Annotated in this window: 85 protein-coding genes and 1 pseudogene (2 of these 86 cut by a window edge); 21 read left to right on the top strand and 65 right to left on the bottom strand. The window is 43.0% G+C overall.

What is annotated here, in order from left to right:
• The 11 genes from K7A41_RS22730 to katG form a co-directional block, all read right to left on the bottom strand.
• On the bottom strand, nucleotides 1-264 hold the 5' portion of the coding sequence (locus K7A41_RS22730; protein ID WP_265715705.1) for a hypothetical protein. It extends 147 nt beyond the left edge of the window; 264 of the gene's 411 nt are visible here — the first part of the coding sequence; the start codon lies at nucleotides 262-264; its stop codon lies beyond the left edge, outside the window.
• Nucleotides 265-388: 124 nt separating this feature from the next.
• Nucleotides 389-2824 carry a TonB-dependent receptor gene (locus K7A41_RS22725; protein ID WP_265715704.1) on the bottom strand — a complete coding sequence of 812 codons (2436 nt, stop codon included), beginning with the start codon at nucleotides 2822-2824 and terminating at the stop codon, nucleotides 389-391.
• Between the two features lie 16 nt (nucleotides 2825-2840).
• A complete protein-coding gene (locus K7A41_RS22720) occupies nucleotides 2841-3401 on the bottom strand; it encodes a GNAT family N-acetyltransferase (protein WP_265715703.1) in 561 nt (186 codons plus the stop codon).
• 80 nt (nucleotides 3402-3481) lie between these two features.
• Nucleotides 3482-4318, bottom strand: a complete 837-nt coding sequence (locus K7A41_RS22715) for an ABC transporter ATP-binding protein (RefSeq protein ID WP_265715702.1) — start codon at nucleotides 4316-4318, stop codon at nucleotides 3482-3484.
• Nucleotides 4315-5328: a FecCD family ABC transporter permease gene (locus tag K7A41_RS22710; RefSeq protein WP_265715701.1), complete on the bottom strand. Its 1014-nt coding sequence runs from the start codon at nucleotides 5326-5328 to the stop codon at nucleotides 4315-4317. Before K7A41_RS22710 ends, K7A41_RS22715 begins: the two co-directional genes overlap by 4 nt.
• A complete protein-coding gene (locus K7A41_RS22705) occupies nucleotides 5328-6326 on the bottom strand; it encodes an ABC transporter substrate-binding protein (protein WP_265715700.1) in 999 nt (332 codons plus the stop codon). Before K7A41_RS22705 ends, K7A41_RS22710 begins: the two co-directional genes overlap by 1 nt.
• Nucleotides 6313-6792, bottom strand: coding sequence for a hypothetical protein (locus K7A41_RS22700; protein WP_265715699.1), 480 nt, complete (start codon nucleotides 6790-6792; stop codon nucleotides 6313-6315). Before K7A41_RS22700 ends, K7A41_RS22705 begins: the two co-directional genes overlap by 14 nt.
• Before the next feature lie 76 nt (nucleotides 6793-6868).
• Nucleotides 6869-7597 (bottom strand): hydrogenase nickel incorporation protein HypB, encoded by a 729-nt coding sequence (gene hypB / locus K7A41_RS22695; RefSeq protein WP_051606491.1) that lies wholly within the window; start codon nucleotides 7595-7597, stop codon nucleotides 6869-6871.
• Nucleotides 7598-7615: 18 nt separating this feature from the next.
• On the bottom strand, nucleotides 7616-7954 hold the full coding sequence (locus tag K7A41_RS22690) for a hydrogenase maturation nickel metallochaperone HypA (RefSeq protein ID WP_028068599.1): 339 nt from the start codon (nucleotides 7952-7954) through the stop codon (nucleotides 7616-7618).
• Between the two features lie 92 nt (nucleotides 7955-8046).
• Complete coding sequence (locus K7A41_RS22685) at nucleotides 8047-8415, bottom strand: hypothetical protein (protein ID WP_265715698.1); 369 nt, start codon at nucleotides 8413-8415, stop codon at nucleotides 8047-8049.
• 393 nt (nucleotides 8416-8808) lie between these two features.
• Nucleotides 8809-11088 (bottom strand): catalase/peroxidase HPI, encoded by a 2280-nt coding sequence (katG, locus tag K7A41_RS22680; RefSeq protein WP_265715697.1) that lies wholly within the window; start codon nucleotides 11086-11088, stop codon nucleotides 8809-8811.
• A gap of 256 nt (nucleotides 11089-11344) precedes the next feature.
• Here katG and K7A41_RS22675 point away from each other — a divergent pair, with 256 nt between their 5' ends.
• A complete protein-coding gene (locus tag K7A41_RS22675; protein ID WP_028068602.1) occupies nucleotides 11345-11935 on the top strand; it encodes a DUF4126 domain-containing protein in 591 nt (196 codons plus the stop codon).
• A 43-nt stretch (nucleotides 11936-11978) separates the two neighbouring features.
• Here the strand turns inward: K7A41_RS22675 and K7A41_RS22670 are convergent, their stop codons facing one another.
• The 8 genes from K7A41_RS22670 to K7A41_RS22635 form a co-directional block, all read right to left on the bottom strand.
• The gene (locus K7A41_RS22670) at nucleotides 11979-12425 is read right to left on the bottom strand and encodes an Hsp20/alpha crystallin family protein (RefSeq protein ID WP_265715696.1); all 447 of its coding nucleotides are present in this window, start codon (nucleotides 12423-12425) and stop codon (nucleotides 11979-11981) included.
• Between the two features lie 59 nt (nucleotides 12426-12484).
• On the bottom strand, nucleotides 12485-12778 hold the full coding sequence (locus K7A41_RS22665) for a hypothetical protein (protein WP_051606493.1): 294 nt from the start codon (nucleotides 12776-12778) through the stop codon (nucleotides 12485-12487).
• Nucleotides 12779-12996: 218 nt separating this feature from the next.
• On the bottom strand, nucleotides 12997-13335 hold the full coding sequence (locus tag K7A41_RS22660; RefSeq protein ID WP_028068604.1) for a hypothetical protein: 339 nt from the start codon (nucleotides 13333-13335) through the stop codon (nucleotides 12997-12999).
• A gap of 10 nt (nucleotides 13336-13345) precedes the next feature.
• A complete protein-coding gene (locus tag K7A41_RS22655) occupies nucleotides 13346-13903 on the bottom strand; it encodes an RNA polymerase sigma factor (protein ID WP_265715695.1) in 558 nt (185 codons plus the stop codon).
• 120 nt (nucleotides 13904-14023) lie between these two features.
• The gene (locus K7A41_RS22650) at nucleotides 14024-15025 is read right to left on the bottom strand and encodes an FAD:protein FMN transferase (protein ID WP_028068606.1); all 1002 of its coding nucleotides are present in this window, start codon (nucleotides 15023-15025) and stop codon (nucleotides 14024-14026) included.
• Nucleotides 15026-15085: 60 nt separating this feature from the next.
• Entirely contained in the window at nucleotides 15086-17278 is a 2193-nt protein-coding gene (locus K7A41_RS22645; protein ID WP_265715694.1) for a PepSY domain-containing protein, read from the bottom strand.
• A 6-nt stretch (nucleotides 17279-17284) separates the two neighbouring features.
• On the bottom strand, nucleotides 17285-17770 hold the full coding sequence (locus K7A41_RS22640) for a DUF2271 domain-containing protein (RefSeq protein ID WP_028068608.1): 486 nt from the start codon (nucleotides 17768-17770) through the stop codon (nucleotides 17285-17287).
• 77 nt (nucleotides 17771-17847) lie between these two features.
• Complete coding sequence (locus tag K7A41_RS22635; protein ID WP_265715693.1) at nucleotides 17848-19350, bottom strand: ankyrin repeat domain-containing protein; 1503 nt, start codon at nucleotides 19348-19350, stop codon at nucleotides 17848-17850.
• A 343-nt stretch (nucleotides 19351-19693) separates the two neighbouring features.
• On the opposite strand from K7A41_RS22635, the gene K7A41_RS22630 reads away from it, so the two are divergent.
• Nucleotides 19694-20638 carry an alpha/beta fold hydrolase gene (locus tag K7A41_RS22630; protein WP_265715692.1) on the top strand — a complete coding sequence of 315 codons (945 nt, stop codon included), beginning with the start codon at nucleotides 19694-19696 and terminating at the stop codon, nucleotides 20636-20638.
• On the opposite strand, the gene K7A41_RS22625 is transcribed toward K7A41_RS22630, so the two are convergent.
• The 4 genes from K7A41_RS22625 to K7A41_RS22610 form a co-directional block, all read right to left on the bottom strand.
• Nucleotides 20633-21742, bottom strand: coding sequence for a family 43 glycosylhydrolase (locus tag K7A41_RS22625; protein ID WP_265715691.1), 1110 nt, complete (start codon nucleotides 21740-21742; stop codon nucleotides 20633-20635). The two genes, K7A41_RS22630 and K7A41_RS22625, sit on opposite strands and share 6 nt — an antisense overlap.
• A 55-nt stretch (nucleotides 21743-21797) precedes the next feature.
• Nucleotides 21798-23642, bottom strand: a complete 1845-nt coding sequence (locus K7A41_RS22620) for a glycoside hydrolase family 2 protein (protein ID WP_265715690.1) — start codon at nucleotides 23640-23642, stop codon at nucleotides 21798-21800.
• 23 nt (nucleotides 23643-23665) lie between these two features.
• The gene (locus K7A41_RS22615; protein ID WP_265715689.1) at nucleotides 23666-25714 is read right to left on the bottom strand and encodes a beta-L-arabinofuranosidase domain-containing protein; all 2049 of its coding nucleotides are present in this window, start codon (nucleotides 25712-25714) and stop codon (nucleotides 23666-23668) included.
• A 203-nt stretch (nucleotides 25715-25917) separates the two neighbouring features.
• A complete protein-coding gene (locus K7A41_RS22610; protein WP_265715688.1) occupies nucleotides 25918-27078 on the bottom strand; it encodes an aldose epimerase family protein in 1161 nt (386 codons plus the stop codon).
• A 173-nt stretch (nucleotides 27079-27251) separates the two neighbouring features.
• Here K7A41_RS22610 and K7A41_RS22605 point away from each other — a divergent pair, with 173 nt between their 5' ends.
• Nucleotides 27252-30404, top strand: coding sequence for a ligand-binding sensor domain-containing protein (locus K7A41_RS22605; protein ID WP_265715687.1), 3153 nt, complete (start codon nucleotides 27252-27254; stop codon nucleotides 30402-30404).
• A 2-nt stretch (nucleotides 30405-30406) separates the two neighbouring features.
• The gene (locus tag K7A41_RS22600; RefSeq protein WP_232048772.1) at nucleotides 30407-31174 is read left to right on the top strand and encodes a response regulator; all 768 of its coding nucleotides are present in this window, start codon (nucleotides 30407-30409) and stop codon (nucleotides 31172-31174) included.
• Between the two features lie 68 nt (nucleotides 31175-31242).
• Here the strand turns inward: K7A41_RS22600 and K7A41_RS22595 are convergent, their stop codons facing one another.
• The 5 genes from K7A41_RS22595 to K7A41_RS22575 all read right to left on the bottom strand — a co-directional run bounded on the left by K7A41_RS22595 (nucleotide 31243) and on the right by K7A41_RS22575 (nucleotide 41218).
• Nucleotides 31243-33420, bottom strand: a complete 2178-nt coding sequence (locus K7A41_RS22595; protein ID WP_265715686.1) for a hypothetical protein — start codon at nucleotides 33418-33420, stop codon at nucleotides 31243-31245.
• A gap of 22 nt (nucleotides 33421-33442) precedes the next feature.
• Nucleotides 33443-34255: a DUF3823 domain-containing protein gene (locus K7A41_RS22590; RefSeq protein ID WP_265715685.1), complete on the bottom strand. Its 813-nt coding sequence runs from the start codon at nucleotides 34253-34255 to the stop codon at nucleotides 33443-33445.
• A gap of 87 nt (nucleotides 34256-34342) precedes the next feature.
• On the bottom strand, nucleotides 34343-36403 hold the full coding sequence (locus tag K7A41_RS22585; RefSeq protein ID WP_265715684.1) for a RagB/SusD family nutrient uptake outer membrane protein: 2061 nt from the start codon (nucleotides 36401-36403) through the stop codon (nucleotides 34343-34345).
• A gap of 151 nt (nucleotides 36404-36554) precedes the next feature.
• Nucleotides 36555-39734: a SusC/RagA family TonB-linked outer membrane protein gene (locus K7A41_RS22580; protein ID WP_265715683.1), complete on the bottom strand. Its 3180-nt coding sequence runs from the start codon at nucleotides 39732-39734 to the stop codon at nucleotides 36555-36557.
• Nucleotides 39735-39751: 17 nt separating this feature from the next.
• Nucleotides 39752-41218 carry a glycoside hydrolase family 76 protein gene (locus K7A41_RS22575; protein ID WP_265715682.1) on the bottom strand — a complete coding sequence of 489 codons (1467 nt, stop codon included), beginning with the start codon at nucleotides 41216-41218 and terminating at the stop codon, nucleotides 39752-39754.
• A 346-nt stretch (nucleotides 41219-41564) separates the two neighbouring features.
• On the opposite strand from K7A41_RS22575, the gene K7A41_RS22570 reads away from it, so the two are divergent.
• Entirely contained in the window at nucleotides 41565-44084 is a 2520-nt protein-coding gene (locus K7A41_RS22570) for a kelch repeat-containing protein (protein ID WP_265715681.1), read from the top strand.
• An 81-nt stretch (nucleotides 44085-44165) separates the two neighbouring features.
• Here K7A41_RS22570 and K7A41_RS22565 read toward each other — a convergent pair whose 3' ends face one another.
• From K7A41_RS22565 to K7A41_RS22545, 5 genes are all read right to left on the bottom strand, one after another.
• A complete protein-coding gene (locus K7A41_RS22565) occupies nucleotides 44166-44924 on the bottom strand; it encodes a YoaK family protein (protein WP_028068623.1) in 759 nt (252 codons plus the stop codon).
• Nucleotides 44908-45408, bottom strand: coding sequence for a hypothetical protein (locus K7A41_RS22560; RefSeq protein WP_265715680.1), 501 nt, complete (start codon nucleotides 45406-45408; stop codon nucleotides 44908-44910). Before K7A41_RS22560 ends, K7A41_RS22565 begins: the two co-directional genes overlap by 17 nt.
• On the bottom strand, nucleotides 45395-45910 hold the full coding sequence (locus K7A41_RS22555) for a hypothetical protein (RefSeq protein ID WP_265715679.1): 516 nt from the start codon (nucleotides 45908-45910) through the stop codon (nucleotides 45395-45397). The genes K7A41_RS22560 and K7A41_RS22555 overlap by 14 nt, the downstream gene beginning before the upstream one ends.
• A gap of 131 nt (nucleotides 45911-46041) precedes the next feature.
• Nucleotides 46042-47400 carry an ATP-binding protein gene (locus K7A41_RS22550; protein ID WP_265715678.1) on the bottom strand — a complete coding sequence of 453 codons (1359 nt, stop codon included), beginning with the start codon at nucleotides 47398-47400 and terminating at the stop codon, nucleotides 46042-46044.
• 11 nt (nucleotides 47401-47411) lie between these two features.
• Nucleotides 47412-48152 carry a response regulator transcription factor gene (locus K7A41_RS22545; protein WP_232048773.1) on the bottom strand — a complete coding sequence of 247 codons (741 nt, stop codon included), beginning with the start codon at nucleotides 48150-48152 and terminating at the stop codon, nucleotides 47412-47414.
• 301 nt (nucleotides 48153-48453) lie between these two features.
• Between K7A41_RS22545 and K7A41_RS22540 the strand changes: the two genes are divergently transcribed.
• Nucleotides 48454-49290 carry a cold-shock protein gene (locus K7A41_RS22540; RefSeq protein ID WP_138097074.1) on the top strand — a complete coding sequence of 279 codons (837 nt, stop codon included), beginning with the start codon at nucleotides 48454-48456 and terminating at the stop codon, nucleotides 49288-49290.
• A gap of 144 nt (nucleotides 49291-49434) precedes the next feature.
• Here the strand turns inward: K7A41_RS22540 and K7A41_RS22535 are convergent, their stop codons facing one another.
• Together K7A41_RS22535 and K7A41_RS22530 are read right to left on the bottom strand one after the other, a co-directional pair.
• The gene (locus tag K7A41_RS22535) at nucleotides 49435-50718 is read right to left on the bottom strand and encodes a Gfo/Idh/MocA family protein (protein WP_265715677.1); all 1284 of its coding nucleotides are present in this window, start codon (nucleotides 50716-50718) and stop codon (nucleotides 49435-49437) included.
• 124 nt (nucleotides 50719-50842) lie between these two features.
• Nucleotides 50843-52507 carry an FAD-binding dehydrogenase gene (locus tag K7A41_RS22530; protein WP_265715676.1) on the bottom strand — a complete coding sequence of 555 codons (1665 nt, stop codon included), beginning with the start codon at nucleotides 52505-52507 and terminating at the stop codon, nucleotides 50843-50845.
• A gap of 300 nt (nucleotides 52508-52807) precedes the next feature.
• Here K7A41_RS22530 and K7A41_RS22525 point away from each other — a divergent pair, with 300 nt between their 5' ends.
• A complete protein-coding gene (locus K7A41_RS22525) occupies nucleotides 52808-53791 on the top strand; it encodes an aldo/keto reductase (protein WP_265715675.1) in 984 nt (327 codons plus the stop codon).
• Between the two features lie 108 nt (nucleotides 53792-53899).
• On the opposite strand, the gene K7A41_RS22520 is transcribed toward K7A41_RS22525, so the two are convergent.
• Together K7A41_RS22520 and K7A41_RS22515 are read right to left on the bottom strand one after the other, a co-directional pair.
• The gene (locus K7A41_RS22520) at nucleotides 53900-54886 is read right to left on the bottom strand and encodes a Gfo/Idh/MocA family protein (protein WP_265715674.1); all 987 of its coding nucleotides are present in this window, start codon (nucleotides 54884-54886) and stop codon (nucleotides 53900-53902) included.
• A gap of 20 nt (nucleotides 54887-54906) precedes the next feature.
• Complete coding sequence (locus tag K7A41_RS22515; RefSeq protein ID WP_265715673.1) at nucleotides 54907-55392, bottom strand: YdeI/OmpD-associated family protein; 486 nt, start codon at nucleotides 55390-55392, stop codon at nucleotides 54907-54909.
• A 282-nt stretch (nucleotides 55393-55674) separates the two neighbouring features.
• Between K7A41_RS22515 and K7A41_RS22510 the strand changes: the two genes are divergently transcribed.
• From K7A41_RS22510 to K7A41_RS22500, 3 genes are all read left to right on the top strand, one after another.
• Nucleotides 55675-56715: a sensor histidine kinase gene (locus tag K7A41_RS22510; RefSeq protein ID WP_265715672.1), complete on the top strand. Its 1041-nt coding sequence runs from the start codon at nucleotides 55675-55677 to the stop codon at nucleotides 56713-56715.
• A complete protein-coding gene (locus K7A41_RS22505) occupies nucleotides 56705-57418 on the top strand; it encodes a LytR/AlgR family response regulator transcription factor (RefSeq protein WP_028068633.1) in 714 nt (237 codons plus the stop codon). The genes K7A41_RS22510 and K7A41_RS22505 overlap by 11 nt, the downstream gene beginning before the upstream one ends.
• A gap of 126 nt (nucleotides 57419-57544) precedes the next feature.
• Nucleotides 57545-60082, top strand: coding sequence for a TonB-dependent receptor domain-containing protein (locus K7A41_RS22500; protein WP_265715671.1), 2538 nt, complete (start codon nucleotides 57545-57547; stop codon nucleotides 60080-60082).
• Nucleotides 60083-60277: 195 nt separating this feature from the next.
• On the opposite strand, the gene K7A41_RS22495 is transcribed toward K7A41_RS22500, so the two are convergent.
• From K7A41_RS22495 to K7A41_RS22485, 3 genes are all read right to left on the bottom strand, one after another.
• Nucleotides 60278-61054 carry an HAD family hydrolase gene (locus K7A41_RS22495; RefSeq protein WP_265715670.1) on the bottom strand — a complete coding sequence of 259 codons (777 nt, stop codon included), beginning with the start codon at nucleotides 61052-61054 and terminating at the stop codon, nucleotides 60278-60280.
• Nucleotides 61055-61136: 82 nt separating this feature from the next.
• Nucleotides 61137-61586, bottom strand: coding sequence for a hypothetical protein (locus tag K7A41_RS22490; protein WP_265715669.1), 450 nt, complete (start codon nucleotides 61584-61586; stop codon nucleotides 61137-61139).
• 51 nt (nucleotides 61587-61637) lie between these two features.
• Nucleotides 61638-62204, bottom strand: coding sequence for a Crp/Fnr family transcriptional regulator (locus tag K7A41_RS22485; RefSeq protein ID WP_028068636.1), 567 nt, complete (start codon nucleotides 62202-62204; stop codon nucleotides 61638-61640).
• 137 nt (nucleotides 62205-62341) lie between these two features.
• Here K7A41_RS22485 and K7A41_RS22480 point away from each other — a divergent pair, with 137 nt between their 5' ends.
• The gene (locus K7A41_RS22480) at nucleotides 62342-63247 is read left to right on the top strand and encodes a hypothetical protein (protein ID WP_265715668.1); all 906 of its coding nucleotides are present in this window, start codon (nucleotides 62342-62344) and stop codon (nucleotides 63245-63247) included.
• 121 nt (nucleotides 63248-63368) lie between these two features.
• Nucleotides 63369-64205 (top strand): helix-turn-helix domain-containing protein, encoded by an 837-nt coding sequence (locus tag K7A41_RS22475; protein WP_265715667.1) that lies wholly within the window; start codon nucleotides 63369-63371, stop codon nucleotides 64203-64205.
• A 59-nt stretch (nucleotides 64206-64264) separates the two neighbouring features.
• Here K7A41_RS22475 and K7A41_RS22470 read toward each other — a convergent pair whose 3' ends face one another.
• Both K7A41_RS22470 and K7A41_RS22465 read right to left on the bottom strand, forming a co-directional pair.
• Nucleotides 64265-65851, bottom strand: a complete 1587-nt coding sequence (locus K7A41_RS22470; RefSeq protein ID WP_265715666.1) for a glycoside hydrolase family 16 protein — start codon at nucleotides 65849-65851, stop codon at nucleotides 64265-64267.
• Nucleotides 65852-66046: 195 nt separating this feature from the next.
• Nucleotides 66047-67051, bottom strand: coding sequence for a hypothetical protein (locus K7A41_RS22465; RefSeq protein ID WP_265715665.1), 1005 nt, complete (start codon nucleotides 67049-67051; stop codon nucleotides 66047-66049).
• A gap of 767 nt (nucleotides 67052-67818) precedes the next feature.
• Here K7A41_RS22465 and K7A41_RS22460 point away from each other — a divergent pair.
• Both K7A41_RS22460 and K7A41_RS22455 read left to right on the top strand, forming a co-directional pair.
• Nucleotides 67819-68394: a Crp/Fnr family transcriptional regulator gene (locus tag K7A41_RS22460; protein WP_265715664.1), complete on the top strand. Its 576-nt coding sequence runs from the start codon at nucleotides 67819-67821 to the stop codon at nucleotides 68392-68394.
• A 114-nt stretch (nucleotides 68395-68508) separates the two neighbouring features.
• A complete protein-coding gene (locus K7A41_RS22455) occupies nucleotides 68509-69207 on the top strand; it encodes a type 1 glutamine amidotransferase domain-containing protein (RefSeq protein ID WP_265715663.1) in 699 nt (232 codons plus the stop codon).
• An 82-nt stretch (nucleotides 69208-69289) separates the two neighbouring features.
• Here the strand turns inward: K7A41_RS22455 and K7A41_RS22450 are convergent, their stop codons facing one another.
• The 4 genes from K7A41_RS22450 to K7A41_RS22435 form a co-directional block, all read right to left on the bottom strand.
• A complete protein-coding gene (locus tag K7A41_RS22450) occupies nucleotides 69290-70066 on the bottom strand; it encodes an OBAP family protein (protein ID WP_037532203.1) in 777 nt (258 codons plus the stop codon).
• A 48-nt stretch (nucleotides 70067-70114) separates the two neighbouring features.
• Nucleotides 70115-72817: a DNA ligase D gene (ligD, locus tag K7A41_RS22445; RefSeq protein ID WP_265715662.1), complete on the bottom strand. Its 2703-nt coding sequence runs from the start codon at nucleotides 72815-72817 to the stop codon at nucleotides 70115-70117.
• 170 nt (nucleotides 72818-72987) lie between these two features.
• Entirely contained in the window at nucleotides 72988-74028 is a 1041-nt protein-coding gene (locus K7A41_RS22440; RefSeq protein WP_037532205.1) for a pectinesterase family protein, read from the bottom strand.
• 58 nt (nucleotides 74029-74086) lie between these two features.
• A complete protein-coding gene (locus K7A41_RS22435; protein ID WP_265715661.1) occupies nucleotides 74087-75721 on the bottom strand; it encodes a glycoside hydrolase 43 family protein in 1635 nt (544 codons plus the stop codon).
• A 486-nt stretch (nucleotides 75722-76207) separates the two neighbouring features.
• On the opposite strand from K7A41_RS22435, the gene K7A41_RS22430 reads away from it, so the two are divergent.
• The 3 genes from K7A41_RS22430 to K7A41_RS22420 all read left to right on the top strand — a co-directional run bounded on the left by K7A41_RS22430 (nucleotide 76208) and on the right by K7A41_RS22420 (nucleotide 80243).
• Nucleotides 76208-77017 (top strand): metallophosphoesterase family protein, encoded by an 810-nt coding sequence (locus tag K7A41_RS22430; protein WP_265715660.1) that lies wholly within the window; start codon nucleotides 76208-76210, stop codon nucleotides 77015-77017.
• A gap of 73 nt (nucleotides 77018-77090) precedes the next feature.
• Entirely contained in the window at nucleotides 77091-77669 is a 579-nt protein-coding gene (locus tag K7A41_RS22425; protein ID WP_265715659.1) for a hypothetical protein, read from the top strand.
• A 216-nt stretch (nucleotides 77670-77885) separates the two neighbouring features.
• Nucleotides 77886-80243, top strand: coding sequence for a glycoside hydrolase family 127 protein (locus tag K7A41_RS22420; protein ID WP_265715658.1), 2358 nt, complete (start codon nucleotides 77886-77888; stop codon nucleotides 80241-80243).
• A 125-nt stretch (nucleotides 80244-80368) separates the two neighbouring features.
• Here K7A41_RS22420 and K7A41_RS22415 read toward each other — a convergent pair whose 3' ends face one another.
• The 9 genes from K7A41_RS22415 to K7A41_RS22375 all read right to left on the bottom strand — a co-directional run bounded on the left by K7A41_RS22415 (nucleotide 80369) and on the right by K7A41_RS22375 (nucleotide 98937).
• Complete coding sequence (locus tag K7A41_RS22415) at nucleotides 80369-82282, bottom strand: family 43 glycosylhydrolase (RefSeq protein ID WP_265715657.1); 1914 nt, start codon at nucleotides 82280-82282, stop codon at nucleotides 80369-80371.
• 44 nt (nucleotides 82283-82326) lie between these two features.
• The gene (locus K7A41_RS22410; RefSeq protein ID WP_265715656.1) at nucleotides 82327-83022 is read right to left on the bottom strand and encodes a DUF3823 domain-containing protein; all 696 of its coding nucleotides are present in this window, start codon (nucleotides 83020-83022) and stop codon (nucleotides 82327-82329) included.
• A gap of 10 nt (nucleotides 83023-83032) precedes the next feature.
• Nucleotides 83033-84886 (bottom strand): RagB/SusD family nutrient uptake outer membrane protein, encoded by a 1854-nt coding sequence (locus K7A41_RS22405; RefSeq protein WP_265715655.1) that lies wholly within the window; start codon nucleotides 84884-84886, stop codon nucleotides 83033-83035.
• Nucleotides 84887-84896: 10 nt separating this feature from the next.
• Complete coding sequence (locus K7A41_RS22400; protein WP_265715654.1) at nucleotides 84897-88028, bottom strand: SusC/RagA family TonB-linked outer membrane protein; 3132 nt, start codon at nucleotides 88026-88028, stop codon at nucleotides 84897-84899.
• 229 nt (nucleotides 88029-88257) lie between these two features.
• Nucleotides 88258-92250 (bottom strand): two-component regulator propeller domain-containing protein, encoded by a 3993-nt coding sequence (locus K7A41_RS22395; protein ID WP_265715653.1) that lies wholly within the window; start codon nucleotides 92248-92250, stop codon nucleotides 88258-88260.
• A 20-nt stretch (nucleotides 92251-92270) separates the two neighbouring features.
• The gene (locus tag K7A41_RS22390; protein WP_265715652.1) at nucleotides 92271-94214 is read right to left on the bottom strand and encodes a glycoside hydrolase family 97 protein; all 1944 of its coding nucleotides are present in this window, start codon (nucleotides 94212-94214) and stop codon (nucleotides 92271-92273) included.
• A gap of 88 nt (nucleotides 94215-94302) precedes the next feature.
• Entirely contained in the window at nucleotides 94303-96264 is a 1962-nt protein-coding gene (locus K7A41_RS22385; RefSeq protein ID WP_265715651.1) for an alpha-L-arabinofuranosidase C-terminal domain-containing protein, read from the bottom strand.
• Between the two features lie 92 nt (nucleotides 96265-96356).
• Nucleotides 96357-97901, bottom strand: a complete 1545-nt coding sequence (locus K7A41_RS22380) for an alpha-N-arabinofuranosidase (RefSeq protein ID WP_265715650.1) — start codon at nucleotides 97899-97901, stop codon at nucleotides 96357-96359.
• A 382-nt stretch (nucleotides 97902-98283) separates the two neighbouring features.
• Complete coding sequence (locus K7A41_RS22375; RefSeq protein ID WP_028068659.1) at nucleotides 98284-98937, bottom strand: response regulator transcription factor; 654 nt, start codon at nucleotides 98935-98937, stop codon at nucleotides 98284-98286.
• A 303-nt stretch (nucleotides 98938-99240) separates the two neighbouring features.
• On the opposite strand from K7A41_RS22375, the gene K7A41_RS22370 reads away from it, so the two are divergent.
• Together K7A41_RS22370 and K7A41_RS22365 are read left to right on the top strand one after the other, a co-directional pair.
• Complete coding sequence (locus tag K7A41_RS22370) at nucleotides 99241-99537, top strand: hypothetical protein (RefSeq protein WP_265715649.1); 297 nt, start codon at nucleotides 99241-99243, stop codon at nucleotides 99535-99537.
• A 172-nt stretch (nucleotides 99538-99709) separates the two neighbouring features.
• On the top strand, nucleotides 99710-100177 hold the full coding sequence (locus K7A41_RS22365; RefSeq protein ID WP_265715648.1) for a PA2169 family four-helix-bundle protein: 468 nt from the start codon (nucleotides 99710-99712) through the stop codon (nucleotides 100175-100177).
• A 154-nt stretch (nucleotides 100178-100331) separates the two neighbouring features.
• Here K7A41_RS22365 and K7A41_RS22360 read toward each other — a convergent pair whose 3' ends face one another.
• The 6 genes from K7A41_RS22360 to K7A41_RS22335 form a co-directional block, all read right to left on the bottom strand.
• Nucleotides 100332-100838: a pyridoxamine 5'-phosphate oxidase family protein gene (locus tag K7A41_RS22360; RefSeq protein ID WP_037532209.1), complete on the bottom strand. Its 507-nt coding sequence runs from the start codon at nucleotides 100836-100838 to the stop codon at nucleotides 100332-100334.
• A gap of 107 nt (nucleotides 100839-100945) precedes the next feature.
• Nucleotides 100946-101119, bottom strand: coding sequence for a hypothetical protein (locus tag K7A41_RS22355; protein ID WP_162835067.1), 174 nt, complete (start codon nucleotides 101117-101119; stop codon nucleotides 100946-100948).
• A gap of 490 nt (nucleotides 101120-101609) precedes the next feature.
• Nucleotides 101610-103790 carry an ATP-binding protein gene (locus K7A41_RS22350; protein ID WP_265715647.1) on the bottom strand — a complete coding sequence of 727 codons (2181 nt, stop codon included), beginning with the start codon at nucleotides 103788-103790 and terminating at the stop codon, nucleotides 101610-101612.
• Nucleotides 103791-104105: 315 nt separating this feature from the next.
• On the bottom strand, nucleotides 104106-106307 hold the full coding sequence (locus tag K7A41_RS22345) for a TonB-dependent siderophore receptor (RefSeq protein WP_028068665.1): 2202 nt from the start codon (nucleotides 106305-106307) through the stop codon (nucleotides 104106-104108).
• Nucleotides 106308-106320: 13 nt separating this feature from the next.
• Complete coding sequence (locus tag K7A41_RS22340; RefSeq protein WP_265715646.1) at nucleotides 106321-106485, bottom strand: hypothetical protein; 165 nt, start codon at nucleotides 106483-106485, stop codon at nucleotides 106321-106323.
• On the bottom strand, nucleotides 106482-107606 hold the full coding sequence (locus K7A41_RS22335; protein ID WP_028068666.1) for a PepSY-associated TM helix domain-containing protein: 1125 nt from the start codon (nucleotides 107604-107606) through the stop codon (nucleotides 106482-106484). The genes K7A41_RS22340 and K7A41_RS22335 overlap by 4 nt, the downstream gene beginning before the upstream one ends.
• Before the next feature lie 542 nt (nucleotides 107607-108148).
• Here K7A41_RS22335 and K7A41_RS22330 point away from each other — a divergent pair.
• On the top strand, nucleotides 108149-110542 hold the full coding sequence (locus K7A41_RS22330; RefSeq protein WP_028068668.1) for an ABC transporter permease: 2394 nt from the start codon (nucleotides 108149-108151) through the stop codon (nucleotides 110540-110542).
• A 28-nt stretch (nucleotides 110543-110570) separates the two neighbouring features.
• Here K7A41_RS22330 and K7A41_RS22325 read toward each other — a convergent pair whose 3' ends face one another.
• Together K7A41_RS22325 and K7A41_RS23840 are read right to left on the bottom strand one after the other, a co-directional pair.
• Nucleotides 110571-110960, bottom strand: a complete 390-nt coding sequence (locus tag K7A41_RS22325; protein WP_265715645.1) for a TolC family protein — start codon at nucleotides 110958-110960, stop codon at nucleotides 110571-110573.
• 127 nt (nucleotides 110961-111087) lie between these two features.
• Entirely contained in the window at nucleotides 111088-111894 is an 807-nt protein-coding gene (locus K7A41_RS23840; RefSeq protein WP_416221957.1) for a family 43 glycosylhydrolase, read from the bottom strand.
• On the opposite strand from K7A41_RS23840, the gene K7A41_RS23835 reads away from it, so the two are divergent.
• Nucleotides 111862-112140, top strand: a complete 279-nt coding sequence (locus tag K7A41_RS23835) for a hypothetical protein (protein ID WP_370482429.1) — start codon at nucleotides 111862-111864, stop codon at nucleotides 112138-112140. The two genes, K7A41_RS23840 and K7A41_RS23835, sit on opposite strands and share 33 nt — an antisense overlap.
• On the opposite strand, the pseudogene K7A41_RS23830 reads toward K7A41_RS23835, so the two are convergent.
• Both K7A41_RS23830 and K7A41_RS22315 read right to left on the bottom strand, forming a co-directional pair.
• Nucleotides 112114-113181: pseudogene (locus K7A41_RS23830) on the bottom strand (endo-1,4-beta-xylanase); the annotation flags it as partial. The gene K7A41_RS23835 and the pseudogene K7A41_RS23830 overlap by 27 nt on opposite strands.
• A 142-nt stretch (nucleotides 113182-113323) precedes the next feature.
• Nucleotides 113324-115343 carry the 3' portion of a hypothetical protein gene (locus K7A41_RS22315; RefSeq protein ID WP_265715643.1) on the bottom strand. The gene runs 77 nt beyond the window's last position, so 2020 of the gene's 2097 nt are visible here — the last part of the coding sequence; its start codon lies off the right edge, out of view — the gene reads right to left on this strand; it ends in the stop codon at nucleotides 113324-113326.

Raw genomic sequence — 115343 nt, 5'->3', positions numbered from 1 at the left:
ATCAAGCAATTTACTCCATTCATCTTTTAAATCCATCTGTTCGGTGATGTCATAAAGATCATGTTCATGAACAGCAGCAACTAAATACTCCCGGTCAGATGGATGGTTTGTATCACCAACTTGCGGTTGCGCAGCTATTCCATCCAAGCGGATGTAAGAAGGCGAAAGTACAGCAGCATGCTTAGGCACAGCCATTCCTCCCAGGAGTACAACGCCCAGGAGAAATACGATAAAAATCCAACTATGTCTAATAAATGTGTTCACTAATCCTATTTTTTGTTGTCCAAATTTACAACCAAAGCAGACCACCTCAGTAGTACAAATCTTGAATTAAATAGTCTAAATTTGTTCAAAAACCTGCTTTACACCTATTCTCTCCATTTTCATGTTAAAAGGAATAACCGAGGGAAACCATGATATTCCTTGGTGCCCCAGCAAAAGCCCGCGTGTAATCAAATCCCCCAAGAAAGTAATACTTATCAAACAGGTTATTGAGGTTTATTACGATCTTCATTGCACCTAAATGATAGTAGGCGGCGGTATTGACCGTTGTATAAGAAGGCCACTGCCCCCATAGCGCATTTCCTGCATCGTCTTTCCCTATGCTATTATCCATGCGCCTTTGGTCCACATAATAGACTCCCACACCAAAGCCAAGCCCTTTTAAAGTTTTTTGCGAAAAGACATACTTGAGCCAGGCACTCGACATATTTTTGGGAGCTCCAGGCAAGGTCTGCCCCACTTCAGATGCGACAGATGAAGATTTCACTTCCGTATCGTTATATGTATAATTGGCCATTACCTGAAACTCAGGCGTCAGCTGCCCACGAATATCCAGCTCAACACCTCGCGAAAGGGCATTGCCTGACTGCCGATATTCAGGCAGACCAGAATCGTTGATTGTACCCGTAGCAATAAGCATATTTCGACGTTCAATATGAAAAAAGGAAAGGTCCATTTGTAACTGCTCTTTAAAAAAGCCTGTTTTCAACCCAGTTTCGATCTGAAAACTACGTTCGGCCTCAAATGGTTTATCCGCACCATAGTCCTTATAATTCTGAATAAAGTTGGCTCCCACCGGTACAAAACCTTGCGAGTAACTCGCAAAATAATTAACCTGTCTATTTATTCCGTAGGTGACTCCAAGACGTGGCAATAAAGCATTCTGGGTCGCATGGAACCGATTTTGCCCATCAATGGTTTCGGAAGAATAGTGTTCATGCCGTATGCCAAGGACCAATTTCAGCTGATCTGAAAAGCTAATCTGATCTTGTATATATTTACCTGTCGTCTTATATGGACTCAAAAACGGATATGCCACCTGCGTACGCCACACGTAATTGGTCAAATCATGCGTGGTATACATGGGATGGTTGAGATCAAACGTCAACGGGACCACCTTCCCATCTATGTTCTGCTGTCGTGCCTCGCGCAGCTGATTTTCTTTATCACCGCGGTATTGTGCAAAATCTATCCCAGCAACGATATGATGGTCCATTTTGTTTCCAGACAGATCCCACTTCACATAACCAACCACATTATCCGTATAATCCCGTCCATGACGGTCAAAAAACCGCATATTCATTATGGTATTGTACGGAGCATCCGCGAAAGTATTTAAGGTGCGGTGCTCATTGACGTCTTCCTGATAAATGGACTTCATATAACTGAGGTTCAGGCTAAGATTTTCTGTTAGCTTTTGAGTAAGACGTCCACTTAGTGAAAAGGTTTTCGAATTGTAGAAATCAGAAGGCTGACTCAAAGTAAATGAACGTGGAAGCGCATAGAAATTATTTTCTTTGATTCCCATGCCGCGGTCCAGATAACCATTGAATTGATTGTAGACGACGTCCACATCCACAGTAGTTCCCACCCTGGGCTTAAAGGTAAATGAGGGCGCGATCATGATGCGTTTTTGGCGATTGACATCGCGAAAAGTCCTTGTATCTTCATAGCCCCCATTGAACCGGTAAAGAATTCGCCGTGCACTATCCAGCGGACCACCCAGATCCACCGTGGTACGCATGGTTTCGAAACTTCCACCGGCAAAGGTTACAGCACCTTTAAACTGCTCCAAGGGTTTCTTGGTCGTCATATTGATTGTCCCGCCGGGCACCACATCACCAAATAATGAGGCTCCTGGTCCTTTAAGGACTTCGATATTTTCGAGATTAAGAGTCAATGGCGCATTATAATAACTATTGCCATAACTATAGCCCGAGCGAAGGCCGTTCACTAAACGTATGCCCGTTTCATAACCACTTTTAAAACCGCGGATGATCACATCGTCATATGACGAAGCTTCCGTTACTCCGGCCAGATCCTGAATCAATGCGCCTGTCGTAAAGGCCTGTTTATCCTCAATAAATTCCTTGCTCAGTACAGCGACAGATTGTGGAAGGTCTTTCAATTTTCCGGCGAACTTCCCCCCCAATTCCATATTGTTCGTCAAATAAGAATTATTGCGGCGACCAGTTACCAGCACTTCGTCAAGCGTCCTGTCATCTTCTTCGAGCGTCAGCCGCAGACCTTTTTTAACATTCCAGCTGATTTGTTCCAGACTAACGAGCTGTGATTTATAGCCCAGTGCGGCAACCTGTAACTGCAGGGGAAATCCTACGGCAGCGATCAAACGAAATTCGCCATCGGCATCTGTAGTCGTTTGCTGTCCATGATTGGCCAGTGTTATGGTAACCCCTGGAATGGGCACGCCATTTTTATCCTGTATTTTACCAAATATTGCAGTGCCTTGCTGCGCATACACCCCGATAGGAGCAACAGTTGTCATTAATGCGAAAGCAAGCGTCTTCATTGAATTATTCATAAAAATCCGTTAAGAGCTATTTCATCAGTTCTAGTTTCTTCTCGCGTCGAGTGCCCGACAGCTTGCCTACCAATAGTTCCATATGAATTGTAGGAAAGCCACATTCCTCACATACATCGCTGATTCGGAAACCTTGTTTTAACCAAAACTCACAGGCCCCTTCCAAAAAAGGATGTGTATGTAAATAAAGGCGCTCGATCTCTTCACGCTTTGCTATTCGCAGCAAGTATTCAAACAATACTGTCCCAAGACCAGTCCGGCGATAGGCGGGATCCACAAAAAGGCGAGCAACCTCCACGGTCTTACGTTCGTCAAGGCCGAGGTGCGGAAACCGATAATCGTAGCCGAGCATCCCGATTACGCCAACTAACTGGCCCATACAATCTCGCGCCTGTAAAAATGTTCCCATTTGGTTATCGAGATATACCCGTTTAAAATCAACTAGATCTTTCGGAAGTTTGTTGGCATCCAGCATTGGGAAGAGCTGTTTTCGAAATTCAATCACGTAGGGCAATACAGTATCGATATCCTCCTCAGTGATTGTTGTAATTGATATGTTATAACTATGATTTTCCATGATAATTGCTCTTTTATTGTCCTGTCTTCACATTGACCAACCTTATGCTTATATACCTCTACATAAGCACACCTATTCAGCTACACTCCGATGACCTGCTTTACCTCTTCTTCAGAGACCTTTAAACTGGCAGAGGATGGGATACTTCCCTTCAATGCGGGTACGAACATCCACTTGCCCTGATTTACCAGGGAATTTAGCGGTAGTTGGTAGGTCTGTTCGAGCTGTTCACGAACCTGCTCTCTACTCCTATGCTGCAGATCTATCAAGGTATTATCCTGCATCAAATAGAAATGGTCTCCAAAAAGATAAGCCATATTGGGATCATGCATGACACATACCACAGTCCGTCCTTCATTTGCCAAGTCCTTTGCCGCCTGCAAAACGGCTATCTGATAATTGAGATCTAAGTGGTTGGTGGGCTCATCCAACAACAGTAAGTCGGGCTGCTGTACAAGTATACGACAGAGTAATATCAGCTGCCGTTCGCCTCCGGACAATGCGGTATAGGCTTTGCTCATTAAATGTGCCAGACTAAATTTATTCAAAATAGCATCTACTGCCGCAAAATCTTCCTTAGCTGGTACAAACCGGGAAAATGAAGCCCTGCCCGTTAAGACCACGTCCCCTACTTTAAATGGGAAAGTCGTCTGATGAAACTGATTCAGGAAACCTATCTTCGAGGCACCGGGTTTGCCTACTTTCCAATCGCGCCGCTCCGTTTCGCCAATCCGCACCGAACCATGATACTGTCGTTCAAGGCCAGCAATGATGTTGAACAATGTCGATTTCCCGCTGCCATTCCGTCCTAAAATGACGGAAAGCTTGCCTTTTGTAAAGGTTACATTGACATCACGTAAAATGGTATGTTTACCGTAAGCAAAGGAAAGGCCCTTGATATGTATCGATTTGCTCATGAGTTCCAGTTAATTTCATTACGGCGCATCAGATAAATAAAAAGCGGAGCACCAATGATCATTGTAAATACGCCGATAGGTATTTCGAAGGGCATTACAGCCCGTGAAAAATCATCTATAAGCAAGAGAAATGTTCCGCCGATACTGATATTAGCCCATACCACAATATTGTTGTTGGGTCCAAAAATCATCCGGCTTATATGCGGCACAATGAGCCCGAACAAGCTAATGACGCCCACCGCTGCCACTGCCGATGCCGTAACCATAGTTGCCACAGCGATGCAGATGATTTTCAGTATCTTTGGATTTACGCCAACAGCGATGGCTTCTTGATCACCCAAAGCCAATAAATTTAACTTCCATCGCAGCAGGATCAATATGGCCAGTCCGATTATTATTGGGAAACAGGCCGAATATACTTTTGACCAAGAAGCGGTATGAAGATTCCCCATTGTCCATTGCACAATAGCTTGCAGCTTGTACGGATCACTGATATACTGCAATAGGGTCAACATTGCGGTAAAGACACCAGAAATGACCATGCCGGCGAGAACCATGCCAATGATAGAGCTTTTCAATCCGGCATTCGACACAAAATACGTCAATAATACCGCACACACACCAAATAAGAATGCTGAAATATTTACCGGTAGAATTGGGAATAACATTGCCAAGGCGGCCCCGAACGCAGATCCAGACGATATTCCCAGCGTAAAGGGATCCACGATCGGATTTCTGAAAATGGATTGCAATATGCCTCCAGAGGACGCTAGTGCTGCACCGACCATAAAAGTTAAAAGAATCCTTGGAAGGCGTACCTGCCATAAGATCGTATCCATATTGTCCGTTAATACGGCGGAACCATGACCTCTGTATATGCCGAGCTGCAGTCCTATGCGCTGACATAACTCCATCAAACCAACATATTGACTTGAGCCGACCAGCAGCGATAAGAACAGCAGCAGTAGCGGCAACAACAGCAGTAAAGAAAGTTTCTTGAATCGTTCCATTATTGGAGAAGTCCCGGTTTACCATATAACTTTTCGAAGGCTATTGCCAAGTCGTTCTTCAGCTGTCCTTCCGTATAACTTTCAAGACACCAATGGCGCACCTGCTTGGCGAAGAGCATAAACTTCACCGTATGTGGATCAAAAGGAAACGACGGGGTCATCACAAAAACCTGTTTATTTTTGACCGCTGGTAATGCTGCAAGCTCTTTCAGATGATATACATCAGAAAGTTTCGAATTCCAAAGGATAATCAGATCGGGATTCCACTTATAGATAGTCTCTGCTCCTACATTTGGAGCTTCCATTGTCAGCGGACAAGCATTGGTCGCCCCCGAAAGACGAATTGCCATGTCAATAAGGCTACCTTTTCCTGAAGTGGAGAGCACCCTACCCTTTGACCATGCATAATATACTTTCTTTTTCGTCTGGTCCGCCGGTAGCACCATTTTTTTGACTTCGGCATCCACAAATTGCACAATTTCCTCCGCACGTTCTTTTTTTCCCAATAAAGTTCCAGCTCCGATTAATTCGCTGAAGATGCTTCTTTCGTCTTTAGAAGAAAAAGTGAAAACAGGGATACCGAGATTTTCCAGTTGCGCAATGTTATCCTGATCGGTATTAAAAGTTAGTACCAAATCCGGATTGAGCGCTACGATACTTTCCACATTGTTGGCTTGTCCACCAAGTGTAGGTGTAGGAATACTTTTTCGGGCGATGCGAGGGTCTAATCTGGACAAAAATGCGTAGGTATCTTCCATATGATACACCTGTTCGGGGATACCCACGAGACTGTTCTCAGCCTGTAGCATATAGACTTCGTCAACCAAAGACGAGAACAGCACTACCACTCGTTGTGCAGGCTTCACCAAGGCAATTTCCTGCCCGCGACTGTCAATGGCTTTCACAGCATCAGTAGCTGAACTATGCTGTCTATTCTGGCATGCTTGCAGTAGAATAAACAGCAATGCCAGCCCAATATATTGTTTAATTATTTTCATTCTTTCTGCTATCCTTTAGTTGTTGGCGGATCGAATTTTCGGTTAACAATACAGCCTTCTCTAACTGGATAGCCGTACTGTACTTGCTCAAAAGCTGCTCATACAACCGGCCATCGTATGGTAACCGGAGTGCTAGCGTATCCTCAGCTTTAAATATGGGTAGATGCCTGTTGCCTATGAAATAACTAAAGTCTGCCAGCTGGGTAAAGTCCAAGGGATCAAACCTGATGGTAAGTGTCGGCTTGATGGCAATAACTGCTTGCAGTTTTCCCTGTGCATAGAGTGCATCCCCCTGATGCCATATTGTCCCTCGTTGTAATTCCAACAGCAGACCGTTCCCTGCCAGTGTGCTTCGGGTAAGGCGGTGTTTGTTCACTTCAAACCACTCCAACAACAAGTGGTCTCCGGCATGATCTTCAAGACGGCCGGGGATAATCGTATCTATAACTACAGGCTCTGTATTCATTATTACATGTATTTGTTGTCAGCAAACTTCCTTTATCGGAAGACTCAAGCAGGGAAGCACCCGCTATGCAGCGATGCTACTTGGTTTCCAGCTCGCTGTATTGTTGTTTTTTCCGTTGAACCTTCGCTTTCAGCCAGTCACACCAGATATCCAAACCGTCGCCATTTAACGTACTGATCGTGATGACCTCCAAATTCGGATTCACCTCCTGTGCGTCCTTCGTTACAGCATCCACAGAGAAAGGGACATAAGGCAACAAATCTGCTTTCGATACAAGCATCAATTCACTTGTCAAAAACATGCGCGGATATTTTTTCGGTTTGTCATCTCCTTCAGTAGTGGCGAGGAGTGTAACACGGTAATCTTCTCCTAGGTCGAATGCTGATGGGCAAAGTAAGTTTCCAACATTTTCAATAAACAAAAGGTCGATGTCTTCAATATTAATATGATCTAAAGCCTGTAAGATCATTTGTGCTTCAATGTGGCACATTCCGCCAGTGACGATCTGCAAGGCATTGATGCCGACTTCCCGCATTCTGACAGCATCACGCTCAGTTTCGGGGTCCCCAACCAGGACAGCGATATTCAGCTCTTTGGAGAGACGTTTTCCTGTTTCCTGCATCAAAGTGGTTTTGCCTGAGCCCGGAGAAGAACATACATTGACCACACACACATCTTTTAAACGTTCGCGGATACTTTTAGCGACGAAATCATTGGCTTTTAACAGGTGTAGTGTTGTATTTTCACATTGAACCGAGCCTACCCGGTTACCTAAACTCTTTGGATTTGACATATTGTCTGACATGATAATAAATGTTTAATCTTATTTAAAAATTACTTTCGAAATATAAAGTTCATTTCCCTGAACAATCGTATTAGATGGCTGTCCACAGTCGCAAACAAATCGGTGAAAATGGACAGGAAAATTCTTCTGACAGCTTTCACAGAAGGCGATAATATCGTTGACCACGACTTCCATTTCCATATCGCGATAGTGCGCGTTTTCGATGATAAAAGCGTCAAACGCGTTTTGAATCAGTACTGGCTGTACATTGGACAGCAGTCCTGCAGTAACCTGAATCTTTTGGATATCATCCACTCTGCTCCCATAATGTGAGCCCAACGTGTCAAAGATATCCTTTACTATACTTAGCTCGTGCATTGGTATATGTTAAGAAAATCAATAAAATAATGTAGAAAAAGCAATGTGATTTTAGCTTCGATCCCTAATAGGAAAGAAGGTAAGGACAATGACTAAAACGGGATTTTCAGTTGCTCAAACAGCAGAAAACGGGGTATGGGAATAGGTTCTAAGTCCACGACGTGTTCATAACGATAATCGTTGAACAATCCAGAGGCCAACAGGTCATGCCACATCAGGTCAATCATAACAATCCACCGATCTGTTAGCCAATCCTGATTCAGCTCCACATCCATTTCTGCTACCGCTTGTAAAGATGGATAAATGGGATCTAGATCAGCATGGTGCAATTCATGTAACCCTGCTGAAGAAAGGTAAGCGACGGGGTGAAAACTATCACTTTTCAGTACAAGACCACCTGCATTTAGCGTCTTAAATGACAGCAGTAGAATTGAAACAAAAAAAATAAAATGCTTCCACATAAGCTAAAACCTAACAAAATTTCAAGTTAATCCTTGACAACAATACAAAGTTACTACCGATCAAAGAACAAAAAGTAGCACAAATCTTGAATTTTGTTTCACAAAATAGGAAAACCCCAAAGAAAATTCCATAATTCTTTATATATTAAATTAAAATTTGGTTAAAGCAGCATTAAAACGGTATTAGAGCCATAAATACCGATAAACTGCAACTCATAACACGATCTTAGACTGTATTCATCAGCCTTGGATTCCCGTCATTTATTGGACTGAAAATTCCTTGTATTGGTCTACTGGAAAACTGAGCGGTTAGTGGTGTGATCAGCCGCTATAAATATAAAAGAAAGCCAATCCTGATCTGGGATTGGCTTTCTTTACTGATGTGATCGGTGATTAACGATGTAGATCAAAACGGTCTAATTCCATGACTTTATTCCACGCAGCGACAAAATCCTTGACGAATTTTTCACCGCCATCAGCGCTACCATAGATTTCGGCTACTGCTCGTAACTCGGCATTCGAACCGAATACCAGATCGGCGCGTGACGCGAGCCATTTTCTTGAACCGTCCTTACGCTCTGTTCCTTCGAACAATTCGCGGTCGGGAGATATCGCCTTCCAAGCCGTCCGCATATCCAGCAAGTTCACAAAGAAATCATTAGTCAGCTGTCCGGGACGCTCGGTTAAAACACCCGTCTGCGATCCATCATAATTTGTTTCGAGTACACGCATACCACCAATGAGCACGGTTAATTCTGGCACAGACAAGGTCAGCAGCTGGGCTTTATCTATCAACAGTGCTTCGGTAGAAACTGTATAGGCACCTTTTCGATAATTTCGGAAGCCATCAGCAATAGGCTCGAGATAGCCCATCGATTCGACGTCTGTCTGTTCCTGGCTTGCATCCATACGCCCGGGCTGGAAAGGAACTTTTATCGTATATCCAGCAGCTTGAATCGCCTTTTCGATGGCAGCCACCCCGCCAAGGACAATCAGATCGGCGATAGATATCTTCTTTCCGGTAAGCTGTCTGCCGTTGAATTCCTGTTGTATATGCTCGAGCACGGCGAGTACTTTTTGCAATTGGGTCGGATTATTGACCTTCCAGTACCGCTGCGGCGCCAATCTTATCCGGGCACCGTTTGCTCCCCCCCGCATATCTGATCCACGGAAAGTGGAAGCCGAAGCCCAGGCGACCGACACAAGTTCGGCAATACGCAACCCAGAAGCAAGTATTGCCGATTTCAGCTCCTCTACATCGCTTTCGTCCACCAAAGCATGATCTACAGCCGGCACAGGATCCTGCCACAACAATACTTCGGCCGGCACATCGGGCCCCAGATAACGCTCACGAGGTCCTAAATCCCTATGTGTCAATTTAAACCATGCGCGTGCGAACGCATCTGCAAAAGCGTCAGGATCTTCGTAAAATCTACGGGAAATCTTTTCATAGATCGGGTCAAAGCGTAAGGATAAATCTGTTGTCAACATCGTAGGCCGGCGCTTTTTGTTGGGATCAAAAGGATCCGGAATACTGGCATCCGTTCCTTTTGCCACCCACTGATGTGCACCGGCCGGACTTTTGGTTAACTCCCAGTCGTTTTCAAAAAGATTTTTGAAAAAGAGGTTGGACCACTCCGTAGGCTTCTGGGTCCAGATTACTTCTAACCCGCTGGTAATCGCATCTGCGCCTACTCCGGTATTAAAACTACTTTTCCACCCCAGCCCCTGCTGTTCTATTGCTGCAGCTTCAGGTTCCTTGCCTACATTATCCGCGGGTCCTGCACCATGGGTCTTGCCAAAGGTATGACCACCGGCAATCAGCGCTACTGTTTCTTCATCGTTCATTGCCATGCGGCCAAACGTGTCACGGATATCTTTGGCAGCAGCTATAGGGTCGGGATTCCCGTCTGGTCCTTCGGGATTCACGTAAATCAGCCCCATCTGGACTGCCGCTAAGGGTTTTTCCAAGTCGCGGGAGTGTATTTTGCCATCGGCATCATCATCAGCGGACAATACACCATGTGCGTCAGCCACACCTTCCGAACCATGTGAGTAGCGTACGTCACCACCTAGCCAGGTCTTTTCGGAGCCCCAATAGACATCAAGTTCAGGTTCAAAGGCATCCACCCTTCCACCGGCATAGCCAAAAGTTTTGAATCCCATTGATTCCAAAGCCACATTACCGGTCAATATCAATAAATCGGCCCAGGAGATATTTTTGCCATATTTTTGTTTTATCGGCCACAATAGGCGGCGCGCCTTATCCAGGCTCACGTTATCAGGCCAACTATTCAAAGGGGCAAAACGCTGCTGGCCGGTATTAGCACCACCTCTACCATCTCCCACACGATAAGTACCTGCACTGTGCCAGGCCATACGGATAAACAAGGGACCATAATGACCAAAATCTGCAGGCCACCAGTCCTGAGAGTCTGTCATTAACGCATGTAGATCCCGCTTCACCGCCTCCAGGTCCAACTGTCTGAAAGCCTCTGCATAATCGAAATCAGACCCCATAGGATTTGATTTTGCGTCATGCTGTCTCAAAAGATCCACCCTGAGCCGGTCCGGCCACCAATCCTGATTCTGGGTTCCACCCCCCGCCACTGGATTACGCATCGTTCCATTGTGAAAGGGGCATTTGCTGATGTCTTTTTCGTTGTTGTCCATATTAAAAGAAAGTTTATTATTAATACCTTGATTTTGTCAAATTGTTTGACGATTACTTGCATAAAAGTAAGCAAATACTCGCCTCCCTGCTCATTGAACCATTTGATGACATATAAACAAAATCTATAATAAACATATAATACCATAATAAACAACAATACACACATCTATTGCGGGTCACTATAAAGAAGCATCACCAAAACAAAAGCACTGTTTTTGTTATTCTATTATAGCGTGAACCAAAAACGAAGAAACTATGGGAGAGCTATCTACTTATTTCGTCAGCGCTTTTATCGGCATCGGCCTGGCTGCCGCTACAGGATTCCGCGTGTTTATGCCCTTATTTTTGCTGAGTCTAGGCAGTAGGCTGGAACTATTCCAAGTAGACAGCGAATGGGCCTGGACAGGTTCAAACTTAGTTTTGATGACGACAAGTGTTGCCATGTTGATCGAGGTCCTGGCCTTTTACATCCCCGTCGTTGATAATATGTTGGACGGGCTGTCGATTCCATTAGCGGCTATTTCAGGAACGGCTTTGTTTGCCCTACAATTTACAGAGATAGACCCACTCTTCCGCTGGAGCATGGCAATCCTGGCCGGCGGCGGGACTGCGGCAACGATCAGTACGGCGATGGCGGGCACACGTGCCGCCACGTCCCTGGGTACCGCCGGTCTTGGAAATTTCGTCGTTGCGACTCTGGAAACTATCGGCTCAACTATTTTGACCATATTGGCGCTATTTGTTCCGTTTATGGCTATCCTTGTCGTGATCGGTTTATTCTATTTTTTCTGGAAATTCGGGAAGAAACAATTTCGAAGGAAGTGGCGAAAAACTAAAAAGGGCTAATGCCTAGACATTGCCCTTATCATATCGCTGTGGAAACAGCTTTTTAATCGATGACCACCTCCTTCGGCGTCTTGATGTTCTCCAAGTCCTTGGGTAGAATTACTGTCAAGACACCCTCTTCAAAACTAGCGTGCACATTGTCGGTCAGCACCTGCTCATTTAACTGGAATTCGCGCTCGAATGCTGCACCTGGATGTTCTTTATAAATATATGCTGCATTGTCATTTTCATTTTCCGTACAGGAAATCTTTAAAATCCCATCGTTGATGCTTACCTGAAATTGTTCTTTTTTTCGGCCGGCGGCAAATACCTGTACTTCATAGAATTCGGCATTCTCAGCAATATTTACGGGAACAGCCGCCGCATCATGTGCTCTGCCGCCATCTTCGAAAAAATGCTGCTGAAATTTTTCGAAACGGTCTTTAAAATGCTGACCGCAAAATCTATTATAATTTGAATATGCTCTAGTCTGTTGATTTCTTTTAAACATGTCTTTCCGTTTTAATATTTTGTAAACTGTTGTTTATTATGTATTCCGTACAATTTGGATTAATATACTGGTACTATCGTGGCATCTTTCGGACGCTGTTGCTTGTGCAACGGCACTATTGCCATTACCCTTTCAGCATTGCTGTATAAATGGGGATAGACTGGGGCCTTTTCTTTTTCCGATAGCTGCATTTCCCTGCGTCGCAGTCGCGACATCGCAAAACTTCCTATTCCGATCAAAATGGTTGCAAAAAGCAGTAATTTAAAAATCGTTCCAATAATCAATGTGGCAAAGCCAACTATTGCCGTAAGCGCTAGCAGACGGGGCAATATAAATCGAATTTTATGTTTCATTTTTTTCTATTAATTGTTCATCAAATTTCCAGATCTTTTATCCACTGCAACCTCCATACATTCGCTAGCCGTCGGGCCGTTGTGGGCCAGTTTGCCGACGATCATTGCTATAGTGCCGTTTTCGGTTGCTGCATCTTTCAGAGCCTGGTATAAAAAAAGGCGCCTTTATTTAAGAAGACGCCTGTTTATACTTTTTACTTTAAAAAAATTACACTTTTTTAAAATCCACATCGGTCGCCAAAACGGCGTTTCCACTCTTCGCGCAACCGCTCTCGTTCTTCATCGGAAAGATCTTCTTGTCGATCCATAGGACGCGAAAAGTTCTTGCGGAACCCGCCACGTCCCGGTTTCCCAAAACCCCGTCCAAACAGGATTCGCGACAACACAAAAAGTCCAAAGGCCTGCCAATAAGTAATTGCCTTTAGATTGAAAATATCGCACACCACTGTGTTCCACAGAAACTGGAGTAAGGCAACCAGCAAGAAAACGCCAATGACAACCGCAGCAAATACAAACGCAAACTTGCCTCTTCCTCGTTTTCTCATTCTTCTATCCATAGCTTTATTCTTAAAATTTTAATTCCTCGTACAGACTCCGCAAACGGAGGCGCAAATGCTTAACTGCGTAGCCCTTTCGGCTAATGATCGTTTTTAGATTTTCATTTTCCATGTCGGCGATCTCCTGGAGCGTTTTTTCTTCCATCTCGTTGAGAATAAACACCCGACGTTGTTTTTCCGGCAATTCTTCCAATGCTTTCATCAATTCGTCCCAAAAAATATCTTTGAACAGTTTAAGTTCTGCATTATTGGAGTCATCTACAAGGAGAAACTGACGCACCGGAAAAGCGGATTCACCTTCTTCGTCCCCTTCCAGGAGTTCATCGAGCGATTCACTTTTCCTTTTTCGATAACTATCAGTAATCTTATTACGCGTCACCGCATACAACCATGCGCTGGCATTTTCCAGTTCGTCCATATTGGTCAGCCGGCTCAATTGATACCATACTTCTTGTAAGATATCTTCAGCGTCCTCTGCCTTTTTTACTTTACCTTTTACAAAACGTAGCAGCTGGCTTCCATAAGTCTTGACAATATCCGTAAATGATCTGGAATTTTTCTCTGCCATATGATTTTGGTATGCAATGTCCATAGTAGCGCAGACGATTCAAAACGTCTTTTACTTTAAACTATTTTATCATTTACGTATTGGTAGTACTGGTGCACATCATCCGGAATCAGCTGCTGGCTACATATGTCTGCGTGTATTTGACCTCCGCTTATCCTGCAGCACCTTCCCTTTGTCCGTAATAAAGATAAAACGATATTCTGGAAATTTTAGGATTAATTTTACGCCCTCTAGTTCCCCCAGTACCATGACGGAGGTGCTCAGTGCGTTGGCGATTTCTGCGGATGGGCCATAAATGGTTACGGAAGTCAATCCCGATGCCGGATATCCTGTGCGGGGATCTACAATGTGAGCATAACGTTTTCCCTCAATTTCTGCAAACTTTTCGTAGCTGCCGGACGTCGCTACCGAACCATCAGTGAGCTGGAGTATTTGGACCATCTGATGAGATTTGAAGGGGTTATTTACGCCGATTTTCCAAAAGTCGCCGTCGGGTCGCCTGCCCCAGGCGGATAGATCTCCAGAAGCATTGACAATACCAGCTTTTATTCCTCGGGCTACCATCATCTCCCGGCCACGGTCTGCTGCATACCCTTTCCCTATGGAACCAAAACCAATCTTCATACCCGGCAGTTCCAGAAAAATTGTCGATGCCGCGCTATCCAACCGAATATGCTTATATCCTACCTTAGCAACCGACCGGCGAATTGACGTTTCGGAAGGCATCGTTATCATGCTGCCGTCAAACTTCCAGACTTTATCCATCGCAGCAATACTGATATCAAAAGCGCCCTGTGAATTTTCGCTATACTGGATAGCCCGCTGGGTCAGTTCAAATACCTCACGATCTACTTTGACGGGCCTTATTCCTGCATTGCGATTCACTTCAGAAATCTGTGTATGCGGGCGCCATTCGGAAATTAAATTTTCGATCCGGTCGATTTCAGCGATCACTTCAGCAATATGTTGTGCGGCGGATAAGGTATCCCTGTCTATCAGCGTAATCTCGAATATCGACCCCATCAGGGTTACCTGTTTCTTAAGCAGTACCTGTGAAAATACCGCCGAAACGTTCATCCAAAGAAATAAGGGCAGCAGCAAAAATTGTCTAACTTGTACCATAACCCAACATTGTTCAAAAGTTAAAATGCATATCCTAACGGATTGCCAAACCAAGCAATTTTAGTAACAATCAGTCAATACCTGACCGATGCGTTTATAATATTCGAGTGTTTTACCTGAACTCTTCAGTAGAATTTCGTTTAATACAGCTTCTACGTCATGTTGCATTTGCAACGCGCCGCAGAGCATGACACAACCGTTATGTTCCAGCAGATTTACAAAATACACACCCTCTTCGCGGATCAGATCCATTACATATTGTGCCGGTTGCTCACGTGAAAACGCCAGCCGCAGTTGTTGCAATTGCCCTAGGTGTTTTTGTTCCTCAGCAAATTGGCGGTAGTGGGCCGTCGTCGCGTTGTCATAACGGAATCCGGCATACAGCCGGACCGGCGTTTTAGCCTGGTTTTCGGCGATCATACCTAAAAACGGTGCAATACCTGTACCATTCGCGATTAGGGCAACAGCAGGAGCAGACTTTGGAAAGTGGAATCGGGGATTGACGAGAACACGGGCTTCCAGCAGCTGATGCTGCTGGAGCTGATAAAGAAAGCTAGAACCAAACCCATCCGGGAACAACTTAACAACCAGCTGCACCATCCCGTTTTTATATCCAATGGAATAAAAGCGCTCACGCTGATCCTTTGCGGGATAAATAGCCAGCAAATCTCCCGATTGGATCTGCACCCTATCCTGCGGCTTTAATAAAACGGTAAATGTGCTGTTGTTCGCTGACAGTACGGATTTTTCGATAACCCTAAACCGCTTAAGTCCGGCAACTTTCGGGGTATAAATCGCAGGTGTGGAGGCTATAGCGATACCAGTCTTTTCGCTCCAGTGATGTATCCATGAAATCAATTCGTCCACATTTTTATCATTAACGGTATGAAGAGGAATCAGACGGTTCGCCCAGGACTGCTGCGCCAACAATATATCTATTTCATGCGCATAAGCGCAGAAGTCGGGATAAGCTTTTGACCCAAAGCCAAGCACCGAAAAATTGACGGCCTGCTGGGAATAGGTCCATATTTTTTTTCCAAACTGAGATGCATTGGAAGGCGCGGTCCCCAAACCGTACGTAGAGGTAAAGACAATAATATGCTTTGCTCTCGGAAAAGTTTGGTATTGATTCATACCTAACAAAAGTGATTTCTGTCCGTCGGCAAGGAACTGTTTATGAATCTGATTGGCAAAAAATGATGTACTACCATTTTCTGTACCGACAAGAATAATGATTTCGGCCTCACCGGTAGAATAACAATTTTTAATTTTAATACGGGTGCGCTTGAATGTAATGACAAACCCGGTATAGATAAAAAACAGGATATTTAGCGATGCCAGTCCCAGAATAATAGCCCAAATCCGATTTGTCTGGCCAGTATGCAGATCAAGGGAAACTTGTTCGGCCAACGCAGTAAACGGGTATGTCACCTCTTTATGGATAGATCCGTTCAGCTGATTTATGGTAAGCTCGCGGTCCTTCAGTTTGAGCACATAGTAGTCCTCTGGATCATCTTCCATAAAAGGGAATTCGACTTTAACGACGTCACTTAGCTTAGTTCGCTTAAAGATCGAAAAGTTCGCTATATCTCTTTCCGCCTGTTCGGTTTTGACCTGGTATTCGACGGACTGATTTGTCTTATCTAAAAGACCGATACGGACCATGAATAAATATGTTCCTGTCAAGGCCAGGATAAAAACCGGAATTAAAAATAAACGGCCTGAAACAACATGAAAATATTGAGAAAAAAAATCACGGTTGATCTTTGCAAAAAAGTTTCGAACGCCTTGCTGGCGCTTCACGATCAGTACAAGCCCAGAAACAGTAATCAGGAATAAAAGAAAAGAGACCACACCGATGATGACCCGCCCTGTCACTTTAAGAAATAGCGAACGGTGTAAAGCGGTAACCCACTGAACAAACTGACTTTTATTGTCTTTTTCGCCCAGAAATTTACCGGTTTTCGGGTCTATATATCCCTTTACAGAATTGCCTTTCGTATCAACTGCGTCAATACTCACAAATTGACCGTAATCTATTGTAAGTTCAACAATCTCTGGGTAGATCTTTCTCAAATTAGGTAGTGTCTGCGAAAGATCAAGAGAGTCGATATTTTCCGCCCTATAGGACGATCTTTGTTCATTTACGGCATCAACAGCCAGAATAACTCCCGTTACGGCCAAAAGTAGCAAAAATACGGAAGAAACAATTGCCAGAGCCAAATGGGCATACCGCCATACAGATACCAGCATTTTCTCCTATTGTATCTTGCTTAATTTGACGAGTCTAATATAGCCTTTACCGCTTGCTTTTTCGGTGATAGCCGATTTCGTCAATGGGATTTCAACCTCCGCCGTATGATAATTTTGCTCTTCAACAGCTGATTCAAAACGGAGCTTATAGCCTTTGTTAAATTTAGATTCATCGATTTCTAATGTGCGTATAGCACGATCCCCCCCGCCCACAGAAGCACCGGTGACGGCATTCAATTTCTCTTTCGTTTTGCTCTGAAATTTATACCATTCTTTCAGTGTATTATACCACTGTTTGTCCGGGCCTAACACGGCGAGTGTCTTTTCGTATGCGCCTTTCGGATTAATCAACGATATGATAACGTAAGCTTTCTCACCTTGGTAAGCGTTCATCTGTATCATACATTTGTATTTACCTGTCTGAGCAAAAGCGATTACGGAGACAATGGAAAACAGGAATGTGGTCAGCGCGATTTTAATTGTAGTATTCATATATATATATATTTTTAAAACCGTATGAAATTCCAGTCCATAGCTGGAGCTGCAAAACATACGGAAATTTCATATTATTATTTTAAAAAGTCGAGTTGTACATTTCCTTTTGACAAAAATTCATTTTCTTTTGCGAGGTCATAAGCTGTCTCATCAAATTCTGTCTTTAGGTCCTTTTTAGCCCCTAGAGATATCAAGGTTTTCAACAAAGTATCATCTTTTGCGATCAACGCTGCTTTATGCAGCGCAGTAACGCCCTCTTGATCCTGCGCATTGATATCGGCACCAAGTTCCTTAGCAAGCTGTATCATTCGGGCATTTTCTTTACCCACCGCCAAATGGTACAGGGTACTGCCATTTTTTTGCGGCGCTGCAACATCTAAGCCTGCGGATTGAAGCAGCGTTAGTTTTTTCGTAAAGTCGTCCGCCTGTGCTGGGTGGGATGCCTGTTGCTGGCTTTTCTGGACTGCTTCTTTATAGGAATTAAACCAATGATAAGCCAGATTATTACCATCTTTATCCAGCTGTCTGACCTCCGCTCCATTGTTTATCAATAGGGCGACAATTGCGGCAGAACCATTTTCAATAGCCTTGGTCAACGCCGACTCTCCCTTTTCATTTACTGCATTCACATTTTTTGCTTTGGAAAGGAGCAGCTCTACCAATTGCGGATCGTTGCCACCTGCCGCCAACATGAGTGCGGTATTACCTTCGTTATCGATCTTCGCCACATCAACACCTCTGTCCACAAAGTAGTTGATTACCTTCATATCAGGTCTACGCATCAACGCGTGCAACAGCGTCGCACCGTCTTTATTGATAACCTTCGGATCAAGTTTAAGCTCTTCGACCAGATAGGTGTAGGTTTCAAGTCCATTCGAAACTTGTCTTGAGCCTTGTGTTGCAAAGAATAATGCCTGACTGGTCGGCTTTACTCCCCTGGCGATAAGTTTTTCTATGATCATCGTGTTACCCAATTTTGCGGCATAATCCGCGACAGTGCGGCCATATTCGTCCGTATCGTGGATAGAAAGCCCTTTCTGTATAAAATAATCTGTCAGTGCAAGATCTTTGTCGGCCGAGACGGCAAGCATCATCAATGTTGCCCCGCCCTCGTATTTTTGTTTCGGATCTATACCTGCTTTGAACAGCGATTCATAAATAGCCGTGTTGGTATTACCGGTAGAGGCTGCATAGGCGATGATCGGATATCCATGGCTGTCCTGATACTTTACGTCCGATCCTTTTGCAATTAGATAGTCAACGAGTTCGGCATTGCCACTTGAAGCAGCCCAATGCAAATAGCTACGGCTGTGGTGTGTCTTTTTTGAAACACTATTTCCGTCTTGCTCAATCATAAATTTCACAACATCGGTCGCTGCACCATTTAGTATGGCCATAGTTACCGGATCAAAAGACGCTGCGTTTGGCTGCGAAGGACTATTTCCTTTTTTAATCTCATCCTGCACATCGGTCAACGTTGGCTTACCTTTCCAAAACTCACCATTCATCAATGAATTTGTCTGTGCGTTGGCATATGAAGACACAAAAAGTAAAGCTGCTAGTAATGTTTTTTTCATCAGAATATATTTTATCGCAATGGATTATCCTCAAGCTTCTTATCATTTAGCATACATGGATAGCGTGAGAATAATTCGTATGAACGTTGAGTTATCACTTTATTTAAATTAATTCTAAATTACTGCAAATCTAAAAAATAATTCCACACTAAAAAAATTATTCGGGTCAAACTGTACGTCATTGACCGTATTACAGGCTAACGTCAGGCTAGGTTTTACTTAAAATGATCAACTCTCAACTGACTATTAAGGATTAGCGAACAGCGAAAATGGCAAATTTTCTCAGATTTGCAAATCAAACAAATTTGCAGTAGTTTGCTTAATATCTAAAAAGAATATCATCATGACTACAGTTGTATCCAGCCCGATAAAGATCGCTCCCCTTAGCGGCGAGAAAGCGTATACACTTTTTAATCGTATTTATGAGCCAGCTGACGGAAAGATACTAGGCAGCATGTTGATTATTCATGGTATGCAGGAACACAGTGGGCGTTATGAGGAGTTAGCTCAATATCTCGCAGGACGTGGGGTCGCAGTGTTGACCTACGATCAACTGGGGCATGGAAAAACAGCGCGTGATAGGCATGCTCTGGGCTATTTTCAAGCCCGCCGACCGGTTCAACAGCTTATCAGTGATGCAGCGACAATGAGTAAGCTCTTAAAAAGCCGCTATGTTAACCGGCCACATTTCATACTCGGACATTCGATGGGCTCCTTTGTTGCCCGTTGTGTTCTTCAGGAAGCTGGAGACCATTTTCAGGGCGCAATAATTGTAGGTACAGGACAACGTCCCAAAGGTGCTGTCCTATTACGTGGATTATTGGCACTGTTAAACATTCTTGCTCCGCAAAAAAGAAGCAGAATCATCAATCGGCTTTTTAGCATGCGGAATAATGCCCGCTTTACCTATGAGCCCCCTCAAAATGGCAGCAATTGGTTAAGTGCCAATACGGAAAACAGGCTGCGTTTTCTCAAAGACCCCTTATGCGGCGGGCTATTTACGAACAACGGTTTTTTTACGGTGCTTAGTCTGACACTACGGGCAACAGATCCTGACAACACAGCGAAGGTCCCCCGCAACTTACCTATCTTATTCATCAGCGGGCAGGACGATCCTATTGGTGACTTCGGTGCCGGTGTTGAACAGACAGCCAATCAATTACGTTCACAGGGGCTAACCGATCTTACGGTAAATCTCTACAAAGGCATGCGCCATGAAATACTGAATGAAGATTGCAAGCAAGAAATTTTTGAAACGATTCGTCAGTGGATAACGCAGCATTTATGATGACTTTGGTGCTGGGGTAAATATAGGAGCTTGCTGTTCCGTTACGCTACTTGTTGCTCCCTCGATAACAGGCCAGCTCTGTTGCCAATTAACCTGATCCAGTAGAAGCATACGCCGGTTACCTCTCGTAGGAACCCGCGGCCGTTTTGGATCCATGGCATGGTAGAGTATCCAGTCCTTTCCGTGATCATCACGAATAATCCGGGAGCTATGTCCAGTTCCCACGAAGCTATCGTTTCCCCTTAACAGGAGCGTGCCACTCCCCCGCTTAGTCAGGTCCCGGCCTTCACGATCCAGGTAGGGCCCCCGCAGATATTTAGATCTGCCCACGAGGATATGATAGGTGCTTTTCTCCCCCTCACAGCACGAGCCTTTTGAGCCTATAAAATAATAATAGCCGTTCCGCTTATGAATCACGACTGCTTCGAAGTCCCCCGCAGCAACCTTAAACTTCTTACTTAAGTCAGGTATGGCGGTACCGTTATCATCCAGTTCGATGCCATAGGTACCTTGGGTCGGGGCATCACTAAAACTTCCCCAGAAGAGATAATTACGACCATTTTCCCGGAAAAAATACGGGTCGATTGAGTTGGGTACATCGATTTCTTTGCTATCGAATAGTTTCCCCTGATCAACAAACGGTCCTTGGGGATTTTCAGCTATCGCAACCCCGATGCCGGGATTAGGATCGCCCCAGGTCGAATACGCATAATACATGATGTATTTTCTATTCAGCACAACCACGTCCGGCGCCCAGATTCCTCCTGCAGCTTTCCAACTGGGTTTAGCAGAAAAAGCAGTACCGATCCAGTTCCAATGCACAAGATCATTGGACTGCAGAATGGACACGAGGCGCTGCCCTTTACCGTCCCCCCAGTTATCCGCTGTTCCATAAGCGTAAAAGAGTTTATCTTCGGGGCTTCGCACGACAGAGGGGTCAGCAAGTATTGGTTCAAAGACAGGATTGGAATACATCTTTTTTTGTACCGATAAATTGCCGGTACGGACCGTCTGAGCAACCGAGCCTGCTGAACTCCCACAGGAGTTCAGCAGGCTTGGTAACACAACTGCGCCGATGCAATATTTTGTTATCAAACGTAACATTAGTTTTTAATTAAATACAAAATCATTACTCATTATACTGTTGATATGCTGTAGCCTATTTGATTGGAGCCGTATACAATGCCCGGTGCACAGCGTTCAGTTCAGCCTCAGGCATTTTGACCACTTTACGGTCATAAGTCATTAGTCCATTGGTTTCGACTTCAACATCCGTCGTCTGTGTATAAACTGCCGCCGAAAGCCCCATTGGAATAAGTCTTGTTAAGTCGCGAATCAAATGCTTGTACCGTTCCAGGAGCTCAGTTTTATTCTTGAAAGTCTGATAGCCCCAATTATCTTTTTGCTGCCAGGTATGTCCATCCACTGGAAGCCCAAGGCCGCCAAACTCACCGAGTGCTAATACTTGTTTGGATCCAAACAGACGAGGATCTGGCATGGCGGCATCTGGATAATTATGAATATCCAAGATATGGCCTGTCTCCATAAAGTTACCTCCACTGGCGCTGTTCACTAAACGGGAAGGATCATTGGCGATCGTCCATTCGGTAATCTCTTTCGTTTTAAACTGTCCCCAAGCTTCATTAAAAGGCACCCAAATGACAATACTTGGAAAATTGTGAAGCACATCCATAATGTTCTTCCATTCCTTTCGATAGTAGCCTTCCGATTGTTGAGTGCGTATTTTATCACGATTACCGCCCGATATTTTGCCGGGTTGCATATCCCAATGATTACCTCCTAAATCACCGCTCGGCATGTCCTGCCATACCAGAACACCAATACTATCGCAGTATCGATACCAGCGTGCTGGCTCCACTTTAATGTGTTTGCGGATCATATTAAAGCCCATTTCTTTTGTCTTAATAATATCAAACTTCAATGCTTCGTCGGTCGGAGCAGTATGCAAGCCATCGGGCCACCAACCCTGGTCGAGGGGACCGTATTGGAAGTTGAACTGATTATTTAACATCAGTCGCTGTATGCCGTTCTGGTCTTTTTCCATACTTATTTTACGCATTGCAAAATAGCTCTTCGCATGGTCGATCACTTTACCTTTACGAAGAAGCTGAATTTCTAAGTCGTAAAGCTTGGGATTGCTGGGAGACCAAGGTTCCAAATTCGGTACAGCAAGGTCAAACAACGTATTAGGTTGGCCATTTTGTTCTTTAATAACGCGGCTTCCGTCCAACGCCCGCACTTTGATTTCGTCGCCGGCCTGGCTTCCTTCTACTATTGCTTGGAAAGCTAAGACTCCCTGATCCAAGTTGGGCGTCTGTTTGGTATTAACAATATAGGTTTGTGGTACACTTTCAAGCCATACTGTTTGCCATATACCTGTTACTGGGGTATACCAAATTCCATTGGGATGATTTACCTGCTTGCCTCTGGGCTGGGGGCCATCATCTGTCGGGTCCCAAACGCGCAAGGCGACTTCCTGTTTCGCCCCTTTCTTAAGCAAACGAGTTATATCCATGGAAAATGGATCAAAACCACCTTCATGGCGCCCGACCAGTTGGCCATTGACATATACATCACATTGCCAGTCAACGGCACCGAAATGCAACAGCACCTTATTCTTGCTGACAGATTTATCTAGTGTTATGACATTGTAGTACCATAGTGCTTTATCTTTTCCAACCTGCTTGCCGACTCCTGAAAGCGCGGATTCTATGGCAAAAGGAACTAAAATCTGACCATCCCATTGAGTAGGGATCTCTTTTGTATCCACCCCGGTCACCGCGTATTTCCATAATCCATTCAAGTTTTGCCAGTTGTTGGATCTTATTAATTGTGGTCTTGGGTATTCCGGATGTGGCTGCCGGGGTGTTACTTTTTCTGCCCAAGGGGTCAATATATGCGTATTGACCGGTTTCCAATCTTGCGCAAAATTCAATTGAGCAGCTACCATCAAGCTCGCAAAAAATAAGGTTTTTTTCATCATAAAAGCTGTTTTATTTGTATATTTTATTGTTTAATAGTTGGAAAAGCCGAGATACGCAATCGAGCAGCCCCCATCGGGATAAGTTCTACTTCCTGAACTGCAGCCGTACTTTCAACAGGACTCACAGGCAATACTCCCGTCAATCCGTTTTCATCAATCTTCCAACTATCGATTTGTTTTGCCTTCACCATAATTGAAATTGGTACCGCATCTACGCTGAACGGAAAGTTGTCCTTCGGCCAGGGACGTCTGACGATTTTTAACCGGTCGACAGTTTTCAACTGCTGTGGAAGCAAACCATAATTCCAGTCGCTGGCAGGCAGAATTTCGTAGGAGGGCCATTTTGCCGGATCAGCTGTTTCCTGCCATTTCGAATCGCCAATTGCGGAAACTTTACTATCCTTTTTTACATAGTTTTCTTTAATCTTCAACGCATAAGTAAGCGGTCCGCGTTGGATACTGACCGCATTCTTGTTTTCGGTCCAGATTTTTAAAGCCACGTGCATGGGTAGCGAAAGCTCTACTCGATCGCCGTCGTGCCATGCACGATCAATGCGTATGTATTTTGTGCCTGCGTTTATCTTTTGGGCTTTACCATTAATCTTGACCTGTGCTTGCGTCGCCCAAGCTGGTACCCGCAAATAGAATGGAAAACTGACTGTCTTTCCATAGGTGTCTATTTCGAAATGAAGTGACTCCTCAAAAGGATAATCGGTAACCTGCTTCACTTTTATTCTCTGGTTATTGGCTACTTTAGCTTCAGCAGTAGAGGCTGCATATAAGACAGCAGCAAGCCCATTATCATTGGTGGCCATATAAAGATGCTCGGCGTAATAGGGCCAGCCCTGGCTGTGATTATGCTGGCAACAGCGAGAACTAAAAGGATTCATCATCAGGAACGGCCCATTGTTGTCAATTCCAGGAGCGTGGTTGTGGCTGTCACTGATACTCATGTTGGGACTTGTGATATAACGTAATGCTTTAAAGTCAGCGGTGACTGCTGCGGGATAAGTATTAAAAGCAACTTCCTCGGCATGGTCTGCCCAGAATGGATCTCCTGTTATCCCCAACAGAATTTCGTTGGATGCCATCTGCTCCACCATACCGCAGGTTTCAACTCCTTGACGTGGATCGGTATAACCGGGCCGAGCGTTTTCATCAGCACCAAACATCCCGCCCGGTACTTGTCCAAAGACTTGTCGCACAAATTGAAAATTATCATAAGTTGCCTTTAAATCCTCCTCAGCCTGGCTTTTGAGATAATAAGTAGCAGGTTCTCTAAAACACTGTGCGATATTGACGTTGTGCCAATTGGGTAAATCATTTTTCTGTCGCCAATTCGCGGTATTTCGGTGAATTTTGTCAGCAAGCTCCAATAACCAACCGTTATTTGAAGTCCGATTGTACAGCCAATACACCGACAACAGGTTATCTCCGCCACGACTATTTTCCCAATAGTCTTTCAAGAAGAAACTGTCTGGTAAATTTGCCTGCCATTTAAAGTAATTGGTCATCAGAGTAAGCACGCGTTGATCTCCGCTATATTCATAATACGACTGCAGGCACCAAAGCATAATCATGTTGCCCCACAGATCAGGCTTATTGTTTCGCAGAATCAATGGACCGAAGTAGCCATCGGGTCGCTGGCTTTTGATTGCGGCTTCAAGCCATATTTTAGACTCGGCAATAATACTAGGATCCTTTAATATATAGCCTAAATTTGCATAACCTTTCAACCAATATGGAACCTCCTCCCAACCGTAGTCACCTTTGCCATCCGTGCTCAACCAAGCGTTATTCTTTTTGGATAGCCAAGCACTGATTTCACCTAAATGTCCAGTCAGACCATCTTTCTGCAATTCCAGGTACTTGCCCAGCCATCCCTGAGGAACGATGTTCCCGACAGGTAATTTCAGCAAGGCGTTCTGTTTTAGCGGAAAGCGGTTGTTTATATAATTTAGGTTTCTGCCTGCCAGCGGCAGCTGCCTGACCTCAGTCACTATACTCGTCTGAGCCGAAGCGAATAGGCAAAGACCGGTCAAATAAGATAATAGGGCAACTTTTTTTATCATTATCAATGGATTAGTACTATAACTGATTAGTCAAATTTATGTTTTAATTAACACTTAAAAGGATTGATTTTTCTCAAAACACTGCCTATTTGTATCAAATGTGATTAATGATATGGAGGCCTATTATCCTAAGAAGGAAACAAAAAAGAAAGCACGTCACTTCACAGCGAGATGCTTTCAAAACCAATCATTATAAATATGAATTATTTTACCGAAAAACGGTAGAGGGATTTGGTATGGTAAATAGCTCCGGGCGACAAGACCGTCGTCGGAAAATTAGGCTGATTAGGCGAGTCGGGGAAATGCTGAGGTTCTAAACAGAATGCTGTTCTAAAGGAATCTTTTGCACCGTTTTTAAGCTGCACCTGTTCGTTCATAAAATTACCGCTGTAAAACTGTATGCCTGGCTCAGTAGTGAGAATATCCATGACAATACCGGATTTATCTCCGACCACACGCGCCGCTTTATACCAATCCCCCTCTTTTTCCTGCGCCAAAACAAAATTATGGTCATATCCCTTGCCATATTCTAATTGCAGATCTCGAGCATCGATATCCTTTCCAATTCGTTTCATTACAGTAAAATCAAATGGTGTCCCTTTTACGGTAGCCAGCTGACCTGTTGGTATCAGTGTGCTATCCACCGGAGTATATTGCTCTGCAAATAGCTGAAGCTCATGATTTAAGATTGTGCCGCTCCCTTCCCCATTCAGGTTAAAATACGCATGGTTTGTTAAATTAATAACTGTCTTTTGATCAGATTGTGCCCGATAGGTGATTTCTAACGCATTATTATCATGTAAGGTATAGGTAACCTCCATATTGATATTGCCAGGAAATCCCTCGTGCCGATCAGGCAATGTATAACTAAAAGTAAGTGACGATTTATTAGATGACTTCAAAGTCCAGTTGGCAAAATGAACTCCTTTAAAACCACCATGAAGCGTATTCGGACCATTATTGACCGCCAGTCTATACCTTTGGTCATCTAATATGAATTGTCCTTTTGCTATGCGGTTACCGAACGGTCCAACTATTGTACCGAAAAATGGTTCTTTCGGGTTATTGTAACTACTGGCTTTAGAAAAGCCTAAAACCACGTCGATAAAGTTGCCCTGCCGGTCGGGAACCCATAAACCCACCAAACGAGCACCAAAATTTGTCAAGTATGCTTTTGCACCCGTTGAATTACTTAATTCGTATAAATAGGACACTTTTTGATCGATTACCGCTTTAAAGGAAGCGGTGTCCATATAACTTATCTGAGAATCAGGTTTATTTTTTTCTGATTTGCCAGACTGCTGACAGGAGCTTCCCAATACCAATAGAGCCATTGCCGCAGTCAATGCCGATATTCCATTCATTCGTTTTGATTTATAGGGTTTATAATCCTAGTTTAAGTAAGAACGATATTCTTATCTATATTTTTTATAATTTTAGCAATTACAATCTATCGCCTAAAGTGCTAAATATTTTAATTTTAATATGATTAATTTGTTTCATTTTAACGCTATTTTGTATCAATATGTGAATGATCATGGCAAACCTAAAATCTCTGTTTATTCTCTTTCTGTTGTTGGTCGGGGAATTGGTCTGTGCGCAGCCTTATTATTTTAACCATTATCAGATCAACGAAGGTCTATCCAACAATGCAGTGATCTGTAGCATGCAGGACAGCTATGGATTTTTGTGGTTTGGAACAAAGGATGGCTTAAACCGATTTGACGGGCATAATTTCCGACATTTTAATTCTTCGACCACCGAAAAGAACAGCCTTGGCGGCAACAACATTATTTCGCTAAGAGAAGACTTTAATAAACATATCTGGGTCGGTACCGATCAGGGTATTTATTGCTATAATCCGGTAGACGAACAATTTAGATTGCTCAGCAAAGAGTTTGAAAACGCTGACGTACCGGTGATCATCACTGATCAAAAACAAAGAATCTGGTTTATCTCCAATGGTATGCTTTATTGTCACGATCTGATTAAACAGATCACCAAACAGATTACCAAATCAGATCTCTATATCACATCGGTCAGCTGCACAAAAAATGGAAACATATATTTTGGTACACCTGAAGGCAAGATGTTCCAAGTAGACGAGTCCGGCCGGCCATTTTTGATGCTCGATTTCCAACTAAAATACGGTGCGAAAGATTGGTTTAGTATTGAGAAAATTGCGGAAAACCGGCAAGGAGAATTATTAATAGGCACTTCTAAATCAGGTGTCTATACATACAATCTGAAATCCAGAATTCTGAAATCTATTTTGGGACCTGATCACGTGCACCAATTCCTATATGTACGGGATATCCTGCAACCAAATGAGAACGAATATTGGTTTGCCACTGAATCTGGCCTCTTTATTTACCGAATTGACAGCCAAACCTTTATCAATATTCAAAAAGAACGGGAAAATCCATGGGGTATTTCTGATAACGCGGTATATAATATTTTGCAAGATAAAGATCAGGGCATTTGGATAGGCACCTACTTTGGTGGAATCAACTACTATCATAAAAATAACAGCATCATCGAGAAATTTTTGCCGGGGGAGCAGCCGGGCCGCCTAAAGGGATCCGTTGTCCGTATTATCAGAAAAGATGCTTCGGGTCATATATGGATCGGTACCGAAAATGGCGGACTGTCTAAATTAGACCCACTTTCTGGCAATATCGAAAACTATTCGGAAAAAAAAGGCAACCTAGCCAACAATAATATACATGGTATCCTTCCGATCCAGGATAAGCTGCTTGTGGGCTCCTTTGTCAATGGTCTGGATATCTTCGATGCGACGGCGCAGCGTGTCACCTATCATATTGATAGAAATAGCTCTGTTAAATCGGATCTGCAAAGCAATTTTCTTTTCTTCATACAACAGACACGAAATGGAGACATATTAGCGGCATCTACACGCGGATTTTATCGATTTGATCTTAACACGAAAACATTTCACCTGATATCGAATGTACCAGCATATATGTTTTATACGACCATTTGGGAAGACAAACGAGGCAATATCTGGCTAGGTACCTGGCGTGATGGGCTGATTTGTTATCATCCAAGAAGCGGATATTTTAAACACTACAGACACCATGCGGCAGATCAGCACTCATTACCCAACAACCGTATCAATAGTATCTTTGAAGATTCCAAAAATCAGATTTGGGTGGCAACAGAAGGTGGTATGGCAAAAAAGCTGCCCCAAGGCGAAGGTTTCGAGAAAATTGGCATAAATGAGGGAATGCCCAGCAACGTCATCTTGGCGTTTCTCGAAGATCGTCAGAATAATCTTTGGGTAAGTACATCAAAAGGGTTAGTAAGATACAATATATTACATGGCAAAAAGCGGATTTTTAACCTCGAATCCGGTCTTCCCACAGTTCAGTTCAACTATAACTCATCTTTTAACGATGATGCCGGAAACTTTTATTTTGGAACGATCAACGGGCTGATTCGATTTGATCCCTACAAGCTCAATGCCATTAACTATAACACTGATATCCCCATCTACATCACGAATCTACAGGTTAACAACAGAATGATACGTCTCGATACAGATAGTAACATTTTGTCAAAGTCTATTCTCTTTACAGACAAAATCCAGTTAAAACACGACGAGTCGTCATTCAGCCTAGATTTTGCCGCACTGCATTATCAAGCTCCGCATTCTATACATTATAGTTATCAAATGGAAGGCCTTGACGAAAATTGGGTAGACATCAACAGTGGTCAGCGCGCGTATTTCACTAAACTGTCACCCGGCAAGTATATATTTACCATTAAGGCCAAAGATCCCAATGGAAATACAATACCCACTTTCGCCAGACTTGAAATTGTGATTCTGCCACCGATCTGGGCCAGTATACCGGCATATATCTGTTATGCCTTAATTTTCTTCGGACTAGTGGCCTTTGTTTTCTATCATTTTAACGAAAAGGTTAAACAGCGTAATAGACAGCATCTTCTAACCGTCCAAAACCATCGGGAGCAGGAACTATATCGATCAAAAATCAATTTTTATACCGACGTAGCCCATGAGATACGTACGCCGCTCACCTTAATTAAAGCGCCATTGGAAAAGCTGATGGACAAAGTAGAACATAATCCCGTCACCGACAAACTGTTACTCACGATGCAAAACAATACCGATAAATTGATTAGCCTCAGCAATCAGCTGCTGGATTTCAGAAAGGTTGAGGCCGAAGGCTTTAAACTGCGTTTTGAACTCGAGAACATCAGTGAGATTGTACAGGATATTCTGAGTAACTTCAGCATCACAGCCCAAGCCCAGGAAAAGAGCATACAATCCTCCATTACCCCCTCCATAATGGGCTACATTGATGCTGAAGCTTTCGACAAAATCTGCTACAACCTCTTCAATAATGCGCTAAAATACTCCTCAAAATGTATAGAAGTCGATCTAAAGGTTGATAAACAGAAAAATATGCTTATATTAACCGTGAAAAACGACGGTACACTAATTCCGCCGAAAGATAGGGAAAGAATTTTCGAACCATTCAACCGCTCAAAGCAAAATAGGAACGTTCATGGAAGTGGCTTAGGTCTGGCACTGACAAAGTCTTTGACATTGAAACACCAAGGCGCCCTATCTTATCATGCTGACGAGTTAGGATGGAACGTGTTTAATTTGACATTACCTTTGAATCACCATACAAACTCATGATTATGAATGCGAAATCCCATATATTACTGGTCGATGACCATACCGAACTGCTTGATTTTATCGCAGATGATCTTAATGAAGACTACCAGATTACGACAAGCACGAATGGAAAAGAAGCATTAAACATATTGTCGTCTGAATATTTCGATCTGATCATTAGCGATGTGATGATGCCCGAGATGGATGGTTACGAGCTCTGCAAAAAAATAAAGGAAGATATTGCTTATGCCCATATTCCAGTCATTTTATTGACTGCGAAAAATAGCATTGAGTCAAAAATTCAGGGATTGGAGTTTGGCGCCGATGCGTATATCGAAAAACCCTTTTCGCCTGCATTTTTGAGAGCTCAGATCGCGAGCTTATTAAAAAACCGGATCAAAGTGAAGGAGTTTTTCATCAAAAACCCAATGTCGCAGATACAGCATATTGGTCAAAATCAGCCAGATCAGGATTTTCTACGAAAAATTGATCAAATTATCACGGAACATTTGGATGATCCCCAATTTAACGTAGATAAAATGGCAGATATACTTTGTATGAGCCGCCCCACGCTTTACCGGAAAATTAATATTGTATCAAGTTTGTCGCCGAATGAACTGATCAATCTGACCCGTTTACGAAAGGCTGCGGAACTACTCAGCCTACGGCAATATAAGGTTTATGAAATATCCAATCTACTGGGATATAGTTCTGCAACGCATTTCTCCCGGAACTTCCAGAAACAGTTTGGCCTCAGCCCAACTGAGTTCCAGGAAGCACAGTCCAAATAAGCGCAGATGCGAGAGCCCATATCAACAAACGATATGGGCTCTTCACATAAAGTAATTCGGTAAGTTATTCACCATTTTATATCCACCTGCACCCCGTCCGGATTGTTCTCAAATCTCAGTAGATAAGTATTTGTCCTCGCATCCCAATCTGATTCAACGAAAACATCTTTGTGGTCGACAAGTAAGCTTTTTGGTTTTCCCGGCAACAATATACGTGAAATATTGGTTGTGTTAGCTGGGCTTTTGGCTAAGAAAGCGTAATGCCCGCTGTTCCATACTTCATTATAAATACGACTAGCCGAGGCTAGCACCTGTGGTTTCTGCTTATCTACAACCCGATCTATGTTGACAAACAGGCACTGTTCGTTGGGTTGAACCTTTTTTGAAGTAATGATGGGCAGGTTGGGGTCAAACAGATCTATTAAATTTCCTCTGACCTCGTACGGCTTACTGCTAACGCTTTCATCCAACACAGCGATCAGATCATACACGCCACGGGTTAATGTAAAATAGTTTTTGAATTGCAATTTTTCGGATTTTCCCCGATTGTCATAAAGCTGTTTTACCAGATCGAGTAACTGCCCACTGTTGTTAGGTTTGACAACAAATTCTTTGGGATCAGCACGTAAAATATGAAGTGTGCCTTTTCCATAACAGTACGTTCCCTCTTTTGGCATAGCAGACACCCCCATTTTTTCAAATAAGTGATCAGAAGGGCGTTGATAGTGATTGCCCTTCGTATTCCACCATTCCTGTACCGACTGAAATGGATCATTGTCAGTACCGCAGTATAAGAGGATGCCCCCATTTTTAACCCAGTCTGCAATATGCTGATGTGCTTCTGCTGCCAGCGGTTTCATATTTGAATAGGACATTAGCAGAATTTTCGTGTCAGCCAGTGCATTCTTTACCCCTATATTTTCCAGGTGCACGGTATTCACAGGAACCCCATTCTTCAGCAGAGGAAGAGCAAGGCCATAAAAGTTAGCTAACTGCGGATCGTCATAATCGGCATGGGAGGGAAAGCGCTGGAACATCAGCGAGTTGGCCAACAATACACTTATTCCTGTAGAGCCAGACACTTTATTGGCAGATTTTGGCATGTTAGTTAAGCTATTGATCATGACCTGCATTTGCGTTGAATAATGTCTAGGTATTTTCTCTTTTTGGTCACTATGGGGACTGGTTTTATAGAGACCTTCATAGATCCGCTCGGGCCAGGGCATCACTTCATAATTAGCAATATTCGGATAGAGCAGCTGCGCAGTGAAGGTCGCCTGATAGTTTTTTTTATAATCTGCCCAATCCCTTGGCCAGTCTTCAATTGGATCCGTAAGGAAAAACATTTTACGGCCAGTGGGCGCAGTCATTGATTCCATCACACCATACTCCAAAAATGCAGTTTCAAAAACTCGTTCCCTGGCTATTCCATTAAAATAATTTGGCTCCCGCGAAGTACCTGTCCACACCTGCGCGATATAACCATCCACACAAGGTAAGGTCGCCAAGCTTGCCTCTGGACTGACAATCATCCATTGCGAATAATTGATCAAGGAATGTGTCGGCACATAACATTTTACATCCATTCCTTTGGTCTTTCCATAGGCTTTTGCATAAGTAAAGACCTCCTTGAGCGCATTTAAATATAAAGCATACTTTAGTTTATTAGACAGGTATGTATTTTCAGGCGATTCATGCTGTGGACGCCAATCGAACCCATAAAATTTCCTCCATTCTTTTTTGAAGGCCTCGCTGTAGCCTGCCCGGGCCCAAAATTCGGGTTCCTCCATAAAAATAGCGTCAATGCCAGCATCGATGACCCTTTTAATATGCATCTCTTTGATATATTTCAGGTAATTATCGGTAGGTACGATATAGGGTACCATGTGACCATGCCAGATGGTATCGCCTTTTACATCGACCTGCCCCTCGTCCAGATGCATTTTTCCATCCCATTTTCCGGTAAAGTAATCCTGATATTCACCCCAGGCAATGCCTGTCATAAAATGGGTAATGTATCCCCGGTCGCGCCAGGATTTCACCCTTTGCTCAAAAGGAACCTTTCGGGACTTATCTGAGGGATTGCCTCCTGTTCCATAAATCATGACCGCGTCCGCGCGGTTATCGATTGTTGGCCTCCATTCACGCGAACTTTGAAAAGTTGTCTTTACAGAATCCTTGTCCTGCGCTGAAACAGTTGCAGCGATCAGCAACAAGAGTGTCAGTATATTGATTTGTTTTATCATCCTTCAATACTCCCGTTTGCGTTTAAGGTATATCTACACGTTTTGCTTCGTTATAATTCCATCGGCGTGTTCCCGTCCCTCGGGGTGTATCGTAGTTAATACGGGATGCCGCGCGAACAAAGACCGTTCGGCCAGCGGGGATCTCACCTGTAGATTCTATCTCGATCACCTGCCCCAGCTTGGCGTCAAAACTATCTCCACTATATTCTATTTTGCTGGACCAACGTTCGTCACGTGCTCTATATCCCACGGAGGAGGAATAACTAATGAACAGCTGAATATCCGTAACATTTAAAAAATCGTCATTATAACTTCCCATGGGTTCGATCTTTTCACGGAAAAATGCCTCAGATACTGCACGGGTAACCCGGACCTTCGCTTTTACTTTTCCATCCTGTACTGTAGGCTCACCCACCCATTCCACTTTAAGGAAGGGATGAACTTCCATTTTTATCTCATGGGAACCATTCAGCTCCATGTTCTTACTATCATCTGACAGCACCTTTCCATCCATATCGGTTCGTACCAATGGAATAAAAGGGCCATCTACCGTGATATTATAGTTACCCTTGAATAACTTGGTATTTTGGAATGTACCGTCAGGCATACAGTAAAAATCTGGGTTGTGTTCGACATTATTTCCCCAGCTCAGTTCAGTCAGCCGCACCCTGATCCCTTCACTTCCCTGGTCTGTCAACACGGGCTGACCAGTCTGTGCATCCACTACCGTTCCTTTTAACGTCACGGAGGGAGCTTCATAATTATCGGCCTCAAAAAGACTGCACGAACTTAACATACCTATTATGCCCAACGTGCCTAAAATATATTTTTTCATTAGATGTATACTTATAAGGTTCACACTTTGTCCATTCATAAGAAGCTGCATATATTGCGATGCTCCTCATTTTGTGGTTATTGCTGTCTAGCGGTTAGGCTGTTGATCAATAACCGCGCTTTTCGCTACTTCTCCACCAGGTATTTCAAAATAATAATCAACAGGGGTATAGCGAAATGTCTTTGTACTTACCCATTGGAAACGTGCATCAAAAAAATACTTTCCTGTCGCGGTAGAGAAGAAAGGATAAAGTCCTCTGAATCTGAAATTTTCAGTATTACTATACAGGTTTTTATCCTTTTGTTTGCCCCAGAATCCATCTCGTCCTTCGAAATGCAATACCCGCCAACGCCTCAAGTCCCATTTGGATTTGTGCTCAAATGCAAGCTCCTTGCGACGTTCTTTCCTAACAATATCTCGTCCTGTGTTATCGCCCGAAATTATACCAGTAAGTAGCTCAGCCCCCGCGCGCGAACGGATTTCATTGATAGCATTGGTCGCGGTCTGCAACAAATCGCTGCCATCCGCGGGGTTAACCCCTAGCATTTTCAGTTCTACCGCCGCTTCCGCCGCATTTAGCAATATCTCCGCATAACGCATCAATATAAAAGGTTGGTCTGACTTTCCCTCCCCTACTTCTTTTGCAGGATTGGTGTTAAGCCATTTACGAACATAGAAACCTGTCAAAGTCGCTTCGCCATTATCAAAAAACGGTCCTTCATTTCCAGCGGCGTTCATTTTCTGTCCATTATAGTCCACCGTCTGCTGGCCACTTCCGTCTCTCGGGCTCAAATACAATGTTTTGGGCAAACCTGAATAGACATTCAATTGTTGATAACGGGTATCCGCTGTGGCATAGGAATAGTCAGTAAAAAATGGTTTAACGGGAGCTGCACCAGTATAAACGCCCGCCCGTATATCCATCCTGCGCTCCTTAAAGATATCATCAGGAAAAATCACATATGCCCTTAGCCGAGGTTCTGCGTTCTTAAAGAAATCCATGGGTTTGTCATAGAGGATGTATTCTCCCTCACTATTGCTCTGCCCGGTCGTTACTTTCACGGTTCCATCAGCATACTTGTCAAATCCATCAAAAAGCTCTACAAAATCAAGAGTAGGACATGTTCCCGCTGAGAGCGGAGATCTAAACGTGAAAGGCGAACTGAAGGCATCGAAGCTATGTGTCATTGTGGGATAAACATACTCTTTCACATAAATATTCTCAGGACTACTCAAATCGCTAAACATATCCACCATGTTTTGGTATTGAGCTTCCCTATCGTTCGCTACCCATTTCTTTTTATATAAGGAGTAACTACCCTCCGTCATAACCTGCCTGGCAGCCGTATAAGCCTCCGAAAAATACCTTTGGGCAGCCGCTTTTGCGGTACCGGCATCAAAACCGATAACCCGCACCCCAGTCTTTCGTCCAAGTCCAGTCAAACGGCCGGAAACAGTTTCATTGTATTTGGCTACACTTCCCGCATAAAGCATGGCTTCAGACTTGAAAGATAACGCTACGAATTTATTGGAATATCCCGTTTTGGGGCTTTTGGGCATCATTAACTTAATAGCCTCGTCGTAATCTTTCCTTATCTGATCCCAAGTCTCTTCCTCCGAAGCACGCGGTACCTCCAGATTGTCCGCTGTATTTGGATACTGTAAAACCTTAGTGACCAAAGGTATGCCTCCGAACCGTCTCGCCATTGCATAAAATACGGTAGCACGAACATAGTATCCCTCCCCCAAGTAGTGATTGTACAGTTCTTCGGAGAACTTGCTCTTATAATTGGGGAGGTTTTCAATGAGGTAATTTGCGTCCCGAAGCAATTCAAATGCTCGTCCCCAATAGGCTGTCCGTTCGCCTGTAAAGGACGTACTGATGCCATCGCGCGTTACCGCCTCTCCAGTTCCTTCGATGCCTAAGGCTCCTAGCCAACCATTAAATTCGATCCCCCATTGGGCCATATATTTGAAATCCTCAAAAGGCATCAAGCTATACATTCGGGCCATGTAAATGTCCATCCCAGCTGGCGTGCTCAAAAGATCTTGGTCTGTCACAATATTTTTGGGGGTAATGTCTAAGTCAGCACATCCTGTGAAGCCAAACGCGCCCATTAATGATAATATAATAAGTAATTTTTTCATCTAATTATTTTTTTGGTTGCTGATGAAAGTTCGATGAAGTGTCTCCCTCACCTTACGGTTGTGGATTGTCAACCCGAAACCTTAACTATCTGCATTATCTCATTCTTCAATTCATGCAATAATATGTTGTTTCCGACCTATTGCCATTCGTCTAAAAACTAAGCGACACACCAAGCGAATATGTTTTATTCAAAGGATACATACGGCCTAAGTCGTCATCGGGATGTTCTGGATCTACAAATCGTACTCCTGTAATCGTGAATAAATTGTATGCGTTGGCATACACACGCAAACGCATGGTTGATGAAGGTTTTAAATTAGAAAATGTGTAGCCAAGCTCCACACTTTTTAGACGTAAATACGCTGTACTAACGCGATTGAACTCGGAGTTCGATTTAGGATACCGGCCTGTGAAGGCATAGTAGCCTTTTACCCATTCCGTTGCGGGATCATAAGGGTCCGCAGTAGGATCAACAGGATGCCAGCGATCCAGATATTGCTCTAATGTACCTCCACCGTTTGACCCCCAAATAGCATAAAGCGGTTCTTTGTATTCCATAGAGCCAAGGGCGGAGCCTTGCAATAGTAAACTCATATCAAAATTCTTATAGGAAGTCTCGATGTTCATGCTATAGTTGAGCCAAGGCGTTTGATCAAAAGCGAACGGATGCTCATCCTGACCGTTAATCTCTCCGTCACCATTCCAATCGAGGTATTTGTAGTCTCCGGGTAAAACATCCCGTTCTTTATAAATCGGATAAGACCAGATGTCTTCCCAACTTTCGAATCTTCCAGCGGATTCATAACCAAACTGTATGCCTTGATATCTATTGTTGAAATTGTCATTACGCCAGCGATCGTAAGAATTCTTGTAGGGTCCATTCTGTACGGCTGTCAGATACTTATTTCTAGTTACTGTAGCAATCGCACGAATATTATAAGCGAAATCATTAATTCTATTGCGATGTTTCAATTCAAGTTCGAGCCCCATATGGCGATCACTATTCACATTTTCCAGAGGAGCTGTTGCTCCGATCACCGTTGGAAACTCGCTCGTACGACGTTGAAATAAACCCGATCGAGTTCGTTCGAAGTAATCCAAGGTAAACCCAAAGAGGCCATTCCATCCTTCAAAGTCCATTCCGACATTGAAAGTTTTTGCTTTATACCAAGTAATTAACTCATTTGCAATTGGCTTACGGCTAACTCCGGTAATATACTTACCGCCAAAGATATAGCCGGGTGCATACTGGTTATTATATCCATTTTCAGCATTTCCACTGGTGGCAGGATAGATATATCCAGGGATCCATCCAAAATCCCAAGAAGAAGAAAGATCATCTCCGAGGACACCATAGCTGGCTCTAAACTTCAGTTGATTGACGAAAGAAAGCCCCGCAATAGACTTGAAAAACGGCTCCTCAGATAAGCGCCATCCCACGGACGCAGAGGGGAAAAATCCCCATTGATGACCTTTTGCAAAGCGCGATGATCCGTCATAGCGAAATTGAAATTCAGCTATATAACGGCCACCAAAATCATAATTTGCCCTACCAAATAAAGCCGACTTCGCTTCATCATAATAATCGGTTATCCCATTATACATGGAGGTCATTTGCCCGTCTTCCACACCCGCTGATAGTTGATCAGAGCCAAAAGCAAGATTTTTTAAACCATAGAAATTGTCTCCGTCATTTTTTTGAGTTTCCCAACCAATAACACCAGATACTTTATGCTGCTCTGCGATAGTACGGTCGTAATTCAGTATAAATTGTCCTAATAACTGCTGCTTATCGAAAAACTCCCTTTTCATCTGATTGGGACTGCTTAGATTATACAGCTTTTGATCGTAGGTTCCAGTACTTTTGTTAAAAGCATACTGATAATATTCTTTTCTAAACAGGGCGTTATTATCCACGCGATAATCGTATCCAATCAACGCTTTAGCTGAAAAGCCCTCGAGAATCGGCGATATATTACTTAAATCGTAATTCAAAGCAGCTGAAGACTGCAAGGTCTTCTTTTTAAACTTCCGGTAGCCCGAGATGTCCGAGTCGATCATAGCAAGTGTATTTTGTTCCAGATCGAGGCCTTCGTAATTCAGTAAGGTATTTTCAGCATCTGCATACGCGGGAAACAACATCCCCTGCTTCCAATAATTGCGTATGATATCCACTGAACTTGTATATGGGTTGTTTTGCTGATCGGCCATACCGCTGAGATTCAATTCTAATTTTAGTCCTTTAGCCAATTCAGCATTAATATTCGAGCGTAAGTTGTATTTATTATAGTTCAGGTCGCCCGATTTAAAAAAGCCCTGCTGGTAAGAATAGCCACCACCGATATAATATTGAATTTTATTACTGCCGCCAGAAATGCTAATATCATGTTGTGTCTGGGGCGAGTATTTGGAAAATAACAACGAAGTCCAATCCGAAGAGCGCCGTGTACCGTTTCGGAAATCTTCAAAATCTTTTTCGGTATAGATCAGGCTACCACCATTGATATTGTTCATTGATCTTTCATTGTAAATCGTCATTGCGCTTATCGCATCCGCCAATACCGGCATACCGGACGGCTTTTGAAAGGTATAGGACCCATTATAGCTAATGCTGGTCCGCCCCTCTTTCCCCTTCTTTGTCGTTACCAAAACGACACCATTCGCCGACCGGACACCATAAATCGCTGCCGATGCATCTTTAAGCACCGAAACATCCTCAATATCAGCAGGGTTAAGTCGCTGAAAATCCTCTGCAGTACGTGGTACTCCATCAATCACCACTAAAGGTGCACCTAATCCACGTACGTCGAAATTGGCACTATACGCGCCTGGTTCTGCACTTTTTTGCCACACGCGAACTCCCGCCACCCGTCCGGCCAGCATATTCTGGGGATTCTCGTTTTTTGTCTGCCGCATTTCCGTTCCCTTTACCGATGCGACTGCTCCGGTCAACGATTGCTTTCTTTGCGTTCCGTAACCGACAACGACAACTGTTTCTAACTGTGTATCGTCGCTTTGTAACACCACATTTATTGTGGTCTTGCCAGCCGTAAGCTCTTCTTTTGCGTTAAAGCCAATCGATTTAAATAGAATCGTTTTACCCTCAGGGACCACAATATGGTAATTGCCATCCGCATCTGTCGTGGTCTCAATACGGGTACCAGCATTCTGGACTGAAACAGTTACACCAGCGATCGGTTTATTATTGCTGTCGAGAACTTTACCGCTTATGTTCTTCTGTTGTGCCCATCCGACAGACGGCATACCTAGTGCCACAAGCATCAGCAAGGAGCCAAGCCGCCGTCTTGTTTTCCCTATATACTTTTTCATATTTATAATTGTTTGAGTTATTTTCTATTTACCGTATGATATTGCGACAATAGCGCATACTGTGTCGCATAAGCGAACATAAACATGCCCTCGATATTATTCTTGTTTTGATCCGCATGCCAGCCTCCAAGCAAATCAGCTGGTAAAAATCCAGAACGTAAGAAATGGCGATAACCATAGTCCAGATTTTGCTGGAATGAATCCATAAACACTCCGGCATTCCGATACAACGGTTGTATGTGGAAAAAACCCTTCAACAACACCACGTTAAACCAATTGTTAAATCCGTCTGATGCATAGGTATAATGACCCGGAATTTGGCTTCCCAGCTTAGCAAAGTATTGGAAACTCGCATCGGCCAGTCTCTTGCCGTCTTCTAGATAAACCTCGGATTTGGTCGCACGATACAGATCCGCAGCTCCTGCTATCATTGTCCCACTATTATAGGAGAATGCTGTACCGACCGCTCTAAGCAGCTGGGTATTTTTACGATATTTCTTTCCGTTGACGACTTCATAGGCAATTGTACAGTCCGGATAGCAATCTCCCATCATATCGTCGTAAACGCCATTTTCGTTTAGTAAATGTTCTTTTTGCCATGAATAAATCCTTTTAGCAAAATCCAAATAAAAAGAGCTTTTCGGTACCATTTTAGAATGGCGTGTCTTTCTATCATGCGCATCAATGTAATTGTGCTCAACAAAGTCTGTTTTGTTTTTATAGATCTCGTGCAGCCATACCAGTGGACTAATCATTGGGCCATTGCTGCAGGCATGTTTGGTCACATACCCGGGGCCCCAAGGAATCCCTCCATTTTCCTCACCTTGATCATTTAGTGTACAATCCCAGCCATCCAGTACATATGCAGTAAGGTATTCCGCTTCGTTGAGATACGCCTCTTTTCCTGTCAAGTGATACGCTTCAATCAGCTCGCGGATCAGCCACATCTGATCGTCATAAACGTTTAACACTCCAGTTACATTTGCAGCTCCTTTTTGTGCAGCGCGGTCTACCGCGTATACTGTCCAATCTCGTGTCTGTGTGAACGAAATTAGACGGAACGTGCCTAAATAATAAGCTGCATGATCATGTAGTTTATCTAATAATTGGACATACTGATCATAATATTGGTCGAATAGCACCTCGTTTCCCTGATCTTTTTGTAATTGAAGAGCGCGGAGGATTGCATTTACAGCTTCAATCGAGGCAGAATACATCCAGACACTTGCTTTTTCCTCCGTGTGCGTCTTTGTATCGGGATTATAAAAGCGATGCATAAAGTGCCCGTCTGCCGTAAAATAGACATCTATTGATCGATTCACCAGCTCCATGGCACGCATCAGGTTCTGATCTTGCGCCAGCAGATGGGCCGTATTCGTATTGACAAGTGGAAAAGGACAGACTGGCGCTGCATGACTATGCTGCACCAATATCATTGATAAGGAAGCAACAAGCGAAAATTGTAGCTTTTTAAACACTTTCATTTTAAGATTTCGATTTATAATTAGTCGAAGAGGGAGAACAAAGAGCCTCTCTATTCCTTCGCAAGGTAGCATCTTCTGATTAATTTTAGGGTTAAAACAGGGTTAAAAGACAGAAATAAAACGATAACCCGTAAGTCGGACAAACTGAAATAGAACTGTTGGGACGTCAACATTCAAAAATTGTAACATAGCTTTTATTTTACGTACCGCATTTTTTTGCATACTTTTAAATCCTGGAAAGATTGATAAGGGATTATACTAACCGTTACTTGACTTGATCGACAAGGATTACATTGTGGCATATTTTCTTTGTCAGCGATTATTGATATAAGTTTTTCATTGTGTTATGCGTTGCTGTGTACTATATTTTGTTGTTTTGCTTTTCATCCCGATACGCTCCTTATCACAGGGACTTAAATTTACGGGAGGCCATGAACCGATAGACAAGCGAACTTCCTATGACATGTTTGATAAAAAGGACGTCTCTTTCGAACAACAATTTACACTCTCGTTTCAATTATCGATTTATGGTTCCAATTCTTTAGGCAATATCTTCAGGGTTAAGAATACTGACAGTCATACAATCTATAATTTGTTCTACGACGAAGAAGCCGGAAATTGCATTTTTCGACTGAATGAAGAAGGTAAGAGCAGTTTAATCACTGCTAAAATCGATCAGCAGCTCTTGTTTCGTGAAGAATGGATTACTATTCAACTGACATTTGATCTGCAGCAGCAAGTATTCAAATTAAAAATTCAGAACCAGACTTTTCAGTCTCCTAAGGTCAGTCTGCCGAAAAGTTACCGTCCACATGTTATATTCGGGAAGAGCGACTATCTGATCGACGTACCTAAGATGTCCATCAAGAATGTTTCGATTGGCAGCCCAGGTAATACGTACCTATTTCCATTGAAGGAAAACAAAGGCAATATTGTCCATACAGCGGATGGTGCTAATTATGGTTATGTTGTCAATCCAACTTGGCTGATTGTGGATTCGTATAAATGGAAAAATCTATTTATCAGCAAATCGCTCTCTCAGGCCGGATCCAGCTATAACCAACGTACCAAAGAGATTTATTATTTCAATCAGGATTCTATTGAAATCTATAATGTCAGAACTAACGAAAGGAAAAAAATTGCGTTTGACAATCCTTGTCCCGTAAAGCTGGTATTGGCAAACCATTTTATAGATCCATCGACGAATAAATTATATGTCTACGAACTTTTTTATCCAGCACATTATCAAGGCCCTACCGTAGCCAGTTTGGACTTAACGCATTTTGAGTGGAAGGTAGAAAGCTATGATTTATTGAAAACAGAGCTGAATCATCATGGTACATTTTACGACATAGAGAACAAACTGTTCTATATCTTTGGTGGCTACGGCAATATGACCTACAGTAACCAGTTCTACCGATACGATTTAGGCTCGGGCAGATGGGAGACTATCAATGACTGGTCGGGAGATAAAATTCTACCGCGGTACTTCTTGTCTGCTGGACAAACTTCAAATAAGCGGACAGCTTATATTTTCGGTGGTATGGGAAACGAATCGGGTGAACATATAGTCGGTCGAAAATACCTCTATGATTTCTACCAAATCGATCTAGACAACAAGAAAATCATAAAAAAATGGGATCTCCCGTGGAACGACAAGCACATTGTGCCAGCACGCGGCCTGGTATTTCCGGACAGCAACCATTTCTTTGCATTATGTTATCCGGAATATCTGACCAAATCAAATATTCAACTATACTGTTTTGACATGAAAGATGGCCGTTTTGACGTTCTAGGCGATTCGATTCCAATTTACTCGGATAAAATAAGTACGCATGCGCAGCTTTATTATGACCAGCAGCTGGGGAGGCTTTTAGTATTGGTACAAGAGTCAAAAGACGATATACAATCTACCTTAAAGGTATATTCGCTCAATATGCCTGCCATAAGCTTAAGCGAATTAAACAGTTTTCCAGCGAAAACGCGAAGTCTAAACACGCTTTTGGCCATTCTAATATTGTGTGGTGCTTTTGGTGTTACAATGTACTTTCTACGAAAACGGAAACGGGCGTTAATCGTGGATTCCACAGAAGAATTTCAGCGCGCAGCCATGATCCCTTCAACACATCCTATAGACTCTTTTGTGGGGACTATAGAACATGAACCCAAATTAGCAAACGCAATCTTTCTATTTGGCGAATTCCGCGCTATTGACCGTAATAATAGAGACGTCTCTCATTTGTTCAGTACAAAACTAAAGCAGGCGTTTTGCCTGATACTATCACAGCCTTCTGGTATAAGCTCCCGGGCCTTTAGCCAAAACATGTGGCCTGATAAATCAGAGGACAAAGTAAAAAATTCAAGGGGTGTAACAATAAATCATTTAAGGAAGGCCCTGGGAGAATTTGAGGGAATCGAACTACTGTACAAGCAGGGAAAATTCAGGATAGAGCATACAGATCCATTCTATTGCGATTATTTGGACTGCATTCGACTAACATCCGACTTCACCCGCACCTATGCAAACGAATTAATACAGATTATACAGCGGGGCAAGTTCTTACAGGGACTGGATCACCCCATATTCGACATGCTAAAATCGGCAATGGAACAGCGCTTATTACCGATTTTATTAGCGGAGCTGCAACAGGCTGCCGCCGAACACCAGTACAAAAGAAGCGTGGCTATTGCACACACGATATTTTTATTGGACCCCTTAAACGAACAAGCTTTATTTACTGAAATTAAAGCACTTATCAATGCTAATCAAAAGAGTCAGGCACAAATCAAATTCAGGGAGTTTTGTCTCACTTATAGACAAACTATGAATGAAGATTTTCCTTATAATTTTGATCATATAACATAAAAAGCTGTCCGAAAAATGAAGCTTCGCCCACTTTTCGGATTGAAAGGCCCATCTTTATTGAACAGTTCGTCCCACAATGGTTTATTTATATGAAGTGGCAAGCAAACGCTCATGGCGTCTGACGAACTGTTTTTTTAGCGAATACAGTTTATAATAATCGTATAGACCGATGATCAAAAGCACGACACATACCACATAAAATGTCTTATTGGACAGATAGGCAAACGAAATACCGCTTATCAGACCGCCCAGAAGATATGCGCTTACGATGCTGAGCAATAAGTGGAATTTATCCACCAGAGCCTTGTTACTTCGATTTGATTCTTTGGTGAACATGGAGATCAATACAGCCAAATCGGTAGTTAGCCCTGTGAGATGTGTTGTCTTGACTACTGAATTGGATATACTGGCGGTTAGTCCGTTTTGCAAGCCCATAGCAAATAATAAGGAGCCTACCAGAATCTCCGTTTCTTTTAAGGAATCTTCGTAAAAAAAATCAAGGTATATTCCTACAAATAATATACTCAAGATTTCCAGTATTAAGGGAATTGAATGGGTCAAGTAGGAAGAAAACTTTCCCTTGCCATGGATGATAATCAAATTAGAAAGCATGCTTCCGATCAAAAATAGCAGAATCCAAAACAAGACTACTGCTCCCTGATACCAGTTTCCCTTGGCCATTTCCTGCGCGAAAACAGCATAATATCCTGTTACGTTGGAAGTAAACGAAAAAAATACAATGACAGAAGCTACGTTAACCATTCCGGCCGAAAATGCCGTCAATGCACCTAACTTAATATTATCTTGAATCGTTCTGTGGTTACTATATTTTCTTAGCATAATTTTCCTTTCCTCCTTTCTTCAATACGATCCGTGCTATTCCTTTGGTCTGTATGTCCAGATTCAGATGTAGGACCAGTTGATCTTTATCAAGTTTTTGGATGACAAAGCTTTCCACCAATTGGTTGTTTTTCCGAAGTTCCAGAATATGGCCCCGCCCTTTTAGAAACCAGTTATACTGCTTATCTTCGTGATACGCAATAAAATTTTTCTCGCCCATTCTTTCAAAATGCCACAAGCCGTCCTTCAATGGTGGCAAATGTGCGATTGCAGCATCTTTGATACGCTCATGGATAACCGCCTGTTTTTGAAATAGTGGTGACTTTTCGACCTTCTCGAAGTACCATCCCTGTTCTTCCCATTCACCTTCTAAAAGGCGTTCAGGATTTTCGTAAAACATGACCATAGACGTTGCTCCCAAGAGCAAAAACGTTAACAGTACAAAATTAAATCTCGCCAGTATTCTTCTTTTAATAGTTAACATACCACTTCTTGTTAAAAAATAAATCTGCTAAAACATTTCTTCCCGTTTTACTGATGCCCGCTCTTTCAACGATTGGAATATGCTTTGCTCTGCTTTTTAAGTGCAACAATGCCTGTGCAACATCAAAAAAATGTCTCGTTCTTTTTTCAAATTGATAATCCGCAGGAATTTTGACTTCATCGATCCGGGCACCTTTCAGATAATGTTGTAAGTAATGGGGATTGTCTGCCCCCAGAATATCCGCATAGATAGTGAGCTTGCGGCTTTCATACCGGTGACAGATCATCTGACAGGCTTTTAAAAAATCTTCGGACTGTAGATCATGGAGCTGATCCTCCAACGTGATACCTAATAATTCACTAATGGAAGTACTGCTTCTGTTGCCATAGACTAAGATCACATCAAGCTGCTCAGCTTTTGACTGCTCAATGCTCTCAATCACAAAAAAAAGTGAATCAATCGTAAAATCACTGGGAATCAAGACTCTTGTTGCTTTTGCCATATCCAATTACTTTTTGAACAAAGTTAAGGGACCCGCATGGCAACGGAATGAATCTAAAATTAGCTTTTGATTAGAATTCTAGGATACTTATTAAATGGAGATTAAAAAAGCAATAAAAGATTAAAATGGCGTTAAAATCGGAGATAAGTTGGCAGTTCTATTTCCACTACCGTACCTTCTCCCACTGTAGAATTAACTTTCAGTGTGCCCCCGTGGAGCTTAATAATATTCCGGGCCAAGGGGAGTCCAATACCATAACCATCGATTCCACTGGTATTAGATGCTCTAAAGTATGGGTCATAGATATGCTCTAATTCCGCAGAAGGAATTCCGATTCCTTTGTCCTTGATCAGAATAAAGACGCTATTATCCAAAGCGCCCAAAGCGATATAAGCAGTGCGGTCAGACGAATATTTGCAGGCATTACTTATAATGTTGGATAAGGCTAATTGGAGTAAGACCGCATTACCGTTCACTTTCAAACGCATACTATCATCGGGAAGCAGACTAAAATCTGTGACAATCCTGAATTTATCGTTAATGGCTTTTACCGTCAGCTCAGCATCCATTACGATCTGATCAATCCGTACAGGCTTAAAAGCCGCGGCGTTATTAACAAATCCCGTACGGGCAAGTAATAACAGTGCTTTAGTTTTTTTCTCCAGATGTTCCGCTGATTCGATAATCTTATACAAGGTCCGCTGGTATTCTTCCTTTGTCCTTTCTTTGGAAAGTGCCAGATCCGCTTGTCCAATAATAGATGTCAAGGGAGTATTCAGTTCATGTGAAGCATTACTGATAAAGTTTTTCTGGGTTTCGAATGACGTCTCCAAGCGTGTCAGCATACTATTGAATGTCAGGGCCAGATCCTGAAGTTCCCCTTTATATTTTTCTTCATCCAAACGTTTGTACAGATTTTCCGAACCGATCTGTTGCACTTCTTTCATCATGGTGAGTATAGGCTTTAAGAAGGACCGCTTCATAAATACTGAAACAACCAATATAAAAAGTATACCAAGTACCAAACTGATAATAAGCAAATTACGCAGGTACACCAGATGATGCGTATAGAAATAGTTTTCTGCCGAAGCTCCTACAATATAGTTTTTGTCGTCTTTTGAAAAGTACTTTGTCGAATAAAACTGTTTGCCTGCTTTAAAATTTGATGTCCCCGCTTTATTAATTTTATCCCATAGTTCTGCATTGAACCCCTGACTCCTCAGGATATTTCCATGATCGTCAAATTCAACCAGAAATTCATGCTGGTTATTTAAGTTTTCGATAAAATCCAAGCTCCATTGATCCGTTTGCGATGCTGTACGGCTATTGAGAAACTTTTCGGCAGCAATATTCCTTCGTAGGTCAAGACGCTTATAAAAATCCGTAAAAGCAAAATTTGTTATCGAATAGAAGATAAACCCTACAAAGCAGCTGACATACACGACCAGGATCGAAATCAGATAGATAAGTTTTCTGTTGTAATTATGCATTTTAACTCTTTTCAGTCCTCAATTTTCAACACATATCCCATCCCGATAACCGTATGTATGGCTTTTTTGCTTGTCACTCGCTCTATTTTTTTTCGCAGATAATTAACATACACATCGACTACGTTTGAGCCAATATCAAAATTAATTCCCCATATCTTGTCCAGTAGCTCACTTCTTTCAAACACCTTTTTCGGGTTCTGAATGAAAAGCAGGAGCAATCGATACTCTGTACTCGTTAGGTTCAACTCCTCTCCCTCGCAGTACGCCACCTTTTTATAATCATCAATAGTCAGAAAACCATAACGATAGATATCCTTTGAAAATTGCGGTTCTCGCTGTGAAGCTTGTACAATTGATTGCTGGCGGCGGATCAATGAACGTATACGCGCTTTGAGTTCAATGAGTTTAAAAGGTTTGGAAAGGTAGTCATCGGCCCCGTTATCAAGACCTAAGACCACATTTTCAGGTGTGCCGAGGGCGGTAAGCATCATGACAGGTAAATCTGTATATCCCCATTGTCTGATCTGCTTGCAAATGTCCAGACCGTTAGTACCCGGCAGAAGGATATCCAAAAGAACAAGCGCTACATCCTGTTTCGCCAAAAGCTGCTCAAGTCCTTCAGAGCGCTCTAAGTGAATCACTTTATAGCCCTCTTCGCCCAATCCCTGCATAATCAAATCAGCGACGTCCTGTTCATCCTCTACCAGAATAATCTTTAGCTCCTCCATATTCAGCATAATGTGCGATCCCATTTATTAACCAGCAATATAAACCATAAAAATACTGTTTTGATAGTATAGACACAAATCTAGCAACAAAACAAGTTATTGCCTCTGTGGTAAATCACAGTTATAGCTGACCTTTACCCATACTACTAGCTCGATGCTACTTTTTTTCCGGCTCAATCGCCAGTACATTTAGATCGTTATTCACCGCGATGTATATCCTATTACCGTTGTATTTCATGCCGGAGGAAACTCTTTTCTTCTCCTCCTCATAAATAATTCTCTACCAGTGTTTAATAAAACCGATTAATTCCCTATCTTTACACTATTGAAACAAAACTCAACATCAGCCATGTTTATCGGCGCTGTCAAATGGTTCGACAACAACAAGGGGTTTGGTACCCTAGCGCTACCTTCCGGAGAGGAACTCTTTGTGCATATACGAAGGTTTAAAGAACCTCCAGAACATATCATCCAACCGGGGGAAGCCATCATAGGCGAAAGAAAGCCTGATCCCAGAAGAGGCGGTTACCTGGCTCAGAACTGCAGGATCCTCCATAAGCCAGAAGACTGGAGATTTGTTATCTCCCTTCTTGAAAAAGAACAGACTGTCCTTATTCCTGATAACCATGGACATCAACACAAACACAACCTAACCTCGCTAACTGCAAGACAACTATTAAGGAGCCAACCTAAAGATCAAATTCCCCAAATGCTAACCTCCTATTTCGGTTACCACTTTAACAGTAGTATTTTCATCGCTTATGCCGAATTGCTGGAAAAAAGTATCACAGGGGTTTTTGAGAAGGAATTTGCGGCATCGTTATTAACGCAGATATTTGACTATTTTGGCAAACATGTTTCACATCAAATCCTCTTTCGTGTATGGAAAGAACGGATGTTCAAGTACTTAGGTTACGCTGCGGATGGCGATTATGAAATTCCAGAAGAAGTATTCAATCTCAACGCAACGGAGATCAATTACGAGGATTTGACAAGGATACAATATTACAGTTTTGGTACATCTTTTTGTAATGACTTTGCGGAAGCTTTATTTGATGATTTGGAAACTATGGACAAAGATGAAATCGAATCACTGATCCCCTATACCAGCTTTCTGGACAACAAAGATCGTATTGAGCGAATCCAGTTCATTTTGCAATGATCCACTGGATGATTTAACCTTCTGCCGCTACAGGCAGCCCACACCTATAAAGAATACTGAGCCGGATCTGTTAGTAGCAGCTAAGCTGCTACTAACAGATCCGGCACCTCTCTCATAGACTTATGTTTTTCTACAAAAACTGCATCATATGGTAGGCAGACGATATCCATTTTGATATGCCTTAGTTAAAAAGCTGTCGGCATCTCTATCATTGAATCTGCGGTTAGTTTTATCCCAGAACAATTTCTTCTTGCTTCGGTAGGCAATATTTCCCATTTGAGAAAATACAGCTATATGTGCGCCCGCTTCTATTGGCGCATGTAAGCCCGCACTGGATTTCTGCCGAACAGCCTCGACGAAGTTGACCATATGTTTTTCTAATCCATTATCTATTGAAGCCTGGAAAGAAACGGCATCCATTCTCCCTTTTTCTGGGATAACCTCCCAACCTTCCCGGTTTACAACCAAAGTGCCATTGTTTCCAATAAATGCAACGCCATGTGTTTTCTGGTATGGGCCAAGATCTATTCCAGTGGCTTGTTCCCACTGAACATTAAAACCATCAAACTCATACACCGTCGTTAAGCTATCGGGGGTTTCAGCAGCATCATCGGGATAGGCAAACTTACCCCCCGCAGCCATGACGGAGATAGGATCCGATACTTTCATACCGATCAGAGCATAATCCAGCATATGGACGCCCCAATCAGTCATCAGGCCGCCGGCATAGTCCCAATACCACCTAAAATTAAAATGAAACCGATTTGGATTGAAAGCTCTTTTTGGTGCTGGGCCCAACCATTTATCATAATGCACACCCGCTGGTACCGATGCATCCGCTTGCACAGGAATGCTTTTCATCCAACCTTGATAAGCCCAGGCTTTGACCAGACGAATCTTGCCTAATTTTCCACTGTGTACAAAGGCCATCGCATCTCTAAAATGCTGCTGGCTACGTTGCCACTGCCCCACCTGAACGACGCGCTTATATTTGTTTGCTGCAGCCACCATGATGTCACATTCGCGGATGGAATTTCCAATAGGCTTCTCCACATACACATCTTTACCAGCTGCTACCGCGTCGACCATCTGCAAGCAATGCCAATGATCGGGAGTCGCTATAATCACGACATCAACATCGGACGCCCGTAACAGTTCTTTGTAATCAATGTACGCTTTAACGGTAATATTTTGCTTTTTTAATTCAGCGACCCTGTTATTGAGTACATTTTCGTCTACATCACAGAGTGCAGTACACTGCACTCCCGGCACCTTTAAGATGGCGTTGAGATTAGCCCAGCCCATTCCATTGACGCCAATCAGCCCCACACGAATGTTTGTGGTCTGAAATCCCATGCCGTTAACAGGAGACAAAAAAACTGAAGCAGCCAACATTCCGGCACTTCGGATAAAATCTTTTCTTTTCATTGTTTTATTTGGTTTATGCTGATTAAATTATTTATATGTTATACATCATCGACCGGAGCATACCAAACAGATTCGCCTTGTATTTTGCCAATCCGCAGTCTCCATAACGAATATGCAGGTTGTTTTAATGATCGCCAATATATCTGCCGGCTTTCATTCCGGAAAATATACAGCCCCCGAGAAATGTCCCTTCCAGTGCACGATATCCATGCATTCCACCACCGCCAAAACCTGCAACTTCACCAACTGCATACAAGCCTTCAATGACCTCATCCTGCGCCGTCAATACGCGGCTATCGAGATCTGTTTTAAGCCCGCCCAAGGTTTTCCGTGTCAAAATATGCAGTCGTACAGCAATCAGCGGTCCATTTCTTGGGTCTAGTATTTTATGGGGCTGTGCAACACGTGCCAACCTATCTCCTAGATATTTCCGTGTACTTCGAATATAATTAACCTGAAAATCTTTGCAGAATGGATTGTCCAATTCACGGTCCCGGGCCACAATCTGGGATTTTATATGCTCATAATCCAGCATTCCATCACCAGTAAGCTGGTTCATCTGTTTTACTAAAGCCTCTAGGCTATCGGCCACAACAAAATCCTCCCCTTTTTCTTTAAAAGTCTCCACAGGGCCAGTAGCTTTCCTGCCAAACAGACGTTGTAGAAAGAGCCAATAGTCCTTATTGGTAATATCGGGATTTTGTTCCGAACCGGATAACGCAAACTCCTTTTTTAGGATGTTCTGAGTTAGAATAAACCAGGAATAGCTGGATCCATTTTGCTGCAGGTATTTTAGCGTCCCCAAGGTATCGAAGCCCGGCAGATAAGGAGCAGGGAGGCGGTCTCCCTTAGCATCAAACCACATGGAAGACGGGCCGGGTAAAATGCGTATACCGTGGTCAGGCCAAATGGAGTTCCAATTCTGCACACCTTCAGTATAATGCCACATCCGGTCTCTGTTAATCATATGTGCACCCATTTTCTCAGCGACGCCGATCATTTTTCCATCGACATAAGCGGGTACGCCGGAAATCATCTTCAAAGGCGCTATCCCGAGCCGTGCGGGCCAGTTTTCTCTTACTAATTCATGATTTCCGCCAATTCCACCTGAAGCGATCACTATATGCGGAGCATAGAACGAAAATGATGAGATCACATTTCTGTTTGTGGCGAATCCTCTTTCTTGATCATCATCAGCCAAAATATCTCCAGACACACCTTTGACAGCTCCATTGCGACTGATCAGGTTTGTCACCCGATGCCTGAATTTAAATAGCAGCAGGCCTTTGCGCTCAGCCTGATAGGCTTTTTCAACGAAGGGTTTCACCACCCCTACACCGGTTCCCCAGCTTACATGAAATCTCGGCACTGAATTTCCATGGCCAGACGCGCTTCCATCGCCACGTTCCGCCCAGCCAACCATAAACATCAGTTTGATCCCAAGCTTAGCCAGGTAATCATATTTCTCTGCAGCAGCGAAATTTAAATAAGCTTCAGCCCACTGCCTCGGCCAATAATCTTCCGGCCGGTCAAACGATGCTGTGCTCATCCAGTCCTGATGCGCCAGATCAAAAGAGTCTTTAATACCCATTAGGCGCTGCTGAGGCGAATTGATTAAAAAAAGGCCACCGAAGGACCAATACGCCTGGCCACCAATATTTTTTTCGGTCTCCTGATCCAAAAGGAGCACTTTCTTGCCTGCATTAGTTATTTCCATTGCCGCTGTCAGTCCTGCTAAACCAGTTCCTATAATGATTGCATCGGGTTTAAATTGATCTACTGTCTGCATAGCTACATACTCGTCGATACGCTACGTAATCATCTATCAGCCACCTCTTCTCGTAACGCTATATCTTTTTAAATTTAATAGTTTATCCCCTCATACACAAATACAATCTTCGACTGATCGGGTAATTGAGGGATTTCCCTTCTTTAATATATAATTAATATTATACATGTATACAATTTAACTTATTTTAATTATAGTTCAGACCGATTTAACTTTGTCTGCCGGGATTTGGACGAAATGTTAGGGCCAGACTTCCCGTGCAATAAACAATCTTAGAAACACAACAATTTAAATAACAAAATGGAATATAGAAAGTTAGGAAACACAGACTTAGAATTATCCACCATAACCTATGGTGCATTTGCAATAGGGGGAACTATGTGGGGCGGCAATGAAGAGAAAGATTCAGTCGCCTCAGTCAGGGCCTCTATCGATCACGGCGTGACTACTTTAGATACCGCCCCTTTTTACGGTTTCGGCCTGAGTGAAGAGATGATCGGACAGGCGATCAAAGGATATGATCGGTCACAGATTCAATTGCTAACCAAATTTGGTCTGGTTTGGGATGGAACTAATGAAGCAAAAGGTGAGTTTTTCTTCGATGCAGAAAAGGATGGGAAAACTATTCCAGTTTACAAATATGCATCTAGAGCCAGCATCATGAAAGAAGTGGAAAATAGTCTGAAAAGATTACAAACAGACTATATTGACCTTTTACAAATCCATTGGCCGGATACTACTACGCCTATTTCCGAAACAATGGAAGCGTTAGAATTGCTTTTGCAACAAGGGAAAATCCGTGCAGCTGGAGTAAGTAACTATAGCTTAGAGCAGGTCGCCGAGGCACAGCATTCGTTAAACATAGCCAGCAACCAACTGGCATACAGCATGCTAAATCGAAATATGGAGAAAGATATTGTCCCCTATGCACTTCAGCACAATCTAGGGATTATCGTTTATAGCCCCATGGAAAGAGGATTATTGACCGGCAAATATTTTGGAGATGGTAAATTAAAAGCAAATGATCACCGCAACGCATACTTCCAACAGTTTGATCTTGCCAAGGTAAAAACGTTTTTGGACACGATCAGTCCAATCGCTGCAGATAAGGGAGCAACTCTTTCGCAGTTAGTGTTAAAATGGACCACTTTACAGCCTGCAATAACAACTGTATTGGCAGGCGCCAGAAACGCTGAACAGGCTATTTCCAATGCACAATCAATAGAGATAAATCTCACAGCAGACGAATTGTCCCATATTAACCATGCGTTGTCGCAGCTCTAGGAGCCCCGTCACTGATAAGCCATCCTAAATGCCTACAAAAAAGCTCGTGTGTGCTCCTGTAGGCGTTTAGGACAGCTTGACTATGTCTATCGTCGTCTTACTTCCGTACTATCTTATTTTCGAAAAGCAGTCCATGATTTTCATTAATTCAACAGCCTCTTCGATAGAAGCGGGATTGGGCCTGTTTCCCCTAAAAAATTCTACCGTACTGGCAATCATAGGATATTGAATGTGCTCCGGATGATCAAATACAATTTCTTCCTCCTGACCATTGGACCTGACATAAACGGAATCGCCAAACAATGAAAACCTGATATTCCCCAAACTACCTAAGATTTCGCAACTGTCCATATGATCATTTGCTGGTGCATTGAACCACCAACTGCCCTGAAAGACCACTTGGTTCCCGAATAATATTGTTCCTGATGTATAATCAGCAACGGTATTCCGAGCATCGTGAATGAGACTAAAGCCTTCATAGAAAATTGCAGGACCAAAGAAATAAAGCATCAGATCCAATTGATGTGGAGCAAGGTCAAAAAAATATCCGCCCCCTGATATTTTGGGGTCTGTCCGCCAATTGTCCGCCCCCTTGGATACTAATTCGGGGTTGCGGCTCTGCCATAGTCGTAGCTGTACCGTCTGCACAGCTCCGATCTTTCCAGAATCCAGCCATTCTTTTATTTTAAGGAACATGGGCAGTTGTCTTCGATAGTGAGCCACAACCAGCTTACCTTGTGATTTTTTCGTCGCCTGCAATAATAAAACCGCTTCTTGAGCATTTAAGGTTACAGGCTTTTCCACGTATACATGCTTTCCTAAGTTTAATGCCAATAATGCATAATCAAGATGTGACGATGGCGGAGTAGCGATATAGATGGCATTCAATGCTGAATTACCGAGCATCTCGTCTACGTTTGCATACCAGTTGGCAATCTGATGTCTCCGGGCATAATCCTCAGCCAACGAAGCATTCCTACGCATGACTGCCAGTAAATGGCTACCCTCTACCTTACTAAACGCCGGGCCACTTTTTTTCTCAGTCACATCGCCGCACCCAATGATTCCCCATACTATCGTATTGTTATCTTTCATTTTATATTACAGTAGCCATTTTAATTTAGTCCTTTGCGCCCAACAAAAGTGTTTTTGCCTAACAGAAATCCAATCGCTTTTTCTATATTTTTCCGTCTGCTTTCCTCGGTTTTTAATTGCCCTATATAGCGAATGATTTCTTTCCTTAAGGAAGGTGATAAATTGTCAAAATTATTTTTCGCCTGTACATTTTCTGACAAAGCCTCCACAAGTGCAGGATGAGGGCCTAAAGTTCGGTCTTGCGGATCAAATGCGACAGATAATTCGAGCATTTCACCTATACGCTTTGGAGAGCTTGGCAGCATGCCCATATTGATATACATTCGCCATTCACCCCGATATCGCAATAAAGTCTGCTTATAGTCTTTTCCATTCACTTGCCCTTTTATCGGAATACTCCCTTTGCTCCTTCCCGCATCGTTAAATAGCGCATGCAATATATCATTCGGAACCGATACAAACGGATTGATTCCTATAATATCTAATCTGGCTTTAAAAAAGTACATGCTCATTCTTCTATTTTATCCAAATAAACTCACCAGAGATGATGAATGCCACCTATTCAAAATAAGCATGCCTTTCAATCCATTGCCTATTTGACATTGTATCGCAACAACACAGCTTGCCTATCCTGCTGTCAGTTTACCTTTGCAAATTACAAAACTAATTTGAAGAGTTGATATTCAACGTACAATCAATTCTTCAGACGCTATAAATAGATATGATCACAAATATTTTTCTATTTTTGATTGAATCAATCACGGAAAGTAAATTTAAAGAAGCGCAGTATGATCAGTAGGTTCTTCAAAAAATTCTATCTACACGTCGTTATATGGACCATCCTGCTATTGCTTCCCTTTATAACTTATCTTTATCAGCCGGATAAGATCGCTGATTTCAAAATCTATGCAGCAGCAACACATCTCGTGAATATCCTATTTTTGGCTACAAATTTCTATCTGCTCTGTTACTTTGTGGCTCCGAAGTTTTTTTTCGGGCACCGCAAAACCTTTGCCGCCGCCATTGGAATAGGTTTTTTTATTTACGTAGGGCTCAATTACATAATCGTTTATTTTAATCCCGACGGTGAACTCGCCCATCTGGTCAGGGAAAATATACTATTTGTACGGCTTATTATAGGTCCGGGTATCATTTATTCGTTATGTATGATTACCTCTTCCATGATTTTTTTGTATGATGAACAAGCGCGGCAAAAGGAATTGAACAAGCAAATTGCACTCGAAAAAACTACAGCCGAGCTCACCATATTAAAACTTCAGATCAGCCCGCATTTTCTCTTCAACACGCTCAACAACATCCGTTGGCTCATTCGCAAAAAATCGCCGGATTCCGAAAACACAATCATCAAACTATCAGAAATACTGCGTTATATACTTTATGAAGTCGATGGCCCCAAGGTTGAACTTTTTAAAGAAATCGAACACATGCGCAACTTTATCGCTCTTCAAACGCTGCGGCTTCCGATCGAAGGGAATGTAGAGTTAACGATCGATGATGCCGTCAAGAACAGGATGATTCCCCCTCTCTTGTTTATACACTTTGTCGAAAATGCGTTCAAATATGGAGTAGACAGCAAAAACAGCCCACAGATACAATTTCAGTTCCTTGAAACAGCAAACGGGATCAGTTTCAAATCACGTAATAAAATACTGCGGCATACCGAGTCCCGTACCAACGAGGGGATCGGTTTAACAAATATCAGACGCCGGCTCCATTTGCTCTATCCACACCGGCACGACCTCTCACTTATAACGACCGAAGACGGCTATTTTGAAGTAATACTTAAATTAGTAATGGATGAAAATTAAATGCATACTACTGGACGATGAACCATTTGCGCTCAATATTTTAGAAGATGATCTCCTTTCTTTTGCGCAAATCGAAGTGCTTCATAAAGCCAATTCAGCAGCCGAGATCCTACCATATCTCAAAGATCATCACGTCGACCTCATTTTTTTGGACATACAGATGCCAGAGCAGCTAGGCACACAGTTTGTTCGCGAGCTTACAAATCCGCCCCTCGTCATCTTCACTACAGCTCATCACCAGTATGCCGTAGAGGGGTTTGAATTAAATGCTGTCGACTATCTCCTTAAGCCGATCTCAAAAGAACGGCTTGCGACTGCCATCCAGAAAGTAGAAGATATCCTGTCGCTGCGTCCAAGGCGTATCGATGAAAACGACCATATCATCGTCAATGTAGCATACAAAAAAACTAAAATTTTGCTCCGTGAGATTAGCTATATCGAGGGGCTAAAAGATTACGTTAAAATCCACCTGGTAGATCGCAACATACCGCTTCTCACACGAAGTAACTTGCGGGGAATGGAAAAAATACTTCCGGCGACTAGCTTTCTCCGGGTACATAATTCTTTTATTGTCAATAAAGACAGAATACAACGCAGTACACATTCCAAGCTTTTTTTACCGGAGACGGTGCTGCCTCTCGGAAAAAAATACATAAAAGCAATAGACGAACTTTTACAGAACAGTACTGCTTATCTCCGATGATCCACCAGATTTCATTGGTCTACACATTCTATGTTTCAGTCTACAGATAATTGCATAGCTTAAAAATCCTTTTCAAATTTGCTTTCGGTTAAGTGCCATACTGTATATGGCCGTAGTAACGAAAACATGAAAAAAATCATAGTAACATTCTTAATAGCAACAGCAGCGATATCCTCCTATGCGCAGACAGCACCGATGGCGCGACCTACGGGATTTTCAGTTTCCGATGCGAAACTTTCGGGTCAGGTTACAGACAGCGTTGGAAAACCTATAGCCCAAGCCTCCATTAATCTTTTACGAATAACTCAAGACCCGTCAACGGGCAAAGAAAGAGAGATATTGATAAAAAGTACAAGTTCGTCGGAAAATGGAAAATTTAGTTTCACAAATGTAACGGTGAACGATAAATTAAAATTAAAAATCAGTTCTGTTGGTTATACATCTGTAGATCTTCCTGTAGAATTTGGTACCGAAAAGAACATAACGGAAAAAGATCTTGGAAGCATTGTGTTAGAAAACGACAATCGTAAGCTAGAAGAGGTGACCGTCACCGGGCGCAAAGCATTACTTGAGATGGATATTGATAAAAAGGTATATAATGTCGAAAAAAATATAGTTGCCGCAGGTGGTACAGCAATTGATGTGCTGCGCAATATGCCATCCGTGCAGGTAGATATCGACGGCAACGTTAAACTCAGAAATGCGGCCCCCACCATTTTCGTCGACGGGAAACCCACCACGCTCACACCCGACCAGATTCCCGCCGATATTATTGACAAAATAGAAATCATTACCAATCCATCGGCAAAATATGATGCTTCGGGCAGTATGGCCGGGATCCTGAACATTATACTAAAGAAAAATAAAAAGACGGGGTATAACGGAATGGTGACACTTGGCGCAGATCGCTTTGGCGGAACCAACTTTATGGGAAGTCTCAATGCCCGCCAAAACAAACTCAACATCTCCCTTACAGCGATGAACATGCGGATGCGCACCAATACCGAAGGAGATAGCTATCGCTCAAGCAGCATTAATGATGTTACGTCATCTGTCGATCAGGAAATTAAAGGCAAAACAAAAGGGACCATTACTTTTGGAAGACTCGGTGTGGATTATGATTTTAGCCCCAAGACCACAGTATCTCTTGCCGGTATCCTGGTAGAGGGTAAATTCCGTCCATATGAAAATACATTCATAGAGACAGAATCGCAAAATATACGCTCATTGAGTAATCGAATTTCAGAATCTGAACGTAGCTTTAAACCCAGAGGCTTGCAAGCCGGGCTGATTCAAAAGTTCAAAACGGAGGGTGAAGAACTTACCGTGGACTTTAATTACTTTGGAGGTAGCAACAGATCTTATGGTACCTATACAACGGACTACTTAAACAGCGGCCACGAAAGTACAGGAACGCAGATTCAAAAAAATACCGGTTCAGGCAACAATAAATTTATGACCGTGCAGGCGGATTATGTCAAACCTTTTACTAACGGAATGAAACTAGAAGCTGGAATCCGTGCACAGGTTAACGACATTGAGAATCTCAATGACAACTCGCTCAAAGCTGTCGGCAAAGGGGAATTCGAGAACATTACTGCCGCATCGGCCAATTACGACAGCAAAAACAGCGTGTATGCAATTTATGCTTCGCTTGGTGGAAATTTAAAAGATTGGGTATCGTATAAGATTGGACTACGAGCAGAAAGTTCCACATACGATGGTGAGCTGCTGAACACCAATGAGAAGTTTCACAACCGCTATCCGCTGAGTCTTTTTCCATCGTTATTTCTGAGCAAGAAGGTTTCTGAAAAGGATCAGATTCAGATGAGTGTAACCCGTCGGGTCAACCGTCCCAATTTCTTTCAGATTATTCCTTTCATCGACTATACAGACAGTCTCAATATTACCCGTGGTAATGCTAATCTGGTGCCCGAGTTCACTACTTCCGCCGAATTGTCCTATAGCCGCACGCTGGGTAAAGGTACTTTCCTGACTTCGTTTTACTACAAGCATACCAACGACCTCATCACCCGTTATCTAACACAGGAGCTCAATCCCATCACCGGAAAAATGGACTTTATCAATACGTATATCAATGCAAACTCCAGCAAAAATTATGGTGCGGAATTTACCTACACCAATAACATGCTAAAATGGTGGGATCTGACTGCTGACTTAAACTTTTACAATTCCAAAATTGACATTGACGACACCACTCCCGCTGATGGTATGTGGACCGTATTCGGAAAGCTAAACAACACCTTTAACCTCAAAAAAAATTGGAACCTGCAGCTCGCTTTTGAATATCAGGGCAAAACAAACATGCCAGTCACACAGAATCAGACCTTCGGTCCGCCAATGAACCAAGCACAAAGTTCTTCGCAAGGATATATCAAACCTTTTTACGGAGTTGACTTTGCGATCAAAAAAAGTTTCTTAAAGAATCAAGCCGCTTCAGTGACTCTGGCTGTCAACGATATATTTAGAACGCGCGGCAATATGATTGTATCCTCGGGGGAAGGTTTTTCGCAAACTTACTACCGACTTTCCAACCCACAGCTTATAAAGCTTAACTTATCCTATCGCTTTGGCAAAATGGACATGAACATGTTCAAGAAAAATAAAAGCCAGAACGCGATGGAAGGAATACAGATGCAATAATTGTAGAATCCAACTTATTACCAAGTTCGGACTAAATTCTAAATTAAACGCAATATCGAACTACTTTTACACCCGGTCAACAGGGGGTTAACAGGGATATACCCCTGTTATACCCCTGTTAACCCCCTGTTATCTCGCTGTAATCCCCCTGTTACTATCGGATTTGATTATAATTTGGTACCGTATTTTCTGTCCTTATGCCTTCTCGCTGTGGATCCAATTTTCTTGGGTTTTACCATCAAAAGTTTTGCTATGGATGTCGAGAGGTTGCAAAATGCCAGTGTTGTACCGGTCGACAATCGATATAATTTCCAGCAGGTCATCCAAGATGTAATCCGCATGTGCCTGTTTCAACTGAACAGCAGTATGAGCACCTGTGGTAATTCCTATGCTTAGGGCACAGCCTGCACATCTACCCTCCTCAATGTCAATAATGGAGTCGCCGATTTTAATTACCTTAGCAGCATCACTAATTCCAAACTTCATCCGCGCAAGATCAATCATATCAGGTTCAGGCCGGCCTTTGGTGACATCTGTCGCCGTAATCAAAGCGTCGACATCTCTTCCGACTTTCCAGTTCAATTTTTTCATAAGAAACTCAGCTGTCTGCCGATCATATCCGGTATTGAGTACACCGATTAGTTCCCTTTCTTTTAGCGCTGCAAAAAGTTGTTCAGCATGTGCGTTCGGATAGATTTCTTGTTCTTTATAAGCTACTTTAAGTTCTTTCCGAAAGACTTCAAATATTTGTAAAGCTAATTTATCATCATCAACATCTAAACAATTTTTGAGCACCGTCCGAATTGCCTGTAACTTCTCTTTTCCAGCGCCGTGCTTCAGAACATCGCCCAGACTTAGCTGATAGTGGCCAACGTTGTTAATCGCTGTTTGGAGTGTCTTATAAACTATATTATTTTCGTTGACGGTCGTGCCCGCCATATCGAGCACTAACATTTTGATCGCTTTTTTCATTTGTTTAGCAAAAATAAAAAACTGTTAAATAATACTTAACATTGATTTATTAACTTTTTGCTATTTTATGGTTAATTCCCTGTTACCGTATTGCTACATAATAGGTCCAGCAAATAAGGAGAAGCTGGAAAGGAATTCTAAACCACAGATACGCGGGCCCAGCACCATCGAAAGACGCTGTTTCATAATTCAGATGGCTAAAGCACGCCCGAATATTAGCTGGTAATACGGCAATAAAAAATAGGATCAACACTATACCGGTCTCACGGCTACATGTTGACACAAATATACCAACAGCAGCCAATGCTTCGAAAACTCCTGTCACATAGACCACCGTACGTTTAAATGGAACAAAGTCAGGCAGCATCAACTCCATACCGGTTGTGTATATGAAATGTCCAAGGGCGGTAAACAATAGCATAACACTAAGTGCAATTTTGCCAGCCAGCACATAATCTGCATGCCCTTTGGAAAACCATATTGTCAAATTCGAGAAAATAAAAACAATAATCAAAATATAGAACGGTTTCATCTTTTTTTTTCAAAAATAAAGGTGCGGATAGTGCAGGTCAATGAACAATTGTTAATAAATTTCCTTTCTGATCCTGCTTAGCGACTGTGGTCTCACACCTATATAAGAAGCTAGATATTTTAAGGGAATATGCTTGATCATCTGGGGCTGTTCCCGCAGCAGATTAAGATAGCGTGTCTTCGCGGTATCTTCAAGTAAGGACACTTCGCGCTTCATTTTCTTCAGAAAGATGTCTTCCGCTGCTTTTCGCCCAATGATGTTTCCCACTTGTGTGCACTTGTAAACACTATTGAGGTCGTCGAAGGAAATACGCCATAGTACACAATCCGTAATGGCTTCGACATTATAAAAAGAAGGTGATTGTGTAAGAAAAGAATCATAGGCACTCACAAAGGAATTCTCAAACGCGAAACCGAACGTAAAATCATGGTCCAGCTTTGGAATATTGAATCGTACAATACCATACTCAATAAAAGACAGATACCTCTCCGTATGACCCATCTTCAAAAGCAGTGACTTTTTTGGAAATTCTACTTTCTCCAGTTTGGAAGAAAAGATCACCCAGTCGCTATCTTCCATCTTAACAAGTGAATTAAAGTAGTTTTTGATTTTTTCCATGGCATCCATATTTAGGCCAAGATAAAAACTTCGGCACAAAAAGCATCAAGATTTTTACGGTAGCCAAGTATTATCTTTGTGTCAAAAACTAAATAATTACACAAATAAATATTATATTACCCCAATAAACTTAACTTATGATTCGTATTTCTGAAAATAAAAGTGAAGCATGGTCTTTATTTAGGAAAGCTGTTTTCCGTTTCCTCTTTATGTTTATTACTTCTTTCATTTTCGTATTTAACAATGGAACATTTCCGCTTTACGGATATATCAATACCCCGCTCAATGATTTAATGCATTTGGTCACACCGTGGTTTGCAAAAACGGTCTTAGGGTATACATATGATTATAGCATATTTGTGAACGGAAGTGGTGACACATCCTATGCCTGGGTTTCGCTTTTGCTATTGATTACTTTTGCCTTGGCGGCTTCACTTATCTGGTCTCTCACTGATTCGAAACGCCCTCATTATAATACACTATATTACTGGTTAACCGTCCTGATACGTTATTATATTGCTTTTATGCTGATCAATTACGGCGTTATCAAGGTGATGCACGCGCAAATGCCTCCGCCGACTTTAACCAGACTCATTCAGCCTTTGGGTGAATTCTCTCCAATGGGCCTGGCCTGGACCTTCATTGGTTACTCCAAATATAAAACGCGACAAGCAATGTCAACATATTTTAGTAGATCGCCGCTATATGGGATTTACCGCTTTGCCCCCCTACAAAAAGCTGTCCGTACCATTCCAGAAGATTGGCGGCTGATCATCTTTGAGTTTAACAACGATCATGTCCTTGTGCGCGACAGCTATTATTCCCCGATTTACCAGACAGTCATAATAGATCATCCGAAGAAAAAGATCACATTAAATCAATTTCAATATGATTATAAAATCAACCAAAATGGTGACATTCTGTTAAGGAAAGTTTTTGATGACCGCGTTGAAGAAATAAAGCTTATCAAACAGGATCCGCAACAATTTGAATTGTTAACCCATCCCTTTCGTTGGATACAGGAATTTCCGCACAATAGGTAAGCGGCTCTTCGATCAAAGCTCTATCCTTGCAGGGGAAGGTGCTTATCACGAAGACGATCAGCGGCAAAACAAACTCTCGATTTTTTTGAACCCCATAACAACCAAATAAACCCCGAAAAAGATGTTTGAAACCGGCACTAAAAGAAGAAGTGACAAGCTATCAGAAGAAATTAATGTACATTACATCGAATGGTGCGGGCGGCGCCATAGAACAAAAACCACACGGAGAGACGAATTCACGATTACCTTGTCACATTCAAAAAGAGGCGCTCACCATATAGACCATCATCGATATCCCATGCGCGGCTATCAGATCCACGTTGTTTTCCCGGGTCAGTTGAGTCATTTCAGCATTTTGGATCATACGATTGTATGCCAACTTGTAATTGCTAAAAGAAGCTTTGATATGCTTCGTTTTGCATTGCGGTTTAATATGCAAGTGTACCGGACCTTTCCTGTACAAGAACTTACAAAACCCAAATTTGATATTCTTCATCATGAATTAAAACATATAGGAGATGAACTGTATCAAGACCGTCCGATGTTCGACGTCATCAGCTCCCGCGCACGGCTCACACTGCAGGAAATTAGTCGTGTTCTGGAAAAAAAAGTGAGCGACAGGAAGCTGCTGGCTTATCCCGATAAGCTGGCCGAATTCATTGATCTTGTGGAGCTCCATTACAAAACCGAGCACAGTATCGCATTCTATATAAACAAACTAAACATTACCCAAAGCCATCTTGCCTCGCTTACACGGAAACATAAGCATATAACACCAACCAATATTATAAAAAGCAGAATACTGGAGGAAGCGATCAGGCTGCTAAGCCAACCCTCCGTAACGGTCAAAGATGTTATGCTTGAGTTAGGTTTTACGGACCAAACAGTTTTTAATCATTTTATCAAGAGAATGGCTGGAATCTCGCCTGGTACAATAAAAAAGAATCAAAATATTTAAATACAATTTTCCTGCAATCAAATTCACTTCGGCTAGCAATATGGCGAAATCATATCGCTCTACTTCTTCTTTATAGTAATATTGTCTAAGTATGCCGTTTCTTGCCCCACATTTTTAAACAAAATCCGCACGATTTTCTTATTAGCTGCGACTTCTGTCCCCGTATTAAAAGCTATACGATGTTGGCTGCCATCCCCACTTAAAAGTTGTGGCTGACGCCGGATAGTAGTAAGTGCTCCGCTCACTGGTATTACATCGTGGATTTCTAACTCAATAGAAGAGCGCTTACCCCAATATTCCAGAAGATAAGCTTGCTGAGGATCCAAGTAAACATACTGCTCTATTTGTTTACTTACGGGAAGAGCCGCAGCATGGCTGCCTCCTTCTCCACTACCAACTTCTAACCGCGCCTCCCCTTCCCAAGGTAACAGTCCACCCTTCGCCTCGAAGTCTGGATTAGGAAGTTCATTTTCATTTTTTAGGGGCCAGCTGTAAGCCCGGATATAATCGACCTCCATATTCACGCCCCCTTCCGAACCATAAGCGCCTAAAAATACATTCATAAAATGATTGGGCGAATAGATGTTGTTTTTATTGGCATATTCCTTAATCAGATCGCCATTGATGTAGTGTTTTATGCTTGTGGGGGTCCAAAGTACTCCGTGCGTTACCCATTTTCCAACATGTTCGTATCCCTCGGCTATATGCGTTGCCAGATTATGTTGAAATACACCTTTCTCATCTACATCACCATGTATAACAAATTGTGCGGTGATATATTCAAAAACGTCAATTTCGAAAAGCTGTCCTTTTGGTCTTATCCCTTTAATACCGTCTACTTCAGATCCCTTTTGAAGATAATAGCGGATATCAGGTCCGGGAGAATCAAACCAAAAAGCCGTGTTGGTACCTTTTGGATTACCGCTACGATTGCGCCTGACCTTCACTTCGAAGTAACCACCCCTACTATTATCTAACAGGTTTTCATTGGTTCTCCAATCATAAGTTTGAATAGAGGATATCTTTTGATTTCCTCCTTCGGCGAAAATCCGCTTGGGCAGTGTATCATTAACGTAGAGGTTGATAGCGCTGCTATCCATCGTGTAGGCGGGCTGCGGCAATTGACCGTCCAACATTTCCTGTTTTGATGTTTTATTTAGGTAATTGAGGGATGAAAAATAATTGGTTGTCCACTTATTGCGATTTAATAGCTGATCATTAAATTCATCCTGCCAAAAAATCTCCATTCCGGGTGGCACCGCTCCCGAACTTGGATTTCGTTGCAACTCGGCGAGTTCAGCATCGTCTAATACCCAATTTTTTGTGGTATAAGTCTTCGCGCTAGCCAATGTTTCACCAGAAGCAGACTCAAGCCATATATAATAGGTGGTCTCTGGTAAGACCTGCTCGATATAGTATCGTCTGCTCCCCTGTTCTATCAGGCTGCTGGGCACCGTCGGCCTTTTATTGGTGGCGGAACAATAAATCTTGCTTCCCAAAAGCCCGCGCATATCCGCATCAATATCAACCCGTATCCAGCTTCTGGTGCCTAACAAACTTAGCTGTACTTTAGACGTTGTGGTTTGTGCTGACAGAAATGATGTCGTAAAGAGATACGTTACAAATAGTATTATATATTTTTTCACAATAATGCGATTAATCGGCTCCAAAATTTATCAGCCGTTAAACGATAATAATCAGAATAATTGGGACTACCAAATTCCGCCGAAACGCAACCGATTGTTTAATTTAATGCCAAAAATTATTTCTCTTCAATTTGTCTCCGCTGTACGCAGGATCCTTCAAATCGGCAGTCGTATGCTACATCCTAAGGCGGACCATCATTCCTTTTCTACACGTTCAAGAAAATCGTAGGAATACCAAAACTTCAGAAGGGAAAAATCCGCTAAGCTCCTGAGCGAATAGCTTATCGGAAAGTCAAATTTATTTTGTTGAACTTTACATTCTTTGTGAAATTCAGTTATAAGTGTTTTTATACCCAACAGACCACTTGCTTGCTTAATATAGCTATCTTTTGCACCGCCCCGCAAATAAATCAACAAGTCCGACTCTTCTAATATAGCGACATCTATTGGGGTTAATGGCTGACCGGTCTGCAGCTTATCCAAGGCCCCTTCAAAATCGGCACGGGGATAGTCGCTTTCAGCCATCAGGATGGTATGGGTACCATAATTAACACAGTTGACATAATACGGTTTTAAATCCGAACTTTCACGCTGGCCGACATCTTTTCTACTAAAAGCAGCAGAAAACTCATTAAACTGAGTCATTAATGTAAAAGCAATGCTTTCATTATGCATTAAATAACCATACTTCCTTCTAATCGTGGTTGAGTCATTATGCTTAACAAGTCTTAAAACCGTATTTACATCAGCGCTATTGTTTAGATAATAACGAATGGCCCTATAATCAAAAAAATCTGCGACAGAATAACCTGTTGATGAAGTTACCGAAACCCCATCTCTATCCTGATTTTTACGTGCATAATCGCGCATCCTCGTGAAGCTAGGAACAAATTTACCGGCCTTATGAACAGAATTGGATGATTTAACAGCTATTTTGAAAGCCTTACGATGTTTTTCTTGTGAGATCAAGGACAAGTTAGGTAACGTATCTTTTAATCCCCATACGGATCCTAAATAGAAATCCTCGCCCATAGTACTATCCACATACATCTGACTGACTGAAAAGCCTACCGATCGGCCAATAAAATGATACTTTGCAGCTGTTGTACTGCTCTCAATTTCCAATTTGGAGTCAGCTTCTTCCTTGTCGCAACTAAACAAAAAGCATAAACCGAGCAACAGCACAACGATATATTTCATAATTTAACAATATGCATCATTTCGAACGTTTATTAAATGATCTCATTGACTTATGGACAAATGGTATCAGTTTCAATCAAATATATATATAAAATTTCAAAAGGACCTCACAAAAATCAGAATAACAATAAAATACATGGCCAATAACCTAATAGGCCTAACCTAATACAGGTGTACTATGTTCTCATTCCTGACTAGCATCCCTCAGTCTAACAAGGGCAAATAACACGGTAAAAGATAATGCGGTCAATCCCGAAATCGCCATATTTAATCTAGTGATTAGCACATGATCGGACATGGAATACTTAATACCATAATAAGTGACCGTATAAGCAATTAAATAGATAACTAATGTTTTAATAATCTGCATAAATTCAAAGAATGAGTACCTAGCGGTAATAAAACCTATCAAAGGTATGAAGCTATTTTATAAAGTTCGTTATCCTGTTACAAAGCGTTTTATGCGATTTACAATCCGCAGATATGTTGCCATCTTTTTTAAAATCGATATCGAAGCAGGCATAAAAAAAACACCCGAAAGCATGGGGTACTCCGGGTGTTTTAGCCATATTATTAACCTATTTTATGAAAAGTGCCCTAGAATGGGCAACACTAAATTAGAAAAAAGATTTGTCTAAACAAAATAAAAATGATTTTTTTTATCGCTAAATCGGTTCATTAGTTTTCCCTCCTAGATTATGTATGATAGCTTGACATGAAAAATAATCGCTATTTTTGACTTAATCAGATAATGAAAGGGTATATATATGACGCCTAAAGAAATCCTACGACAACATATCAGCAAAACCGTTGAACTGAGCGACGAACAATATGATTATTTCTTTTCGTTATTTAAACCTGTTTCTTTTAAAAGAAAACAACTGATCATCAGTCCCGGTGATGTTGTGGAAAACGAGTATTTTGTATTGAACGGCTGTCTTAAAACCTTTATAGTCAATAACGAACTTAAAATGCACATCTTACAATTTGCGACTTCAACTTGGTGGGCATGCGATTACAATGCGCTTCACAACGGTACGGCGGCCACCTTATCACTGGACTGCGTCAGTGACGCCGATACATTGTGTCTCTTGGGCGAAGACAGAGAAAGAGCCTGCAAAGAAATCCACGAAATAGAAAGCTTTTTTAGATGGCGTTCCAACAGAGGTTATATCGGTCTTCAAAAAAGAATTTTATCCCTACTAAATAATGACGCACGTAGTCGTTATGAGGAACTCATGAATCAATACCCCTTACTTTACAATCTTGTTCCGAAGCATTTAATCGCAGCCTATTTGGGTGTCTCCAGAGAAACCCTGAGCCGCCTTCACAACATTAAATGATGTGATCTACATCACAAAAATAAGCCCGTCATTAAATTGTGATGTATATCACACAAAGGTCTTCGGTATTATGCCCTACTTTGTATTGTCATTCTGAACATATAATATTTAAAGATGGGAAAAAAACAAAATTTAAAAGTACTGATTGTACTGACCTCGCATGACCAACTGGGAGATACTGGGACTAAGACAGGGTTCTGGATAGAGGAATTCGCCGCCCCATATTATGTTATGGCAGAGGCCGGAGTCGATTTGACGCTCGCTTCTCCGAAAGGAGGAAAACCTCCAGTCGACCCCAAAAGTGCGTTACCTGAATTTCAGACCGAAGCCACTAAGCGGTTCGATGAAGACAAAGAGCTTCAATTCAAATTGGAGCACACCCTTGTTCTAAATCAGATTAAGGAAGATGAATATGACGCTATTTTCTATCCCGGTGGCCACGGTCCCCTATGGGATCTGGCAAACGACAGCGATTCTATTGCACTTATTGAGGCATTTTGGCGGCATGGCAAGCCGGTAGCAGCAGTATGTCACGCACCGGGAATATTTCGATTTGTTAAAGATGCCCATGGTGTTCCTCTTGTAAAAGATAAAAATGTGACCGGATTTTCGAATACCGAAGAAGAAGCTGTACAACTGACCCAGGTCGTTCCTTTTCTAGTCGAAGATGAGTTGAAAAAACTCGGTGGCCGATATAGCAAGGGTGCAGACTGGAGTAACCATGTGGTCATAGACGGGAGCCTGATTACAGGGCAGAACCCACAATCCTCAGAAGATACTGCACGTGAGCTTCTGTCATTATTAATGAAGTAATTTGGGTAAACAGCGTTAAAAAACATTTGTACTGTCATATCCCGATTTTAACGCTGTTTATTTACTGCATGCGTGCACATTTTTATCGAATATTGTGCTGCTGCTTGTGCGACGCACTATCTGGACGATCGGTTAGCACAAACTGTCTAATATCACCTTTTTCCCAGGCATTTGCAGAAGGGTCTATTACTGGCATAGGAATATCCGACCTATGCTGCTTTTTTTTGATCGTCGATATTTGAAAGCGCCTGTCCCTTTCAGCAATCAGCTGTTGATGAATTTGCCCATCTTTTGTAAAGCCCATCATGATCATTGGAACTCCTACAGGCAAACTATTCTCCTGGTCTGTATGCCAGGTATGAATCGTCTTACCATAAGTATGAATAAGCTTTTCCATTAACTCGTGCTCGACGTCATCCGGTATGCCCGGGGCAACAAGACTACCCGAACTCACCTCATAATGATGCGAATGCCAAAGTTTCTTTTCCTCTTCGGGCAATGTTCTAAAAATTTTGTCGGTGATTATATATTCTACCCCCATCAGCTTGGCATCTTCGCCGTTGCCGTCAAAAATGATGGCCTGATAAATATCATTATTCAATTGCTGCACGTAATGATGCGCTTCCATTTGCGCGTTCATATTACCATTGTAAAAATGAAATCCGTCAAGATATACATTAAATGACTTTAAAGGGCTCTTATCCTGTAGAAGATTTGCTCCCGCCTCCAGCGCTTTGTCCTTCGCTCCCTTTTCATTGCCAGGCACCTTCACATTGGATGTTGTATTTTTGCCGCCACAAGATATCCAGAGATGCATCACGATCAAGCCCATGCTCACATAAATAATTCGATTTTTCATCCGCATCTAATTTTGTTATAAGAATGTATACATTAGTATCCTGTTTTGCTATTTTATCGCATAATTGTTGACTATTTTTTTCAAATCAATTCCTTTTCCAAGTACCGGTTTGAAAATATCCCCCTCGCTGTTCATCCGTTCTATTGCATTAAAAATATTGAAATCACTAATTTTCAATCCTTTCTTCACTTCGTCCCAGTGCAGAGGCATGGACACCGTAGCTCCGGGCTTTGGGCGTACGGAATAGACGGAAGCAATAGTTGCATGCGGCCTATTTTGCAGAAAGTCCAAGTACATCTTGCCTTTGCGATCACGCACGGTACGCTCAAGACTTGTATAATCTGGCAGTTCGGCGTGTACAAGAGTCACAACAATTCGAGCGAACTCTTTGGACTGTTCGTAAGAATACTTATTCCCTAGTGGGATATAGATGTGAAGACCAGTAGAGCCACTTGTTTTGCAATAACTTGGAATGCCCATGTCGTCTAAAATTTGTTTAGTGACCTGAGCCGCTTCGATGACCTGATCAAAGGAATTTTTGTCGGGATCCAAATCTATAATACAATAAGTGGGATTATCTGGCTTTTTAACCGTACTGTTCCATGGATTCATCTCGATACAGCCCAGGTTAGCCATATACAATAAGGTAGCTTCATCTTTTCCGACCAAATAATGCCTATCACGATTGTCGGATTCACTCTGGTACAAATAAAGTTCTGCCCAGTCCGGCGCAGTATCCGTCACATCCTTAAAGTAAAAACCTTCGCCATCGATACCATTAGGGAATCGATTCATACTTTGTGGCCTACCTTTTAAGTATGGTAAGATAAATGGTGCAGCCTGATAGTAATAATTGATCAGATCCCGCTTTCTAATCTTTTCTGTTGGCCAATAGATTTTATCCAGATTAGTAAACTTAAGCTCCTGTTTATTTATTATTTTCACCTGCGTTTTTTCCGTGGGGTTCAGCAATGTTTTACGTTTTCCGTCCATACGTGATTTGACGAACTGATTGCTCCTTTCTTCCACCAGCTGTTGGACAGGCTGTTCATGCTCCAAAACTACTTTCTTCGCATTCTTATCTTCCCGTAATCCATCAAACGACGGGTGCCGCATAACTCCATCGTTGGTAATTTCAGCAAAACTCACTTCACAGACCAGTTCGGGACGTAGCCAGGTCACGCTTGCGTGCGGCGGGTCCGGACGGAAGCGAGATGGTTTATTAACGTCGGGTTCTGTCGTAAAAGGCGACTTATTAGTGGTCAAGGGTTCAAACAGCGCCATCATATGCTTTTGTACCGCCGTGTTGAATCCTGTTCCGACTTTTCCAGTATACACAAGTTCTTTTCCGTTATACACACCGACCAATAGACTGCTAAACAATTTACTGCTACCGTCATTTAATGTATAGCCGCCGATAACAACCTCCTGCCTCTTGCTAGCTTTGATCTTCAGCCAATCATGCGAACGATTGTGGGCGTGATATAAGCTGTCTTTACGCTTCGCCATAATTCCTTCCAATCCGAGTTTTTTTGCTTCTTCGAGAAACGCGATACCCGAGGTATCAAAATGTTCACTGTACATAATCTGCTCACTTACGGGCAGAACTTCTTTCAGAATAGCCTTTCGTTCGACAAGGGACAGACCTTTTAAATCCTTACCTTCATACCAAAGGATATCAAATACATAATAAACCAGGTCGCCATCTGCCTCACTGCGCCAATTTTGTAACGCAGCAAAATTGGCAGTCCCATTTTTGCTCAGCACAACGATTTCTCCATCGATGACAGCATTTAAATTCATCTGCTTTAATTCCGCTGGGATCGGATAGAATTTCTCATTGAAGCTTTTATCATTTCGCGATTTCAGTTCCACCTCCCCCTTATTCATAAAGGCTACAGCTCTATAACCATCCCATTTAACTTCATACACCCAATCCGCGTCATCAAAAGGTTTGTCGACCAAAGTGGCCAACATGGGTTCAATGGTAGTATAAAAGCCTTGGGTAGGCATATTTTTTAGAAATTTATCAAAATTTATTTGCTCCTTCTTTTTGGTTGCCGGCTTTGTTTCGAGCTGTTCACTAATCACTGTAGCGGCCTTTTTCCCAGCCTCTTTTTTCTTTGCGCCTGTTGTGCCTTTTTTACCTGCATTTTTTCCATAGACTTTGTCAGGCGACTTTTCCATCTGGGCGATCGTTTTTCCTGAAATCACCGATCTATCCTTTTTAACAATGTCTTGTTTACTCGCATATTCATCTTCCAGCTTCATCAGCAACCAGCCATTCTCTCCCCGACCGTATGCCTTAACTAGGGCAAATTCCCCCTTTAGCTTATGCCCATGAAGCCTAATTTTAAGCTTCCCCGAATAAAGCTGATGTCTTAGGTTTTTGTCCATCTTGATAACATCATCCGTATCTATCCCGACAGCTTCATAAGTCCCCTCATCCCAAACGATTACGGTACCGCCCCCGTATTGCCCTTTCGGTATCACTCCTTCAAAATTGCGGTAGTCATAAGGATGGTCTTCTACCATCATGGCCAGACGCTTTACTTCCGGATCCATAGAAGGACCTTTGGGCACAGCCCAGCTTTTGAGTACCCCACCCATTTCCAGGCGAAAATCATAGTGAAGGTGTGATGCATCATGTTTCTGCACTACAAATCGGAGTTCTTTTCCGCTTGCCTTTCCTCCAAAGGGCTCGGGTGTCTTTTCCGCTGTCCGTTTCTCACGGTATTTCGTTAAACTCATGCGCTCGATTATTTAAACCTATCTTAATCCCTCAACATCCACACATAACACAATGCTACTAGATAAAAAGTTTAAATTATTTTTTCTTCGCATCTTATTGAGGGTAACATACATGCGATATCAACTGTTTGCGAAAATACAAATTGACGATTATTATAAATGAGAAGGTTTTATTCTCCCATTTCATGGAGCATTTTATTTACGTTCCAGTCTCCCATAACCTGTTCAAGCCGATAAAACTCACGTTTGTCATCTCCTAGTTGATGCGACCAGCGTTTCCGTTTGGAAAGATCTTTTGCTCCCTCGCCTTTAGACCCCAGTTCAGCATAAAAAACTGTTTTTTCTTTTTGAGGGAATAACTCGTCACCGTGCCATTCATTCCAGCCCTCCGGTACAATATGTGGTCCCAAATAGCAGTCGACTAAAACGGTATTAGCATAAGGACGCCAGGGTCTGCCAAGGAACACCTTCATTACCGACTGGTCTACAGGTAAAAACTGGCTTTTATAAAATACATAGCCGTAGCGTTCACCAGCAGGCGTGGAGGCCGCTGTCACATAGGAATTGCTCAATGAAAACAGCTTACAATCACAAAAAAAAGATGTTCCGGGACCGAAAATAAAATCGGTAGTACCATAGATACTACAGTTAGCAAAATAGTTCTTTCCGCCACTTTTTCCGAGATACAAGGTATCCTGATAGCCCAGTAAACGACAATTTACGACTGCGATACGATCGCCTTCCAGATGAAGCGCAACAGCCTGTCCGACCGGTCCAGCTGCATTTTCGATCGTAATGTTCTTAATCAATACTGAATTAGCGCGCACCAAAAGTGTGTAACTGTTAAACGTTCCCCGCTTTATCTCGCCTGTTTCATCAGGACAGTCCGCCATCTTCCCGGCATGGTCGTCGTATACAATCTTTGTCCCGGTAACATCCTCTCCAATCAATTGTATATTCTCTAAATAAGATGGTATAACGACTTTTTCATGATAAATACCATTTTTAACCCATATCCGTACAGCATGTTCGCCTCGAAAAGCACGAACCGAGTTAATCGCAGCCTGTATCGTCGTAAAATTCCCTCCCCCCTGTTGATCGACAACAATAATTTCGGTCGCCGCAGTAGCATGTAGCCGGCCTCCGGCCAATATTAGTATAAAGACCCAATACAGCTTAAGCAGCTTGTTTAATATAAAACATTTATCCATCCTTTACTATAATAAATCGTTAAGCGTATTTACGCTTCTTCCTTTTGTGACAATGGCATCATTTACCTATACGAAACCAGTCGAAGTCCGCATATCCACTGTCGTTAATCTGTTTGTCACGGCTAGCGTATAGTCCAAGTGTCGCACCAATCCATTTTCCCGGTCTAGCCCGAAAATCCTTTTCAATATCTATATATTTTTTACCATCAATACTATAGGACCAATTGCAGATTTCACCTTTTCTAACCTGGACACGCAGAAATACAAAGTCATCCGGTACCGTAGTGACAACGCGCACATTTTCTGTATTTCCGCTGTAGGCTTTGGAACAACTACCATAATAAAGGCGAAAAACACCATTATTCTTTTGTATAAACAGCTGACTGTAGTCTTCTCCAACAACCACGAGTCCCGCCCGTTCTCCCAGCTCCTTTTCATTGGGCCGGAGTCTTACTCGCGTTGTTGCAGTAAAGTCCTCAGCCGGAAATTTTTGCGTGAGGATATTGGGAAGCGCCATCAGATTCTTGCCATCTTTAGGCAGCAACTGTGTGTAGAGACGAAGATTGCCTTTATGCGAAGGCATCAGCCATGTTCCGTCGGGATTAGCCTGCCATTGCCACTGGAGTCCAAGCTGAGGGCTATCAAACTCGTCAGATTCCTGTGGATTGACGACAGGCAACTGCTGCTTTCCGACATGAGGTTTCTTATAAATCATTACTGGGGTTCCTACACCATCGCCGTCCTCGTCCTCGCCGATTATGGGCCAGTCTTCCTTCCAAACCATCGGCTGCAGATGCACCACTCGTCCCATAGCTTCCTTGTCCTGAAAATGGAAAAACCAATCTTCTCCTGTCGGTGTGTTTACCCATGCCCCTTGATGGGGCCCATTGACTGTCGAATTATTTTGCTCCATGACCACCTTTCGCTCGTAAGGGCCGTATATATCTTTGGACCGCAGTACGAGTTGCCAACCAGTTGCGACTCCGCCGGCCGGCGCAAATAAATAATAATAACCATTACGTTTATAAACTTTCGGTCCCTCTATGGTCGGATCCAATTCATGGCCGTCATAGACAATAGTGCCTCTGTTCAGTACTTTAGTGCCTTCAGCATTCATTGGCGCAATGCCGATAACGCTTTTTAGTCCGGCACGACTCCCAGCATAAGCATAGGCCAGATACGCTCTACCATCTTCATCCCAAAATGGGCAAGGATCGATCAACCCCATTCCTTCAAAGACCAGCACTGGTTCAGACCAAGGACCTCGGATATCCCTTGTTTTTATTTGATAGATACCGAAATCTGGATCCGGATAATAAATGTAAAATTCGTTCTCATGGTACCGTATTGACGGAGCCCACACCCCACCGCCGTGCTGTACTTTGTTAAATACAGTCTCCGGCACCTGCCGTTGCAGAGCATGCCCAATAATTGTCCAGTTCACCATATCTTTGGAATGTAAAATGGGAAGCCCCGGACTGTGATTGAAGCTTGATGCAATCATATAATAATCCTCCCCAACCCGTATGGCATCTGGGTCGGAATAATCCGCATTGATTACCGGATTCTTGAATTTTCCATTTCCAAGGTCAGGCCGCCAGACCTGAGACTGGTAATGCTGACCAAATGTTAAGGTAAAATGCCCCAACACTAGATAACTAAATAGAACGGAAACTTTCCAAATATGCATCATATCTTTATTATAGTTTATTATTGCAATCTAATAGTGATAAAATCGCTATACGCAAACGTCTTCTCGTTGAGTAACCCAGTCGAAGAACCGCCACCATCGCTTATGAACAGCCCCCCACAGGAGAGACCACGGCCAATTGACCAAAATGAGTGCTGAATGAACGTTCTCCATCGTGTACATTATGCTTTTTAGGTCTCGTCATTAATTTGGTTATGCGAGTTAATTATATATCCCTTAATTCTCTACACCAGATAATTGTCTGTATCAGAACACAGCAACCGGTTGCATCTTTAAACTTAGTATTTTTTATATGCACTATAAAACAAAATTTACGCAATCGTTATCATCATTCATAAAAAGGTTATTCAGATCGTACAGATATTATACTTGACAATATCACGCCAGCGTAATAAAAATTCTTTAGCACTTGAGATTCTATTGTTAAAACTTACTTTTATATTCAAAAAGTCAATAAAATCACAAACGATGAAAACGCTACCCATTTATCTGACTCTATTTTGCACCACATTACTGCTACACGGATGCAACATGTTTGACATACATCCTTACTCGGGAAAAATAGATGGCAAGACCAACATCAACAATCAGAACATTATCAGAATCGAGCGCGACTATTCGCAGCGCGATACTATACGATATGCCTTTATTAGCGATTCGCAACGATGGTATAACGAACTTGACGATTTCGTAAAAATAGTCAACTCTCGAACTGACATTGACTTTATTATTCATGGCGGTGATATCTCCGACTTTGGACTCACCAAAGAATTTCTCTGGCAACGCAATATCCTAGAAAAGCTCAACCAGCCTTATGTCGTATTACTGGGCAATCACGATTGTCTGGCCAATGGTGAAGAAATATTTGAAAAGGTTTTCGGCGTTCCCAATTACACTTTTATCGCTGGGAGAACCAAATTCCTTTGTCTGAATACCAATGCGCTTGAATCAGATTATTCCACACCCGTCCCTGATTTTTCATTTATCGAACGCGAACGTTTAACGGACAGTGAAAGATTTGACAAAACAATCGTTTTGATGCATGCCCGTCCCACCTCTGATCAGTTTAACAACAATGTTGCTCCCATGTTCCAACATAGCATAAAACAATACCCTAATTTGCTGTATTGCAACAATGGTCATGACCACAGCTATCAACAGGAAGACATTTTTGACGATGGGGTTACCTACTACGGGACACCCAACATAGGTAAGCGGCAGTATTTAATTTTTACGATCACTAAAGACAGTTACACCCATGAGCTTGTTTCCTTTTAAATGCAAAACGCTTCAATTAGTATCTTTATTTATATTATTAACGAGTACAGGTTTCGCCCAGGACATGCAAACAATGTCCGACAAGTTGGTCGATACCACGGGAAACAGAGAACTCAAAAGAACCGCTTTCCGTCTCATCCCCTCCAGTTATATCATTCAATACGCTGGATCTATAGGTCTATTTTCTCTGGGGTGGGGCTGGGATTACGGAAAAAAACACCAGTGGTCTACAGATTTTCTCATTGGCTATGTTCCGAAATATGATACTGACCGAGCCAAACTGACACTGACACTGCGCCAGACTTACACCCCATGGTCGGTACCCGTCAACAAGCAGACAGCATACCATCCACTACGCACAGGGGTATATTTTAATACTACGCTGGGTAAACAATTCTGGTACAAAGAGCCTGATAAATATCCTAGCAGTTATTATAGTTTCTCCACCAGACTACGGATTAATTTGTTTGTAGGGCAAGACTTTATCTACCGGCTCAAATCCCAAACCTCTTATTTCGAGAGCATCAGATTATATTATGATTTTCATAGTAGCGACCTCTATCTCGCTAGCGGGATTCCCAATAGCTACCTGAACTTTGATGATTATATCGGCTTAACTATAGGTGTCAAGCTACAGATAAGGAGAAAATAGTCGCAGCGAAAGATCACGTAGAAGCACGGTTTCTACTTATCTAACAGATGAAAACCTTTCTGGGAACTAGTCAACAGGCTTTTATAATAAATGTAAAAAAAACATTTAAAAATACTAAAGCAAATCTTATCTTTGATTTAGCAGTCTTTACGTGATAAAAGCTGCCGTCAACCAATCGGCAGGTCCTGCTAAGAAACTTATAAGCTCCAGTACACCATGAAGTTAAAACGCATCTTTTCCTCTCTCATTCTGACAGTAACGCTCGGCCAGCATTTATCAGCCCAAATCTCCGGCCCGATACAATATTTTGATTTAAACGATGTCAGATTACTGCCTAGTCCTTTTCAACATGCTCAGCAACTGGATCTTCAATATCTACTAGCGATGGATGCCGATCGGCTTCTCACACCTTTTTTACGTGAGGCCGGCCTGCCACATAGGAAAGAAAGCTATACAAATTGGGAAAGCACAGGCTTAGACGGCCATATCGGTGGCCATTATCTCTCTGCACTTTCCTATATGTATGCATCGACTGGTGATCCCCGCGTGAAAAACCGGCTCGATTATATGATCTCCAATCTGGAACGCTGCCAACAAGCCAATGGTAACGGGTATATCGGTGGAGTACCGGGCGGAAAACTCATTTGGGAAGAGATCCAACGGGGCAATATCCACTCTGGAAGCTTTAATCTGAATGGAAAGTGGGTACCTTTATACAATATTCATAAGACCTATGCTGGTCTCCGCGACGCATATTTATTAACTGGTGATCAGAAGGCAAAAAATATGCTTATTGACATGACCGATTGGGCTCTTAGGTTGGTTTCGCAGCTATCTGAAACACAGATCCAGGAGATGCTAAGGAGCGAACATGGCGGGCTCAATGAAACATTTGCCGACGTCGCTGCGATCACACAGAACCCGAATTATCTCGAGCTCGCCCGAAAATTCAGTCATCATTCTATTCTAATGCCACTGATATCCCGCCAGGACAAACTAACCGGACTTCACGCCAATACGCAGATACCTAAAGTACTTGGCTTTAGCCGGATAGCGGAGCTTACGCATGACCAACAATGGTCTGACGCCGTACGTTATTTTTGGGATAATGTTGCTAAACATCGATCGATCTCCATTGGCGGAAACAGCGTAAGTGAACATTTTAATCCAACGGATGATTTCTCCAAAATGGTCTATAGCATCGAAGGCCCCGAAACCTGCAACACCTACAATATGCTACGCTTAACAAAAATGCTTTACCGAACTGATCAGCAGGCAAAATACCTTGACTTCTATGAGCGGGCCTTATATAACCATATCTTGTCTACCCAGCATCCTCAGCACGGCGGTTTTGTTTATTTTACACAAATCCGTCCCGGTCATTATCGTGTATATTCACAGCCTCATACCAGTATGTGGTGTTGTGTAGGGTCTGGTATGGAAAACCATGCTAAACACGGGGAAATGATTTATGCTCATCATCATGATGAACTTTATGTCAATCTTTTTATCCCCTCTCGATTAAATTGGAAGGATAAAGGCGTGGAGATCATTCAGGAAAATAGTTTTCCAAGCACGGCATATACCTCCATAAGGATAAATACCAAAAAGAAACGTACATTTACACTAAATCTACGCAAACCGAGCTGGCTAGCGGGCCTACCGCAAATCTTTATTAACGGTAAACCCATTCAGCTAGAAGACTCAGGCACCTCCCATTTCAAGATAAAACGCACTTGGAAGGCCGGGGACCACGTACGCATGAAGCTTCCTATGAACATCCGTGCCGAACAACTGCCAGACCGTAGCAATTACTATAGCCTATTATATGGACCTATTGTCCTGGCTGCCCGCTCGGGTACAGATGACCTTAAAGGTCTGCTAGCCGACGACAGTCGAATGGGACATATCGCGTCCGGCAAACAAATTCCATTACGAGATATTCCTATTCTGGTTGCCAGTCCTGACTCCATTAGTACGCTCGTTGATCCTATAGCCTCTAAACCACTTCACTTTCGCTTGAACGGCCTATTCCGCTCAAAAGATTCACTGTCCATGGAACTCGAACCATTCTATGGTATCCATGATTGCCGCTACATAATGTATTGGCCTCAGGCAAACCAATCAACATTACACGAATTGCAAAGACAGATCGAAGCAGATGAACGAGAAAGTCTGGCGCTAACGGCTATTACCGTAGACAAAATCGCTGTAGGCGAACAGCAGCCTGAGTCCGACCATTTTTTCCGTGAAGAAGCTAGTCAAGCCGGTCTAATAGACGATATCCGCTGGCGGGAAACCAAAAGCTGGTTCAGTTACCGGATGAAACAAACAAATAATGCCGTACTGTATGTCAAATTCTTGGGCGACACCTCCCGCACAACTGAAATCCTTGTCAATGGGACACTTGTTGGAACACTCCGCAACGTGGCAGACCATGTACAGCCTCAGGTTTTTCGGCTCCAGCTTCCGAAAGAAGCTGCAGGTCAGCCGCAAGTCGAAGTAAAAATTAAGGGGACTTTGCAGTCCCCTACTCACAAAATATTGGAAATACGAATGCTCCGGTCTGAATAACTCCCGGAGCTAACCATCTAACCTGACTGACGAAGCCTGCCCCCATTTTGTCCAGCTATCTTGCCACGACCGTGTAGCTGACAATTTCAATGGTTTCCCTTCCAACAGAAAATGGCCGGAATAAATTAATTGCTCGGCTCAACGGGCAAGATATTACCCTGCTTATCAAAATAAAGTCGGTCTATACACACTTCTCGATGAAAACCCGCCGCATCTCCCATACCTATTCCATCAGGATAACTAAACCGATGATATACGATATACCACTCATCTTTGCCTGGAACCTGCAACACCGAGTTGTGACCCGTACCATAAATCCCTTTAGATATATCCTTTTGCAAGATCAGATTGTTTTCGGGGACTGTTATTGGCCCATAAGGTGAAGGAGAGGTTCCATAACGCACGCGATAGTCTTCATTACGGGTGTCATTCTCCGACCAGAAGAAGTAATAAAGCCCATTACGATAGATAACGTATGCACCTTCGCGAAATGTCTTGTCTGGCGTCAACACTTTGACCGTATTCTTTTTGATGGAGACCATATCTCGATCAAGTTCCGCAACAGCGAGATAGCCATTTCCCCAATATAAATAACTTTTGCCAGACTTCGGATCATGAAAGACAGCCGGATCGATTTCTTGGCCTCCCTTCACACCAGCAGGCTTAAAATCAATTAATGGTTTGCCCGAATCCTTGAAAGGCCCCGTCGGCAGATCAGCTACCGCAACACCTATTTTTTGCGCCGCCGTGAAATAATAGTAATATTTGTAATCATTTCCTTTCTTTTTCTCAACGATACTAGGCGCCCATGCATTACGGGGCCCCCAGGGAACATCTTTTTTCAGATCAAGGATTACGCCCTCATCCTTCCAGTTTTCCAGATCCGTGGATGAAAAGGTTTTAAAATAGAAACCTCCCCAGCCATCAAATCCATCACTTGTTGGATAGATATAGTATTTTTTAGTTTTGTGGGAGTAAAGCACGTCCGGATCCGCATAGAACCCGTTAAGTACGGGATTCTTCTTTAAACCAATAGATATATCCTGCGGTACACCCCAGTTCGCAGTCAGTACCGCCAATTCCTGTCTAGTAATCGGTATAATTGTCCCATGACGTGGATGGAAATCCATATCGATCTCATGGTCGATTACCTTGAATCTATCCAGATCATCCGATACACAAAACTGATATTTTCCCTTACCGTAAACATCATACATCAGGACATATTGACTAGATTGATTACGTTTGAATACGCTAGAGCCTTCCACAGCATCCTTGGTCTGTTGTTTATATCCTGGTTGTTCTACCCACTTTCCCGAAGTCAAGCCATCAGTAATAGCCACTTTAATCCCATTGCCATGTCCTTCTGTTTTGTAGAACAGATAAAACAGACCATTCTTTTCTATAATGTCTCCATCAATGCAAGACAGACCATTTCTTGGGGTAAACAGTACCCGTGGCTCGGTCTCGAAATCTGTAAAATCCGGATTGGCATAGGCATAGTAAATAATATCTGGGCCATCTCCATGTTTCATCGACCAATACACCAGATATTTTTTAGCTTCAGCATCAAATATGGTCTGGGGCGCCCATACGCGCTTCAACGATTCCTGCCCTGCAAATCGTTGCTGGATATCGATTTTACTATATGACCAATGGAGTAAATCTTGGGATTTCAACAAGACCATACCACGGTTGGAGTCCCATCCTTTAGACGAAGTCATGTCAGTCAGCACCATATAAAAAGTCCTGCCGTCCACACCTCGCAATACATGTGGATCGCGCACGCCACCAGTTTTGCTGATTAGCTTCGAATCCAGCACCGGACGATTGCCGTTTAGCGCCCGATACGTGTATCCATCAGTACTGATGGCAAAGCATACAGCTTCATCTTGAACAGCATTACCCTTAAAGTAAGCGAATAAATAGCCAGCAAAGTCCTTTTCGACCGGTCCATTGTGATAGACCTGAGCACATATATAGTGCGAAACATGCAGCAACAATAAAGTAACAAAGGATATAATTTTATTTTTTTTCATTCAGATCTATATTGGGCCACTAACGTGGCCTGTTATGTAAGTTGCTATTTTATCTTAATTTTTTCAACGGAACTGAAGTTGTATTCTCCAGCAGATTTAGAACGCACGCCAATACGCACAAAAAGCTGGTCAATATTTAATTTAGCAGCCTTTCTTAGCAGTAGATCATTTAGTGAAGCAGTCATTGACATGCTTTGTCCAAAAGCTAAGTTAGCAAGATTAAATCCCTCATTTTGCTCATTGTTCACGTTGTCCACAATAGTGGTCGTTGAGATAAATAGTCTCACGTCGTCCACTTGTGCCGACTCCAAAACTTTGGATACCTCAAAACCACAAGTTACCGTATTGCCCGAAAAGCTCGCGCTCACATTCGGCACACTAAAATATGGAGTGACGGGTACATTTATTGTTGTATTCCCTTTGACCTCCACAAGAATGGTATCTGTAGGCTGCTGTAACCAAGGTGCATTACTTAGCCGGGTCAATTTATATCGGCCATCAAAAAGTTCCGCTGAAAAATGTCCGTTCTGGTCAGCATACACATTAATTTTTGATCGAAGAGCAAATCCATCCTGCCAAAGTTCCAGCTCAGGTCCATTATTACGTATTTGAACAGCCGCTCCCTCGTGGGTAATCTGACCGGACAAAACAGACTTTGGAGCCTCAAAATTATCATATTCACACGCTGTTAGCGTTAGACTGAACACGATAGCGTATATTTTTAAAATTTTTATTTTCATCGCATTTAAATTAGTGATAAGGATTTCTAACAATCTTTGGATTGGCATCGATGGCCGACTGTTTGATCGAAGCATAATAATTTGCTAAGCGGAAAAAACGAGCCTTTCTAAACCGGTTAGGACGTACCCGTTCAAAAATAAACTTTCCATTGTCGGTATGGCCCGGTCTGGCGATCCTATAGGCATATAAGCCTCTCACAACGGCATTATCATCATTTTCTGAGCCATTCCACACTAGATGGGCGAGACGCCATCTTTTTAAGTCAAAAAAACGATGGTCTTCATAGGCCAATTCTACGCGCCGTTCGTTTCGGATGATATCCATGGTTAATAAAGTTATGCTATTTTCGGGAAATCCAGCTCTAACTCGCAGGGCATTGATATAGTGGACAGCGTCCGACTGACCCAGCTCAAAGGCCGCTTCCGCAGCATTTAAATAGACCTCTCCTAGCCGAAACCAAGGCCACCAATTTGCGGCAGAAGTACCTCGCGTGCTCGCTGCGGGAGCATCGCTTATAAACTTTCGAATATAAAAGCCAGTATTACTCACGTCCTGCGCATCTATCTGTGGCCCATCGAAACCTGTCCACAGACCGCCGGCATATGGTTTCCCCAGCTCTTCATCGAGCTGCTGCCCCAAACGAGGAGCGACATACAGTTGATAGCGATTATTGTTCCAGATGGCAACTCCAGCTTGTATGCTTGCTGACCTGCCACGGAACAACGTCCCTGGATAAATAACCGTACCATATAAACGAGCATCTTTATTCGCAAAGATATCTTGGATATTTTGGTAGGCAATATAGTTACCGTTGGCATCGCGGTCATGCAAAATACCTTTCGCGCCGTCTAGATAATCAAAACTTTCCACTAAAGCGAGCGAAGGAGAAATCGTTGAAGATGATTCATTATCTTCAGTCATACTCTTCAGAATGTTATCATAGGCAAAGCGGTGCACCTTCAGTCCAACTGCAAAATCCTTAGCAAAGATCACCTCATTCCCCGTCTTCTTATTTAGCATATCGTAAAAGTTAGCGCCCTTGTCCGGATTTTCACTGTACAGCGAATACGGCCCCGCAATGATTTCTTTAGACGCCGCCAGAGATTTGGTATAATAATCCCTGGCCATGGCCGCAGGAATACCAACTTCCCCACCAGGCGTGCTGATCGGCGTAGCCATCAAATTGTTATACTTTGCCAGAGAGGCTGCATATAGCATTGCTCTACTTTGCAGGGCCAAAACGGCATATTTATTTGCCCTTGTTTTACTTGCTTGATTGGCCTCTAGATCATTTTTGATCTCCTGAAGTTCATTATAAATAAAATCGTACACCTGATGTTCTTTGGCACGCGCAACCTGCAAAGGTGTAGGGTCGCCACTAAAATCATAAATCAGTTGCGTTGTGACAATGGGCACTCCGCCCATGCGCTTAACCAGTTCGAAATAAACAAACGCACGAATAAAACGCAGTTCGGCAATATATTGTTTCTTTTGGGAATCCGATAACTGTACACTTAGCTTTTCGATATTTTCCAAAGAAAGATTGATATCCCGGATAAACCCGTAATCCCAGTACCGCCCGTAATCATCGCCAAACTGAAAATCATTTCGCCAATTCTGATCCCTGTGACCCGACCACATCGCATCATCCAGTTCAGTCATTCCCCCCGTATTAAAGACACCATGCATCGTTGGCAGACGATCATAATAATTAGCTAATAAAGAGGTGAGCATAGTCGGATCGTTCCACAACTGATCATCCGTAATCAGCGCTTTGGAATCGCGGTCAAACCAATCATCATGGTTGCAGCTGTTGAATAATAGCGTCGCAAACAACGCCATTCCCATATATATTTTCTTCATTTTCATTGCATTAAAAAGTGATATTAAATCCGACCATAACTACTTTCTGTTGCGGATATACTACGGCCGCAGGAGCTTCAATCTCCGGATCAATCTGGAATTTTCGCACATTGTCAAATGAAAACAGATTGGAAGCATTCACATAAATCCGTACTTTGTCGGCACTAATTTTTTGAACGATCTGTCTTGGAAGATTATAGCCCAACTCCAAATTTCTGACGCGCAGATAGCGGACATTTGTCAGCCAAAAATCGCTATTCTTCGCATTTGGGCCCGAATTGCCTTCTCGAATGGCCGGATAGTAGCCGGGAATCCATTCACTGTTTGGATCGTAAGGATCTTTTCGGTGCCATCTGTCTTCCAGGAGATAAGCCGGCGAGTTGCCGCCTCCATGGAAAGCATTACGCAATTCGTAGTCTTGAAACCACGACTGTATAGCTCCGCCGGCAAAATCAATGTTCAAGTCAACCCCTTTCCAGTTGAGTCCTATTTTCCCGCCAAACGTTAACATGGGGGCCCAACCCGTAGGATATCCGATTGGCCGTTCGTCCATGTAATTAATGACCCCGTCCCCATTGACATCTTTATAAATCAAATCGCCCGGCAATTGGTCACGGTTGCCATTTCCATCGTTGTTGATTGGATGATTTTGTATCTGTTCCATGGATTCAAACCGTCCGACCACCTGGTACCCCCACCATACGCCACCCCACCGGTCCTCGGCAGAATTTCTGTATTCGTTCCACGAATTCCCAAATCTCGGTTTGTAAGTCTCCAGACTTTTGTAACGGGAGAAGGTGATATTTCCACTGACGACATAGCTCAGCTCCCCAACTCTGTCTGTGTAAGTAATGATTCCCTCTGCTCCAAAATACCCGTTCTTATTTAAGTTTTCATTCGGTAGGCTATACCCTACCTCTTCCGGTAATAACACGTCATACCGTGGTGCTGGTGCGCCGGTTCGTATGATTTTGAATGCGTCCGCCGTCATCGTCAACTTACTGTTAAACATCGTTAGATCAATACCGATATTATAATTTGTATTTTTTACCCACGATAGATTTCGTATCGGAATGCCACGAGGTCGCAAACCGTTTACAAATTTTCCGTCCAATATAGCGTTGCCTGCACTCCAATCATAGCCGGCTAAATAGCCATGCATGTTTACTCCTTCTTCCAGACCTGTCTGGCCTATCGAAGCCCGGATTTTCAAATCGTTAACGACATTCTTTAAAGAAGCAAAAAAAGGTTCATCCGATATTCTCCAGCCAAGACTGGCCCCCGGAAATAGTCCCCACTGTTTACCTTTATAATATAAATACGAGCCGTCATATCGTCCCAATAGCTCCAGTAAGTACTTTCCCTTGTAGTTATAGTTTATACGGCCAATATAGCCCGCGCGAGCCTCATAAGACCATTCATCGGTTAGTCCGTTCAGTTCATCCATTTTTATTAACGGAATATAGTTATTTGAGGGATTAGCACTTAATACCCTGAGCGTACGGTCCCAATCTGACCGTTCATACCCTAGCATTGCCGACAACGAATGATCACCAATCTTTTTATTGTAATCGAGCTGGAACTGCGCAAATCGCGACACAATATCTCTGGCGGTATTGTATCGCCATCCCGCCGCACTGCCGCCTGTCGCCTTATACATATCGTTTTCATAACGATATACGTCGTAAGTATATTGAAAACCATCAAATTTATTGCTTGTATAGTTATACGAGACCGTACCTTTTGCCGACAGACCAATTTTCGTTTTGTAGGAAGCAAACAGGTTAACATTCCCCGCCAAGTACGAGTTGTCTTTATAACCGGCAATATCCCGGTCAAATAAGGCTGGGTTATACGCAAAGTCGTGTGTATGAGCTGGGTAATTCGGATTGTCATTCGCATAGGGTCCTACTGTCGGTCTATTCTTCATAATCGCTAAAATCGAAGAAAAATAACCATCGCCTCCGGGTAAACCCACATCCTGAGTTCCTTCATGACGTCCGGAAATCTGAGATCCAACCGTCAGCCCCGGCAATACCTCCGCTTCCATATTAGCCTGTAAGTTGGTTCGTTTATAATTAAAATCTTTAATCATAGCGTCTTGTTGCAAGTGACCAGCAGAGAGGAAATAGTTTGACTTCTGCCCTCCGCCTGTAATATTTGCATTGATATACCGTTGAGGAATATTCTTGCGGACCACCATGCTATAATAATCATAGCTTTGATACCCCGGCTCGGTTCCGGCTTGCCATTTCGCAAGTTCTTCCGGTGTATAGACGGACTGTGGTGTTTGATTGGGATTATTACTATTTTGCGCTGCCTCCACTAATCCGCGGGTATACTGTGCCGCGTTTGCCATTTTTGGAAATCGTGTCAGGTTTTGCCATCCTTGATAACCATTGATATTAATTTTTGCTTTTTCTCCTTTAGCTCCTTTTTTAGTTGTGATCAGCACGACCCCTCGGGAGGCCCTAAAACCGTAGACGGCTGCAGCAGCATCCTTTAATATGGAAATGCTTTCAATATCCTCTAGATTCAACGAGTTAAAGATATCCGCTCCTGAACCATTTTGCGTACCGACCCAGTCTGTACCTGTCTGCCCGCCATAGGCAACTCCATCAATGACGTAAAGGGGATTCCCCATGTTCCGGATTTCAATAGCAGCTCCTCGCCCCGGGCGAGCATCCTTTGCTCTCACAGATACTCCCTGAACTTTCCCCGCCAGCGCGCCAGCAGTAGTCGTCGAGGATGTCCGAACGATGTCGTCAGATTTTATGTTGCTAACAGCCCCTGTGATATTCCGTTTTGACTGGGTGCCATAGCCAACGACCACAACATCCTCCAGGACATGATGATCGCTTTCCAATTCGATTCTTAAATTAGTTGTTCCATTCAATGGCATCTTGTAGGTTTTGTATCCTACAAAGGAGACGACAAGCATCCCCTTATTCGCATTCAGCTCAAATTTCCCCGATTTGTCTGTTGAGGTTCCCTTTCCACCGCCTTCGATCAATACACTAGCGCCAATAATCGGCTCGTTTGCTTTGTTAACCACTTGCCCCGTCACCTTTTCCTGCGCATACAACAACGTTGGCATCGCACTCAACATAGTGTAAAGGGAAACAATCTTTAGGTTGTTCATAAATTTAATACTTATTTAAAACAGTAAATATTATAATCTAGCCAGAATGGCAATAGGATGGATAACGTACAATCGCTTATTTCGGTCGCATCATCGCCACCTCCACCTAGATTTATAATTGGATTAATAAGTCAAACTTAGCCGATTTAATCACATTGTAACGTATACAAATCCGTCAAATAGCATACAATTTTCGGTCAAAAAACGCTATTTTAAGGGTTTGGGATACCTAAATACGCAACTTCGAATCGGACCGCTGATAAGCGGATGGCAGCTGTCCAAATTCTTCTTTAAAACATTGCCGAAAATAGATCGCACTATTGATGCCCACCATAAAGGATACTTCTGTCACATTATATTTCCCTGTCTTCAATAGTTCAGCTGCTTTACGTATACGTATCTTGCGAACCAGCTGATTGATATTCTTTCCTGTGATTCCTTTCAATTTACGGTAAAGGGTCGATTGACTCATGTTCATTTTTTCAGCCAGTGTCCCCGCATCGAGTACCTCGTCCTGCATATGCATTTCTACAATTTTTGTAAACTCCTGCACAAATTCATTTTCTTGCCACCATTCATCTCGATCCTTCTTATCTTCTTGCGTTCCTGATTTCTTGGAAGCTACGGCGATATTTTTTAGGATAAGTTCATTGCTTTCTCTCTGTCTCCGCAACAAATTCCGAATACGCTTAGCAAGCAGCTGCGGACTGATAGGCTTTACCAGGTATGAATCTATCCCAAGATCATACCCCTGCTGCCGATCAAGATCGGTATCTTTGGCCGTCAATAAAATAAGCGGTATATGACTTGTTGCCCGGTCTTGTTTCAATTTTTCTGCTAAAAGAAAACCATCCATATCGGGCATCATCACATCGCTTATGATGATGTCTGGCACCTTAGTCTGCGCGATAGCGAAGCCAGCAGTACCGTTTTCGGCCAGTATGACTTCATAGCTTTCACCCAAAGTGCCTCCCAAATATTCACGCAAATCAACGTCGTCTTCAACCAAAAGAACTAAGGGGCGTTGCGACGTCAGTGTTGGTTCCGTTTCCTTTGGCACAATTTTATTTGCCATCAAGCGGACCACAAACAGCGTTCCCACACCTTCCTTGCTTTTAACCTCGACCTGTCCATGGTGTATGCTCGCGAGCTCTTTCACCAACGCCAGGCCCACCCCAGTGCCATACACACCAGTCTTTGGTATCTGGTAGAACTTATCGAAAATGCGGTTAAATTCCCCCGCAGGAATTCCACAGCCCGTATCCTCTACCGACAATACTGCCCAGTTGGTCAAATTTGATGTCTCGTAGTGTAGACGCAGCTTGATCTGCCCCGTGGTCGTATACTTATACGCATTTGAAAGCAAATTATCCACGATAAGCTGCACAATTTCGGCATCAAACATCGTGCGCGTATCTACCTTGGGGAGATCAGCTGATATGGATAAAGCTGATTTGTTATTTAATGTTTGATACTTATGCACGAGATCGCTAAGCATCTCTGCCAAGGATCCAGCCTCAAGCACCAAAGGTTTATATTGGGATTCTATTTTTCTAAATTCCAGCAGCTGGCTGACCAAGCTAAAGAGTCTATTAGCACTTTTTTGTACGGTCCCAATCAGGTTCCGATGTTTGGCCGATAGTTCTTGTTCGTGAGCAAGATCTTCAAGCGGCCCCAAGATCAATGTGAGCGGTGTACGCAGTTCATGTGTGATATGGGTATAGAAATTCATACGTTCGGTGTATAACTGCTCATCCTGACGATGCTGGCGCTCCTTAAGCCTAAGTTCAGACTCAGCATGCATTCTCTTCATATAAAAGAAAACAAGCGTGTACAACAACAGCAATGCTGCCAGCACATAAGCAACCTTAGCCGGCCAGCTTAAGTATACAGGTGCTGCGATTTTAATAAGTAAGCGCTGCGGTGAGGGCGACCATTCTCCATTTTTCATCCGTGTACGTATGAGCAATTCATGCTCACCGTAGGGAATATTCCGAAAATCTAAAGTCGTCTCATTTCCAAGAAAGATCCAATCACTGTTGAGTCCCTGCAGTTGATAACCGAATTCCACCAGACCATTCAGGGCATAGTCCATTACCGCCAATTCAATGCGGAAACTATTCTCATCATGATTAAGCGCGATCTCTTGCGCTCCGGAGACGTATTTGTCCAATTGGGAATTCCCTTCACCCGCCCGAAATACAGTTAGCCGACTGATACGTATTGGCGATTTTGGAAGATCCAATGGAATTTTTTGTGGATCAAAGTAACAAATACCTTCCTGCATACCAAAGAATAAACGGCCTTGGCTGTCCTTTCCCACACTCCCATTAATAAAACCACCTAATGGTAATCCAAAGGAATCGTCATATTGTAAAAAACGCCCCTCCTGAGGGACATAGCGTAACATACCGGATTTTGTCGCACACCAGATGTTGCCATGCAGGTCTTCCGCCAGAGCATTGATAAAAAGCCAGGCATCACGTCCTGCTGATGTCATCAACGACAAATCACCTATTTTCCGACTTGCACTTTGCATCGCTATACCTTGGTTTGTTGCTATCCAAATATTATTGTTGCTGTCCCGCAGCAGATGGTTGATGGTGTTATTAGATAGCCCGTTGTTCCGGTCCATCTTATGGATCAGTTTTCTGTTTCGATCAAATACATATAGTCCTTGACCGTACGTTCCTACCCACATGTTGCCATGTGTATCTTCAACAATTGCCCTGGGAGCATAGTCCCCCAGCATTGGTGTATTGATCAGGAGTTTTTGTACCTTACGACCATCCGGATCATAGATAAATATTCCCTGATTAGCCGCAATCCAAATCAGTCCTTGATGATCTTCAAATATAGCGCGGACTTCGGTCACCTGCTCGCCAAGCGCGATCTCACTCCAGCGCCCCACTGCGGCATGACCAACAGCCACGCCGCCTTTTCGCATACCGAGCCAAACACGTTGTTTACGATCCTTATAACTCGTTAAAATAAATTCATCGGGAATACCGCTCCTACTCGTCAATTGCCGACGTAGCTGTCCATGCCTATCCATCTCAATAATACCCGATCCCTCAGTCGTAAGATAGACAGTTTGCATTTCTGTTTCAAAAACACCGCTTACCGTTGCCATACGCCCGGAGCGCAAGGCTTCGGCGGGAAAAAACCTAAAAAATGTGGATAGATGACTAAGCACTCCAACACCTCCACCATACATAGCAAGCCAAATATTGCCAAAACGATCCGGAGCAATATGCTGCACCATCGCATTGTTGCCCTTCCCGAGATCGACCATCTGCTGCTGTTTAGGTCCTTCCACCTGCTTGCTGTATGAATAGTCAGCCTCCAGTATAAAAAGTTGTGAAGATTCTGCTCCAATCCAAATGCGGTTGTTAAACTCTTTGATCGCATACACAAAAGGCTCCATTCCGTTCTTGGCTGATCCGCGCAGGGAAATGCGCGCAAGCTTACCCGTTGGCGGATGGAAGACGGCCAGCCCTTTGCGCGTACCAATCCAGATATTATCCCACTGGTCACAATAGAGTACTTTTACTTCATTGTCAGGCAATATGCCCTTCGTATTTTCCTCCGTCAACCGGCGTACCGCACGACGCGTCGGATCGAAAATTGAGACGCCTTCGTTGACATGTCCGATGTAGAGTATCTTTTTCCTGTCTTCAACTAGACACCAAATACTATTTTCAGGAAGTTCCGGAAGTCTACTTTTATTGAAATAACTAAATTCTTTTTTAACAGGGTCAAAGTGCTGGAGTCCCTGATGATAGGTAGCTAACCATAACGTTCCGTCATGGCTTTTGATCATAGCTGTAATATCATTGGTGGCTATCGACTTTGGATTATGGGGATCATGCAGGTAGTAAGAAAATTTATGACTATCTAAATCAAATACATTCAATCCATTAGACCGCGTACCAATATATAATTTTCGATCATCGTAGAGCAATGTATTGATTTCATTGCTATTCAAGGACAGGCCGTTTTGCTGTTCGGAAGCGTAATAAGGTTTAAAAGATTTGCCGGCAAACCTATTTAGACCCAACTCCGTCGCTATCCACGTAAACCCCTCGTCATCATGTACAATATCCAGTACCTGTTGATTCGTCAATCCGTCCTGTATTGAAAAAAAATGCGCCGGGTTCGTCTGACAGACTGCCAGTATCCACGGCCATAAAAGTCCAACTATCACCCACAACCTTTTCATCTCCGACAAATAACAAACGACTAATTTCCATACAATACAACGCCGCCATGGGGTTGCAATATTAATTTGAGTTTATTTTCCTTTCTTAATTTTATGGAGCTTTGTATGGAGTTACGTGCTCCGTCGTCATTGATAAGTTGTACCGACTGCCCCGAGAGCATGGATAGCTGCAATTCAATTTCTTTTGGTTTTGTTTCTGCATTTATTCCCGCAATATACCAGGTATCTTGTTTCCGTCTGGCTAAAACAACATATTTACCAGGATAACCATCCAAAAATACCGTTTCATCCCATGTTGTCGGCACCTGTTTTAGAAAATCAATAACGTATTTAGGCATATCCTTCAGGTTATTCGGTGTCAAACCAAAGTTCTGCACAGGGCTTTGGAACAAGACCGATGTTGCGAGCTGAAATGATTCCGTTGTCTTGCGGGTCGTACCTTCGTTGTTTCCTCGGCTATGTCTTCTATTAAGCAGTACAGGACCAAAGTCCATTGCTGCTACAGCATTGCGGATAAAAGGATGCAAACAGGCATTGAAAGCCTCAGTATCATTGGCATGCTGCGTAAAGATCAAATTTTCAGAAGCCAATACCGCCTCACTACCCACAAAGTTAGGGTACATACGTTCCCATCCTCTTGGAAGCGTACAGCCATGAAAGATGACGGTAATACCGTGGTCATTGGCATCCGATAAGATATCCTCATACAATTTCAATGTTTCCTGCTTGTCGCCGCCAAAAAAATCCACCTTGATACCTTTTATACCAATCGATTGCATCCAAGCCATTTCTTTCTTGCGGGCAATACTATTGTTCATCTTATTTTTTGGTGTCTGTGGGGCATCATTCCAGTACCCATTCGAATTGTACCAGAGACAAAGCCCAACCCCTTTACCGCGACCATAGGTAGCCAGCTCTTCGATTTTGGCATGACCGATCCGTGTATCCCACCAATTATCTATCAAAACATACTCATACCCCATCGCTGCAGAAAGATCGATAAAAGTTTTCTGATCCTCAAAATTGATGCTTTCATCCTGCCATTCCAGCCAGCTCCACGTAGCCCGGCCAAAAGTATAGGCCTTACTTGCCTCGTATTGTGGCTCTACCACGTCAAAAGGCACGGTAGTTTCTACAATAGGTTTTAAACTCTTGCCCACAGTCAGGGTTCGCCATGGAGTGTGAGCGGGCAATGCCACCGTCGGCTCGCTGTCGCCGATGCCATTGTTTTCACCTTTTTCAGGAAAAGCAATCTGATATAGCCCCGCTCTACACTCCCCAAGTTTTGAAGCGCAGTAGCCGCTATTGGCTCCGGTTTCCGAGAGTAAAACCCAGCCCCTGTTGCCTATGCGAAAGAGCGCTGGAAACGTATAACCCAGTCCATATTTCGAGCGTACATCCATGGTCTGATCAGGAACATACTCTTCCTCATAACTCGGCTTTGTCTTCTTCCAGCCGATCATGGGCGAAGCCTGCGGTGTCAAGAAGGTCGTCGTCAGCCCGGGAAACTTAAAACCGCTCAGCTCCTCTTTGATCTTCAGATTGGCAGGTTCGCCTACCTGTGGAATGCCATAGCGAAAAGCGATATCATTATTGCTAACACGAAACGTTACAACAAGTCGTTGTTTTATGTCATTTTCAAACGTACACTGCAATTCATTGGCTTGATAGTGCACTTGACGGCGCTTGATTTTTGGTTCTTCATACTTTTTATCTAGCGCTTGCCTGTGCGAATCGACCATTTGAAGATGATCGCTCAGATGCACATCCTCCCCCCGCAGTCCTAAGGGTGACTTCTCCAGCATTTCCTGTCCTTCCAGATTAACACGGTAATAAAGCTTACCATTATCCAGCCAAAGATATACCTCCAGTCTCCCGTCGGGACCGGCGACTTTAAGTTTCTGAGCTCGCAAACCGAAAAATAAAATCAGTAGCAACCCCGTGATAACCATTCGTTTCTTCATAACCAAAAACCGCTTTATAAATTCATAAAACTACGCCGTTCTACGCTTACAACTTTGTTAAAATTCATAGACAACTCTTAAACGAGTACTATTTCGCCGGAAGTTTAATTACCGTCAACGAATAGGGAGCGAAACTTTCCGTAAGCTTTTTGCTTTTCCGGATGATCGATTCCTGCTTAGGCTGTATACGCAAAGGATCTTCGATGCTGTTGCTGTTATTTAGATCGTGGCTCGATAACGTAACTTTCTGGCCACGATCTGCGATCTTCTTGTTTGAAGTGATGGACAGACTAACCTGCATAGGCTTGCTATTATAATTGACCACTTTAACGATCAGCTCGCCAGCGTTTTTATCATATACCGCCGAGGCATATAGGCTGTCTCTCCCAGCCACTGGCTGCCCATCCCGCCTGACGGGAATAATATCTGATCCCTTATTGGTAGAATATAATTTCTGTACCTGATAACTTGGAGTCCCATACGACTGTAAATTATCTACCCAAATCAGATCAGGAGACCACTGCCACCCGTCCACATGGCCAAATAGTGGTGCATAAGAGGCCATCTGTACCACATCAGCATTCCGTTCGAGCCCTGTCATAAACGCAGCCTCAGACAAAGCAGCTTCCCAGGTGCTTCTTCCAGGACCATTGGGCCGTGTCGTATGGGAAGCATACTCGCCAGCAAAGATTTTTGGGCCTTTACGGTCATAATTATCGTAGCGGCTCGCGCTGGACAGAAACCAAGATGGTGGTCGATAATAATGCTCATCAATGATATCGATCTGCATTGCTCTCAGCTTATCGTTGAGAAAATCAAAACGATCCCCTTCCGGATCGGTACCTGAACTGGCAATAATCTCGATCTCCGGATGCTTTGCATTCAATGCTTTTTTGAATACTTCGAGTCGTTCGATGTACTGCGGCCCCCAGTTTTCGTTTCCTACACCGATCATTTTCATGTGGAACGGTTCAGGATGCCCCATAGTCGCGCGTAGCTTACCCCATTTGGTTTCTACAGAACCATTAGCAAATTCGATAAGGTCGAGGGCGTCCTGTACATATTCGTCCAGCTGATCCAGAGGTGCCAGTTCAGCCGTATTAAACTGGCAGGCCATACCACAGTTAAGAATCGGCACCGGAGCAGCACCTATGTCTTCCGCCAGAAGGAAATATTCATAAAATCCAAGGCCAAAGGTTTGGTAATAATCAGGGGTGAGCCGATGTTTAAATTCCGTATTCCATCGGTTGATGATCAGTTCACGTTCACCTATAGGCCCAACAGTCTTTTTCCACTGAAAGCGGTTGGCCAGGTCCCTGCCCTCCACAATACAACCACCCGGAAAACGGATAAATCCAGGCTTCATGTCAGCGAGGAGCTGCACCATGTCCTTGCGGAGTCCTTTTGGCCGCCGTTTCCACGTATTTACTGGAAACAGCGAAAGCATATCGACATCCAGTGTACCCGCACCGGTAAACCAAATTCGCAATTTACCCTTAGCTGTGGTACTGCTGACAGCAAATTTGACAGCAGACTCAGTCCATGCCCCGCTCGACCGCAATGGCATTGTAGCCGTACCGATTACCTTATCCTGTTCATTCAGAACCTCGAGCATAATGTTCATATCTCCGGCCTCGCTTCGGTATTGCAGCGAAAACTCATATTCCTCGCCAGCCTTGACGCCCATTCCTCTAAATCCTTCATTTTCTAGGCCGAGTTTCAAATTTGACACATTGTTTAGTCGCAGATAACGTTTATTTCCTTTACGTTGGTTATCATTGAGCAGAAGATAGGTACCCTCGGGGCCGTTTTCCAGTTTCTTCCACCCCATCCAGGGCTGATCGAATTCAAAAGAACGATTTTTGACTAGCTCAGCATAGATCCCTCCATCTGCTCCCAGATTAATATCTTCAAAAAATATCCCCCACATATGTGGCGAAACCGCACCTGCGGGCCGATCCAATTGCACCGTTAATTCAATTGGTGACTGGGCTATTGCAGCAGTACCCATGCTCATGAACAATAGCATTGTTGACACAACTTTTTTCATTGCTATAATTAGATTTTTGGGACGATGAAGCCTCTGACTCCGGCATGACAACAATCATACGATAATCAGCTGACTTCACCTCCTCTTTAAGTTCATATAAGTTCCAATACGATCACAGAAAATGCTGGAATTTCAACCTCCACAACACCGTTTAGTAATTTCGCTCCCTTAAAGTTAACAGGAGCAATTTTTGCTGGCTGTTTGAAAGAGTTATAATCCTTGAGGTCGTCAGAGGTGAGCAGCCGGCCCGTAACCTTTGATGCTTTTACTGCTCCGAGATCTATCTGTATCTTATTCTTATTTTTAGGGTCTATGTTTACCAGCGAGATATGCGTCCGGCCTTGACTGTCCTGTGATGCCGAGACAGAAACCGCCGGAAGTTTCTCGTTATTGAAGTGGTAATCTACTGATTGCAGCGCGACAGGGATCAACTTGGCATCTTGATGCACTTTATACATTTCCATAACATGGTAGGTCGGTGTCAGGATCATTTTCTTACCTTCTGTTAAGATAACGGCTTGCAGCACATTGACCGCCTGCGCCAGATTCGCCATTTTCACTCTCCGTGCGTGATTATTGAAGATATTTAAGGTCATCCCCGCAATCATGGCATCGCGCATTGTGTTCTGCTGATACAAAAATCCGGGGTTAGTACCTGGTTCGACGTCGTACCAGCCACCCCATTCGTCCACAATCAAATCGACCTTCCCTTTGGGGTCATATTTGTCCATGATGGCAATATTCTTTTCCACCAGTTCATTCATAAACCAGGCCGACTTCATCGTTTTGAAATATTCTTCTTCTGAAAATTGTGTAGCTGAACCTTTTTTGTCCCAGTTGATCACCGCATAGTGGTGCAGCCCCATACCTTTCATTAAGCTACTGGGGATCTTTTTCATTAAGGTCTCGGTCCAATTGTAATCAGCGCTATTCGCACCAGAGGCGATCCGATACAAGCCACTTCCGTTGGTCCAGTCTGACATAAACGTAGCGTATTTTCGGAAGATATCCGTGTAATAGTCTACAGTCATATTACCACCGCAACCCCAGGATTCATTTCCCACCCCCCAATATTTGACTTTCCACGGTTGATCCCGACCATTTTTACGCCTCCAGTCCGACATTGGGCTTTTCCCGGCATAGTTGACATATTGTACCCAATCGGCAAGTTCCTGTACTTCGCCACTCCCTACATTCCCGGCTAGGTAGGGCTCAGCGCCGAGTAACTCACACATATTCAGAAAATCGTGGGTTCCAAAAGAATTGTCTTCAGTGACACCACCCCACCAGTTGTTCACTATTGTGGGTCGTTGCGCCTTCGGACCAACTCCATCTTTCCAGTGGTATGTATCTGCAAAGCAGCCCCCTGGCCATCGTAAATTAGGAATCTCTAGGTTTTTCAGGGCCTCCACTACATCGGTTCGTACGCCATTGACATGCGGAATAGAATCATTTTTTTCACCGACGTAAAACCCATCATAAATACATCGGCCCAAATGTTCAGCAAAATGACCATAGATATGGCGACTGATAACCAAGTCCTGGGCAGGCGTCTCCAATTTTACACTATTTTGCCCATATAGCAATCCATTTAGCAGCATGAAAGCAGCTCCTAGTTGTAAGCTCAGTTTTTTCATAAAAATACTTAATTAGTTCCGGCTAAACTGACCTCCCGTCGTCAAACTGAGTTCTCCATCTCAACAATTCTCACACAAACCTCGAGTTTATAGCATACAGACACCTGTCGAAAAGCGACATCCTTGTGCCTTATACCTTTGACTCCTTTGTTTTCATTTTAGCTGAAGCTGGTTTATAATTTATAATTATCACTTTCAGAATACACATCATGGTACCCCTTCTGAATTTTAGGCTCTCACAAATAATTAGTGTCAAATATACATTTATTTTTCGAATATGAAAGAGATTTTTTCAATATTGAAAAAATAAAAATGTAAAATCACATCCTGAGAGGTGCAATAAAGGTGTTAGACTATACCGAAACTACTTGGACTTAAACAGTTACTGTAAAAGATTATTTTGAAAGGCAAAGCGAATCAGTCCAGCCGTATTTTTTGTATTGGTCTTCTCCAACAGATGCTGGCGGTGCCCTTCTACAGTGCGTTTGCTTAGAAATATTTTGTCTGCAATTTCAGCATTGGTATGACCGGCAGCGATCAGTTCGAGTACCATTAGCTCCCTTTCCGAGATATCATATTGCTGCAAGGTAATAGCCCGATTCGTTTCGGGCGTAAATGTTTTATAGCTTCTGACAAAATCTAGCGCGATAGCCGTAGTCAGATACTGCTTTCCAGCTGCGACCTGTGAGATACCAAACAAAAGCTCATCGTAATCGGCTCCTTTCGATAAATAACCATCGGCGCCAGCATTGAATGCCTCTACTACTTTTGCCTGCTCTTCGATCATCGAAAGAACTGCCACTTTCATTTCCGGATAAATATTTTTTAGAATCTTTGTCAGCGTAATCCCGTCCATCTCTTTCATACCGAGATCAGTTAAAATCAGATCAGGCCTCTGATGGTGTTCGAGATACAGTAAAGTCTCCTCTGCGCTACCAAGTTCCTGCACGACTTCGAAAGTCCCATTAGACTCCAGCAATAGACGCAGTCCATTGCGTACTACCTGATGATCATCAACCAATATAATTTCAGTCATCCCATTCCTCCATATGATGAATAAATATAACGCATATTTTTTAAAATTATTTTAACAAGCAACTACTTATTTTATCAAAAATTTAAAAGTTTAAACACACATATATAATAATGAATATAAATAAACTATAATTTAAACATTAAATCTTAATTCCAAAATAATACAACACACTTTATATTGCCATTAGGTTTTCCCCCTATAGCCCGGGCTGAGAGACAGATCAGGTAGAAATCTTTTAAAACAGGTATTCCTCCCAACCAACATTTACCGATCTAATATCGTTCTGTAATAAAAGTTAATTGTATGAAAACATTCGAGAACGAAACTGCTGGGCATCTAGGCATGCTCATCTTAGTAATAGCTGCAATACCCAATCCTGATCCAAGAGAACCCAGCCCTGATCTGACCGAACCCAGTGAAGGGTATTCCTCGGACAATGAGGACGAGCTAATTACCACGGAGGAGGATAGTGAAGCCCCCAATACAGACCTTTCGGGTATCAAAGACGACCGAACACATGACACCGAAAAAGCCCAGGCAGAACAAGCGGAAAAAGACGATACGGAAAAACCGGACCTTTCTGGGGAGATTAATGTATAGACAACAATTTTTTAGAGCATCTGCACGCCTTTGGCCTAAACGATTACCGTATATCTTCCGAAGGATGAGGAGACAAATACGTAACCAATCATAAAATACGGTAAACCGATCTTTTGCAAACGAAGCAATGATTGACGCTGTTTTCAAAGTAGACAAACATAAAAAGAATCATATGGAAAATAACATCAATAATCCCGAAATTATCAATGATATTATCAAAATCAATAACGACCGGATCGAAGGTTACAATCGGGCTATCGAATTGGCGCACAGTCATGGTCTGCACGAACTGGAGCCGACTTTTAGGCAGTATGCGGATCAATCGCAATCTTTTATCGCTGACCTGACTCCTTATGTAGAGCTAGAGGGAAAAGAACCTACCGACAGCACCATGTTGAGCGGAAAGCTATTCAGAGCATGGATGGGAATCAAGGTTTCTATTACTGGTAATGATAAGAAAAGTCTATTAGAAAGCTGCGAAAAGGGTGAAGATGCCTTTAAAGCCACCTATAAAAAGGTTTTGGAAGACGATGCAAGTGAACTTTCACCAAATGTCCAAAATGTGTTGACCATGCAATTAAATAAACAGCTGGAAGCCCACAACCATATTAAAATGCTAAGGGACAATGCATCTTTATAACATACCCTCCTGGCATAACGTCATTTCTTCATGACAACAATGAGGGCTTCCTATGGAAGCCCTTTTTCAGTGTTTGACCGCGTCTTATTACAAAAAAAGCCGGATCCCAACCGATCCAGCTCCTATAGCACACATAATTGCTACAACTTTTATCTTACAGGTTCAAATCGCCTTCTTTTCCGATATCATCCGTATTGCCCGTAATGGTCGCCTTGAGCATCTGAAAGAGATTAATGATCATATTTGAATTTGAGTCCCAATAATGAGCTTCTACCGGCGTTACCTGCAAAAGCCTAATATTCGGATCTTCTTTTCCTTTTTCAAACCAGCCTTCCATCATTTTGTTCCAATAACGGTCTATTCGTGCCTGATCTCTACTTAGTCTTCCTGTGCCATTTATACTTAAAAATGTATAATTTTTGGCATCAGCATAAAATAGGGAAATTTTCGGATCGTTTTCGATATTCCGGAAGGTTTCGCTTTCTGCCGAACATATGTACCATATACTTCCGTCATCATCCACTTCCTGTCTGCTCATCGGAACACCATGCGGGTAGTCCGACTCTTTGTTGAAAGAGCACAGTGTGCCAATGTCAATTTGGTCTACGATGGACCTGAGCTTCTCTAAAGCCTCTTTATTGCTTATATTTTTTTCTGCCATAACGTATTTTGTTATTAAACATTCAGAGAATCAGATTTTTAAAAGATTCCCTCTGACGATAAATTAATCCTATTGATTATTACTGTATGTCCTGTGCCGCTAAACAATTATTTTGATCCGCCAAATAATTTACTGACGATCCAGATGATCACAGCCACGACTACCACTACCAGGAGTATTCCCGACCATACACCGGCCTTAAAAATACTCTCAATCGCTGCACAACTCGAAACGAGCGCGAGCAAGCTCGACATGAGCACAAACGGAATTATTTTCTTCATATTATTTGTCTTTTATATCTATAAGACAAGATTCGGATCGGAAATGTTCTAACGGATGGCCGTTCCTGTATTTTATTGTCCCCTGTCAGCAGTTTTCCCTGCTTTTGCCGAATATATACGTCCCACCGACGGGTTTTGTGGCAGACCAAGGGTAACTTCATGGTATTTGTGAGCTGAAAACTACGGTTATACAGATTTTGACTTATTTGGGTACAGCATTTGATTTATCACTAACAAAACTAATTGCTCACATAGATTTAATAAATATGGAAACGATAGATCAAAAAGCACAAAAAATAGGTTTGGAAAAAGGCTATTATCTATTATTAATGGCCATTTTAGATCTTCCTGTCGAAAACGATGAAAATAAAAATGAGGATGAATAATTTAGGTTCTGCTTCTATTAAAAGCTAGTTTAACAGCTTTTGCAGGATCAATTTCTTAATACAGGTAGCGGACAGTGGGCTACCTGTATTTCTTAGCTTGTCGGTTAGCCCTCAGCCACATTTAAGAATTCCACGCAAAATACCGTCCCGACATGAAGTTGACTTTCCACCGTAAGTGTTGCCCCTAGACGATCCGCAATACGTTTGACTATGGAAAGACCAATCCCCGAACCTTCAAATCCAGTACTGTTATCCAAGCGTTTAAATATGTCAAAAATATGCTTCCGGTCGTCTCCCATACCAATACCGTTGTCTTTGATATAATAACATACGGAATGATCCTTTTTTCGGCTGTATACTTCCACACAGGGGCGATCTTTTTTTGCACTGTATTTTATTGCATTACCAATGAGGTTTAAAAATAGTTGATACAACAAGGTTCTTTCACCTTGGATCGGGTGAATCTCTCCCAGCTTAAAATCTAAATCAGCGACTTCGTATTGCTTTCTGCAGCTATCGACTATACCTAATATTTTGGCTCGTGGATCGATCAGTTCAATTTTAAAGTCCACATGCGTAGATTTTGTCAATTGATACACTTTGTCCAACATTTCGGAAATGAGCTCTGTTGCGTCCATGATATTCGTTGCCAATTTTTGCAACATCTCCATAGAAAGATCCCGTTTGATCTGCATCATTTGGGCGGCTAGTTTTATGGATGAGAGCGGGTTTTTGAGATCGTGAGTCAGGGTATAGCCGAAAGTATCCAAAGCATTGTTCGACCGGACAAGTTCCTTGTTCAGTTGTTCAATCTCTCCACCACGTTGGGCCATGGCCTGCTGCATAATCTGAACAATCTTTTCCATGAACGAAAGTTCAGCCTTTTTCCATTGCACAGACTTCCCCTTCATCAGTTGACGCCAAGCATCAAACGACTTGCGTGGTGATGGGAAACGATCTGTTTCGCTGTCTTCAGCATATATTTTTTCCGGCTTTCCTGCCCACACCTCTTCATACACGTGTTCCTTTCTGAATAAGTAAATATTCCAATTGTTACTTGGCAATATCGTGATGCGCACCACCCCCGGAAACATATTTTCGGTATTACTGTCGTTTACATGTTGATAAACCAGTTCGGAGCTACAAAACAGGTCACCATCTTGCTGATCAGCCAACCTATCAATCTCCTCCAGCATGGCATTGTTAGGGACCATACCAAGGGTATATTGTCCTCTGTCGTGTTTCATCATTAAACCGTCAGCGTGACAGAGCTCCAGAATCTGTGGGGCAAAGCGTTCAAATACGGCCAGTGAGTTGCTATCGACCAATAGCTGTGATTTAAGTTCTCGTTCCATCACCCCCATAACCGTTTGCTTGACCAAGTGATCTTTTTGAAATTCCGAAAGGTAAAAGTTCACCGCATATTTCGTCAACAAGAGACATAAATCCCGTTGTGCCAAATCTACATGGGCTGGCTCGCGGTTTTGACAGGTAACCAGTCCCCAAAGTTTTCCTTCCACGAGAATTGAAAAGCTGGCACTGGCCCGTACTCCTGCATTGCGCAAGTATTGCATATGTGCAGGCGATAGGGCGCGTATACTACAGCACGACAAATCCAGATCTTTCGCCTGAACTCCTTGTATCGGGATGGTCTTTTCTTCAGTATCGGTAACGTGACGGGCCAAAACCTTGCTGTATAGCGCTCTGGCCTGTGCCGGTATGTCAAACTCAGGATACCGGTATCCAAGCAATGACGACATATCCTCCGCTTTCGCTTCAGCGACAACACGACCGCTTTTGTCTTCCTCAAACTGGTACACCATCACCCGATCAAACCGAATAATTTGGCGGATCAGCTCTGCCAATGATAGCCAGACAGCAGCAGGTCGTTCTTCCAGGTAAGTCGCATAGTAAACCAGAGGGTGAGCGATAAGAGATTTAGGGTTGGAAGCCTCCAATTCCAAATACCATCTGTGATCATAAAGATAGAGACTAAGATCATACGTCTGGCCATGGATACGCACACGTTCAACAAATTGATGTCCTTTATCAGGCTTAGCCTGTTCGGTGATCCCGGCCAGATCCCATTTGACATCAACAGCTAACGCGCTCAGCACCTGGCTTATTTTCGTACCCAGTATCTCTGTTACCGAATACGGTAATATTGTTGTGACGTTCTGACTGTAGGCAATACAGCCCGTCTCATCGAAAACAAATAGAAAGCCAAAAAACTGGATTTTACCGCAAAGATGTATTTTTTCCTGATCACACTCCAATTGACGCATAAGTTTGGTTTTTAAGAAATAGAGAATTTTTCAAGAGATAATTTGCCTAAAAACATAGGTTCAACCAAAACTTATTGCCAGCACCCCTCTTCAAATATTTCATATCCACGCTAAGTTACAAAAAAGAGTAAATAATTAAAACGCTTGGACAGCAAACCAATTCCTCGCATACTAAAATGACTCCCGTTGCGTCTTGCGAGAAAAACCTTGGATGTTTAGGTAACAATAAAATCACAAGATGGAACGCATATGGACCTGGCCAACAAAGAACCCTCAGCTGTTATCGCTGAGGGCTTATGATGCCGATCCGAAGATTTAGAATTTATAGCTGAAGCTTCCCACCACATTGGCCAGCTTTTGTGCATTGGCTGTGGTATAACCAATCCAGTAATGGGTATTGGTCAGGTTGTCTGCTTTTAAACCAATTCTGAACTTGCGGGCATCATAAAAAGCACTCGCATTGAGAACCATATAAGACGGCAGTTCGAAAGTGCCTACGGTAGTATTGATGATCTTGTTGGCACTGGCATAGTTGCCGCCAATCCCCATTCCGAGACCTTTAAACTTACCGTCAACAAACTGGTAGGTGGCGTTAAAGTTAACCAGCCATGGTGACGAAGCCGTATTCGGCCTTCTACCCAACACCGTCGCATCTGTTGTTTCGGTATATTTGGAATCGTTATAGCTTGCTCCTGCTATTAAAGAGAAGCCTTTGACCAGATAGGCGTTGACTTCGAGCTCAACTCCCTTACTGTTACGTTTTCCCATCTGCTGCTCGACTGCCCTTCCCTGCGGAGTATAACCAACAGTCTGTAGCGTGTTCATCACATTGATATGGTAATAATTGATTGTAGCATTCACTTTCCCATGCCATAAGTCGGCTTTGAATCCGCCTTCCCACTGGTTGGCCTTCTCCGGATCAGAAAGCGTGAGGTTTGACGCGGTATCGGAAACAAAGTAACCATTGCTGGTAAAACTGTTCTGGAAATTACCAAATACCGACAGTTTATCTTTAACAAGCTCATACACAAGCCCCAATTTAGGCGACCATGCGTGCTGTGCATAGGAAGGGGTCTCGTTCGCGCCTTTCACACCTCCCTTAAACCGAATACTTTCGTAGCGGATAGCAGTCATGATGTTTAACCCGGAAATGGGTGTGATGACATTCGAGATATAGGCGCTGTAAGCATTTGTTTTGTTTTTTAGCGGCCAGATAGCATTCTGCCAGGCTGGTGTATCGCGAATTGAATCGTAATACTTGCTGACATAGTCCCCATTAAAATTCGTGTAATCCATTTCTCCTGTGAAAGGGACGAAATCGATTACCCCAAAATAAAAGAACTGATCATTGCGCGTGCGTAGGAAATCACCACCGACAACAGTGCGGTTCCTTACCTGACCGATGTGGAAATCAAAGTTGAAATTTTGCTGTACTTGCAGGTATCGCTGCTTGCTGTCCGCAGTAGACTGATCGCCTCGATATAACCCCACCTCCGTATCGTTGGCATCGGCGCCGTATGACTTAGTAGTAATGTAAAAGTAGGGATTAAAACCATCCGAATAGCTATACGCACTATTGATTGATGTCGACGAACGAATATACTCATTGATCTTATAGTTGACCTGGCCAAACACATTGTGGGTACGCCCTTTATTATAAAGTTCCGATCCCAAATAAGATTTTTTATAGTTAAGTCCCGCTTTCTCCAGATCTTTCATGCCCGCATAACCAAATGGTGACAGAGGCCCCATCAGAAAGAAGTTCTGCTCCGCCTGAGCCTTATTTGCATAGAGCTCGTATTCGAGGTTTACATCCAACTTGTCATTGACTTTCCAGCTTAGGCTTGGCGTAAAAGCAAAATATGCGTTATGCACGTTGGTATTCTGGAAATTCCCTTCTCTGGTGTAAGCGGTATTGACACGAAACAATAGATTTTTGTTCTTGGTCAATGGTGTATTCAGATCAGCTTGCGCACGGTAATAGTTGTAGTTCCCCGCCGCGACCTGAACGTTCCCCCCCAGACTATCGTAGGGCTTTTTGGTTACCCGGTTAATCACTCCACCATAAGAAGTAACGTTACTTCCATACAAAGTGGCAGAAGGCCCTTTTAATACCTCTATCTTTTCAATATTCACAGCATCTATTGCACTGCTCACGGGGGCTACCAAGCCATTTCGAAGTGAGTTGTTTGAAATAAATCCACGGAGGTTAACGTACGCTCCCCCGTCGCCTGCTCGTCCAGTGGCATTCCACATTTTTTGCAGACCAGTGACATTGCGATAAGCATCGTCCACTGTAAATAGGAGTTGATTTTCCAGCGCGACCCGGTCTATCGTAGAATAGACTTGTGGATTCTCAATGGCTCTTAGCGGCATCTTGTTCGTCGATTCGCTGTCTTTTTTAATGTAAGCGTCGATAATGACTTGATCTATCCGTTGTGTCCTGACGGAATCTTTTTGTTGCGCAAAGGCAGAGATACTTGATAATACAGAAGCACTTAGTATTAACTTCTTCATGGTTATGGTAAATTTATTTGTAATAGTTTCTGATAACAAGGGTTAACGGTACAGATAGCGCAATCCACCCGAGCAGATCCCACAGACCATCGCCCAAGAGAGCAGCGATAAGTCCAAAGAGAGATAATATGGCAAGTAGTATGGGTATTCCCCATAGGCGCCAGAAATTTTTTTTCATAATGGTGATTCCTTCAAGGTGAATAACTGTTGTTTTCCTGCTCGGCGTCTGGCAAACCATAGATACAGCCCAGTTATCAGTACAATAATGCTGAAGACATCAAAGATCGCCCATACAACCTTCAACATCAGGCCGCCATAATTACCAAAATGCAAAGGTTCCGAAAGAAATAATGTGTTGACATACCAAGGCATCTCTCGGGTATCAGTTACCCTTCCCGTTTTGGCATCGACCAGTACGGGCTGCAACAGTTTGGAGGTCAGCTCGGTATCGCCGCGCATAAAAACTGCATAATGGTGCTTACTGGTAAAAGGCGTGCCCGGATAGGCAATAACCGAGACTTTCATGTCTTTAACAGCATTTTCCGCGGCCCGTTTGGCGGCCTCCACCGAGCTGAAATCGGCGGTAAGTGGCTCTTCATCTTTATAATGAGCAGTCATTTCTGCGAGCTGGCCCTGCTGCCACAACCCAAGGATTACATCAGATAACGTGTTTATTACACCCGTAAATCCGACGACAACCATCCATGCTGTAATGGCAATGCCCAATAGATTGTGTGTGTCCAACCATTGTAATCGTTTAGACTTGTTTTTCCGCACCATACCAAAGTCATATTTCTTCATGATCGGTCCATATAATACAATACCCGAAACAATCGAAATCATAAAAAGCAATCCCATCAATCCTAAAAACAGCTTTCCGGGAATTCCCAAAAACATGTCCGTATGCAGCTTGAGAATAATATGCATTAGCCCATCGGTTTTTGGTTCACCCAGAATCTCACCTGTATACTCATTTAGTACCAAGTATTTGCTGGCTTCATATGGGGCGTCCGGCCTATCGACCACATCAAATAGGACCTTATTTTCTTCACGCTCATCCCAGAATGCATATCGTACCTTTTCACGAGGATAGTTGGATTCTGCTATTGCCGCAAGTTTGTCAAGACTAAGTTTATGCTGTGAGACCACAGCTTCTTTATGATCCTCTAGCAAATGCTCAATCTCTTCATGAAAAATTAGTGGTAGACCAGTTATACACAGGTATAATAGAAATATTGTACAGATTAGGCTCGTCCATTTATGCCAGTTAAACCAACGCTTAGCAGTTTTCAGTTTCATGGGTAGTTTTTTGCAAATATATTATTTTTAATTAATCTAAATAATATATTTAACACATTATTTTTCACGTACCCTATAATGCGTCATAAACCCAGTATCCAACTGAAACGACTTTGTAACATGGGAGTACTTTACGCAAAAGGCCGGATCATTTTCGATCCAGCCTTCAAATAACTATTCTCTAACCTACGTATACCGTATCGATGGTTATATATCTAATCATTGAACAATTTTACACCAAAATGGTTTTACAATTTCGTCAAGATCAATAATCCTCTATTGTCAAAATTATCGAACGGTTCGCCCGGTCGACAGTCATCCGCGAAATGTCCACTAACGAACATCAACCGTTCGAAAACGAACATATAATAGACTTATCATATTCACAATTTACTATATTTCAACCTATTAAACAATTGGCAAACGAATTGAAAAAGCCAGTTGGCTATATCCAGCCTCCGCTGGTGGTATATTTTAAACAGCTCACTGATCAGCATTTATTTGCCTGGTCACTGACAAAAAATCAGATTTAACACAATGTTATGCTAAAGACCGTTTGGAGATCCATATTAAAGACCAAATCACTGAGTGCTATACACATCATCGGGTTGGCAATATCTATCGCAGCAGCGACGCTGCTATTTTTGACCGCCATGTTTGAATTGTCTTTTGACAATTTCCATCAGGATAGCGACCGTATTGCGATGATTTATAAAAGTTCGGAGCCACAAACAGGGAAGAAAAACGAATTGTCTATGCCTACCCCCCTCGCCCCGCAACTGAAGAAGGATATCCCTAGCATTGCCTATATTACCCGGTATGCAAACAGCACAATCACACTAAAAAATGGAGACAAGGAGTTTTCGTCCAACAATCGTTTTGTTGATATTGACTTCTTCCAGATTTTCGATTTTCCGTTTATTGCAGGCAACAAACACGCACTTTCTGATCCGGGAAATCTGATATTGACGGAAAATATGGCCCATAACCTGTTTGGCACCACGGATGTAATTGGCAAGCAGATCGAAGTCAATAATGGTGGTACTTGGCAGACCGCTACTGTCGGTGCTGTTTTAAAAAATATTCCTGCGAATTCGAGTTTGCGCTTTTCATCTTTGTTTCGCTATGAAAATCGGCCAGGATATCAAGAGCAGACCCAACAATGGGAGAATATGAACCACGAGGTATTTGTCAAAATGAAAAGCGAATTGAACAAGCTCAATTTCTCCAAGGAAACTCAGGCATTCACCGCACAGTTTTTTAAATCTGCGATTGACCGTCTCAAGAGGGACGGCGCAAAAGCAGACGCCGAGGGCAACTATTATAGCTTTCATTTATTACCACTGTCCAAACTTCACTCGAATGATTTTGGTACGGGCTCCTCCATCTCAGCCAGCTTCCCATGGGTTCTCTTGCTGATTTCGGCTCTGATTTTATTTATTTCCGCTTCCAACTTCGTCAATCTTTCCTTAGCCAATTCAATCAGTAGAAGGCGGGAGATTGGAACCCGAAAAACGCTGGGCGGTACGACTTGGGATATCGTCTACCAACTTACTTTGGAATCATTTCTCCTTTGTTTCATTGCCCTTTTGCTCGGCTTGACACTCGTGTATCTATTCCTTCCCCAGTTTAATGCGATGATGAATTATCAGCTGAAACTTCTGGAACTCCTGAACCCAAAAAATCTGATTATTTTTACTGCTGTATTTTTGATATTATCCCTAATTGCTGGTGGTCTACCAGCTTTTAGCGCGGCCCGCACCAATATCATTCTATCTTTGAAAGGTTCAGACAAAATCAAATCTTCGCGTCTCCGAAGCACTTTGACTATCCTGCAATTCGCCATTTCGATTATTTTGATTATCGCTACCATTGTGATCAGTTCCCAGATGAATTATATTGCGCACAAACCACTTGGGTTTAATAAAACAGAGGTAATCAGTATTCCTATTGGGTCTGGAATCGACAAAGAGGATGCCCTCCGCCAGATGCGTACGATCTTGGAGCAACAGCCTTGGGTGAAATCCGTGAGTGCCTCGGACTTTAATATAGGTATGGGCAGGGACGGCTCCCTTTCCACAAGCATCTTCGGTTTTGAACATCAAAACAGAGAAATTAAAACCAACTATATGCGAGTGGATTATGATTATCTCAAAACACTGGACATTAAATTGATCGCCGGAAGAGACTTTGACAAAAAATTCACCACCGACAGCAATGCGCTGATCATTAACAAAGCCATGGCCGCACAATTTGGCGGCGCCGATCAGGTGCTTGACAAAAAAATAGACATTAATGGCGGGAGCACCGTGATCGGAATTATGGATGACTTTAATTTTCGGGATCTCAGAACAGCAATTGAGCCATTAACTATTTCGGTAAATCCCAAGGTATTTACAGTCGAGTATATCTTTGTTCGTGTTGCGGCTGGCCAAGTTTCCCTGACTTTGGATAAAATCAACGACATTTGGAAAAAATTGAATCCGAAAGCCAGCATTCCTGCCTCCTATCTAGATGAAAACACACAAAATCTCTACCAATCGGAAAGGACATTCTCAAAAATTGTGATAAGCGGTACAGGTATAGCGATCATCATTTCCTGTTTAGGACTGTTTGGGCTAGCTTTACTATCCATAAACACCAGGATAAAAGAGATCGGTATACGCAAAGTCCTCGGATCCACCGTTTCAGGGATTATCATATTACTTTCGAGGGATTTTATTCGGCTGGTCCTGATCGCCTTTCTGATTGCCGCTCCATTTGCTTGGTGGACGATGCACAACTGGCTGCAGACCTTTGCCTATCGGATTGATATCCAATGGTGGATGTTTGTCCTGGCCGGAGGACTAGCCATCACAATCGCCTGGTGTACCATTGCCTGGCAAGCATTTCGAGCAGCCAGTACAAACATTGTCGAAAGCCTAAAGGACGAATAAAATTGCTGTTGCGGCGACGAAATAGACGCTATTGCATAGTATTGACCATTTCTATTGCCATCAATTTGTATAAATGGTTTTTTAACAAGTCATACGAAGCCGAGAGTACCTGGTTTTTGGCCGCTTTGTAAGCCGAAATATCCACCCTGCCAAATTCAAACTTGGTACGCGTAGTTTGCAGTGACTTTTTTGAAGCTTCCAGATGCTCATATAGGACTGGATATAGGCCCTCGTATTGCCTTATCTTTTGTTGTTCCTGTTCATACCTATTGTCGAGATCCAGTCTGGTTTTTTCCAGAATGAGCTGTTGCTCCTGCATTTCAATCCGTTTCACCTTTCTGGCCCGCATGCGGTCGCCGCGGGAGAATAACGGAACAATGAGATTCAGCCCCAAAAATTGATTTTTGTTATTGCTCAACTGATTATCAAATTTTAGAGAGGTATCCCACACATCCTTTATCTTATTGGAATAGAAAGTGCCGAAAGAATATGAAAGCGTGAGCTACGGCAGCTGCGCCTACTGGAATCGATTCAAGCTACTGAAGTCAGGAGGTCAGTCCATTTATAGGCTTTATACGTCCATCTTTATCGTATTCCAGCTCGACGACCTTCATGCTTCGCAGCCAGGTTTTGCCGCCCGATGGCGCCGAGTCATGATAAAAGAGATACCACTTCCCTTTAAACGGCATGATGCTGTGATGTGTGGTCCAGCCTACCACCGGTGATAATAATATGCCTTCGTAGGTAAAAGGTCCATAGGGATTGTCCCCGATGGCATAACAGATCAGATGGCTGTCACCGGTTGAATAGGAAAAATAGTACTTGCCTTTATATTTGTGCATCCAGGAAGCCTCAAAAAAACGCCTCTCCGTGTCCCCCTGTTTCAGAGGTTTTCCGCTTTTGTCCAGAATGACCAAGTCGCGGGGTTGCTCCGAAAACTCCAACATATTTCCAGCTATCTTAGCCACCTTTGGCGTCAGAGCCGGCGCTTCGGCGGGCGGTAATTCTATGGGCACAGCAATTTTATTGTTTCGATAAAACTGGAGTTGACCACCCCAGATACCTCCAAAATACAAGTAATAACTACCGTCTTCATCCCTAAACGCACAAGGATCAATACTATAACTTCCCTTAATCGGATTCGCCTGTGGTACAAATGGTCCGTAAGGCCTTTCCCCAACTGCCACACCGATTTTAAAAATATCATTTTTGTCCTTTAAAGAGAAATACATATAGTATTTGCCGTCTTTTTCCGTAACGTCCGAATCCCACAGCTGCCGGCCAGCCCAGGGAATATCTTTTATCTCCAGGACCTTCCCATGATTGACCACCTTCCCACCGATATCCTCCATCGAAAACACATGATAATCCTGCATGTCAAAATGATCACCGCTATCGTTTTCTGGAATGCCGCTTTCTCTATCATGCGAGGGATATATATAGATTTTATGTTCAAAAACATGTGCGGATGGATCAGCCATATAGTCGTCAGGATACAGATACCTGCTCTTCCCCACTTTTTCCATTTTTTGTGCCTGCTGTGCCACACGGATGATATCCCTGACAAAAGATTTGGGCTGATAGTCGCGGTCAAATAGCAAGGGATAGTCCTTACGACCTACAATCGGCCAGTCATTTTTCCACGAGTCGCCGTCAGCAACGCCCCACAGTGTCACCCGTGAGATCTTGTCCTGATGTTTGAGGTACAACTTAAAGAAATCTGTATATCTCCTCCCCAGCTCAGCCATTTTACTGGCAGGCAAGCCTTTGTCATATGGATTCATCTTTTTACTGTAGGCATGACGTTCGCCAACTTCTGCCCCCATTTCCGGACGCACATGTGGCAGTACCGAGATATCCATCTCGGTCACCATCACCTGTACACCCAAACTGGCGAAACCCAATATCGTCTTCTCCACTTCTTCCAGTGCCGGGCTGTACAGGCCATTATGCTCCTGCATACCCACGGCATGCACTGGCACTCCGGTAGCCTTCACCCGTTGTACCAGCGCCATTATTGCCTTCCTTTTTGCAGGAATGGCGGTCGAATAATCGTTGTAATATAGTTCTGCCTCCGGGTCTGCTTCATGGGCAAATTTGAAGGCCAGTTCAATAAATTCCGGACCGATGATGTCATAAAATTTACTTTTTCGCCAATCACCATTATCCAGTATGGCCTCATTGACGACATCCCATCCGAATATCCTTCCCCTATATCGGGACACTACGGTCTGAATATGTTTGCGCATGCGGTCGATCAGCGTCTCCCGAGACACCTCTTTTCCGTTTTTGTCAACAAAAAACCATTGCGGAGCTTGCGAATGCCAGATTAGGGTATGACCGATCATTTGCATTTTATATTTTTCGCCGAATGCAACAAAACGGTCTGCATCCCGAAAGAAGAACTCACCTTCGCGAGGTTGCAAAAACATGCTTTTCATACAGTTTTCAGCCACAATGGAGTTGAATTGTCTCTTGACTACAGCTACCGCTTTGCTATTCCGTTCCCATATCTGCTCCAGATTGAGCGCCGTACCGATAAAAAATTTATGTTCGAACGCATCCTTTAGCCGCACCGAGTCTGCGGTTGGCTTCGCCTGCTGCCTAACGGCAGGGACAGGCGGTATCCATAGTGCCATCAGGGCCACGCCAATTGTTTTTACAATATTCATAATCATGTAGCTGAATAAGGGTTCTTGACTTGCTCTCCGGTAATCTGTCTAAAATTGTCAGTATTGATGTATGCCATGCAGTGTAGATGTAATATTCTGCCCTTTACCGCTAATTAAATTTCACGCGATAGCTTTTCAACTGCCCATTGTATGTACAATCTACCAAAGCATGGCCACTTGACGAATCAGCCTGCTTAACACGGATCTTGACCGCTGGATTATCCGAAGATGCTTTTACTACCGGAATCTTTTTATTACCCGACGTTAGAGAATAAGCTACCTCGTAGATATTATAGCCGATTAATCCATTGCTGTCTGTGGATCTCTGCGGAATAGAGGGAAGTTCCAGTCGTTGACCATTGACAGTAACATGCACAGTAGGCGATACTGGACGCTCAATTTTATGCGCTTTTGAGCTAAATCCAAGACCAATAAAATCAAACAATGCCTCACCATCCGCACCTTCTGCGACTATGTACAGTGCATGTTTGCGATTCAGGTGATCAACATATTTTGATACGTCAGCGGTCAGCTTTGTCACGGCTGACTTCGCATTTGCCGGAACGGATATCTGCGCGATCTGCTTGCCTTTCCAGATATCATTGTCCCAAGGTCCGTCAAGCCACACATTGATCTTAAAAGCTCGAGAGGACTTGGGCGTAATAAATACATTAAAAGCTGTATTATTTCCTGGTCTGGTACCTTCAAACGCCTTCAACCCAAACTTATCCTGATCGAGGCCACCAAATCCAAAATATTTAAATCCGACAATAGTACCGTTTTTTAGATTTGTTACCGGCATATGGTTGTCCCAGACATCCCATGAATCCTGCTGCAAGCTTATATCAGAAAGATAGCAGGCGTATCCCGCGGAGTAATACTGATAAGGATCCAGCCCGTAAAAATGGAAGCCCTCCGAAGTAACCTCTGCACCCTTATACTCTCTTCCCTGCTTATCGCGTACGGTCAGGTTATTCTGAAAAGGGTCAAAGGCCCGTATTCTAACCATTCCACCATCTTTTACGCTCTTTTCATCCCATTCAACCTTAACGGGTTCGACCACTGCCTGTCTCGCAAAACCAAAACCACGTGGTGGCCGATGGTAGAACACATACCATTGTCCATTGATAAGTTCGATACTTCCATGCGTATTGTGACCCGCATTGCTGGTCTCTATCGCTGATCCATCCCGGTTCAGCACCGGCGCACGGGAGTCTACCAATACGCCACCACTCTTCCAGGGCCCCAGTGGTGAGTCTGCTACAGCGTACCGCAGTGTGGAATTGGAACTGCCCACGCCATATTCAGGGCCAGAATACCCACTATATACTGTGACATACTTATTGCCGACCTTACGTATCGACGAGGCCTCAAAAAAGTTGAAGGTTCCCAGATCCTCCCCCTGGAAGATATTCGGATAAGTCGTTCCTTGGGGATCACGCAGTTGCCCATAACGTGCACTTGCCGGCAAAAGATAATTGATGACCTCAGTACCCGGCCTCAGCGAATACATTGTATTCTGGTCCAGTTGCGCAGCCATGGATCGCTGAAATCCCCAAAAACCATAAGCGCGAAATCCGATTTCGTAGTCCGGATCGTTCGGGTCAGTGATATATTCAATATAGACCGCCGGATCAAAGCCCAGGATGCTGCCGGGCAAGGTGCGTTTTCCATCAGTCGTTAAATTTATCGGCTTAAAAGGACCATTGGGTCTATCCCCTTTCGCTACCATCGCTTCCCGGTGTTCTCCTCGGCTATGTGGAAATAGGTAATATTCTTTTTTTCCATCTTTTCTCTTGACCTCCACAAGGTCAGGGGCATACATGACATCCCATTTCCCATCCACTTGATAGGTAAAAATGGCCCCCTCATCGCGCCAGCTACTTAGATCTTCAACCGGAGCAGACCACATTCTGATATCCGGTCCACAGTAACTGCTGAAACGCAGGTCGTGCGAACCGATGATGTAGGCACGGTATTTCCCAGGTTGGTCAGGATCTTCAAATACACGCGGTTCGCCATCAGGAAGATGTTCCCAGAGGGGAAGATAAGGATTGCCAATAGATCGGTGTACAAAACCTTTACTGGCGTCCTGTACCATATCCTGCTGGTTTTGCCCCTGCACCAAG

Origin of the sequence: Sphingobacterium sp. InxBP1 (assembly GCF_026191775.1) — a bacterium.
In the GTDB taxonomy this organism is placed as follows: Bacteria; Bacteroidota; Bacteroidia; order Sphingobacteriales; family Sphingobacteriaceae; genus Sphingobacterium; species Sphingobacterium thalpophilum.
Note: the sequence above shows the minus strand (reverse complement) of the source record. Positions and strands in the feature narration are given on the sequence as shown.

Coding starts and splice junctions, on each gene's coding strand:
- K7A41_RS22725 (WP_265715704.1), bottom strand. CDS start 2,824: ATGAATAATTCAATGAAGACGCTTGCTTTCGCATTAATGACAACTGTT.
- K7A41_RS22720 (WP_265715703.1), bottom strand. CDS start 3,401: ATGGAAAATCATAGTTATAACATATCAATTACAACAATCACTGAGGAG.
- K7A41_RS22715 (WP_265715702.1), bottom strand. CDS start 4,318: ATGAGCAAATCGATACATATCAAGGGCCTTTCCTTTGCTTACGGTAAA.
- K7A41_RS22710 (WP_265715701.1), bottom strand. CDS start 5,328: ATGGAACGATTCAAGAAACTTTCTTTACTGCTGTTGTTGCCGCTACTG.
- K7A41_RS22705 (WP_265715700.1), bottom strand. CDS start 6,326: ATGAAAATAATTAAACAATATATTGGGCTGGCATTGCTGTTTATTCTA.
- K7A41_RS22700 (WP_265715699.1), bottom strand. CDS start 6,792: ATGAATACAGAGCCTGTAGTTATAGATACGATTATCCCCGGCCGTCTT.
- hypB (WP_051606491.1), bottom strand. CDS start 7,597: ATGTCAGACAATATGTCAAATCCAAAGAGTTTAGGTAACCGGGTAGGC.
- K7A41_RS22690 (WP_028068599.1), bottom strand. CDS start 7,954: ATGCACGAGCTAAGTATAGTAAAGGATATCTTTGACACGTTGGGCTCA.
- K7A41_RS22685 (WP_265715698.1), bottom strand. CDS start 8,415: ATGTGGAAGCATTTTATTTTTTTTGTTTCAATTCTACTGCTGTCATTT.
- katG (WP_265715697.1), bottom strand. CDS start 11,088: ATGGACAACAACGAAAAAGACATCAGCAAATGCCCCTTTCACAATGGA.
- K7A41_RS22675 (WP_028068602.1), top strand. CDS start 11,345: ATGGGAGAGCTATCTACTTATTTCGTCAGCGCTTTTATCGGCATCGGC.
- K7A41_RS22670 (WP_265715696.1), bottom strand. CDS start 12,425: ATGTTTAAAAGAAATCAACAGACTAGAGCATATTCAAATTATAATAGA.
- K7A41_RS22665 (WP_051606493.1), bottom strand. CDS start 12,778: ATGAAACATAAAATTCGATTTATATTGCCCCGTCTGCTAGCGCTTACG.
- K7A41_RS22660 (WP_028068604.1), bottom strand. CDS start 13,335: ATGGATAGAAGAATGAGAAAACGAGGAAGAGGCAAGTTTGCGTTTGTA.
- K7A41_RS22655 (WP_265715695.1), bottom strand. CDS start 13,903: ATGGCAGAGAAAAATTCCAGATCATTTACGGATATTGTCAAGACTTAT.
- K7A41_RS22650 (WP_028068606.1), bottom strand. CDS start 15,025: ATGGTACAAGTTAGACAATTTTTGCTGCTGCCCTTATTTCTTTGGATG.
- K7A41_RS22645 (WP_265715694.1), bottom strand. CDS start 17,278: ATGCTGGTATCTGTATGGCGGTATGCCCATTTGGCTCTGGCAATTGTT.
- K7A41_RS22640 (WP_028068608.1), bottom strand. CDS start 17,770: ATGAATACTACAATTAAAATCGCGCTGACCACATTCCTGTTTTCCATT.
- K7A41_RS22635 (WP_265715693.1), bottom strand. CDS start 19,350: ATGAAAAAAACATTACTAGCAGCTTTACTTTTTGTGTCTTCATATGCC.
- K7A41_RS22630 (WP_265715692.1), top strand. CDS start 19,694: ATGACTACAGTTGTATCCAGCCCGATAAAGATCGCTCCCCTTAGCGGC.
- K7A41_RS22625 (WP_265715691.1), bottom strand. CDS start 21,742: ATGTTACGTTTGATAACAAAATATTGCATCGGCGCAGTTGTGTTACCA.
- K7A41_RS22620 (WP_265715690.1), bottom strand. CDS start 23,642: ATGATGAAAAAAACCTTATTTTTTGCGAGCTTGATGGTAGCTGCTCAA.
- K7A41_RS22615 (WP_265715689.1), bottom strand. CDS start 25,714: ATGATAAAAAAAGTTGCCCTATTATCTTATTTGACCGGTCTTTGCCTA.
- K7A41_RS22610 (WP_265715688.1), bottom strand. CDS start 27,078: ATGAATGGAATATCGGCATTGACTGCGGCAATGGCTCTATTGGTATTG.
- K7A41_RS22605 (WP_265715687.1), top strand. CDS start 27,252: ATGGCAAACCTAAAATCTCTGTTTATTCTCTTTCTGTTGTTGGTCGGG.
- K7A41_RS22600 (WP_232048772.1), top strand. CDS start 30,407: ATGAATGCGAAATCCCATATATTACTGGTCGATGACCATACCGAACTG.
- K7A41_RS22595 (WP_265715686.1), bottom strand. CDS start 33,420: ATGATAAAACAAATCAATATACTGACACTCTTGTTGCTGATCGCTGCA.
- K7A41_RS22590 (WP_265715685.1), bottom strand. CDS start 34,255: ATGAAAAAATATATTTTAGGCACGTTGGGCATAATAGGTATGTTAAGT.
- K7A41_RS22585 (WP_265715684.1), bottom strand. CDS start 36,403: ATGAAAAAATTACTTATTATATTATCATTAATGGGCGCGTTTGGCTTC.
- K7A41_RS22580 (WP_265715683.1), bottom strand. CDS start 39,734: ATGAAAAAGTATATAGGGAAAACAAGACGGCGGCTTGGCTCCTTGCTG.
- K7A41_RS22575 (WP_265715682.1), bottom strand. CDS start 41,218: ATGAAAGTGTTTAAAAAGCTACAATTTTCGCTTGTTGCTTCCTTATCA.
- K7A41_RS22570 (WP_265715681.1), top strand. CDS start 41,565: ATGCGTTGCTGTGTACTATATTTTGTTGTTTTGCTTTTCATCCCGATA.
- K7A41_RS22565 (WP_028068623.1), bottom strand. CDS start 44,924: ATGCTAAGAAAATATAGTAACCACAGAACGATTCAAGATAATATTAAG.
- K7A41_RS22560 (WP_265715680.1), bottom strand. CDS start 45,408: ATGTTAACTATTAAAAGAAGAATACTGGCGAGATTTAATTTTGTACTG.
- K7A41_RS22555 (WP_265715679.1), bottom strand. CDS start 45,910: ATGGCAAAAGCAACAAGAGTCTTGATTCCCAGTGATTTTACGATTGAT.
- K7A41_RS22550 (WP_265715678.1), bottom strand. CDS start 47,400: ATGCATAATTACAACAGAAAACTTATCTATCTGATTTCGATCCTGGTC.
- K7A41_RS22545 (WP_232048773.1), bottom strand. CDS start 48,152: ATGGGATCGCACATTATGCTGAATATGGAGGAGCTAAAGATTATTCTG.
- K7A41_RS22535 (WP_265715677.1), bottom strand. CDS start 50,718: ATGAAAAGAAAAGATTTTATCCGAAGTGCCGGAATGTTGGCTGCTTCA.
- K7A41_RS22530 (WP_265715676.1), bottom strand. CDS start 52,507: ATGCAGACAGTAGATCAATTTAAACCCGATGCAATCATTATAGGAACT.
- K7A41_RS22525 (WP_265715675.1), top strand. CDS start 52,808: ATGGAATATAGAAAGTTAGGAAACACAGACTTAGAATTATCCACCATA.
- K7A41_RS22520 (WP_265715674.1), bottom strand. CDS start 54,886: ATGAAAGATAACAATACGATAGTATGGGGAATCATTGGGTGCGGCGAT.
- K7A41_RS22515 (WP_265715673.1), bottom strand. CDS start 55,392: ATGTACTTTTTTAAAGCCAGATTAGATATTATAGGAATCAATCCGTTT.
- K7A41_RS22510 (WP_265715672.1), top strand. CDS start 55,675: ATGATCAGTAGGTTCTTCAAAAAATTCTATCTACACGTCGTTATATGG.
- K7A41_RS22505 (WP_028068633.1), top strand. CDS start 56,705: ATGAAAATTAAATGCATACTACTGGACGATGAACCATTTGCGCTCAAT.
- K7A41_RS22500 (WP_265715671.1), top strand. CDS start 57,545: ATGAAAAAAATCATAGTAACATTCTTAATAGCAACAGCAGCGATATCC.
- K7A41_RS22495 (WP_265715670.1), bottom strand. CDS start 61,054: ATGAAAAAAGCGATCAAAATGTTAGTGCTCGATATGGCGGGCACGACC.
- K7A41_RS22490 (WP_265715669.1), bottom strand. CDS start 61,586: ATGAAACCGTTCTATATTTTGATTATTGTTTTTATTTTCTCGAATTTG.
- K7A41_RS22485 (WP_028068636.1), bottom strand. CDS start 62,204: ATGGAAAAAATCAAAAACTACTTTAATTCACTTGTTAAGATGGAAGAT.
- K7A41_RS22480 (WP_265715668.1), top strand. CDS start 62,342: ATGATTCGTATTTCTGAAAATAAAAGTGAAGCATGGTCTTTATTTAGG.
- K7A41_RS22475 (WP_265715667.1), top strand. CDS start 63,369: ATGTTTGAAACCGGCACTAAAAGAAGAAGTGACAAGCTATCAGAAGAA.
- K7A41_RS22465 (WP_265715665.1), bottom strand. CDS start 67,051: ATGAAATATATCGTTGTGCTGTTGCTCGGTTTATGCTTTTTGTTTAGT.
- K7A41_RS22460 (WP_265715664.1), top strand. CDS start 67,819: ATGACGCCTAAAGAAATCCTACGACAACATATCAGCAAAACCGTTGAA.
- K7A41_RS22455 (WP_265715663.1), top strand. CDS start 68,509: ATGGGAAAAAAACAAAATTTAAAAGTACTGATTGTACTGACCTCGCAT.
- K7A41_RS22450 (WP_037532203.1), bottom strand. CDS start 70,066: ATGAAAAATCGAATTATTTATGTGAGCATGGGCTTGATCGTGATGCAT.
- ligD (WP_265715662.1), bottom strand. CDS start 72,817: ATGAGTTTAACGAAATACCGTGAGAAACGGACAGCGGAAAAGACACCC.
- K7A41_RS22440 (WP_037532205.1), bottom strand. CDS start 74,028: ATGGATAAATGTTTTATATTAAACAAGCTGCTTAAGCTGTATTGGGTC.
- K7A41_RS22435 (WP_265715661.1), bottom strand. CDS start 75,721: ATGATGCATATTTGGAAAGTTTCCGTTCTATTTAGTTATCTAGTGTTG.
- K7A41_RS22430 (WP_265715660.1), top strand. CDS start 76,208: ATGAAAACGCTACCCATTTATCTGACTCTATTTTGCACCACATTACTG.
- K7A41_RS22425 (WP_265715659.1), top strand. CDS start 77,091: ATGTCCGACAAGTTGGTCGATACCACGGGAAACAGAGAACTCAAAAGA.
- K7A41_RS22420 (WP_265715658.1), top strand. CDS start 77,886: ATGAAGTTAAAACGCATCTTTTCCTCTCTCATTCTGACAGTAACGCTC.
- K7A41_RS22415 (WP_265715657.1), bottom strand. CDS start 82,282: ATGAAAAAAAATAAAATTATATCCTTTGTTACTTTATTGTTGCTGCAT.
- K7A41_RS22410 (WP_265715656.1), bottom strand. CDS start 83,022: ATGAAAATAAAAATTTTAAAAATATACGCTATCGTGTTCAGTCTAACG.
- K7A41_RS22405 (WP_265715655.1), bottom strand. CDS start 84,886: ATGAAGAAAATATATATGGGAATGGCGTTGTTTGCGACGCTATTATTC.
- K7A41_RS22400 (WP_265715654.1), bottom strand. CDS start 88,028: ATGAACAACCTAAAGATTGTTTCCCTTTACACTATGTTGAGTGCGATG.
- K7A41_RS22395 (WP_265715653.1), bottom strand. CDS start 92,250: ATGAAAAGGTTGTGGGTGATAGTTGGACTTTTATGGCCGTGGATACTG.
- K7A41_RS22390 (WP_265715652.1), bottom strand. CDS start 94,214: ATGAAGAAACGAATGGTTATCACGGGGTTGCTACTGATTTTATTTTTC.
- K7A41_RS22385 (WP_265715651.1), bottom strand. CDS start 96,264: ATGAAAAAAGTTGTGTCAACAATGCTATTGTTCATGAGCATGGGTACT.
- K7A41_RS22380 (WP_265715650.1), bottom strand. CDS start 97,901: ATGAAAAAACTGAGCTTACAACTAGGAGCTGCTTTCATGCTGCTAAAT.
- K7A41_RS22375 (WP_028068659.1), bottom strand. CDS start 98,937: ATGACTGAAATTATATTGGTTGATGATCATCAGGTAGTACGCAATGGA.
- K7A41_RS22370 (WP_265715649.1), top strand. CDS start 99,241: ATGAAAACATTCGAGAACGAAACTGCTGGGCATCTAGGCATGCTCATC.
- K7A41_RS22365 (WP_265715648.1), top strand. CDS start 99,710: ATGGAAAATAACATCAATAATCCCGAAATTATCAATGATATTATCAAA.
- K7A41_RS22360 (WP_037532209.1), bottom strand. CDS start 100,838: ATGGCAGAAAAAAATATAAGCAATAAAGAGGCTTTAGAGAAGCTCAGG.
- K7A41_RS22355 (WP_162835067.1), bottom strand. CDS start 101,119: ATGAAGAAAATAATTCCGTTTGTGCTCATGTCGAGCTTGCTCGCGCTC.
- K7A41_RS22350 (WP_265715647.1), bottom strand. CDS start 103,790: ATGCGTCAATTGGAGTGTGATCAGGAAAAAATACATCTTTGCGGTAAA.
- K7A41_RS22345 (WP_028068665.1), bottom strand. CDS start 106,307: ATGAAGAAGTTAATACTAAGTGCTTCTGTATTATCAAGTATCTCTGCC.
- K7A41_RS22340 (WP_265715646.1), bottom strand. CDS start 106,485: ATGAAAAAAAATTTCTGGCGCCTATGGGGAATACCCATACTACTTGCC.
- K7A41_RS22335 (WP_028068666.1), bottom strand. CDS start 107,606: ATGAAACTGAAAACTGCTAAGCGTTGGTTTAACTGGCATAAATGGACG.
- K7A41_RS22330 (WP_028068668.1), top strand. CDS start 108,149: ATGCTAAAGACCGTTTGGAGATCCATATTAAAGACCAAATCACTGAGT.
- K7A41_RS23835 (WP_370482429.1), top strand. CDS start 111,862: ATGATTGACCACCTTCCCACCGATATCCTCCATCGAAAACACATGATA.
- K7A41_RS23840 (WP_416221957.1), bottom strand. CDS start 111,894: ATGGAGGATATCGGTGGGAAGGTGGTCAATCATGGGAAGGTCCTGGAG.